The 115,162-nt window shown below is 64.6% G+C and carries 89 protein-coding genes and 3 pseudogenes; 39 read left to right on the top strand and 53 right to left on the bottom strand.

The window, feature by feature from the left end:
• Positions 1-161: 161 nt before the first annotated feature.
• From betC to BLIN9172_RS10005, 10 genes are all read right to left on the bottom strand, one after another.
• Positions 162-1,772, bottom strand: coding sequence for a choline-sulfatase (betC, locus tag BLIN9172_RS09965; RefSeq protein ID WP_101554945.1), 1,611 nt, complete (start codon positions 1,770-1,772; stop codon positions 162-164).
• Positions 1,769-3,976: a BCCT family transporter gene (locus BLIN9172_RS09970; RefSeq protein ID WP_373270462.1), complete on the bottom strand. Its 2,208-nt coding sequence runs from the start codon at positions 3,974-3,976 to the stop codon at positions 1,769-1,771. Before BLIN9172_RS09970 ends, betC begins: the two co-directional genes overlap by 4 nt.
• Positions 3,977-4,159: 183 nt before the next feature.
• The gene (locus tag BLIN9172_RS18550; protein ID WP_257904167.1) at positions 4,160-4,291 is read right to left on the bottom strand and encodes a hypothetical protein; all 132 of its coding nucleotides are present in this window, start codon (positions 4,289-4,291) and stop codon (positions 4,160-4,162) included.
• A 202-nt stretch (positions 4,292-4,493) separates the two neighbouring features.
• The gene (locus tag BLIN9172_RS09975) at positions 4,494-4,808 is read right to left on the bottom strand and encodes a DMT family transporter (protein WP_101554946.1); all 315 of its coding nucleotides are present in this window, start codon (positions 4,806-4,808) and stop codon (positions 4,494-4,496) included.
• The gene (locus tag BLIN9172_RS09980) at positions 4,805-5,164 is read right to left on the bottom strand and encodes an SMR family transporter (RefSeq protein ID WP_025779936.1); all 360 of its coding nucleotides are present in this window, start codon (positions 5,162-5,164) and stop codon (positions 4,805-4,807) included. Before BLIN9172_RS09980 ends, BLIN9172_RS09975 begins: the two co-directional genes overlap by 4 nt.
• Complete coding sequence (locus BLIN9172_RS09985; protein ID WP_101554947.1) at positions 5,161-5,796, bottom strand: TetR/AcrR family transcriptional regulator; 636 nt, start codon at positions 5,794-5,796, stop codon at positions 5,161-5,163. The genes BLIN9172_RS09980 and BLIN9172_RS09985 overlap by 4 nt, the downstream gene beginning before the upstream one ends.
• 168 nt (positions 5,797-5,964) lie before the next feature.
• The gene (locus BLIN9172_RS09990; RefSeq protein WP_025779940.1) at positions 5,965-6,756 is read right to left on the bottom strand and encodes an ABC transporter ATP-binding protein; all 792 of its coding nucleotides are present in this window, start codon (positions 6,754-6,756) and stop codon (positions 5,965-5,967) included.
• A gap of 5 nt (positions 6,757-6,761) precedes the next feature.
• Positions 6,762-7,745, bottom strand: a complete 984-nt coding sequence (locus tag BLIN9172_RS09995; protein ID WP_025779942.1) for an ABC transporter permease — start codon at positions 7,743-7,745, stop codon at positions 6,762-6,764.
• Positions 7,746-7,890: 145 nt separating this feature from the next.
• Entirely contained in the window at positions 7,891-8,868 is a 978-nt protein-coding gene (locus tag BLIN9172_RS10000; protein WP_101554948.1) for an ABC transporter substrate-binding protein, read from the bottom strand.
• A gap of 265 nt (positions 8,869-9,133) precedes the next feature.
• Complete coding sequence (locus tag BLIN9172_RS10005; RefSeq protein ID WP_101554949.1) at positions 9,134-11,521, bottom strand: S9 family peptidase; 2,388 nt, start codon at positions 11,519-11,521, stop codon at positions 9,134-9,136.
• An 89-nt stretch (positions 11,522-11,610) separates the two neighbouring features.
• On the opposite strand from BLIN9172_RS10005, the gene BLIN9172_RS18115 reads away from it, so the two are divergent.
• Genes BLIN9172_RS18115 through BLIN9172_RS10020 form a run of 4 tightly spaced genes read left to right on the top strand, consistent with a single transcriptional unit; the run spans position 11,611 to position 15,041 of the window.
• Entirely contained in the window at positions 11,611-11,757 is a 147-nt protein-coding gene (locus BLIN9172_RS18115; RefSeq protein WP_164742760.1) for a hypothetical protein, read from the top strand.
• 35 nt (positions 11,758-11,792) lie between these two features.
• Entirely contained in the window at positions 11,793-12,830 is a 1,038-nt protein-coding gene (locus BLIN9172_RS10010) for a Bug family tripartite tricarboxylate transporter substrate binding protein (RefSeq protein WP_025779948.1), read from the top strand.
• On the top strand, positions 12,827-13,492 hold the full coding sequence (locus BLIN9172_RS10015) for a tripartite tricarboxylate transporter TctB family protein (RefSeq protein WP_025779950.1): 666 nt from the start codon (positions 12,827-12,829) through the stop codon (positions 13,490-13,492). Before BLIN9172_RS10010 ends, BLIN9172_RS10015 begins: the two co-directional genes overlap by 4 nt.
• 1 nt (position 13,493) lies before the next feature.
• Positions 13,494-15,041 carry a tripartite tricarboxylate transporter permease gene (locus BLIN9172_RS10020; protein ID WP_101554950.1) on the top strand — a complete coding sequence of 516 codons (1,548 nt, stop codon included), beginning with the start codon at positions 13,494-13,496 and terminating at the stop codon, positions 15,039-15,041.
• 161 nt (positions 15,042-15,202) lie between these two features.
• On the opposite strand, the gene BLIN9172_RS10025 is transcribed toward BLIN9172_RS10020, so the two are convergent.
• Positions 15,203-16,747 carry an MFS transporter gene (locus BLIN9172_RS10025; RefSeq protein ID WP_101554951.1) on the bottom strand — a complete coding sequence of 515 codons (1,545 nt, stop codon included), beginning with the start codon at positions 16,745-16,747 and terminating at the stop codon, positions 15,203-15,205.
• A gap of 248 nt (positions 16,748-16,995) precedes the next feature.
• Here BLIN9172_RS10025 and BLIN9172_RS10030 point away from each other — a divergent pair, with 248 nt between their 5' ends.
• Both BLIN9172_RS10030 and BLIN9172_RS10035 read left to right on the top strand, forming a co-directional pair.
• Complete coding sequence (locus BLIN9172_RS10030; RefSeq protein ID WP_101554952.1) at positions 16,996-17,517, top strand: TetR/AcrR family transcriptional regulator; 522 nt, start codon at positions 16,996-16,998, stop codon at positions 17,515-17,517.
• Positions 17,518-17,631: 114 nt separating this feature from the next.
• The gene (locus BLIN9172_RS10035; protein WP_240812051.1) at positions 17,632-18,672 is read left to right on the top strand and encodes an endonuclease domain-containing protein; all 1,041 of its coding nucleotides are present in this window, start codon (positions 17,632-17,634) and stop codon (positions 18,670-18,672) included.
• A gap of 169 nt (positions 18,673-18,841) precedes the next feature.
• Here BLIN9172_RS10035 and BLIN9172_RS10040 read toward each other — a convergent pair whose 3' ends face one another.
• Complete coding sequence (locus tag BLIN9172_RS10040; protein WP_101554953.1) at positions 18,842-20,662, bottom strand: flavin-containing monooxygenase; 1,821 nt, start codon at positions 20,660-20,662, stop codon at positions 18,842-18,844.
• Between the two features lie 154 nt (positions 20,663-20,816).
• Between BLIN9172_RS10040 and BLIN9172_RS10045 the strand changes: the two genes are divergently transcribed.
• Positions 20,817-21,977: a GAF domain-containing protein gene (locus tag BLIN9172_RS10045; RefSeq protein ID WP_101554954.1), complete on the top strand. Its 1,161-nt coding sequence runs from the start codon at positions 20,817-20,819 to the stop codon at positions 21,975-21,977.
• 31 nt (positions 21,978-22,008) lie between these two features.
• Here the strand turns inward: BLIN9172_RS10045 and BLIN9172_RS10050 are convergent, their stop codons facing one another.
• From BLIN9172_RS10050 to BLIN9172_RS10065, 4 genes are all read right to left on the bottom strand, one after another.
• Positions 22,009-22,416: a VOC family protein gene (locus BLIN9172_RS10050; protein WP_101554955.1), complete on the bottom strand. Its 408-nt coding sequence runs from the start codon at positions 22,414-22,416 to the stop codon at positions 22,009-22,011.
• Between the two features lie 80 nt (positions 22,417-22,496).
• The gene (locus BLIN9172_RS10055) at positions 22,497-23,348 is read right to left on the bottom strand and encodes a helix-turn-helix domain-containing protein (protein ID WP_101555018.1); all 852 of its coding nucleotides are present in this window, start codon (positions 23,346-23,348) and stop codon (positions 22,497-22,499) included.
• Between the two features lie 54 nt (positions 23,349-23,402).
• On the bottom strand, positions 23,403-24,317 hold the full coding sequence (locus tag BLIN9172_RS10060; RefSeq protein WP_164742759.1) for an arylamine N-acetyltransferase family protein: 915 nt from the start codon (positions 24,315-24,317) through the stop codon (positions 23,403-23,405).
• Between the two features lie 28 nt (positions 24,318-24,345).
• Entirely contained in the window at positions 24,346-25,185 is an 840-nt protein-coding gene (locus BLIN9172_RS10065; protein WP_101554957.1) for an urea carboxylase-associated family protein, read from the bottom strand.
• Positions 25,186-25,354: 169 nt separating this feature from the next.
• Between BLIN9172_RS10065 and BLIN9172_RS10070 the strand changes: the two genes are divergently transcribed.
• Complete coding sequence (locus BLIN9172_RS10070; protein ID WP_127363795.1) at positions 25,355-25,630, top strand: hypothetical protein; 276 nt, start codon at positions 25,355-25,357, stop codon at positions 25,628-25,630.
• A 108-nt stretch (positions 25,631-25,738) separates the two neighbouring features.
• Here the strand turns inward: BLIN9172_RS10070 and BLIN9172_RS10075 are convergent, their stop codons facing one another.
• Positions 25,739-27,025: an adenylosuccinate synthase gene (locus BLIN9172_RS10075; protein WP_101554959.1), complete on the bottom strand. Its 1,287-nt coding sequence runs from the start codon at positions 27,023-27,025 to the stop codon at positions 25,739-25,741.
• Between the two features lie 161 nt (positions 27,026-27,186).
• Positions 27,187-27,717: a DinB family protein gene (locus BLIN9172_RS10080; protein ID WP_101554960.1), complete on the bottom strand. Its 531-nt coding sequence runs from the start codon at positions 27,715-27,717 to the stop codon at positions 27,187-27,189.
• Between the two features lie 204 nt (positions 27,718-27,921).
• Here BLIN9172_RS10080 and BLIN9172_RS10085 point away from each other — a divergent pair, with 204 nt between their 5' ends.
• From BLIN9172_RS10085 to crcB, 4 genes are all read left to right on the top strand, one after another.
• The gene (locus tag BLIN9172_RS10085; RefSeq protein WP_240812050.1) at positions 27,922-29,202 is read left to right on the top strand and encodes an aminotransferase-like domain-containing protein; all 1,281 of its coding nucleotides are present in this window, start codon (positions 27,922-27,924) and stop codon (positions 29,200-29,202) included.
• A 308-nt stretch (positions 29,203-29,510) separates the two neighbouring features.
• Positions 29,511-30,092: a universal stress protein gene (locus tag BLIN9172_RS10090; protein WP_101554961.1), complete on the top strand. Its 582-nt coding sequence runs from the start codon at positions 29,511-29,513 to the stop codon at positions 30,090-30,092.
• Between the two features lie 24 nt (positions 30,093-30,116).
• Positions 30,117-30,659 carry a fluoride efflux transporter FluC gene (locus BLIN9172_RS10095; RefSeq protein WP_180956964.1) on the top strand — a complete coding sequence of 181 codons (543 nt, stop codon included), beginning with the start codon at positions 30,117-30,119 and terminating at the stop codon, positions 30,657-30,659.
• Positions 30,656-31,033, top strand: coding sequence for a fluoride efflux transporter CrcB (gene crcB / locus BLIN9172_RS10100; protein ID WP_101554962.1), 378 nt, complete (start codon positions 30,656-30,658; stop codon positions 31,031-31,033). The genes BLIN9172_RS10095 and crcB overlap by 4 nt, the downstream gene beginning before the upstream one ends.
• A 177-nt stretch (positions 31,034-31,210) precedes the next feature.
• Here the strand turns inward: crcB and BLIN9172_RS10105 are convergent, their stop codons facing one another.
• Entirely contained in the window at positions 31,211-32,287 is a 1,077-nt protein-coding gene (locus tag BLIN9172_RS10105) for an NADH:flavin oxidoreductase/NADH oxidase (protein ID WP_101554963.1), read from the bottom strand.
• 200 nt (positions 32,288-32,487) lie between these two features.
• On the opposite strand from BLIN9172_RS10105, the gene BLIN9172_RS10110 reads away from it, so the two are divergent.
• A complete protein-coding gene (locus tag BLIN9172_RS10110) occupies positions 32,488-32,832 on the top strand; it encodes an ArsR/SmtB family transcription factor (RefSeq protein ID WP_101554964.1) in 345 nt (114 codons plus the stop codon).
• 219 nt (positions 32,833-33,051) lie between these two features.
• On the opposite strand, the gene BLIN9172_RS10115 is transcribed toward BLIN9172_RS10110, so the two are convergent.
• Together BLIN9172_RS10115 and BLIN9172_RS10120 are read right to left on the bottom strand one after the other, a co-directional pair.
• Positions 33,052-34,521 (bottom strand): MFS transporter, encoded by a 1,470-nt coding sequence (locus BLIN9172_RS10115; RefSeq protein ID WP_101554965.1) that lies wholly within the window; start codon positions 34,519-34,521, stop codon positions 33,052-33,054.
• Between the two features lie 342 nt (positions 34,522-34,863).
• Complete coding sequence (locus tag BLIN9172_RS10120; protein WP_101554966.1) at positions 34,864-35,625, bottom strand: Crp/Fnr family transcriptional regulator; 762 nt, start codon at positions 35,623-35,625, stop codon at positions 34,864-34,866.
• Positions 35,626-35,814: 189 nt separating this feature from the next.
• On the opposite strand from BLIN9172_RS10120, the gene BLIN9172_RS10125 reads away from it, so the two are divergent.
• The 4 genes from BLIN9172_RS10125 to BLIN9172_RS10140 all read left to right on the top strand — a co-directional run bounded on the left by BLIN9172_RS10125 (position 35,815) and on the right by BLIN9172_RS10140 (position 39,578).
• Positions 35,815-36,048 (top strand): heavy-metal-associated domain-containing protein, encoded by a 234-nt coding sequence (locus BLIN9172_RS10125; RefSeq protein WP_101554967.1) that lies wholly within the window; start codon positions 35,815-35,817, stop codon positions 36,046-36,048.
• Positions 36,049-36,133: 85 nt separating this feature from the next.
• Positions 36,134-38,158, top strand: a complete 2,025-nt coding sequence (locus BLIN9172_RS10130; RefSeq protein ID WP_101554968.1) for a heavy metal translocating P-type ATPase — start codon at positions 36,134-36,136, stop codon at positions 38,156-38,158.
• The gene (locus tag BLIN9172_RS10135; protein ID WP_101554969.1) at positions 38,155-38,580 is read left to right on the top strand and encodes a cupin domain-containing protein; all 426 of its coding nucleotides are present in this window, start codon (positions 38,155-38,157) and stop codon (positions 38,578-38,580) included. Before BLIN9172_RS10130 ends, BLIN9172_RS10135 begins: the two co-directional genes overlap by 4 nt.
• 92 nt (positions 38,581-38,672) lie before the next feature.
• Positions 38,673-39,578, top strand: coding sequence for an NADP-dependent oxidoreductase (locus BLIN9172_RS10140; RefSeq protein ID WP_101554970.1), 906 nt, complete (start codon positions 38,673-38,675; stop codon positions 39,576-39,578).
• Positions 39,579-39,625: 47 nt separating this feature from the next.
• Here BLIN9172_RS10140 and BLIN9172_RS10145 read toward each other — a convergent pair whose 3' ends face one another.
• The 5 genes from BLIN9172_RS10145 to BLIN9172_RS10165 all read right to left on the bottom strand — a co-directional run bounded on the left by BLIN9172_RS10145 (position 39,626) and on the right by BLIN9172_RS10165 (position 44,477).
• Positions 39,626-40,087 carry a DUF3151 domain-containing protein gene (locus BLIN9172_RS10145; protein WP_101554971.1) on the bottom strand — a complete coding sequence of 154 codons (462 nt, stop codon included), beginning with the start codon at positions 40,085-40,087 and terminating at the stop codon, positions 39,626-39,628.
• A gap of 75 nt (positions 40,088-40,162) precedes the next feature.
• Positions 40,163-41,080 (bottom strand): hypothetical protein, encoded by a 918-nt coding sequence (locus BLIN9172_RS10150; RefSeq protein ID WP_101554972.1) that lies wholly within the window; start codon positions 41,078-41,080, stop codon positions 40,163-40,165.
• The gene (locus tag BLIN9172_RS10155; RefSeq protein ID WP_101554973.1) at positions 41,077-42,156 is read right to left on the bottom strand and encodes a glycosyltransferase family 2 protein; all 1,080 of its coding nucleotides are present in this window, start codon (positions 42,154-42,156) and stop codon (positions 41,077-41,079) included. The genes BLIN9172_RS10150 and BLIN9172_RS10155 overlap by 4 nt, the downstream gene beginning before the upstream one ends.
• A gap of 133 nt (positions 42,157-42,289) precedes the next feature.
• Positions 42,290-43,444, bottom strand: coding sequence for an acyl-CoA dehydrogenase family protein (locus BLIN9172_RS10160; protein ID WP_101554974.1), 1,155 nt, complete (start codon positions 43,442-43,444; stop codon positions 42,290-42,292).
• 160 nt (positions 43,445-43,604) lie between these two features.
• Positions 43,605-44,477, bottom strand: coding sequence for a CoA transferase (locus BLIN9172_RS10165; protein ID WP_101554975.1), 873 nt, complete (start codon positions 44,475-44,477; stop codon positions 43,605-43,607).
• Between the two features lie 190 nt (positions 44,478-44,667).
• On the opposite strand from BLIN9172_RS10165, the gene BLIN9172_RS10170 reads away from it, so the two are divergent.
• Positions 44,668-45,306, top strand: a complete 639-nt coding sequence (locus BLIN9172_RS10170) for a TetR/AcrR family transcriptional regulator (protein ID WP_240812048.1) — start codon at positions 44,668-44,670, stop codon at positions 45,304-45,306.
• A 230-nt stretch (positions 45,307-45,536) separates the two neighbouring features.
• On the opposite strand, the gene nagB is transcribed toward BLIN9172_RS10170, so the two are convergent.
• Positions 45,537-46,319 (bottom strand): glucosamine-6-phosphate deaminase, encoded by a 783-nt coding sequence (nagB, locus tag BLIN9172_RS10180; protein ID WP_101554976.1) that lies wholly within the window; start codon positions 46,317-46,319, stop codon positions 45,537-45,539.
• A gap of 462 nt (positions 46,320-46,781) precedes the next feature.
• Here nagB and BLIN9172_RS10185 point away from each other — a divergent pair, with 462 nt between their 5' ends.
• The 3 genes from BLIN9172_RS10185 (at position 46,782) to BLIN9172_RS10195 (ending at position 49,391) form a co-directional block, all read left to right on the top strand.
• Positions 46,782-48,005: an SPFH domain-containing protein gene (locus BLIN9172_RS10185; RefSeq protein WP_240812047.1), complete on the top strand. Its 1,224-nt coding sequence runs from the start codon at positions 46,782-46,784 to the stop codon at positions 48,003-48,005.
• A 355-nt stretch (positions 48,006-48,360) separates the two neighbouring features.
• Positions 48,361-48,840: a MarR family winged helix-turn-helix transcriptional regulator gene (locus tag BLIN9172_RS10190; RefSeq protein WP_101554977.1), complete on the top strand. Its 480-nt coding sequence runs from the start codon at positions 48,361-48,363 to the stop codon at positions 48,838-48,840.
• A gap of 128 nt (positions 48,841-48,968) precedes the next feature.
• On the top strand, positions 48,969-49,391 hold the full coding sequence (locus BLIN9172_RS10195) for an organic hydroperoxide resistance protein (protein WP_101554978.1): 423 nt from the start codon (positions 48,969-48,971) through the stop codon (positions 49,389-49,391).
• A gap of 234 nt (positions 49,392-49,625) precedes the next feature.
• Here BLIN9172_RS10195 and BLIN9172_RS10200 read toward each other — a convergent pair whose 3' ends face one another.
• Complete coding sequence (locus BLIN9172_RS10200; protein WP_101554979.1) at positions 49,626-50,831, bottom strand: NAD(P)-dependent malic enzyme; 1,206 nt, start codon at positions 50,829-50,831, stop codon at positions 49,626-49,628.
• Between the two features lie 859 nt (positions 50,832-51,690).
• Here BLIN9172_RS10200 and BLIN9172_RS10205 point away from each other — a divergent pair.
• Together BLIN9172_RS10205 and BLIN9172_RS10210 are read left to right on the top strand one after the other, a co-directional pair.
• Positions 51,691-54,171 (top strand): HNH endonuclease signature motif containing protein, encoded by a 2,481-nt coding sequence (locus BLIN9172_RS10205; RefSeq protein WP_101554980.1) that lies wholly within the window; start codon positions 51,691-51,693, stop codon positions 54,169-54,171.
• Between the two features lie 168 nt (positions 54,172-54,339).
• On the top strand, positions 54,340-54,993 hold the full coding sequence (locus BLIN9172_RS10210; protein ID WP_101554981.1) for a histidine phosphatase family protein: 654 nt from the start codon (positions 54,340-54,342) through the stop codon (positions 54,991-54,993).
• Positions 54,994-55,100: 107 nt separating this feature from the next.
• Here the strand turns inward: BLIN9172_RS10210 and BLIN9172_RS10215 are convergent, their stop codons facing one another.
• Genes BLIN9172_RS10215 through arsB form a run of 3 tightly spaced genes read right to left on the bottom strand, consistent with a single transcriptional unit; the run spans position 55,101 to position 58,214 of the window.
• Positions 55,101-56,645, bottom strand: coding sequence for an NAD(P)-binding domain-containing protein (locus tag BLIN9172_RS10215; RefSeq protein WP_101554982.1), 1,545 nt, complete (start codon positions 56,643-56,645; stop codon positions 55,101-55,103).
• Positions 56,638-57,120: an arsenate reductase ArsC gene (locus BLIN9172_RS10220; protein ID WP_101554983.1), complete on the bottom strand. Its 483-nt coding sequence runs from the start codon at positions 57,118-57,120 to the stop codon at positions 56,638-56,640. Before BLIN9172_RS10220 ends, BLIN9172_RS10215 begins: the two co-directional genes overlap by 8 nt.
• Positions 57,117-58,214, bottom strand: coding sequence for an ACR3 family arsenite efflux transporter (gene arsB / locus BLIN9172_RS10225; protein ID WP_101555022.1), 1,098 nt, complete (start codon positions 58,212-58,214; stop codon positions 57,117-57,119). The genes BLIN9172_RS10220 and arsB overlap by 4 nt, the downstream gene beginning before the upstream one ends.
• Before the next feature lie 99 nt (positions 58,215-58,313).
• Between arsB and BLIN9172_RS10230 the strand changes: the two genes are divergently transcribed.
• A complete protein-coding gene (locus tag BLIN9172_RS10230) occupies positions 58,314-58,700 on the top strand; it encodes an ArsR/SmtB family transcription factor (protein ID WP_101554984.1) in 387 nt (128 codons plus the stop codon).
• Between the two features lie 26 nt (positions 58,701-58,726).
• On the opposite strand, the gene BLIN9172_RS18295 is transcribed toward BLIN9172_RS10230, so the two are convergent.
• Complete coding sequence (locus BLIN9172_RS18295) at positions 58,727-61,009, bottom strand: helix-turn-helix transcriptional regulator (protein WP_205751043.1); 2,283 nt, start codon at positions 61,007-61,009, stop codon at positions 58,727-58,729.
• A gap of 323 nt (positions 61,010-61,332) precedes the next feature.
• Between BLIN9172_RS18295 and BLIN9172_RS18300 the strand changes: the two genes are divergently transcribed.
• Entirely contained in the window at positions 61,333-62,238 is a 906-nt protein-coding gene (locus tag BLIN9172_RS18300) for an Ltp family lipoprotein (RefSeq protein ID WP_240812045.1), read from the top strand.
• Between the two features lie 107 nt (positions 62,239-62,345).
• On the opposite strand, the gene BLIN9172_RS10250 is transcribed toward BLIN9172_RS18300, so the two are convergent.
• The 4 genes from BLIN9172_RS10250 to BLIN9172_RS10265 all read right to left on the bottom strand — a co-directional run bounded on the left by BLIN9172_RS10250 (position 62,346) and on the right by BLIN9172_RS10265 (position 65,956).
• Positions 62,346-63,089, bottom strand: a complete 744-nt coding sequence (locus BLIN9172_RS10250; protein WP_101554986.1) for a response regulator — start codon at positions 63,087-63,089, stop codon at positions 62,346-62,348.
• A complete protein-coding gene (locus BLIN9172_RS10255; RefSeq protein ID WP_101554987.1) occupies positions 63,037-64,770 on the bottom strand; it encodes a sensor histidine kinase in 1,734 nt (577 codons plus the stop codon). The genes BLIN9172_RS10250 and BLIN9172_RS10255 overlap by 53 nt, the downstream gene beginning before the upstream one ends.
• Positions 64,770-65,198, bottom strand: a complete 429-nt coding sequence (locus tag BLIN9172_RS10260; RefSeq protein WP_101554988.1) for a hypothetical protein — start codon at positions 65,196-65,198, stop codon at positions 64,770-64,772. The genes BLIN9172_RS10255 and BLIN9172_RS10260 overlap by 1 nt, the downstream gene beginning before the upstream one ends.
• Positions 65,199-65,299: 101 nt before the next feature.
• Entirely contained in the window at positions 65,300-65,956 is a 657-nt protein-coding gene (locus BLIN9172_RS10265) for a TetR/AcrR family transcriptional regulator C-terminal domain-containing protein (RefSeq protein ID WP_101554989.1), read from the bottom strand.
• Between the two features lie 273 nt (positions 65,957-66,229).
• Here BLIN9172_RS10265 and BLIN9172_RS10270 point away from each other — a divergent pair, with 273 nt between their 5' ends.
• The 4 genes from BLIN9172_RS10270 to BLIN9172_RS10285 all read left to right on the top strand — a co-directional run bounded on the left by BLIN9172_RS10270 (position 66,230) and on the right by BLIN9172_RS10285 (position 69,944).
• Positions 66,230-66,445: a CsbD family protein gene (locus BLIN9172_RS10270; RefSeq protein WP_101554990.1), complete on the top strand. Its 216-nt coding sequence runs from the start codon at positions 66,230-66,232 to the stop codon at positions 66,443-66,445.
• Between the two features lie 122 nt (positions 66,446-66,567).
• Complete coding sequence (locus BLIN9172_RS10275) at positions 66,568-67,959, top strand: alpha,alpha-trehalose-phosphate synthase (UDP-forming) (protein WP_240812044.1); 1,392 nt, start codon at positions 66,568-66,570, stop codon at positions 67,957-67,959.
• A 38-nt stretch (positions 67,960-67,997) separates the two neighbouring features.
• Positions 67,998-68,303, top strand: coding sequence for a hypothetical protein (locus tag BLIN9172_RS10280; protein WP_101554992.1), 306 nt, complete (start codon positions 67,998-68,000; stop codon positions 68,301-68,303).
• A gap of 243 nt (positions 68,304-68,546) precedes the next feature.
• Positions 68,547-69,944 carry a cation:dicarboxylate symporter family transporter gene (locus BLIN9172_RS10285; RefSeq protein ID WP_373270463.1) on the top strand — a complete coding sequence of 466 codons (1,398 nt, stop codon included), beginning with the start codon at positions 68,547-68,549 and terminating at the stop codon, positions 69,942-69,944.
• A 169-nt stretch (positions 69,945-70,113) separates the two neighbouring features.
• On the opposite strand, the pseudogene BLIN9172_RS10290 reads toward BLIN9172_RS10285, so the two are convergent.
• Both BLIN9172_RS10290 and BLIN9172_RS10295 read right to left on the bottom strand, forming a co-directional pair.
• Positions 70,114-70,590: pseudogene (locus tag BLIN9172_RS10290) on the bottom strand (IS3 family transposase); the annotation flags it as partial.
• Between the two features lie 107 nt (positions 70,591-70,697).
• On the bottom strand, positions 70,698-70,958 hold the full coding sequence (locus BLIN9172_RS10295) for a group II intron maturase-specific domain-containing protein (RefSeq protein ID WP_101554993.1): 261 nt from the start codon (positions 70,956-70,958) through the stop codon (positions 70,698-70,700).
• 87 nt (positions 70,959-71,045) lie between these two features.
• Here BLIN9172_RS10295 and BLIN9172_RS10300 point away from each other — a divergent pair, with 87 nt between their 5' ends.
• Complete coding sequence (locus BLIN9172_RS10300; RefSeq protein WP_373270464.1) at positions 71,046-71,264, top strand: hypothetical protein; 219 nt, start codon at positions 71,046-71,048, stop codon at positions 71,262-71,264.
• A 171-nt stretch (positions 71,265-71,435) separates the two neighbouring features.
• A complete protein-coding gene (locus BLIN9172_RS18840; protein WP_373270465.1) occupies positions 71,436-71,945 on the top strand; it encodes a hypothetical protein in 510 nt (169 codons plus the stop codon).
• Here the strand turns inward: BLIN9172_RS18840 and BLIN9172_RS10310 are convergent.
• Positions 71,910-72,476 (bottom strand): annotated as a pseudogene (locus BLIN9172_RS10310) (4'-phosphopantetheinyl transferase family protein); the annotation flags it as partial. The gene BLIN9172_RS18840 and the pseudogene BLIN9172_RS10310 sit on opposite strands and share 36 nt — an antisense overlap.
• Positions 72,473-77,989, bottom strand: a complete 5,517-nt coding sequence (locus tag BLIN9172_RS10315) for a non-ribosomal peptide synthetase (protein ID WP_170286891.1) — start codon at positions 77,987-77,989, stop codon at positions 72,473-72,475. The pseudogene BLIN9172_RS10310 and the gene BLIN9172_RS10315, both read right to left, overlap by 4 nt.
• A gap of 108 nt (positions 77,990-78,097) precedes the next feature.
• On the opposite strand from BLIN9172_RS10315, the gene BLIN9172_RS10320 reads away from it, so the two are divergent.
• Genes BLIN9172_RS10320 through BLIN9172_RS10330 form a run of 3 tightly spaced genes read left to right on the top strand, consistent with a single transcriptional unit; the run spans position 78,098 to position 82,505 of the window.
• Positions 78,098-79,777 carry an ATP-binding cassette domain-containing protein gene (locus BLIN9172_RS10320; RefSeq protein WP_101554997.1) on the top strand — a complete coding sequence of 560 codons (1,680 nt, stop codon included), beginning with the start codon at positions 78,098-78,100 and terminating at the stop codon, positions 79,775-79,777.
• Entirely contained in the window at positions 79,774-81,540 is a 1,767-nt protein-coding gene (locus tag BLIN9172_RS10325; protein ID WP_170286890.1) for an ABC transporter ATP-binding protein, read from the top strand. Before BLIN9172_RS10320 ends, BLIN9172_RS10325 begins: the two co-directional genes overlap by 4 nt.
• Positions 81,537-82,505, top strand: a complete 969-nt coding sequence (locus BLIN9172_RS10330; protein WP_101554999.1) for an NAD(P)/FAD-dependent oxidoreductase — start codon at positions 81,537-81,539, stop codon at positions 82,503-82,505. Before BLIN9172_RS10325 ends, BLIN9172_RS10330 begins: the two co-directional genes overlap by 4 nt.
• A 76-nt stretch (positions 82,506-82,581) precedes the next feature.
• Here BLIN9172_RS10330 and BLIN9172_RS10335 read toward each other — a convergent pair whose 3' ends face one another.
• From BLIN9172_RS10335 to BLIN9172_RS10360, 6 genes are all read right to left on the bottom strand, one after another.
• Positions 82,582-84,933 carry an ATP-binding cassette domain-containing protein gene (locus tag BLIN9172_RS10335; RefSeq protein ID WP_101555000.1) on the bottom strand — a complete coding sequence of 784 codons (2,352 nt, stop codon included), beginning with the start codon at positions 84,931-84,933 and terminating at the stop codon, positions 82,582-82,584.
• Positions 84,930-85,859 (bottom strand): ABC transporter permease, encoded by a 930-nt coding sequence (locus BLIN9172_RS10340; RefSeq protein ID WP_170286889.1) that lies wholly within the window; start codon positions 85,857-85,859, stop codon positions 84,930-84,932. The genes BLIN9172_RS10335 and BLIN9172_RS10340 overlap by 4 nt, the downstream gene beginning before the upstream one ends.
• Entirely contained in the window at positions 85,856-87,379 is a 1,524-nt protein-coding gene (locus BLIN9172_RS10345; protein ID WP_170286888.1) for an ABC transporter substrate-binding protein, read from the bottom strand. Before BLIN9172_RS10345 ends, BLIN9172_RS10340 begins: the two co-directional genes overlap by 4 nt.
• Complete coding sequence (locus BLIN9172_RS10350) at positions 87,376-95,856, bottom strand: type I polyketide synthase (RefSeq protein WP_101555003.1); 8,481 nt, start codon at positions 95,854-95,856, stop codon at positions 87,376-87,378. Before BLIN9172_RS10350 ends, BLIN9172_RS10345 begins: the two co-directional genes overlap by 4 nt.
• Positions 95,853-96,872, bottom strand: coding sequence for a class I SAM-dependent methyltransferase (locus BLIN9172_RS10355; RefSeq protein WP_170286887.1), 1,020 nt, complete (start codon positions 96,870-96,872; stop codon positions 95,853-95,855). Before BLIN9172_RS10355 ends, BLIN9172_RS10350 begins: the two co-directional genes overlap by 4 nt.
• Positions 96,873-97,295: 423 nt before the next feature.
• On the bottom strand, positions 97,296-98,876 hold the full coding sequence (locus BLIN9172_RS10360; RefSeq protein ID WP_240812042.1) for a hypothetical protein: 1,581 nt from the start codon (positions 98,874-98,876) through the stop codon (positions 97,296-97,298).
• Positions 98,877-99,037: 161 nt separating this feature from the next.
• Here BLIN9172_RS10360 and BLIN9172_RS10365 point away from each other — a divergent pair, with 161 nt between their 5' ends.
• From BLIN9172_RS10365 to BLIN9172_RS10375, 3 genes are all read left to right on the top strand, one after another.
• Complete coding sequence (locus tag BLIN9172_RS10365) at positions 99,038-100,228, top strand: YbfB/YjiJ family MFS transporter (RefSeq protein WP_101555005.1); 1,191 nt, start codon at positions 99,038-99,040, stop codon at positions 100,226-100,228.
• Between the two features lie 184 nt (positions 100,229-100,412).
• Entirely contained in the window at positions 100,413-101,327 is a 915-nt protein-coding gene (locus BLIN9172_RS18740) for a YceI family protein (protein WP_101555006.1), read from the top strand.
• A gap of 128 nt (positions 101,328-101,455) precedes the next feature.
• On the top strand, positions 101,456-102,379 hold the full coding sequence (locus BLIN9172_RS10375) for an LCP family protein (RefSeq protein ID WP_101555007.1): 924 nt from the start codon (positions 101,456-101,458) through the stop codon (positions 102,377-102,379).
• Between the two features lie 29 nt (positions 102,380-102,408).
• On the opposite strand, the gene BLIN9172_RS10380 is transcribed toward BLIN9172_RS10375, so the two are convergent.
• The 7 genes from BLIN9172_RS10380 to BLIN9172_RS10410 all read right to left on the bottom strand — a co-directional run bounded on the left by BLIN9172_RS10380 (position 102,409) and on the right by BLIN9172_RS10410 (position 111,536).
• Complete coding sequence (locus tag BLIN9172_RS10380; RefSeq protein ID WP_101555008.1) at positions 102,409-103,299, bottom strand: DUF6270 domain-containing protein; 891 nt, start codon at positions 103,297-103,299, stop codon at positions 102,409-102,411.
• Complete coding sequence (locus tag BLIN9172_RS10385; protein ID WP_101555009.1) at positions 103,296-104,594, bottom strand: ABC transporter ATP-binding protein; 1,299 nt, start codon at positions 104,592-104,594, stop codon at positions 103,296-103,298. Before BLIN9172_RS10385 ends, BLIN9172_RS10380 begins: the two co-directional genes overlap by 4 nt.
• Positions 104,581-105,309 carry an ABC transporter permease gene (locus BLIN9172_RS10390; protein ID WP_170286886.1) on the bottom strand — a complete coding sequence of 243 codons (729 nt, stop codon included), beginning with the start codon at positions 105,307-105,309 and terminating at the stop codon, positions 104,581-104,583. Before BLIN9172_RS10390 ends, BLIN9172_RS10385 begins: the two co-directional genes overlap by 14 nt.
• Before the next feature lie 155 nt (positions 105,310-105,464).
• Positions 105,465-107,204: a glycosyltransferase family 4 protein gene (locus tag BLIN9172_RS10395; protein WP_101555011.1), complete on the bottom strand. Its 1,740-nt coding sequence runs from the start codon at positions 107,202-107,204 to the stop codon at positions 105,465-105,467.
• Positions 107,201-108,562, bottom strand: coding sequence for a glycosyltransferase family 4 protein (locus BLIN9172_RS10400; RefSeq protein WP_101555012.1), 1,362 nt, complete (start codon positions 108,560-108,562; stop codon positions 107,201-107,203). Before BLIN9172_RS10400 ends, BLIN9172_RS10395 begins: the two co-directional genes overlap by 4 nt.
• Positions 108,559-109,596, bottom strand: a complete 1,038-nt coding sequence (locus BLIN9172_RS10405) for an MraY family glycosyltransferase (protein ID WP_101555013.1) — start codon at positions 109,594-109,596, stop codon at positions 108,559-108,561. Before BLIN9172_RS10405 ends, BLIN9172_RS10400 begins: the two co-directional genes overlap by 4 nt.
• The gene (locus BLIN9172_RS10410) at positions 109,596-111,536 is read right to left on the bottom strand and encodes a polysaccharide biosynthesis protein (RefSeq protein ID WP_101555014.1); all 1,941 of its coding nucleotides are present in this window, start codon (positions 111,534-111,536) and stop codon (positions 109,596-109,598) included. The genes BLIN9172_RS10405 and BLIN9172_RS10410 overlap by 1 nt, the downstream gene beginning before the upstream one ends.
• Positions 111,537-111,860: 324 nt before the next feature.
• On the opposite strand from BLIN9172_RS10410, the gene BLIN9172_RS10415 reads away from it, so the two are divergent.
• Together BLIN9172_RS10415 and BLIN9172_RS10420 are read left to right on the top strand one after the other, a co-directional pair.
• A complete protein-coding gene (locus tag BLIN9172_RS10415) occupies positions 111,861-113,744 on the top strand; it encodes a glycosyltransferase family protein (RefSeq protein ID WP_101555015.1) in 1,884 nt (627 codons plus the stop codon).
• A 175-nt stretch (positions 113,745-113,919) separates the two neighbouring features.
• Positions 113,920-115,035: pseudogene (locus tag BLIN9172_RS10420) on the top strand (IS1634 family transposase); the annotation flags it as partial.
• Positions 115,036-115,162: the final 127 nt, after the last annotated feature.

A 115,162-nucleotide genomic window follows, 5' to 3' on the forward strand; every position in this document is an offset into this window, starting at 1 on the left:
GCGCAGCATCCGGAACGGTTCGCGAAACCACCGACGACCCCGGCACCAGCCGAGGTCGTCGGGATCAACCATCGAGAGATAGACACGCTAGCAGCGTGAGTGACTCCAAACAGCTTGACAGGGCGCGGCGCTCACACTTCGAACCCGCGGGCGCAGCGCGGTCAGTCGGCGGCAGGGATCTTGCCGAAGCGGAACGCCGACCAGAAGTCACCGCGCACGTAGCCGTGCTCCGGCTCCGGGTCGAAGTCCCAGTGGCGGACACGGCCGACCTTGAGCGCATCGGCGACAAGCTGACGGCTGCGCTGCGAACCGAGCACATGCTCCTCGAGATGCTCGAGATCGTAGCGGGACTCGAGTTCGGCGCGCATCGACTCCCGCGCCTGGGCATAGGCCGGATCCTCGGCCCGATTGACCAACTCGTCGGGGTCGGCGGCCAGGTCGAAGAGCAGCTCCGGGTCGCCCGGGCACACGGTGAGCTTGAGATCCCCACGCACCAGCGTGACCTGCGGCCGGTAGGTGCCTTCGGCGAAGTACTCGATGACGACGTCGCGGTCCTCGGACTCGAACTCGCCGGCGGCCTCCCGCCGGGCGGACTCGAGCAGCGAGGTTCCGCTCAGACCGTCATCGATCGCCGAGGCGGCCCCGGAGTTCGCATCGCCGGCACCCACCCGTGCTTCTCCCGTGGACTCGGAAGAGCCGGAGGCCTGGCCCGTGCCCTGGGCGATGTCGAGCAGGGTCGGCGCGAGGTCGACGAGGCTGACCGGGTTCGCATACCGGCCCGGGGCGATCACCTCGGCGGGTCCGTTGATGATGAGCGGGACCCGGGAGGACTGTTCGTACGGGGACATCTTGAACCACAGCCCCTTCTCCCCCAACATGTCGCCGTGGTCGCTCGTGACGATGATGACGGTGTTGTCCGTCAGGTCGAGTTCGGCCAGCCGGCGTCGGATGGCTCCGACGTGGTCGTCGATGTAGTTGACCGCCGCGTAGTAGGCCCGACGTGCCCGCCGCACATCCTCGATGCCCGGTTCGCGTTCGTCGAAGCCGCACATCGTGCGCAGGCGGTGACTGTGCGGGTCCACGGCCGGATCGGGAACCTCGGGGTGGGCTGGATCCGGGATGGGCACCTCGGCGAATCGGTCCCAGTTGGCCTTCGGCGGCTCGTACGGGTCGTGGGGATGGATGAACGAGGTGACCATCAGGAACGGCTGGTCGGTCCCGGCGGCCTGATTCGCGCGTTTGCGATCGTTGAGGTGACGCAGGGTCTTGAAGATCACCTCGTCGTCGAAGTCCTGCTGGACGTTCGCGGTCGCCGCACCGGCGGTGAACACGGGGTCGGCCTCGTGATACCACTGCAGCTTCTGCTCCAGGGGACGGTTCCAGTCGGGCACCATATCGAGGTCGGCCGGGTACACGTCCGTGGTCAGCCGCTCTTCGAAACCGTGGTGCTGGTCAGGACCGATGAAGTGCATCCGCCCGATCAGCGCCGTGTGATAGCCGAGCTTGCGCAGGCGGTGCGCGAAGGTTGGCACCGAGGCTGCGAAGTCATCGCCGTTGTCGAGGCAGTCGATCTCCGAGGGCATCCGCCCGGTCATCATCGACGCCCGCGACGGCGAGCACAGCGGAGTATTGCAGTACGCACGGTCGAAGACGGCTCCATCGGCGGCCAGGGCGTCCATGTTCGGCGTCAGCGCGGCCGCATCTCCGTAGGCGCCGAGGGCCTGGGCGGCCATCTGATCGGCTTGGATGACGACGATGTTCGGGGTGGTCATGAGTGGTCCTCTCTGCGGTCGGAGCCGAGGTCGGCTGCGGAATCGGTCACCGAATCCGGGTCGGATTCCGTCGCCGAGGCGGCCCCGGAGTCCGCATCGGTCGTGGAGGCGGCGTTCCCGTCCGTCGCGTCCGTCGTCGAGGCGGCGTCCGCCTCGGCGTGGGCGGTACCGTCATCCGGAGTCCATCCGTCGGCCCACTCCCCCGTCTCGTAGTCGAATCCGACGGGTTCGCCGTTCTCGTCCGTGCGCTGGTACCAGCCGGTGTAGTCCTCGTGCTCGGAGTCGATGCCGCAGTTCGCGCCGTCTCCCGGTTCGGTGGGCACGACCTGCAGGGCGAAGTCGTCACCATAGGATTCGGCACCGGCGACCACCGCATTGTCCACGGCGTTCTGCGCGTACTTCCGGCGCAGTGCCATCGGGTCGGTGCGCAGCTCCCTCACCCAGGCGATGATGATGAAGAGCATGATGACCGCGAACGGCACGGCCGTGACGATGACGAGCTGCTGGAGGCCCTCGAGGGCGTTCGCGTTGCCGAGCAGGAGCATGACCACGGAGATGCCCGACATCACCAGGCCCCAGAACACGACCACCCACTTCTTCGGCTCCTGGTCGCCGCGGCTGGCGAGCATGCCCATGACCACGGAGGCGGAGTCCGCCGAGGTGATGAAGAAGATCGCGAGCACGACGATCGCCACGAACGGCAGCCATTCGACGTAGGGAAGGTTGTCGACGAGGGCGAAGAAGACCTCGGGTGCGGCCATGCTGTCGGAGAACCCGGCGGCGCCGTCCCGGTACATCGAGATCGAGGTTCCGCCCATGATCCCGTAGGCGACGAAGAGCAGCGTCGAGGGGATGAAGATCGTGCCGAGGAGGAACTGGCGGATGCTGCGCCCGCGCGAGATGCGGGCGATGAAGGTGCCGACGAAAGGCGACCAGGAGATCCACCAGGCCCAGTAGTAGACGGTCCACACCGACTGGAACTCCTGGGTATCGGAGCCCCAGGACAGGGACTTGCCCATGAGGTCGAACATCGACCCGAGGTACTCCATGAGCGCCGAGGGCAGCAGGTTGAGCAGGAACAGGGTCGGCCCGAGGAAGAGGACGATGCCGACGATGCCGATCGTGAGCACGATGTTGATGCTCGACAGGTAGCGGATGCCCTTCGACACACCCGAGACCGCGGAGATGATGAAGCCGATGGTGAGGACGAGGATGATGATGACGAGCATATTGTTCGTCATCGGTCCCGCACCGGAGACGATGCTCACTCCGGTGCCGATCTGCATGGCTGCGATGCCGAGCGCGGCGGCCGTGCCGAACAGTGTGGCGACGATGGCGAAGATGTCGACGAGTTTGCCGGCGAAGCCCTCCGACTGTCGTTTGCCGAAGAGGCCGACGAAGATCGAGGACAGCAGCAGGGACCTGCCGCGGCGATAGGCGGCGTACGCGATCGCGCCGCCCACCAGGGCGTACATCGCCCAAGCGTGGAATCCCCAGTGGTAGTAGGTCTGCGCCATCGCGCCGTGGAGCGCTTCGATCGACTCCGGATCATTCGTCAGCGGGGGTGGAGTGATGAAGTAGGTCAGCGGCTCGGAGGGGCCGAAGAAGAGGACTCCGATGCCGATGCCCGCAGCGAAGAGCATCGCCACCCAGGCGAACGTGGAGAACTCGGCCTTCTCCCCGTCCTTTCCGAGCGGGATCTTTCCGTACGGGGAGAACGCGAGGATGAGCATCGCGACGAGGATGACGAGGGCGACGAGGTTGAACAGCCAGCCCACATTCATCGTCGACCAGTCGAATGCGGCCTGCGCCACCGAGGCGACGCTGCCGGAATCGGCGATGCCCCAGATGACGAAGGCGACCGTGAGGGTTCCGGCGATCGCGAAGATCACTTTGTCGAGGGAGTACCGGCGTCGCTGTTCGTCGATGGCGATGCCGGGCACGAGGATCGGGTGGGTGTCGTGCGGGTAGTGGCCGTGTGTGTCTTCGAGATCGGCCTTCACGGGACCGCGCGGGCGGCGGTAGTCGAATTGGCCGAGGTTGCGCCCGGTCTCGCGACCGACGCGTTTGGCGTCAGCCCCCATCCGGCGGGCATCGGCCATGATCCGTTCGCGAGATGCGCGGCGGGCCGCCTCGGTGGGGGCATCGGACCGCTTTTCCGGACCCGGATCCTGTTCGTCGGTGCGTTTTGAGTCATCTGTCATGTGTCGGTTCACACTCTTTCGATTGTTGCGGAAACTGCCGAGATCGATCGGTGCCGCGCACGGAGACGAACGCGTCAGGAGCCGATGGCATGAACGCCCATCGGGTCAGAGTCGGAGATCAGGTGCTGCGACCGGCCGGCGGTCGTCGATCCGGCAGATGGTCTGCGGATCGGCGATCAGCGACTAGGGCTCTCCGCCCCACCAGCCGATGGCCACGGGTTCCCAGGAATCATTGGCGAAGCCGTAGCTCGGGCGTTCTCGATTCGGGGTCGACCATCCCCAGCGGTGGTGGTCGTCGAATCTGAGAGGGGTCATGCCTTCGGACGATAACAACTTGCGTGAGGCTTCACAATAAATCCTCAGCAGCGAATGGGCGCCGCCCTCGCCGAGGATGCACCGAGCTGAGCCCTCGCCGAGGATGCACCGGGCGTAGCCGCTCGGACCTGCCCCGCGCGGGAACGGTCAATCGGGCAGTCCTGGTCGATTCGGCAGTCCCGGTCGATTCGGCAGACCTGGGTCAGCCGATTTCGACGAGCACGACGCCGATGGCGATGAATCCGATGCCCAGCAGCGCCTTGCGCGTGAGCGGATCCTTCCAGATGACCCGGGAGAGCAGGCAGACCAGCGCGACTCCGCAGGCCGCCCACAGACCATAGGCGACGCCGAGCGGCATGCCCTCGGCGAGCGTGCGACCGAGGAAGAAGAAGGCCGCGGTGTAGCTGATGGCCACGGGAATGAACCAGATCCTGCGCTGCAGTCCGGCGCTCGCACGCAGGCACAGGGTGCCGGCGACCTCGCTGAGGATCGACAGGGCCAACCACATCCAGCTCATTCGGTCACCTCCGTCTCCACGGTCGCGGATTCTTCGGGAGTGCCGGATTCGACGAGGATGACGCCGATGATGATGAGGGCGATGCCGATGATGGCGCCGACGCTCAGGAGCTCACCGAAGAACACGACACCGAGCACGGCGACGAGGGCGACCCCGCTGGCCGACCACGTCGCGTAGACGGCGCCCAGCGGCATGCCCAGCCGCTGGGTGAGGCCGAGGATGAAGAAGGCCGCGGCGTAGAGGACGACGACCCCGGGAATCCACACGGGATCGGCGACCGCGGCACGCAGCATCAGGGTGGCGGCCACCTCGGCGAGGATGGCGGTGACGAGCAGCAGCAGACGTGTCGAGTTCATCCTGTCACCTCCGCTCCGGCGTCGTCGGACGCTTCCGCTCCGGCATCGTCGGACGCTCCCACAGCGACTCCCGCAGCGGCATCGATGGCTGCCTCAGCGCCATCGATGAGCGCGAGCGCGTGTGTGCGCACGGCCGCGAGATCACTGGAGGGGAACACTCCGGTGGCTTCGGACATCCATGCGCCGTCGGCACAGAATCGGGCTGCGGTGAGCAGAGACACGGCACGATCATCGAGCCCGGCGGTGTCGAACCACGGGCCGAGATGCTCGCTCCACGCCCGCGACAGCTTCGGGTGGTAGAGCGCATCGGAGAAGATCCAATAGTCGGCGCGCGAGACCTCGGCGGTGGTGGCCACGGTGACGTAGGCCCGGTGCCGGTCGAAGCTCGTCAGCTCCTGACTCGAATGTCCGGTGTGCTCGCGCAGCCGCTGCGCCCAGTCCTTCGCGGCATGGTCGACGAGCCCGAGCATGAGCGCTTCCTTGGACGGGAAGTGATACATCAGGCCCGGCTTCGTCAGTCCCGCCTGCTGCGCGACCGATTCGAGCGAGATCGTCACACCCTGCACCGAATCGTGCGATTCGGCCAGAGCCTTCGCCGCCTCGAGAATCCGCGTCCGTCCGTCATTCGCCATACCGCAACTTTACCAACCGGTTGGTAAAGTCCACCAGCGCGGAAGAGAGGGTGGTCCGCACCACGCGGTGTGAACCACCCTCTTATGCGCCTCGGCCGGGTGTCATGCGCGCGGCTGCTCTCCAGCGAGCCCGGCACCCTTGCGCTTCAGCGGCTGTCGAGTCTCGGCTCAGTTGAGCAGTGCCCGGTCGCCGAGCGTCGCTCCCTTGAGTTTCGAGAATTCGCCGAGCAGGGTCTCGACGGTCAGGTCCTTCTTCTCCTCGGCCGAAGCCTGGTAGATGATCCGCCCCTCGTGCATCATGATCAGCCGGTTGCCCAGCGCGATCGCCTGCTCCATATTGTGGGTGACCATGAGGGTGGTCAGCCCGTCGGCCTCGACGATCTTCTTCGTCAGGGTCGACACGAGGGCTGCACGCTGCGGGTCGAGAGCGGCGGTGTGCTCGTCGAGCAGCAGGATCCGCGGCTGGGTGAATCCGGCCATGAGCAGGCTCAGTGCCTGCCGCTGTCCGCCGGAGAGCAGTCCGACCTTCGTCTTCAGCCGGTTCTCGAGGCCGAGTTCGAGAGTCGCCAGCTCCTCTTTGAAGTGCTCGCGCCGTTCCGAGGTGGTCCCCCGCCCCAGCCCGCGCGGCTTTCCGCGTTTGAGCGCAAGGGAGAGGTTCTGTTCGATCGTGAGGTCCGGAGCGGTTCCGGCCATCGGATCCTGGAAGACTCGGCCCAGGTATCCCGCTCGCTTGTATTCGGGCATCCGCGACACCTCGGCACCGTCGATGGTGATCGACCCGGAGTCGATGGGCAGGCGGCCGGAGATGGTGTTGAGCAGGGTCGATTTTCCGGCACCGTTGGAACCGATGACGGTGACGAAGTCGGATTCGTCGAGTTCGAGCGAAAGCCCCTGCAGTGCCTTGCGTTCGTTGACGGTGCCGGGGAAGAAGGTCTTGGAGATGTTGTCGATCGTGAGCATGGGTCTCAGATCTCCTTCCCTGCTCGGGCGCCGGTCGCGCCGGCGGGGGTGTCGGCGACCTCGCCGGGGTCTTTCATCTCGGTCGTTCCCGCCGGCACCGAGGCGGTCGCGCGGTTGCCGCGCCCGCGCAGCGAGGGGATCCGTTTGAGGAACCCCCATCTGGGCAGCAGCAGTGCGATGACGACGAGCAGCGCGGTCGTCAGCTTCATATCGTTCGTATCCAGGCCCGCGCGCAGGGCGAGGAAGATGATGAGCCGGTAGAAGACCGACCCGAGGAGTGCGCCGAGGCTGGCCATGACGATGTTGCGGCCGCCGAACACGGCCTGGCCGAGGATCACCGAGGCGAGCCCGACGAGGATGAGGCCGATGCCCATGCTGATATCGGAGAACCCCTGGTACTGGGCGACGAGCGCTCCGCAGAGCGCGACGAATCCGTTCGACAGCGCCAGGGTGAGCATCGTCGAGTTGTCGGTGTTGACGCCGAGGCTGCGGATCATCTCCTTGTTGTTGCCGGTGGCCTGGATGGCCAGTCCGAGGTCGGTGGTGAGGAACCAGTCGATGGCGAACTTGAGGATGAGGGCGAAGGCCAGCAGGATCGCAATCGACACCCAGGTGCCCAAGAGCATGTTCTCGCGCAGCGGGGTGAACACGGTGTCTTCTCGCAGGAGCGGCAGGTTCGCCTTCCCCATGATCCGCAGGTTGATCGACCACAGGCCGATCATCGTGAGGATTCCGGCGAGCAGTCCGTCGATGCCGCCCTTCGTGTGGAGCAGGCCGGTGATGTAGCCGGCGATGAGTCCGGCGCCGATCGCCGCGAGCGTGGCCAGGAAAGGGTTGACCCCGGCGATGATGAGGGAGGCTGCGGTGGCGCCGCCCGTGGTGAAGCTTCCGTCGACGGTGAGGTCGGGGAAGTTGAGGACCTTGAAGGTCAGATAGACCCCGAGCGCCATCGCGCCGTAGATGAGCCCGAGCTCCAATGCTCCGAACATGGGTTTCCGTTCATTTCTGGTGTGTGGTTCGTGGTGGCCCCGAGGTCGTCGGCGTCGGTGCCGACGACCTCGGGGCCGGTGACGGCGGTGCAGTCGAGGAGTTCAGGACTCTCTGCACCGGGTCACGGGGTGTTGCGTGCGTCGATCACTCGATGACGTTGTCGGCTTCGTCGATGAGCTTCTGCGGAATCTCGGCACCCTGGGCCTCGGCGGCCTTCGGGTTGACGACGAGCTCGAGGTTCGAGCTGGTCTCGACGGGCATTTCGGCGGGCTTCTTTCCGTCCTGGAGGATCTTCAGAGCCATTTCGCCGGTCTGTTCGCCGAGCTTCGTGTAGTCGATGCCGCGGGTGATCGCCGCGCCGGATTCGACCTGACCGGCCTCCGACCCGACGAGCAGAGCCTTGTTCTTCTCTGCCGCCTGGACCATGGTCGACACGGCCGAGACGACGTTGTTGTCGGTGGGCACGTAGTAGGCGTCGACCTTGCCGAGCGAGTCCACGGCCTGAGCGAGCTCGCCCGAATTCGCGATCGTCGCTTCCTTGATCTCCACACCGAGGCCTTCTGCCGCCTTCTTCGCGAGATCGACCTGCACCTGCGAGTTGACCTCACCGGAGCTGTAGACGATGCCGACGGTCTTCGCATCGGGTTTGACATCCTTGACCAGCTTCAGCTGCTCTTCGACCGGGTTGAGGTCGGAGGTGCCGGTGACGTTGCCGCCGGGGCTGTCATTGGAATCGACGAGTCCGGCTTCTTCGGCGTCGGTGACGGCGGTGAAGAGCACGGGCTTGTCGGTGATCGCCTGGGCTGCGGCCTGAGCGGCCGGGGTGGCCACGGCGAGGACGAGGTCGAGGTCGTCGCTGGCGAACTGCTGAGCGATCGAGGTCGCATTGGCCTGTTCGCCCTGGGCGTTCTGCACGTCCCATTCGACGTCGACGCCGGCATCCTCGAACGACTTCTTGAAGCCTTCGGTGGCGGCGTCGAGCGCCGGGTGCTGCACGAGCTGCGAGACGCCGATGGAGAACGAATCGCCTTCGCCGCCACCGCTCTCACCGCCGCCGCAGGCCGAAACCGCAAGAATCGAACCGACCGCCACCATCGCTGTGGCCATTTTACTGAGACGCATTCTTCTCCCTTTCGGAATTTCGGTCCGCCGGTGCGGATCCGTCACGAATTCTGCATTCGACACCGCCGCTCCTCGCGGGCAAGGACCCTGACGGCAATGCAGATGAATGATGCGCCGCCGTCACTCAGACCGTCCTGAGTTCATGACGCGCATCACGTCGAATGTGATGATATCCACTCTATGGCCCGGCACTGACACCGGGTGCCGAATCCAGGTTTTGGAGACAATCGTCCCAGTATCGTTATCTGCGGCGACAGTCGTCCCCTCAGGCCTCTGTTTCGACGTCCGACCGTCCCAGCACGTCGAGGATCCAGGCGTATTCGAAGGCGATCTCCTTCCAGGCGTCATACCGTCCGGAGGCTCCTCCGTGACCGGCGACCATTTCGGTCTTGAGCAGAGCGTTCGCACCGACCTCGCGGAGTCGGGCGACCCATTTCGCGGGTTCGACGTAGAGGACTCGGGTGTCGTTGAGCGAGGTCACGGCCAAGATCTGCGGGTAGGCCGCCTCGGTGACGTTTTCGTAGGGAGAGTACGAGCGCATGTACTCGTAGACTTCCGGATCATGCAGCGGGTCGCCCCATTCCTCCCATTCGATGACGGTCAGGGGCAGCTCGGGCATGAGGATCGAGGTGAGCGCGTCGACGAAGGGCACGTCGGCGCTGATGCCGGCGAAGAGCTCGGGCGCCATGTTCGCAATCGCGCCCATGAGCAGGCCCCCGGCCGATCCGCCGCTGGCCACGAGCCGATCCGGACTCGTCCATCCGGTGTCGATGAGGTGGCGGGCGACGTCGATGAAGTCGGTGAACGTGTTCTTCTTCGCCGTGGTCTTGCCCTGGTCGTACCAGTATCGGCCCATTTCGCCGCCGCCGCGCACGTGCGCGATGGCGAAGACGACGCCGCGGTCGAGCAGCGACAGCCGCGAGACCGAGAAGTACGGGTCCATGCTCGCCTCGTACGAGCCGTATCCGTAGAGGAGCAGCGGTTTCGCCGAGGCGGCGCTGCCGTTCGCCTCGGCCGCGCCGACTCCGTCCGCTGCGCCCTCCGGCGAGGCGGGATCGCCGTGTCCGCCGTGTCCGTCGTGTTCGTCGGACTGGTGCAGGTCCTTGCGGAAGACCACCGAGATCGGGATGTCGGTGCCATCGCCGGCCTTCGCCCACAGGAGGGTTTCGCTGTAGGCGTCGAGGTCGACGGATCCGAGAACGGGCTGACGCTTGAGGACCGTGTCAGTGCCGTCTGCGACGCTGTGCGAATAGAGCACCGCGGGCGTCGACATGGAGGTGAAATGCAGTCGGACGCTCGTCTGCGCGAATTCGGGATTGCCGCCCAGTGACAGGGTTCCGGTCTCCCGGTCGAAGGGCAGCTCCTGCAGCGGCCCGAAGGGAGAGGAGGCATCGCCGAGGCGGATGATGCCGACGCGGGCGAAGCCGCCGCGACGGTAGCTGAGCACGATGAAGTCGGCGAAGGCGTCGACATCTTCGATGCGCAGGTCATCGACCCGCAGTTCGCCGTTGTGCGTTTCGCCGCTGCGCAGTTCGCCGTTGCGCAGCTCTCCGCTGCCGCCTGCGGCTTCGGTGACGATGACGTCGCGACCGGGCGCTGTCGGGTCGGCTGCGGGGACGTCGACGAGCTCGAAATCGGCGCGATTGCGGTTGTGGGTGATGAGGAATCGGTCCTCACCGCCGATGACGGCGTGCTCGACGGTGTATTCGACGCCGTCGACGCGGGGCCAGATCTCCTGGGGTTCTGCTTCGAGGTCGTCGACGCTGACGCCCCAGTACCCGGTGGTCGTCTTCGACCCGGTGACGACGAACATCATCCGGCCCGATCGTGAGAATCCCGATCCGACGAAGAAGCGCTCATCGGGTTCGTGGAAGATGCACACGTCGTCGCTGCTGTCGGTGCCGACCACGTGGCGCCACACCTTCTCCGGCCGCCAGGCGTCGTCGACAGTGGTGTAGAAGACGAAGCGACCGCTCGGGTCGAGGGAGGCTCCGGCGAAGGTGCCCTCGATCGTGTCGGCGAGGTCGTCTCCTGCGGCCAGGTCGCGGAGTCGGAGGGTGTAGCGTTCGTCGCCGGTGGTGTCGACACCGTAGAGGAGTCTGCTGCCGTCGTCCGAGAGTGAGAAGGAGCCGAGGGAGAAGAACTCCTGACCGGCGGCGGCGATGTTCGAGTCGAAGACGACTTCTTCACCGGGCAGAGGTTCTTCTCCGACCTCGGGCGGCGTCCAGTCATCGGGCCCGGAGATGGGGATCCGGACGCTGATGCCGTAGTCGAGCCCGGCCTTCGTGCGGGAGAAGTACCAATAGTTCCCGCGCCGGTTGGGCACGGACATATCGGTCTCTTTGATGCGCGTCTTGATCTCGGTGAAGATCGAATCTCGGAGCCCTTCGAGGTGAGCAGTCTGTGCGCTCGTCCAGGCGTTCTCTGCTTCGAGGTGGGCGATGACTTCGGGCGACTCCTTCTGGCGCATCCACTCGTAGTCGTCGATGAAGGTATGGCCGTGATGGGTGCGCTCGAAGGGAACTTTCTTCGCCACCGGTGCGGAAGCGGGGGTGGTCGCTGTCGAGGTCCCGGTCTCGGACTTGGTCCCAACCGCGGCCCCGGACGGGGTCTGTGCTGAAGGAACGGTGGCAGGAGAATCGGCATCAGTCATGGTCCCACCCTAGTCACTCCGCCCGCCCACCTCGTCTGCGGTCAGTCGGCCGAGGCGTTTCCGCGATTTTCGCTGTTATGCCTCGGGGAATGACCACGAACAGACGGGCCGCGACGGCCAGGCACCGGCGCGCAGCGATGACCCGCCGTGAGCAGAATGCACTCAACGCGCTCAATGAGCAGAAAGCGCAGAGCGAGCACAAGCTCGCAGTCGACACTCAGCAAGCTCTAAGGTGAGTCTCGCATCACACTCGCCTTCAAAGGAGAAGACCGTGCCACAGGCGCCACCTCCCGAGGATTCGACGGTCGAATCCTCCCATCCCTCACGACGCACCTTCGGACGCATCGCCTACGGGGCGATCGCCTTGGCGGCGATCGGAACGGCGACGACCTACTCGGTCAGGGCCGCCTCAGCGAAGGGCGACCTGTCGTCGAATCTCACCCTCATCGCTCCGGCCGGCGCCGGCGGCGGCTGGGACGGCTTTGCCCGCGAGACCCAGCAGGCCATGCGCGTCGACCGACTGGCCAACAACGCCCAGGTCGTCAACATCCCCGGAGCCGGCGGCACGATCGGCCTCGGCAAGTTCTCGACGATGCATGGTCGGGCGGACACGATCCTGGCCACGGGCACCGCCATGGTCGGCGGGATCGCACTGAACGAGTCGCCGGTCGGATTCGACAACACCACCCTGATGGCCCGCGTGGCCGAGGACTACGACGTCCTCATCGCCGCCGCCGATTCCCCGCACAATACGCTCGACGATGTCATCGGCGCATGGAAGAAGGATCCGCAAGGATTCGTGTGGACGGGCGGTTCGGCGGGTTCGGTCGACCATCTCACGATCGCGCAGCTCGCGCTCCTCGGCGGGATCGCCGCGTCCGACATCACCTATATCCCGAAGTCCGGCGGCGGCGAAGCGATCCAGACGCTGCTCTCGGGGACGACCGATTTCGCCTCCTGCGGCTTCAACGAGGTCTCCGACCAGATCGAGGCCGGACGCGTCAAGGCCATCGGCGTTGCCGCCCCGAAGCGGATCGAGGGCTTCGACGAGGTGCCGACGATGTCCGAACAGGGCTATGAGGTCACGCTGACGAACTGGCGCGGCTGGCTCGGAGCGCCGGACATCACCGGCGAGGAATCCGGCCAGCTGCTCGACATCCTTCAGAAGACCCGCGACAGCGCGGCCTGGAAGGACGCCCTCGAACGGAACAAATGGACCGACGTGTGGCTGACCGGCGACGAATTCGCCGAGTTCATCAAGGAGGACTCGTCACGGGTGGAGAAGCTGCTGAAGGAGTTGGGACTGTGAGCACACAGACGACGAAACGCACGGGCCACCTCGGCGCGGGAACCTGGTGGCAGGGACGGTCAGGACTCATCGTTCCCCTCATCATGGGAGCATTCTCGACGTATCTGCTCGTCGGCATCCTCACGATGGACGTGCCTGCGGATGCCGACAGACCGGGACCGCAGTTCTTCCCGACGATCATCATGCTCGTCGGCTACGCGCTGACGATCCTGCTGGTCATTGCCTATATCCGCAATCCCGAACCCGTCGATGTCGACGATGCGGTCCCGGCCCAGGTCGAAGAGGACAAGGCGTTCTCGACTCCGGTCACCTCGGCGGTCGCGGCCTCTCGACTCTCCCCTCATGAGGAAGACGAACCCGAGGACGACCGTGCCGCCCTGGCCGCGGCCCGCAAGGCCGATTCGACGCACCGCACTCACAGTGACTTCGTGTCCCTGGCTTGGGGCGCCGGCGGTTTCGCGGCGTTCGCCCTCATCCTCGAATTCGCCGGGTGGATCATCGCCGCAGCGCTGCTGTTCTGGTGTGTGGCCCGGTCGATGGGATCGAAGAAGCCGCTGTTCGACCTCACTCTGGCACTGACGTTCTCGTCCCTGGTCTACATCGCCTTCGCGGTGATGCTGGGACTCAACCTTCCTTCGGGGATTCTGGGAGGTGGCTTCTGATATGGACGCTCTCATGTCCCTCTTCGAAGGCTTCGCACACGCTCTGACCCCGATGAACCTGCTGTGGGTGTTCGTCGGCTGCTTCCTCGGCACCGCCGTCGGCGTGCTGCCGGGCCTCGGGTCGTCGATGGCGGTGGCTCTGCTGCTGCCGATGACCTTTGCACTCGACCCCACAGGCGCGTTCATCATGTTCGCCGGCGTCTACTTCGGTGGGCTCTTCGGCGACTCAACGATGGCCATCCTCATGAACACCCCGGGGCAGGCCTCTGCGATCGCCTCGACGTTCGAAGGCCACAAGATGGCCAAATCCGGGCGGGCCCCGCAGGCTCTGGCCACCGCTGCGATCGGCGCATTCATCGGCGGGTTCATCTCCTGCTTCCTCGTCGTCTTCGTCGCTCCCGCGTTGGCGGATCTGTCGACGAGCTTCGGTCCGGCGGAGTTCTTCGCCCTTGCCCTGTTCGCCTTCGTCGCCACCTCCTCGGTGGTCGCCGATTCGGTGCTCAAGGGGCTCACGGCTCTGGTGCTGGGCATCGGCTTCACCGTCATCGGCATCGACTCGGTTTCGGGCACGGAGCGGTTCACTCTCGGCGTCCCCGAACTCTTCGACGGTGTTTCGCTGGTCACGGTGACGGTCGGTGTGCTGGCGCTGGGCGAAGTGTTCTTCATCGCCTCCCGGATCCGCCGCCAGGCCACGGACAACACAGTCAGCTCCTCGGGCCGCCCGTTCCTCTCCCGCAAGGAGGTCGGTGAAGCTCTGCCGGCGTGGCTGCGCGGTACGGCGATCGGTCTGCCTTTCGGCGTCATCCCCGTCGGCGGTGCCGATGTTCCGACGTTCATGGCCTACGGCCTGGAGCGCAAGCTCGATTCCCGGCGGAAGGATCCGCAGTTCGGACAGGGCGCGATCCGTGGTCTTGCCGCCCCCGAGGCGGCCGGATCGGCGACGACGGGCATCGCGATGGGTGCGCTGTTGGCTCTGGGTCTGCCGATCTCGGCGACGGCGGCGATCATGTTGGCTGCCTTCCGTCAGTACGGCATCCAGCCCGGTCCGCTGCTCTTCGACCGCTCCCCCGAGCTCGTCTGGGGTCTGCTGGCGAGCTTCTTCGTCGCGATGATCGTCCTGCTCATCATCAACCTGCCGTTCGCTCCGCTGTGGGCGAAGCTGCTGAAGATCCCGGACCCGTACCTCTACGGCGGCATCGCGGTCTTCTGCGGCCTGGGCATCTATGCAACGTCCGCCTCGACGTTCGAGCTGCTCATCCTGCTGGGCATCGGCGTGCTGAGCTTCGTGCTCAAGCGCTACGGTGTGCCGTTGGCGCCGCTGATGATCGGCATGGTGCTCGGGCCTCTGGCCGAGTCGAACCTGCGTGATGCCCTGTTGGCGGCCGGCGGAGATGCGTCGACTTTGGTGTCCTCGCCGATCACGATCGTCATCTACGTCGTGCTCATCGCCGCTCTGGTCTACACCGGCATCGGCCGAGTGCTCGCCCGCAAGCGGCAGAAGCTGGCGACGCAGGAGGTGCTCACTCCGGCGAACTCGTCGCAGGGCTGATCCCAGCGGCCGCGGCGTAGGCCGCCGTCTCCCCCGTCCTTTGTCGTAAACGGCGCCGAACATAGGTCAGCACCGGATACTTTCCACCCCCAAGAAGTATCCGGTGCTGACCTATTTTCGTGGGGAGTCCACTGCCCGCGCCCACTGCCGGTGAAGCGGGCTCAGCGGTCGGAATCAGATCGGGAGGCTGGTCTCGGCAGGAGTCGCCCGGCCCCCTTGAGGCCAAAGCTCGTGAGCACGGCGGCCACGAGGACGAGGACGACGGCCGCACCGGCGGCCCACTGCACGCCGAAGTCGAAGGCAGACACGGCCGCCTCGGTGATTCGTTCACCGGCTGCACCACTCAGCCCGGACGCGTATTCGAGCGCGGAGCCGAGCGTATCGAACTGAGCTCTGTCCGCTTTGTCCCCGATCGCGGACTGCAGCGCGGATCCGTACATGAAGGTCGAGAGTCCACCGAGCACGGTCGTTCCCATGACGGACCCGAATTCGTACGCGGTTTCCGAAATCGCCGAGGCAGCTCCGGCCTTGTGAGCGGGGACCGCGGCGAGGATGAGGTCGTTCGTGATGACCTCGGCGGTGCCGAGTCCGATGCCGAGGATGAGGAAGGCCAGCAGCATTCCCATCACGGAGTGTTCGGAGGTGAAGGCGATGATGCCCATGCCGACCGCGTTGAGCGCGAGCGCGCAGGGCACGACGACGCGCGGTTCGAAGCGGGCGATGAGCGGCACTGCCAGATAGCCGGCCGCGACCGAGGTGATCAGCCCAGGGATGAGCACGAGGGCGTCGTCGATCGGAGAGAGCCCGAGCACGAGCTGGAGCAGCTGGGTGCCGAAGTAGAGGAACCCGGCCAGCCCCATGAGGCTCAGCAGGTTCGACACCACCGCCGAGGTGAACACGGAGTTCGCGAACAGACGGACGTCGAGCATCGGGTTCGGTGTGGCGAGCTGGCGGAGGCCGAAGCTGGCGCCGGCGACGATCGCCACGGACAGGGTGAACCAGAAGAGGAGGTCGGCGCCAGAAGCCATGCTGTGTTTGATGGCGAAGACGAGCGGGGCCAGGGCGAGCATCGACAGGATGATGGAGAACGGGTCGAAGCGGCCGGGGTTCGGATCGCGCGATTCGGGCAGCAGGATGGCGGCCGCGGGGATGAAGAGCGCGATGAGCGGCAGGTTGATGAAGAAGACCGAGCTCCAGTGGAAGTGCTCGAGCAGAAAGCCGCCGACGATCGGACCCAGAGCGGCACCGCCGGAGAACATCGCGGCCCAGGTGGCGATCGCGATGCGGCGGTCCTTGTCGTGGTCGAAGATGTTGCGGATGAGCGACAGTGTCGAGGGCATGAGGGTAGCGCCGAAAATGCCGAGCAGGGCGCGGGCGAGGATGAGCATCTCGGCCGAGGTGGAGAACGCCGCGAGCAGCGAGGCCGCACCAAAGCCGACAGACCCGATGATGAGCAGCTTGCGACGTCCGACCCGATCACCGAGGCTGCCCATGGCCACCAGCAGACCGGCGAGCATGAGCGCGTAGATGTCGACGATCCACAGCAGCTGCGTGCCCGTCGGATGCAGGCCGGTGCTGATCGCCGGGATCGCGAAGCCGAGGACCGTGTTGTCGATCGAGATCAGCAGCACGGGGATCATGAGCACCGCGAGACCGGCCCATTCGCGCCGACCGGCACGCAGCTGTGGAGTCAGTGTCGTTGTCATGCCATCAACTGTACCGTCTGGACGGTACAGTTGGGAAGCAGGCTGCGATCTCTAGATCATCCTGCCGCGGAATACAGGTCGCAGTAGCGCATCCTCAGGAGATGCACGGAGTGCTCGACAGCCTCGGCGATGACGTGCCCCCATCGGCACAGCCGCTTGGCACCGTCGGCTCGTCCCCTCACCGCCTCGGCCCGGTTCCGGGCGCACCGTCCGTCTCATGGGCCCCGCCATCGATTAGGCTCAGGGTCATGGCACGCAATCCGACCGCAACCAAGGAGAAGCTCCTCGACGCTTTCGATACGCTCCTCGACGAACACGGCACCGCCGGAGCGACTCTGGACGCAGTAGCGGCGAAGGCAGGAGTCTCCAAGGGCGGTCTGCTCTACCATTTCGGGTCGAAGGCGGCACTCATCGACGGCAGCCTGGAACGGCTCGACCAGCTGGTCGGCGAAGACATCGAAGCGATGAAAGCCGCCGGCAAGCGCCTCCATTACTACTACCTCGAGACCTCGGCCGAGGTCGGCACTCCCCTGGACCGCAGCCTCATCGCCGCCGGTTGCCTCGCACTCGAGAACGAGGAGGCCAAGGCAGCTCTGCGTAGGACTAGGGAAGCGTGGTTCAACCTACTCAACGACCACCTCGGCGATGCTGACCTGGCGATGACGATCCAGCTCATCGGCGACGGCATGTATTTCAATCAGAACTTCGGACTCTCACAGGATGAAGCCCTCGACCACGTGAAGCGGGTGCTCACGCGCCTCGGGCTCTGAGGCACCCCCATGGAGTTCCGGACGTCTCGTGCGGGATATTGCCTCAGCTTTCCGCACAGATCGTCCGGAAGTCGGCCCACCACCGCGGCGTCACTCGCACACAGCTGACTGTGGATGGCGATTCTCTATCCACAGGCTGGTTTCGCGCCATTTCTTTTCAGTGACCGGAAGGCGAAGCTGGCTCCTATGTACGCTGACTCTCGCTGGGTGATGCACGATTTTCCGGAGGTATTCCGAACCCGGGACTACATCGAACGCGGCATCACACGGCACAGTCTCTATCATTCGAAGCGCTTTCAGCAGGTACTGCCCGGCGTACGGATGGACCTCGAACGGTTCGACCGTCGCCCGGTACCGGCGTGGGCCGATACTGACTGGCTGTTTGATGCGCAGAGGCTCAGAGCCGCGCTCCTCCACTACCCGGACATTGCTGCCAGCCACGCACTTGCCGCGCGGCTCTACGGCTGGCCGCTTCCCTCCAACTGGCTGACGTCGCAACTCCATGTCTCAGTCACGGAGCCCAATTGTCGGATCAGGCTCCCTGGGATCACTCTGCGCCGAATGACGACCATGACGGTCAGGCAATGGTTCAGCTTGCCCATTCTCGCTCCAGCAGAGGTCATCATCGGAATCGCAGGCGACCTGATGCAACGCGACCTCGTGAAAATCTGCGACGCGGTCGTCGGCAACTGGCACGGACCACCCCAGATCGGGCTCGACGAACTGCGTGACTGCATTCGCACACGTCCATTCCTCCGCGGACGACAGCACCTCGTGGAGGCGGCCAGCCTCGCCCGCCCGACTGTCGATTCGCCACCCGAGACAGACCTGCGGCTGTGGGCCGTCGAAGTCGGTCTGCCCGAACCTGTCGTGCATCCTCATGTTCGCAGCCGCCTCCTTGGGCGCATAGTCGAACCTGACCTCGGCTATCCCGACGCGCGGCTCGCTCTGGAGTATGAAGGCGGCCACCACTTCGAATCGAAGCGGCAGAGAGAAAGCGACCTCAGACGCGACGAAGCGCTCCGTGCAGAAGGCTGGACAGTTCTCCATGTGACCAACAACGCCGACTACATCCTGCTGGAGGCACAGATTCGTGACCATCTGGGTCTCGAGCTACGCGTTCGGCCGGGGCGCGGCAGGGGTGGCGGCTGTTGACCATGCGGCGACTGACTGGAATGTCGCTCGTCTCAGGCGGGATTCAGCCAAAAGATGGGAAGTTCCGGACGATCTGTGCGGAAAACTGAGGCCCAAATCAGCACAGATCGTCCGGAACTCCGCATAATACGCCTCCACCCGCAGCGAAGATGACCGGTTCGGGCGAGAGTCAGCTCAGGTGATGAACCTCCTGCAGTCCGTACACCGGGGTGTCGATTCCCTCGTGGCGAGCCTTGAGCTGGAGCGCCAGGTACAGCGAGTAGTGGCGGGCCTGATGCAGATTGCCGCCCATGAACCACAGGTTCTCCTGCTGGGTGGGCTTCCACATATTGCGCTGCTCACCCTCCCACGGGCCCGGGTCCTTCGTCGTCTCCGACCCCAAGCCCCAGCACTTGCCGACCTTGTCCGCGGTCTCCTGGTCGACGAGGTCGGCGACCCAACCGTTCATCGAACCGTAGCCGGTGGCATAGACGACGAGGTCGGCCGGCAGCTCGGTGCCATCCGCCAACACAACCGTGTCGGAGGTGAGGTGGTCGACCTGCCCCTTGGCCAGCTTCACTTTGCCGTCGGCGACGAGCTCGGCGGATCCGACGTCGATGTAGTAGCCCGACCCTCGACGCAGGTACTTGAGGAACAGCCCGGACTCGTCGTCACCGAAGTCGAGGTCGAATCCGGCATCCTCCATCCGCTGGTAGAAGTCCTTGTCCGCTTCCTTGATCTGGTCGTAGAGCGGGATCTGGAACTCGTGCATGATCCGGTACGGCAGTGACGCGAAGATGAGATCCGCCTTCTCCGTCGTCACACCATTGGCCAGCGCGCGTTCGGAGTACAGGTCGCCCATCGCGATCTCCACGAGCGAGTCGCTCTTGACGATGTGCGTGCTCGAGCGCTGCACCATCGTGACGTCGGCCCCGTTCTCATACAGGGCGCCGCAGATGTCGAAGGCCGAGTTGTTGCTGCCGATGACGACGACCTTCTTACCTGCATAGGCATCGGGACCCGGGTGCTGCGAGGAGTGCTGCTGCTCACCTTCGAAGATGTCCGAGCCCGGGAACGTGGGGATGCCCGGCTTGCCCGACATGCCCGTGGCCATCACCAGATGGGTCGGGTGCAGAGTGACTTTCTCTCCGTTCCGGTCGACGTCGACCGTCCACCGGCCTTCTGCTTCGTCATAGGTCGCCGAGGCGGCGGTCGTCGATGACCAGTACGGAATCTCCATCACCTTCGTGTAGAACTCCAACCAGTCCGCGATCTTGTCCTTCGGTGCGAACACCGGCCAATTGTCGGGGAACTTCAGGTACGGCAGGTGGTCGTACCAGACCGGATCGTGCAGGCACAGCGACTTGTACCGCGACCGCCACTGGTCACCCGGCCGCTCCCACCGATCGATGACCAGGGAGGGCACCCCGAGTTGGCGGAGGCGAGCGCCGAGGGCGATCCCGCCCTGCCCGCCACCGACGACGAGGATGTACGGGTCGGCGGTCTTACCCCAGGCGGCGTCCTCCTCGGCGAGTTTCTCCGACCAGCTCTTCCGCTCGGGATCGACGCCGTGTTCTGCACCCTTGACCCGGCGATTGCCGCGCGGCTCCTCGTGTCCGGCGATCTCCTGCAGCGAGGTGAGCATGGTCCAGGCCTTGATGCCGTCTTCGTCGATGAGGCGGACCAGCCCTTTGCCGCGCCCCACCGAGGTGGTGAAGGTGAACCATGCTTCCGTCACTCCGTCGGCGGTTGCTGCCGGTTCGCTGAGTTCGAACTCCTCCGGCGAGACGCGGTCGAGGTTATGGGTGAGCAGGTCGGTGACCCCATCGGGATTCTCCACCGTCTTGAGATTCCAAGTGAAGGACACAAGGTCTCTCCAATAGCTGTCCGTGGCGAACAGTCCGGCGGCGGCCGGAATATCCCGGCGGCTCAGGGCCGATTCAAAGTCCTGCAGCCACCTCATTGCGATGTCATCGGCAGTCAGCTGGGGACGGTCGAGCGTCGTTGTCATCTTTCCTCCTCGTTGAGTTCAGTGACTCCAAACTAGGACGGACGCTCACGGCTCGGAAGAGTTGCATCGGATTGCATGGCTCGCACCGAGGCGGGATTCTCACAGACGCTTCGACCCCATGGTCAGGGGTGCGTTCCCGTCTTATACTCAAGGCATGCTTCAGCCGGATCTGGCGCATCTCGCCAGGGATCTGACACGCATTCACGATGCTGTGATCACCGGGGCGTCTCCCCCGGTGCAACCGCGCGCGCTGGTCAGGCGCTCGTGGGATCGAATGCTGCGCTTGGGGCTGGACCCGGATGGCGCGAATGCGCGGGTCGTCGCCGATGAGACTGAGTTGGAGACTCGGAGAAGGAATTCGCGGCTGCGCTTGGTCGTCGAGGAGATGCGGTCGGTGCTGCTGCGGGCTCCGGATGCGGCTCCGTTCATCCTCGTCGTCACCGATGCCGATGGCGTCATTCTGTGGCGTGATGGTGCGGCGTCCGCGAGGCGCCAAGCCGATGAGCTCGGATTCGTCGTTGGAGCGCATTGGTCCGAAGCCAAGGTCGGCACGAATGCCATCGGCACGGCGCTGACGGAGGAGGCACCCGTCCAGCTCTTCTCCGCCGAGCACTTCGAAGCGTCTCAGCATCCCTGGTACTGCAGTGCCGTGCCCGTCCACGACCCGCATGACGGGACCCTGTTGGGAGTCGTCGATATCAGCGGCCCGGCGATGACGCTTCATCCGGCCGTGCAGTCCTTGGTGACGACGGCGGTGCGTCTGGCCGAGGCCCGGCTGATGATCGCGCAACAGGAAGCCCTGAACTCCCTGCGCGATCGGATGTCGGCGATGCTCGCCGGCACGGCCGGTCCGGCACTCGTCGTCGACGATGCCGGATGGGTGGCCTACCAGCAGGGAGTGCGCAGCCGCGACCGCATCGAGGCCCCCGCCGCCGACCGTTCGATCCTCATTCCCGGTGCCGGTCTGTGCCTGCCGGAGAAGATCACCGGCGGGTGGCTGCTGCGGCCCACCGGCGACCGTCGTGCCTCGGTGACTCTGCGTTTGAGACAGGACCCACCCGTGCTCGACATCCATTCCGGCACCGACCCCCTCGTCGTTCCGCTCACGCCGCGGAGGGCGCAGATTCTGGCGGCGGTCACCTCGGCGGGGGTTGCAGGGATCAGTGCCGCCGATCTCAGCCAGCGACTCTACGGGGACGGCGACCATGTGGTCACCGTCCGCGCTGAGGTCTCGCGTCTGCGCCGATCGGTCGGAGCCCTGCTCGCCACCCGTCCCTATCGGTGGGCCGACGGCGTCGACGCGCGGGTGGAATGACTCTCGGACCGACGCGGACCAGTCCGAGCCGTCACCTGCCCGCCCCGCGGTAGCTGCCGACCGACCACAGCACGCCCTCGGGGTCCTGGATGGCGAAGTCGAGCGATCCGTAGTCCTGCTCGGTCAGTCCCATGACCTCGGTGGCACCGGCGGCGAGCGCACGCTGGTGGAGCTCACGGACGTTGCCGGAGGCCAGATACACCGACCCCGAGGCGACTCCCGTCTTGGTCATGACCCCGCCTTCGTCGCGGACGGACCCGAGCATCACTCCCCCACCCTCGGGCCAGGCGAGTTCGGCATGATCGACGCGATCCGGATCGTCGGCGTTCGTGTACTCGGCGACGACGTCGAAGCCGAGCGCCTCCTGCAGGAAGGCGATCGCGGCTTTGGCATCGCGGTAGCGGAAGGTGGGCCAGACGTTGGCATGGTTCTCGGACATGGTCACTCCTGAGGTCGTCGCAGTTGGAATTCCATCATCGACGCACACCCACCTATACGTCTTGGACAAATCGGAACAGGTCAGCCCCTCGCCGAGGCTGCCCCCACCGAATCTGTTCCCTCAGTCCGGGTCCGGGCCACGTCATCGGCGGCCAGCCACCGACTGGGGCTGAGACCGACGAAATCCTGGAAGTCCCGGTTGAGGTGCGCTTGGTCGGCATAGCCGCAGCTCACAGCGATCTCCGCCAGACTGCCCCGGCCTTCCGGGATGAGCCTCCGCGCCCGATCGAAGCGGACGATGCGGGCGGCGTCCTTGGGTCCGATCCCGTATTCGGATCGGAACTGGCTGCCCAGATGGCGCCTGCTCCATCCGACGTGATCGGCGACGAGGGAGACGGGCAGACCGCCATGGCTGTCGGCGATCCGATGCCAGGCGGCGGCCACCTCGGTGCGCGGACGATTCGCGTCATCGATCGTGCGCATGAGCACGTCGTCGATGGCGGCGAAGCGGGCGGACCATTCGGTCTCCCGGTTGACCCGCTCGTGCAGTTCCGCGGCCAGCGGCCGGGAGATCCGCGCAAGGTCGACGCTGTGGTGGGCGAATTCTGCGGCGGGGATTCCGAAGAACGCCCGTGGAGCCGACGGGCTGAAATTGATCTGGATTCCCGACATCGCACCGGGGTGGGCGATGAGCGTCGAGCGCAGGTGAAGGCCGGCGAGCAGCACGTCGAAATGCTCACGGCTGCCGGTGAGGGCATCGACCTGGCACAGTGGTTCGGCGATCGAGACGATGAAAGTCAGAGTTCCCGATGGCAGTCCGAGGTGCGTCCCCGCGGGGACGCCGGAGATGTCGTAGCCGACGTAGTCACCCACGAACGGCCGCAGACTCGGGTGAGGCCGGCCGATCAGGCCGTCAGTGCGCGACGCGGACATGGCGCCAGTGTAGACCCGCAAGTGCGTGCGGGTAGGCGTAATCGGCCCGGCCCGTCACGATCGTTCGACCACGCTCCAGATCGGGTCGGTGAAAGTCCGGTCGAGATCGAGCCCGAATTCTCCACGGAGAACGGCGGCGAAGTCGGCGGCATCGGTCACCGTCCGCTCAATGCGTTCGGGCTCGTCACCGGGGCGGAGGCTGCGCAGCTCGCCACCTTCGAGCGACACTTTTCCGCCGCTGTCGAGCGTCTTGGCCACCACCGGTGCGCCGGTGAAGCGCGTGCCGGGTTTCGTCGCGGTGAACCAGTTCGACACCTCGAGGTCGGATTGTTCACGTGGGACATCCGCGAAGGCATAGACGGTGCGGAACTCCTGGTCAGCACTGGTCCGCGACTGCAGCGCCCAGTCGGCTTCCGCTCGCATCGCCGGTGCCAGCACGGTGTCGGCCGGGACGATCCTGTGCTCTCCGTGCTCTGTCGTCCGCGGTTTCGACTCCGCCTCGAGCGCGAGTGCAGACTGCGGCGTCCCACCGCCGAACCCCGGGTCGACGACGAAACGCCGACCCTTGATCTCGACGATCGTCGCCTGGTGGGTCAGCGGTCCGGGCGCGGACCTCCCGTCGCCGAGGTGAACGCGGGCGAGGATCGGGTGCGCGCTCAGCCCGAGCTCTCGGAGCACGGCGCGGATGAGTGTCGCGTGTTCGTGGCAGTAGCCGCCGCGGCCGGCGTCCAAGAGCTTCGCCGTCAGTGAGTCGAGGTCGGTGGGAATGCCACGCGATTCTCCTGCCGCGCGTGCGGCGATGACGTCGAGGTTCTCGAAGCAGATCGACCGGACGTGGGCGGTCAGCAGCTCGTCGATGAGGTCGACGATGTCGTCGATCGTCCCGAGCGCCCGACGGCGCAATCCGTCCTCCGAGCTTTCGAGTCCGAGCCGGTCGGCATACCGGGCTGCAAGCGATGACGGTGTCATTGCCGGTGCTTCCATTCCGGGCGCGAATTCACGCCCACGGTTGGGGTCGGAGTCCGTGGGCTCCGCGATAGTTCGGCGACGTCGGCTGCTCCCACTCGCCGAGGAGGTCCTCGGGGAGCCGACAGACCGTGACCTGCAGTGGGTGGCAGTTCTCCACCGGATCGGACGAGCCGTCACCGAACATCGGTGCGGACAGATCCCCGCCGGGGCAGGTGGACAGGGCCGCGAGCAGGTCTTGTTCGGCGAAGAACTCGAAGTAGTCGCCCGGGCGTGCCGGGCAGGTCTTCATGAAGTATTCGTCGTTGCTGTTCAACCCCGTGCACTGGAAGACGTTGAGCACATCGTGGACGTCGAATTCGGTGAGACCGTACGGCAGGATGGCGCGGACGAGGTTCGAATGGCAGTGGTAGTCGAAGTCGACGCCGCTCAGCATCTGCGACACATAAGGGTCGCATCGGGTGCCCAAAGTGTCGTGCACGCGGCCGCCTTCCGGGTCGATGCCGTAGTCGGACAGTGTGTCGCCGACGATGGTGGCCATCGGCCGCAGAAACGGCAGGGTCGACCACAGGCGATCGAAAGTGGACACGTGTGCCGCCTGGAGCTGTCGGGTCCGTGCGGCCCAGAACCGTTCTCTGGGATCGTGGCGATTCCACAGATTGAGGTCGCCGACCTGCGGGCCGTCGACGGTGGAGATGCGGCAGACGTGGCCGGCAGGGATGTCCCACGCCTGTCCGGAGCGGATGGGGATGGTGAACTCGTCGATGATTTCCCGGGAGTCGGTGTCCTCACCGATCTGTGAGTAGAAGTCACTGTCGACCTCGAGCGCGGGGCCCTGATAGGCGGCTTCCTGCAGACGGCTCTGAGCCATTGGACGCATCCTCCTCCGTAGTCATGTTGCCTGCAACGATGCCAGCTTCTGACCGGCTGTCCAAGACGGTGGTCGTCGGGTCTATGCTGAAATCAGAGAGCCGACGCAGGTGAATGAGCCGCGTCGTCGCATGCACCGAACCGCGTGCACCGAGCAGTGGGAGGTCGGAATGGCTGAAGAGATCGACGTGGAGATGCAGGACACGGGGGAGTTCCTGGCCAGCATCCGCTCAACGACGGGAACCGACGAGATCGTTCTGATGTTCGACGATGCCGAAGAGGTCTCCGACGGAGTCTTGGGCAATGACGAAGCCTCTGTCCGCGCGACCGTGGAATTCCTTCTCAGCCATCAGCCTCCTGGGGACCTGCCGGACCGGATCGACCTCGTCGACATCGCCGCTGCCTACGACGGCGCCGTCGAGTCCATCCGGAAGCTGCGGGGTTAGCAACCCACAGCACTGTGCTGGCGGGCCCATGCCGAAGGGCGGAACCGACTCAGTGTCGATTCCGCCCTTCGGCATGTGACGAGTTCCGGAAGTTCCCCGGGCGCCTGCTCAGTCCAGCAGGTCGTGGCGCACGATCGACTGTTCGCGATCAGGGCCGACGCCGATGACCGACATCCGGCAGCCCGAGAGCTCCTCGAGGGCGAGCACGTACTTCTGCGCATTCTCGGGAAGGTCGTCGAAGGTGCGGGCCTTCGTGATGTCCTCGCTCCAGCCGTCGAAGTACTCGAAGATCGGCTTCGCGTGGTGGAACTCGGTCTGGGACACCGGCATCTCGTCCTGGCGCACTCCGTCGACGTCGTAGGCGACGCAGACGGGGATCCGGTCGATGCCGGTGAGCACATCGAGCTTCGTGAGCACATAGTCGGTGAAGCCGTTGGTGCGTGCGGCGTAGCGGGCGATGACCGCGTCGTACCAGCCGCAGCGGCGCGGACGTCCGGTGTTGACTCCGAATTCTCCACCGGCCTTCTGCAGGTATTCGCCCATCTCGTCGAACAGTTCGGTCGGGAACGGTCCGGCGCCTACACGAGTGGTGTAGGCCTTGACGATGCCGACGACGCGGTTGATCCGCGTCGGTCCGATGCCCGTTCCGACGCAGGATCCGCCGGCGGTCGGGTTCGACGAGGTGACGAACGGGTAGGTGCCGTGGTCGACGTCGAGCATCGTCGCCTGGCCGCCCTCCATGACGACGACCTCACCGCGGTCGAGCGCCTCGTTGAGCATGAGCTCGGTCTCGGCGACGTAGGGGCGCAGCCGTTCGATGAAGGGTTCGAAGTATTCGACGATCTCCTCGACGGACACAGCGCGCCGATTGTAGACCTTGACGAGCAGTTCGTTCTTCTGCCGCAGGGACCCTTCGATCTTCTGCCGCAGGATGGATTCGTCGAAGACATCCTGGACGCGGATGCCCAGGCGCCCGATCTTGTCCATGTACGCCGGGCCGATGCCGCGGCCGGTGGTGCCGATGGCGCGCTTGCCGAGGAACCGCTCCGTCACCTTGTCCAGCGTCTGGTGGTACGGCGCCACGAGGTGGGCGTTCGCGGAGATCCGCAGCTTCGAGGTGTCCGCGCCGCGGGACTCGAGCGCATCGATCTCCTCGAAGATCGCCTCGAGGTTGACGACGACGCCGTTGCCGATGACCGGGGTGACGTTGGGTGAGAGGATACCGGCGGGCAGAAGCTTGAGTTCGTACTTCTCTCCTCCGACGACAACCGTGTGGCCGGCATTATTCCCACCATTGGGCTTGACCACGTAGTCGACGCTGGTGCCGAGGATGTCGGTGGTCTTACCTTTACCTTCGTCGCCCCACTGAGCGCCGACGACAACGATTGCTGGCATGAGAGTGCTTCACCTCGAAGTGAAAAGGGGATGTCATTACTCGCTAAGTCTACTGGGTCACACTGACGCAGCCGCCATCGGGCGCATCATATCGCCGAGGTGGTGCCCCGTCGGGCACCGCCCCGAACCACCGAGGCAGCCTTCCCCCTAACGCGCAGAGCTCAGCCGCGTCTCTCCCGCTCGGCGAGGATCTGCTCGCGGAGGATATCCGCGTGCCCGCAGTGTTGGGCGAGCTCCCGCAGGACATGGAGGAGCACCCAGCGGAGCGGCATCGGCCCAGCCCGATGACCGGTGAGCACGGTGTCGAGATCCATCCCCTCGATCGCGGAATGCGACCGCTCCACGGCAGCCCGGTAGTCAGCTGAGACGCTGGCGATCGTGTCCGAGGAGTCGAGGAGGAATGAGTCCTTGGAATCGTGCGGAAGCCCGTAGTCGACGCGGCTGCGACCGGTGACCGCCTCGCCGAACCAGACGGTTTCGACGAACACCGCGTGTTTGAGCAGGGACAGCAGGCGGGTTCTGCTCGGCACGAGGGATCGCCTCGCCTCCTCCTCGCTCAGGTCGTCGAGACTCCCGAGCAGGTGCTGTCGGTGTTCGTCGATGAACGCTGTGAACTGCGCGCCGAGGTCGGACTCACGCACGTCGAAGGGTCGGATCGTCGGACTGCCGCCATCGGCACCTGCACCTGTCATGTCCCCACTGTAGGGCCGCCTCGGCGAGGGAGGGCAGATCCGATCGCCGACTCGCCCGAAATCGCAGGCGATCAGCATCCTTGTCCGGCGAGTCACCCGGACCTATGCTGAAGTGACCCACGTAACCCGTCGTTCGGGCAGGAGCCTTGGCATTGTCGCCGGAGCCGTCGACTTCAGGGCATCACCGCTCAGAGGAGGTCGCTCATGTCCACCACATCAATGCATCCGGCCACGAGTGCTTCGCAGAACCAGCCCGACAATCAGGCACAGTCCCCCGCGCTGCCCTACGCACGCCGTCACGACCAACTCGTCGGCTCCGTCATCGATGCCTCCACCACGGTGCTGGCCCAATACGACCACGACATCGTCAAGTTCGGCATGGGGGCGCCGGCCCCGGATATGCTTCCGGCCGCAGATTTCGCCCGGATCGCCGCGCAAGTCTTCTCCCCGGAGAACTTCACGTACGGGGAGACGAAGGGCGAGCCCATCCTCATCGAGGCCCTCCACGACTATCTCGCCACCACCGATCAGATCCCGCCCGAACAGCAGGGAAACCGTGACCGCCTCCTCATCACCTCCGGAGGAATGCAGGGACTCGACCTCGGATTTAAACTCTTCGTCACCCCGGGTGACCTCGTCGCCTGTGAGTCGCCGACCTATACGAACGGTTCGGCGACGGCCATGAGCTATGAGGCGGAGATCCTCGAGATCCCCGTCGACGAAGAAGGCATGCAGATCGACGCGCTCGAGGAGCACACGAAGCGCACCGGGCGCGCCCCGAAGGTCATCTACACCGTCCCGACCTTCCAGAACCCGGCCGGAGTGACGATGTCGCTGCCGCGTCGCGAGCGCCTGCTCGAGGTCGCTCACCGCCACCGGTCGGTGATCATCGAGGACAATCCGTACGGCATGCTGCGCTTCGAAGGTCAGTCCCTGCCGGCGCTGAGCGACCTCAGCCCGAACGATCCCCTCATCTTCGGAGTTCGCACGTTCTCGAAGTTCGTCGCCCCGGGCCTGCGGGTCGGGTGGATCGACGTCGACCCAGAGGTCCGTGAGCTCGCCGTCAACGCCAAACAGACGATGGACTCCTGCGCCCCCGTTCCCAACCAGCACCTCATCGCCCGCTGGCTGATCGAAGGCGGTGCCGACTCCCACGTCGAGGTCCTGCGCAAGGCCTACCGCGACCGGAAGATCGCGATGTCAGAGGGCTTGGCCCGCCTCTTCCCCGGCGAGATCCGAGCCACCGATCCCGACGGCGGATTCTTCCTGTGGGTGACCTTCGAGGACGAATCCATCGACACCGAAGACCTCATGACCACCGCACTCGAGGAGGGGGTCGCCTACATCCCCGGTCCCGCGTTCTCCCCGGCCGGGAACTTCTCGAATGCGCTGCGCCTGTGCTTCGCCTCGGCGGCCCCCGACCGCATCGACGACGGCCTCGAACGTCTCCGCCGTGCCGTCGATCGGTACCGCGCAGAGCGCTGATCACCACGACGACTCCTTCGCCGAGGCGGCCCTGACCTCGCCCGACCGCGACGTCGGAGCGCTCCCGCACTGAGGGTCGCCTCGGCGCTCGTACGCGGCCGTGCCCGCCGGCGGCACGATGCCTGTCCGCCGCCCGCGACCGCGTCTGCCCCCTGTGGCACAATGAAGAGGTCGCGCATGCGCGACACGGCGGTGGGGCTCGCCGTACCCAACCTCGGTGCAGGACTCGTGCAGACGCTCGAGACTCCGCAGTCGACAACAGTCCCTACCTCGACCGGCTTCAGCATGCCCGAAAGGTAGGAGAGACCATGACCACCGGCCCCGAACCGAGACATCGCGATCCGAAACATGACGGGCCGCCGCGCGCCCGCATCATCCTCGGCATCGTTCCCGATCAGCCCGCCGAGGTGATCGCCGCCGCCGCGGACTACGCCGCCCACTTCGACGCCGAGCTCGTCTGTGCCCATGTCGACGACTCCCGCTACACCATTGAGACCCGCCCCGACGGCTCCGCACATTCGATGCCCATCGATCCGGACACCACCGACGAGGCGGCCACCGAGTTCGACCCCGATCTCGAGCGCCGCATCGCTGCCGCCCTGGCAGGGACGAACGTGGCCTGGTCGACCCGCGCGCTGGCCGGGTCGCCGGCACAGGAACTCGACCGGCTCGCCGAGGCGCTCGATGCCCGCATGATCATCCTCGGCGTCCGTCGCGCAGGTGTTCGTGGTTCATTGCATGAGTTCTTCAACGGCTCGGTCGCGATCCAGCTGTCGAGGCGCCAGCATCGCCCGCTCGTCGTCCATGCCGCTGGCGGCAGGCACCGGCGGCATGGACGACCCCGAAGCTCCTGCGACGTCGCCGACACCAGGCGCCTCCCCCGCTGCTGAACCTCAGACCGACGAGGCCGGGCAGTGACCCGGCCGGTCCATCTGCGCCTGTCCTATCTGGGACTCGCGTTCCTCGGCGGCACGCTCGGAACCGCGGCACGCGAGGCGGTCAGTCTAAGCCTGCCGACCTTCGGCGATGTGCCGTGGGCGATCCTCACGGTCAACATCCTCGGCGCGTTCGCCCTCGGTCTTCTCTTGGATTCCCTGGCGCGCAGCGGACCCGATGAGGGGTGGCGCCGGAGAATGCGGATCCTCGTGGGCACCGGTTTCATGGGCGGTTTCACCACGTACAGTGCACTGGCCGCGGATACGGTGGGCCTCCTCGGCGCTGGTCCAGGCGGTGCGGATAATCCCGGTGTCGGTCTGGCCTACGGGGTGGGCACGGTGCTCATCGGCGGTCTCGCCACGTTCGTCGGCATCGCCACGGCGACGGCGCTGCGTCGAGGCGGCAGTGGGGTCGATGAGGGGGCCGACGATCCGCCGATCGACCCCGATGTCTGGGACGAGGGCGCCGCGGATGCCGGTCGGGATGTCTCCACGGACCCTCGCCCCGGAGGTGCCCGATGACCCCGCTGGTCTTCATCGCCCTTGCCGCCGCCGGCGGACTCGGCGCCTCATCACGAATGCTGATCGACGGACTCATCAAGTCCCGCATGAGCACGGCCCTGCCGTGGGGAACGATCGTCATCAATGTCTCGGGATCGCTCGTGCTCGGACTGCTGACCGGGCTGGCCGGAGCGAACCTGCTGCCGGAAGCCTGGCACATGGTGCTCGGCACGGGATTCCTCGGCGGCTATACGACGTTTTCGACGGCGAGCTTCGAGACTGTTCGGCTTCTCCAAGAACGTCGCTGGGTCGCCGGTCTGGTCAATGGTTTTGGCACCCTCGTCTTCGCCACGGCGACCGCGGCGATCGGAATGTGGCTCGGCGGCCTGGCTTAGCTGCGACCGAAAGCTCAGCCGCATCTCCACACGCCTCCCCCTCAGCGAGGCGCTGTCCGCGCAGACGCCGAACGGCCCAGTTGAAGTCGAAGAGCACACATTTGAACATGTGCTGTGCGACTTCAACTGGGCCGTCAGCGTATGAGCGCCGAGCCGCTCCAGCGAATTGAGCTCAGCTCACTTATACGCGCGGTGGTACTGAGCCGGGCGGTAGTCGATATCGAAGCGCAGGGCGTCGGCGGCCCGGAGCGCGAAGTTCGGGTCACGCAGGTGTTCGCGGCCCACGAGGACCGCATCGGCCTGACCGGTGGCCAGAATGTGCTCGCCCTGGAACGGTTCGCTGATCAGTCCCACTGCCGCGGTCGGCAGCCCCGACCCTTGACGCACGCCGGCGGCCAGGGTCGTCTGGTAGCCGGGACCGACGGGAATCGACGCCATCACATTGCCGCCGGAGGAGACGTCAATGAGGTCGGCGCCGTGGTCCTTGAGCCAGCCGGCGACCTCGACGGTGTCCTCGAGCGTGACCCCGCCCTCGGTCCAGTCCGTCGCGGACAGGCGCACGAACACGGGAACGTCCTCGCCCACCTCGGCGCGGGTGGCATCGACGATCTCGAGCAGCAGCCGGGCCCGGTGTTCCAAGGTTCCGCCGTAGGAGTCGGTGCGCGTATTGCTCAGCGGCGACAGGAACTCATGGAGGAGGTATCCGTGCGCGGCGTGGATCTCGACGAAGTCGAACCCGGCATCGATCGCCCGGCGGGCCGAGGACCGGAAGGCCGCGACCACCTCGGCGATCTCCGTCTCAGTCAGGGCACGCGGTTCGGCGAGGCCGTCGAAGGCCAGTGCGGACGGAGCCACGGTCTGCCAACCACCTTCGTCGACGGGCAGGCTGCCGTCGTGGTCGGTCCCCCACTCCGGATAGGTCGAGGCCTTGCGGCCGGCGTGGGCGAGCTGGATGCCCGCGGCGGCGCCCTGCGAGTGGAGGAAGTCGACGATGGGGGCGAAGGCGTCGCGCTGCGCGTCGTTCCACAGCCCCAGGTCCTTCGCCGAGATCCGCCCTTCGGGAGTAACGCCGGTGGCTTCGACGATGACAGCGCCGGCTCCTCCCCTGGCCATGGCGCCGTAGTGGACGGTGTGCCAAGGAGCGGGGACCCCGTCAAGAGTCTCGACGGAGTACTGGCACATGGGCGGAACCCAGATGCGGTTGCGGAAGGTCAGTCCGCGCAGAGTGAGCGGTTCGAACAGCAGATGAGACATGACACCTCGTGATCTCGTCGAAAGTAGTCGATTGGAAGTATGAGGTTTTTCGTACTTCGAGTTCGCACACTACTACGATGAATTTCGTACTACCAAATATTTCGTACAATGGGAGAGATACGGCGCTACCTGTGATCGGTGGCTGTTCAGATGACATCCACCGACACTGATCGACGCGATGGCGAGATGGGAGGATCCAGATGCGCACACTTGACCACCCCAGCAGGGACGAGATGAGACTCGACACCGTCCTGGCCGCCCTCGCCGACCCGGTCCGCCGCACCGTCGCCTGCAAGCTCAACGACGCATTCGGCGATCATGCGTGCGCGACCTTCGAGTTGCCGGTGTCGAAGTCCACGGCGACCTATCACTTCCGCACTCTGCGCGAAGCCGGCGTGATCCGACAGGAATATGAGGGCACGAAGATCATGAATACCCTGCGCAAGGACGATCTCGATGCCCGCTTCCCCGGCCTCCTCGACGCCGTGTTCGCCGCCCAGAACATCGAACGCGCCGAGGCGACCGCCCCCGATCCTCAAGCCTGACCCGGCCGACTCGCCCCCGAGCAGACGTGACCGAAACGGTCGGGCGACGCTCTCCCCGCGCGAGCAAGCCTCCTCCCCACTGACGAAACTTAAGTGGGGCCAGATTGCCCGCCACGAGTAGACGAGCAATCTAGCCCCACTTAAGTCGCAATCGGGACGTCCGCGTCGTTCTGATTGAGCACCTCGATGCGGACGTCGACGATGCCGTCAGACCGGGCCTCAGTTCCTGACCGGCGGCCCCTCCTGCCGGGCCTTGGCCCGACCACGGGCGAGATCGACCAGTCCGATGATTCCGGCGAAGACGATGACGAGCGCAATGAACCCGAAGCCCGCAACGATGGCGGCGCCGTAGCCGGCCATCGGCTGCACGACGAAGAACACGGCGGTGACGATCGCGATGCCGATGGCCGTACCCACCCGCTGCCCGGTCTGCATCACACCGCCGGAGCTGCCCGCATACTCGACGGGCACCTCGGCCAGAGTGAGGGTCTGATTCGGGCTGATCGCCATACCCTGCCCGAGGCCGGTGATCCCGAGCGTCAGCAGCAGCCACCAGATGCTGATCCCCCAGGCCTCATGTGCCAGTACGAGCAGCGCCGAGGCGACGACCCCGGTCAGACCGATTGCGACCCCGAGGACGACCATCTTCCGACCGAAGGTGAGCACGACACGGCCGGCCGCCTGTGCGGCGATGGCCGAGAGCAGCGCCGAGGGCAGACCGACGAGGCCAGCGTGGAGGGCGGGGAACCCGAGACCGTTCTGCAGGTAGAGCGCCACGATGACCCAGATGCCGGGCATGCCGACGAAATACATGGACGTCAGCGACGCCCCGTAGGCGAAGCTGCGCGTCCGGAACAGCTGCATGTCGACCATCGGTGATCCGCCTCGGCGAGAGTAGCGGTTCTCCCATCGCACCCACAGCCAGACGACGGCGACGCCGACGGGGACGAGGGCATAGATCCACGCCCCTGCGCTGCGCTCGAGGAAGGGCAGCATGACCAGCAGCGTGCCCACGCCGAGCAGCACGAGTCCGACCGGGTCGAAGTCGGCCCGACGTCGGCCGTGCGAGGCGGACTCGGTGCCGGTGCCGAGCCAGGCGCTCTTCGGCAGCCAGAACCGGCCGAGGATGATCGCAGCCAAGGCGATCGGCACATTGATGAGGAACGCCGATCGCCATCCCCACTCGTCGCCGAGGACAGCGATGAGCCCACCGCCGAGAACGGGGCCGATGCCCACGGAGACGCCGACGATCGTGCCGAACATCCCGTAGGCGCGACCGCGCACCTGACCGTGGAAGTACTGCTGGAGCATCCCCACGCCCTGGGGGCTGAGCAGGCCGGAGCCCAGCCCCATGACGACACGGGCGATGTTGAGCACGAGCGGGTCCGGGGACAGTCCCGAGATGAGGGACCCGAGGGCGAAGACGGCCACGCCGATGACGAAGAGCCGACCACGGCCGAAGAGGTCGCCGGCTCGACCGGCGGCGACGAGGAGTACGCCGAAGGCGAGCGTATAGCCCGAGAGCACCCATTGGATCGCGGAGTTCGAGGCGCCGATCGAGCGCTGCATGCCGGGGAAAATGACGTTGACGATCGACACACTCAGCAGCGACATGAACATCGGGACGAGCATCACCGCAAGGATCTTGCGCTGTTCGGCAGTCATGACCGGCTCGGAAGCATTACCCATTCATATAGTTCTACGCCGCCGCACTGACAAGCACAATCGACCTCCGTGGTGCGTTTGCTCACGCAGGGGCGATCGCCCTCGCCTCCATGCGGTCATCGCCTCCGCGTTGACCGGTCCGCCTTCCCTCTGTGTTCTTCGCCCTCGACGCCACGTTGAATGGATGGAACGGCGCAGCGAACGCCCGGCAGAGGTACCCGCAGATTGAGATGACAATCGGCCGCTGCCGACGGCGGCAGTCACGACCGGCCTCTGCGGTGACGAATTCGAGCCGGGCCTCGCCGGAAGACTTGTCCCCCACAGCGATCGAGCCCAGCCTCCGGGCATTCGACGTCCCGAACTCGCTCAGGCGTCCCCGACCCGATCCTCGAGGCCCTGCGGGTCGACCAGGCTCACCACCTCACCGTCGACGGCGATGAGTCCGTCGGCGGTCAGTCGGGCCAGCGCGCGGCTGAACGACTCCGGCGTCGTTCCCAGCAGTGAGGCGATGTCCTTCTTGCTCAGCGGCAGCAGGACCTGCAGCGGCCCCACGCCCGCGGCCCGAGAGCCCGCGGCTGTCTCACCTGCCCCTGCAGTATCCGTAGAGGCGTCGCGGCGGATCGGCTGCTGGAGGAGGAAGTCGGCCAGCCGGACATCGACGCCCAGCCCGGACAGTCCCAGATTGCGTTCGGCCTGCGCCAGCCGATCGCCGAGGCTGTGCATCATCCGCACGGCGATGTCCGGATACCGGCCCATCAGCTCATCGAGGTCGGCATGGGCGAAGACGCACAACTGGGCATCGCTGAGGGCCACGGCCTCATCGTGGGTCGTGCTGCCGGCGACATACGCCAGTTCGCCCACCGTGTCCCCCGTTCTCGCCACACGCAGCAGCCTGGTCCGCCCGCTCGGCATGGTGCGGCTCAGCGCGATCTCGCCCTGGTGGACCACCCCCATCGCCCCCGGCTGGTCACCGGCCACATGGAGGACTTCGCCGCGGGCCATGCGAACCGGCCGCGCCCTCTGCTTGACCAGGCCCTGCTGCTCGACCGTCAGGCCCGAGAAGATCGGCACCAGCCGCACGCAGTTCGGCTCCGAACGGTGGGCCTCGGTGAGCGGAAGTGTGCGCATACTCCAGATCATATCGGTCGCTGACCGACGACTTCACGGGTGCCGGGCCGATGACCTCACAGGTGCCGGAGAAGAAGACCTCGGTACGTCTTGACCGATGTCAAGGACACCTCGGCGAGGGTTCCATAATCTGGAATCACCTTCTTCACCAAGAAGAAGGACACCATCCCACCCCTGGAAGGAACGATCATGGCCGCCACCACCTCAACCCACACCCTGCTTCGCGCAGAAGGCTTCTCCTGCCCCTCGTGCGTGAAGAAGATCGAGAAGCAGGTCGGCAAGCTCGCCGGTGTCGAATCCGTGACGGTGCACTTCGCCACGGCACGCATCGAAGTCGACCACGACGAGTCGAAGACTTCTGTCGACGACATCGTCGCCGCCATCGCCAAAGCCGGATACACGGCGACCCCCTCGGCATTCTGAAAGTCCCCTCTCCCTCCTCCGGGCCCGCGCCAGGCAGCCCACTCGGGGCAGCACACGCGCCCGACGTCCAGAAAGGTCAGCAGCAATGAATCGGCTCCGCAGATGGTGGTTCGGAAACTGGTCCGTCCCAGTTCTCGCCGGGATCCTCATCCTTCTCTCCTTCGGAGTGGAGAAACTCCTCGGCGGTGCGTGGAACCTCACCATCGGACCACAATGGTGGATCGATGCAGGTGAACACGCCCACGGATCAGGACACGTCTTCACACTGGCGAATCTGCTCATGCTCGCGGCGGCGATCGTCGCCGGGTACAATATCGCCGTCAATGCCTTCCGCGCCCTGATGACGAAGTTCATCAGCATCGACCTGCTGGTGTCGATCGCAACGATCGGCGCGGTGCTCATCGGCAACTTCTGGGAGGCGGCCGCTGTCACGGCACTCTTCGCGGTCGGGCACGCTCTCGAGGCCGCGACGATGAACAAGACCCGGTCGGCCCTGGCCGAACTCGTGGCCGTGGCCCCGGACTCCGCGATCGTCCTGCGCGATGGGAATCAGGTCGAGATCGCCGCCGCCGAGGTGCGCATGGGTGAGGTCGTCATCGTCAAGAACGGTGCGAAGGTCCCCGTCGACGGTCAGATCGTCGCGGGCACCGGCGCAGTCGACGAAGCATCAATCACCGGAGAGTCCATTCCGGTGGAGAAGACCGTCAAGGACCAGGTGTTCGCCGGGACGGTCTCTCGCGGAGGCTTCCTCCAGGTTCTCGCGACCGGAGTCGGAGCCGACACCACGCTGGCCCGGATCATCCACCGGGTCGAAGAGGCCCAGGATGCGAAGGCGAAGACCCAGGCCTTCATCGATCGGTTCTCGATCTGGTACACACCGGCCGTGATGGTCCTGGCCCTGGTGGCCGGCCTCCTCACCGGCGATGTGGTGCTGGCGCTGACTCTGCTCGTCATCGGCTGCCCCGGCGCGCTGGTCATCTCCATCCCGGTCGCGATCGTCGCCGGCATCGGGCGTTCCGCACGCAACGGCATCCTCATCAAGGGCGGGGAGTACCTCGAGACCTCGGCGAAGATCTCCGCCGTGGCCGTCGACAAGACCGGAACGCTGACCGAGGGACGACCGCAGCTCACCGACATCATCGTCCTCGACCGGAACCTGGATGCGAAGGCGGTGCTCAAGTGGGCGGCCGCGGCGGAAGCCGGTTCAGAACATCCCCTGGCCCGCCCGATTCTCGACACCGCCAGGGACGAGGATGTGGCACCGACGGGTGTGCCCGGTGACGTCACTCCGGTCCCGGGCAAGGGCATCGTCTCCGACGTCGACGGGAGGCGGGTGCTCGTCGGCAACGCGCCGCTGCTCGAACAGTACGGCATCGCCGACGACCGCGGCTCGGCCGCAGAGGCCGAATCGTTGGCCGGTCAGGGACGGACACCGATGATCATCGCCGTCGACGAGTCCGTGATCGGAGTCATCGGCGTCGCCGACCAGGTCCGCGAGGACGCCGGTCGGATGGTGGCCCGGCTCCACGACGCGGGAGTCACGAAGGTCGTCATGCTCACCGGCGACACCCACCTCGTGGCCGAGGCCATCGGTCGGGCGTCGGGCATCGACGAAATCCATGCTTCGCTGCTTCCCGAGGACAAGCTCGACGCGGTCGCGGGTCTGCAGCGTGAGGGGCACACGGTCGCGATGGTCGGCGACGGCGTCAACGACGCCCCGGCCCTGGCGACCGCAGACATCGGGGTCGCCATGGGTGCGGCGGGATCGGCCGTCGCCGTCGAAACCGCGGACATCGCGCTCATGGGAGACGATCTCCTGAAGCTGCCGGAGGCCGTCGGTCTCGCCAAGCGCACGGTGCGGGTGATGAAGCAGAACATCGTCATCGCCCTCGCCACGGTCGTCATCCTCCTCATCGCCGTCTTCGCGGGCGGCGTGACGATGTCGGCGGGCATGCTCGTCCACGAGGGGTCCGTCCTCGTCGTCATCCTCAATGCGATGCGACTGCTGCGCAATGGCCGGGATGCCACCCCGACGGCCACGACCGAACCCGCCACCACGACGACGATCAACACGACCACTGAGACAGATCGGAGCACTGCATCATCATGACTGACACCAATTTCACCGTCGCAGGCAATATCGAGCACTTCACGATCGCGGACATCGCCCAGGCCAACCCGGATTTCCGAAAGGTCATCTGGACCGGGCGCCACGCACAGATCGTCCTCATGACGATTCCCGTGGGAAGCGAGATCGGCGACGAGGTCCACCCGGACACCGATCAGATCCTCACCTTCGTTTCGGGAACCGGTCATGCCGACCTGGCCGGGCACACGCACGCGGTCGAAGCCGGTGACCAGTGTGCCGTCCCGGCCGGGACGCAGCACAATTTCCGCAACACCGGGGATGAGCCTTTGGTCCTCTACACGACCTATTCGCCACCGGAACATGCGGCCGAGGCCGCGTACGCTACGAAGGACGAGGCCGATGCCGCCGAGGCAGCCGGGCAGGACGTGCCACCGCGCGGCTGATCACGGCACCGACCAGGCAGGGCCATCGGGTGACGGACACGGCGCCACCCGATGGCCCGGACACGACCAGAACGATTTCGAAGGAGTCCACGATGACGAAGACGTTGGTATTCACCCAGTACGGAGGCCCGGAGAACCAGGAGCTCAACGATCGCGAGCTGCCGGAGCCGGGTCCCAAACAGATCGCGATCGAGGTGAAGGCGGCAGGAGTCAATCCTGCCGATGCGAAGATCCGCGCGGGCCTGATGGGCGACCACTGGAGCCTGCCGGCTCCGATGGGACGCGAGGCCTCCGGCATCGTCACCGCGCTCGGCAGCGAGGTCGAGGACTTCGCCGTCGGCGACGCGGTGACCGGACTGGTCGCCAAGGGCAACGGAGCCTTCGCCGAGGCCACCCTGCTGCGCGCCTCGCAGACAGTGGCCAAACCCGAGGAGCTGACGTTCGTCGATGCTGCGGCCCTGCCGGTGGCCGGCGGCACCGCCTATGATGTCACCCACCAGATCGAGTTGGAGCCCGGGCAGACGATGCTCATCCTCGGTGCCGGAGGAGGTGTCGGACTGATCGCCGCTCAGATCGGCCGGGTCCACGAATTCTCCGTCATCGGAGTCGCCAGCGCAGCGAAGAGGCCGCTCATCGAATCGACGGGGGCGACTTTTGTCGAATCTGGTTCCGGGGCGGCCGAACGAGTGCGGACGATCGCTCCCGAGGGTGTGGATCTCGTCATCGACCTCGTGGGCGGTCAAGCGCTGCGGGAGATCGCCGAGGCGGCTTCGGCCCCCGGAAGGATCGTCTCGACGGCGGACCCGGACACCGCGGCCGAACTCGGCGGGGCAGGCGTGCAGCGCACCAAAGAGGGGCTGGCGAAGATCGTCGAGGTCGCCGAGTACGGACTCATCGACGCGATGGTCGCGGGGACCTACCCGCTGGCCGAGGTCGAGCAGGCGATCGCCATCGTCGAGGACGGTCACGCGGGCGGAAAGATCGTCGTCGTCCCCTGAGCCCTGGCCCGTCCACCTCGCCAGGGAACGAGCACCCCTGCTGTGCCCTACTCCCCGCGGCCGATGGCCTCGACGGCGCTCGGGTCGGACGAACGGAGGAAGTCTTCGATGCGCGCGGCCTCTTCGCCCTCGCCGATCGCACCGGCGGCACGGCCGAGGGCGTAGAGCGCGCGAAGGAAACCGCGGTTGACCTCATGCGAGTACGGGATCGGGCCGGCTCCGCGCCAGCCGGCGGCGCGCAGGGCGTCGAGTCCGCGGTGGTAGCCGACGCGGGCGTAGGCATAGGCGTCGACGAGGCGGCCTTCCTCGTGCGCCTCATCGGCGAGTTCCGCCCACGCCAGGGACGAAGCCGGCAGTGCTGCGGCGACGTCGATGGGCTCTTCACCCGCGTCGATGCGCGTGCGGGCCTCGACGTCCGGGTGATCCTCGGGCAGGTAGGTCGGCTGCGGGCCGAGCTGGCTGGCATCCAGGTTGCCGATGTGCGATGGGTTGCCGATGGGCTGAGTCATGATATCTCCTGAATCGTTGTCGGGGGCGTCTTCGTCATCGTCTCGCCGAGGCGGCTGCTCGCCCCGGCACCATGGTCAATCGGTCTTCACTTCGGAGGGCAGGACCTTGTACGGGTTCGTGCTCAGCGCGCCGACGACACCGGCGTCGGCAAGCGTCTCGAGCTGCTTCTCGTCCTTGACGTCGGTGGCCCAGACGGCCAGGTCCACTCCGGTCCACTTCTCGGCAGCATCGGCCTCGACGGCCAGGGCCGTGTATCCGCTACCGGAAAGCGACTCGTTCCTGGTCGCCGTCACGTCCCCGGTGAACATGGCGCCGACGCCGGCATCGGCGGCGGCACGGGCCACTTCGGGGTCATCGGTGCGCACGAGCGTCGAATCCTCGAGCCCCGCCTCGGTGATGGTCTTCAATGCGGGGGTGGCCACCTCGGTGGAGTCGATGGCGGGCATGGACACGGTGTCTCCGCCGAACTCGTCGACGATCTGGTCCCAGGTGATGGGATCGCCGGGACTCGTGTTCTTGCGGGCCGGTTTGATGGTCTGGTCGAGGAATTCGTCGGCGTCGAGCTCGTCGAGGCTCGTCTTCAGGCCCATGTCCTCGGCGGCGGTCTCCGGGTTCGCGGCCACGATCGTACCGTCGCCCAGCGCGGTGAGCGTGGGTGCCGGCAGGTAGCCGAACTTCACGTTCTCGGTGAAGGCGAGCTTCGAGTTCGCCGGGTACACCGAAGATCCGCCGTCGAGGGCGCCCACGGCCGGTGGGTTGAGCGAATCGACGGTCAGCTGGTCGTCGGAGCCGAAGAGGTTCATCGCGAACACGCCCGCGACGAGGACGACGACGATGATTCCGGCCCACAGGGGTGCGTTGAACTTCTTCGGCTCGGGACGATCGGGCACGGGAATGCGTTCGCGGGATTCGGGATCGACGCTCGGCAGCGGATCAGTGGTGCCGCGGCCGTAGCGGTCCCGGTGGGCCCGGTTCGGCTTCTTCTTGCTCATCGGCTGCTGTCCTTCGTCGTTCCGGCCCCGGTGACGAGTCCCCGGAGGAACCCGGCACCCCAGCACAGGTGCATGGTCGGCAGGACGATGCCGAACCAGAACCGCTCCCGTCGTCCGCAGTCCTTCGCCGCCGAGGCGGTCGCCAGGATTCCGGCGATGTAGCCGAAGCTCGGCACGTGGATGAGCGAGGTGAACCGGCGGAGGAACTTCGGCCACCGCTTCGTCGTGCCCGTCAGCTGGAGCACGGTCTCGATCACGGCCGCGCTCATGCCGAGCACGAGCAGCGGCGGGGCGAAGTAGCGCAGCGAGTTCTGGGATCCGTAGCGGCGGATGAGTTCGGCCCGCCAGATTCCGGTGGCCCAGAACTGTTGGGCGATCTTCGCCCAGGTGCCGCGCGGCCAATAGGTGACTTCCATGTCGGGGTTGAACCAGATGCGGCCGCCGGCGGTGCGGATGCGCAGGTTGAGCTCCCAGTCCTGACCGCGTTTGATGCCTTCGTCGAACCCGCCGAGGTGGTCGAACACTTCCCGACGGTAGACGCCGAGGTAGGCCGATTCGGCTTCCTGCGCCTCGTCGCCGGAGTGGTAGGCGGGGCCGCCGAGGCCGACCGGGGACATATAGGCCCGCGCCACGGCTCTCTGGAAGGAGGTCCTGCCGCGGGCGAGCATGAGTCCCCCGCAGTTCGCGGCCTTCGTCTCACGCAGAGTGTCGATGGCCTGTCTGGTGTAGTCGGGCCTGAGTCCGGAGTGCGCGTCGACGCGGATGATCACCGGGTGTCGGGTCGCGGCGATGGCGAGGTTGAGCCCGATCGGGGTCGCGGCCTGCGGATTGTCGACCGTCTGGATCCGCGGATCACGCGCAGCCATCGACTCGATGATGGCGTTCGTATCGTCAGTCGACGGGCCGAGGGCGAGGACGACTTCTTTGTCCCCGTCGTACTCCTGACCGAGGATCGTGGTGATCGCCTGCTCGATGTGTTCGGCCTCGTTGAGCACCGGCATGATGAAGGAGACACCGGGCTTCTCGTTCAGCGGCGGAAGGCCCTCCGGGGTCAGGATCTCAAGTACTTTCGACACGCCCTCAATCTTCCCATACCCGCGCGCACCCGGTCTTGAGGGGGCATACAGGTGGGGCCTGCACGCTCCGGACGCCCGGTTGGCGCCGGACGCCTCGTTGGCGCCGGACGCCTCGTTGGCGCCGGGGCCCGGCTCACAGACCCCGAGCGATGAGCTCCTTCATGATCTCGTTCGTACCGTCGTAGATCTTCTGCACCCGGGCATCGGCGTAGAGGCGAGCAATCGGGTATTCGACCATGTATCCGTAGCCGCCGAATACCTGCAGGCAGCGATCGACGATCCGGTTCTGAGCATCCGTGGCCCAGTACTTCCCTGCGGACGCCTGCTCTGTCGTCAGCGTTCCCTTGATGTGTTCGCTGGTGAGGTGGTCGATGAAGGTGCGGACGGACAATGCCTCGGTGGCACATTCGGCGAGGACGAACTTCGTGTTCTGGAAACCGAGGATGGGCCTGCCGAAGGCCTCCCGCTCCTTCGCATAGGCGACGGTCTCCCGGACGGCGAATTCCGCGGTCGCGGCACCGCCGACGGCGATGGCCAGTCGTTCCTGAGGCAGCTGCTGCATGAGCTGGATGAATCCGCGGCCTTCGGCTCCGCCGAGGACGTTCTCGGCCGGGACGCGCATATCCTCGAAGAACAGCTCCCGCGTGTCCTGCCCGTGCAGTCCGACCTTCTCCAGCACACGTCCGCGCGAGAACCCCGACAGATCATTCACCTCGGCCACGATGAGCGAGACACCCTTCGCACCGGGCTCGTCGCTGGTGCGGGCCACGATGATGACGAGGTCGGCGTGGGAGCCGTTGGTGATGAACGTCTTGGCGCCGTTGATGACATATTCGTCGCCGTCACGCACCGCCCGGGTCGTGATGTTCTGCAGGTCCGATCCGGTGCCCGGTTCGGTCATGGCGATCGCCGACACGAGCTCGCCGGTGGCCATGCGGGGCAGCCACCTGCGCTTCTGCTCTTCGGTGCCGAAGGCGTTGATGTAGTGGGCGTTGATCGTCGAGTGGACGCTGTTGCCCCAGGCGGTGTCGCCGACGAACCCCTGTTCCTGCAGGAGCACCGCCTCGTGGGCGAAGGTGCCGCCACCGCCGCCGTACTCTTCGGGGATCGAGATGCACAGCAGACCGGCGTCGCCGGCCCGGGTCCACGTGTCACGATCGACCTGTTTCGCCTCGGCGAAGCGGGCCTCGTGCGGCACGATCTCCTTGGCGAAGAATCCGCGTGCCAGATCACGCAGGTCGTCGGTCTCCGGGGTTTCCCAGGCGCCGCGGTATCCGTCGAGAATCATTGTGATGTCTCCTGAATCTGCTCGTCGTGTTGGTTCCGAAGGGCCGTGCCGGCCCCAGAGAAGTCAGTGGTGGGAGGTGCTGATGAGGGGGATGCGGGGTGCTGGTGCGGGGATGCGCTCCGGGTGATCATGTGGGGGGGGGTATTCGTGTGCGCGATGTTCAGCCGAGAGCGACTCGCTCGATGGGCAGATCATGTTCGGCTGCGAAGTCGATCCAGTACGCCGTCGGCTCGGCGGCGAAGGCCTTCTCGAGTTCCTCGTGTTCGGACCCGACGAGGGAGGCCAGCGCCTTCGCGAAATGAGACTCGAGGCAGGCGACGGCAATATGACCGTCAGCCGTCGAGTAGGTCCGATAGAAAGGCGTTCCCCCGCCGAGGGGACCTCCCGGTGTGCTCATTTTGTGCCGTGCCGGTCCCGCCGCCCATTCGGCCGCCTGGTCGAGGACGACGCGACGGACGATTCTGCCGCTGTGCTGACCGTTCGCGTCCTGATCACCGGCACCCTGGGCAGCAGTGCGTCGGGTCTCGAGTTCGTGCAGCCCTGCCAGAGCCTGGAGTGCCGCGTTCTCGCCGCCGAGGACATCGGCGACGGGCACTGTGGGCATGGTTCCGGGGAGGAGGGTGGAGTGCGCTGCCTGATAGGTGAGGTCGTGGCCGGGGACGTCGGCGCGGTCGCCGGCAAAGCCGACGATCTCGACGTGGACCAGCCCGTGTTCGTCGACGAGTTCCGGCAGGCCGAGAGCGGCGGCTGCGCGGGGACGCATCGAGGTGAGCAGCAGGTCGGCCCCGGCCAAGAGCGTCCGGAGCTGTTCGATTCCCTCATCATCTTTGAGGTCGATGGTGCGGATCTCCTGGCCGTCGGTGAGCTCCTGGTAGTAGGCGGGGAACATCAGGTTGAGGGGATCGCCGATGGGCGGTTCGACCTTGATGACCCGGGCACCGAGAGCATGCAGGCGCGCTGCCGCCAGCGGTCCCGGCAGATTGACGGCAAGAGAGATCACCGTAACTCCGCTGAGCGGTTGAGAGGCGGTCATTCGCGGATCCCCCGGTCGAGTCGAATCAACTTTCCTGAATGAATGTATAGGATACTGAAAGAACGTTCAATATTATGACGAGAAGTTTCCGGTTTCCAGGTGAGAACACCGACACGATCACGAGCATCGGCAGGAGAAAGGGCAACAGCATCGGTCTGAGAGAATAGCCGCGGACGACAGAGGTGAGGACATGGATGTGCCGATGAATGCGGAGCGCAAGAGCAGGAACGCCGACGCCGGCGAGTCCTCGTCGACAGATCTCACGAGCCGTGCCCGGATTCGCAATGCCGGTCTCCATCAGTTCGCCACGACCGGATTCGCCGGCACTCCCCTGCGCGCGATCGCCTCCGAGGCGGGAGTGGCCATCGGCCTGATCTCACACCACTTCGGCTCGAAGGACGGACTGCGGGCGGCTGTCGAGAGTTGGATAGTCGACCAATTCGCCGCAGCGATCACCGAAGCCGATGCCGCAGCTCCGGACTCCGTCGCGGATACCGCCGGGCGTGATGCCGCGGTGGCTCAGATGCTCAAGGCGAACCCGCTCATAGTCGGCTACCTGCGCCGCGAACTCCTCGAAGGCTCTGCCGGTCGCACTCTCATCACACGCCTGGCCAGGCTCTCCCTGCAGAGCGTGGATTCCATGCGCTCGGGAGGCGTCGCCTCGACGGACAGGAGTCGCGTCGATCAGGTCGTCACAGTCATGATCCGGCAGCTGGGCAAGCTGTTCCTCCAGCCGCTCGTCGATCAGGTCGTCGATTCGTTTTCCGCTGATGAACTCCCGGCGGCGAAGCCGGAGCTGACGATCACCGTGCGCACACCGCAGAATTGATCCAGCTCAACTGCACCCGCCCTCGCCTGCGCGGATATCACGCCGGCCGCCCTCCGGGTGGTAAGGAGGGAGCATGGACGCTCCGGGACACTCCGACCGTCCAACACGCCTTCGCGGCAGCTCTGGCCGGATCCCACATCGTCACCCTCGACGGAACACGGCGTGAACGACCCGACGGAACGAGCCTGGCCAGACGGTCGAGGGCTGCGAGCTCCCTGTGGGCGAGGCCCTCAGAGGCTCTGCCACTCCGGCTTGTTCTCGTACGCGTGGCGGTAGTAGTCGCCGAGTTGCAGCCTCGACGCCGCAGCATCGTCGAGCATGACCGTGACATGCGGGTGCATCTGGAGCACGGTCGCCGGCCACATCGCGGAGATCGGCCCTTCGACCATCTGATGCACTGCCTCGGCCTTGTTGCCTCCGGTCGCGACGAGCACGAGATGCTTCGCCTCCATGATCGTGCCCAACCCTTGGGTCAGGCACAGTTTCGGCACCTGCTCGACGTCGCCGTCGAAGAACCGCGCATTGTCGAGCCGCGTCTGGTGCGTCAGGGACTTCACTCGCGTCCGCGAGGCCAGGGATGATCCGGGTTCGTTGAACGCGATGTGACCGTCGCTGCCGATCCCGAGGATCTGCAGGTCGATCCCACCCGCCTCGGCGATCTTGTGTTCATAGTCCGCCGAGGCGGCCGCCAGGTCATCGGCGGACCCGTCGGGTCCGTGGACGGCCCCCTCGGCGAAGTCGACGCGCGTGGCGATCTCGGTGTCGATGACGTTGCGATAACGCTGCGGATGGTCGTCGGCGATGCCGACGTATTCGTCGAGCATGAACGCCTGCGCGTGAGCGAAGGACAGACCCTCGTTCTTGTGGCGGGTGGTCAGCTCATCGTAGATGCGCAGCGGGCTCGACCCGGTGGCCAGGCCGAGGACGGGTGAGGCTTCGGTGCGCAGCAACCGCTCGATCGCGTCGGCGGCGAGCTCCGCCAGCGTGTACTCATCGGCGATGACAACTTCCATCAGTTCTCCTTCTGCGTTCAGTCAATCATTTCTGTTCGAAGGCGCATGATCGGCTCATAGTGGATGGTGATCGCGGCGCGGAAAGCCTCGACACGCCGGATTCCGCCGCTTCGAGCATGAGGCCCTGGGCACGTGCGGTCTGCTCCAGGTCGGAGGCCACGGCTACATTGAGTTTGGGCAGGACGGCAGTGTGCACTGACCATCGGAGAGAATGAGAGCCTTGATTCTGTCGGAGGTCGTCACTTTCCGTCCGGTCTCTGTCGGATCCGCCATGATCACCTGCCGGTGGTCGTTCCACGCTGAGTCTCCAGTCTACGTCTGACATCAGATGTATCGGTGATGAGCTCCCTCTTCGAGACAAGAACCAGCATCCTTGTCATATACGCGGCGCTCGATGACTACTAGAGTGATAGGAGTCAGCGGTCGTCGCACGGCCGACAACCACGACCCATTGGAGTAGTCATGAGTGGAGTGGCGGTCACCATCGCCGTTGTCATCATCATCCTCGTCGTCGCCGTCCTGCTGTTCGGGAAGCTGCGCACGAGCGTGTTCTTCACGGTGAAGACGCAGGAGAACGTCGTCGTCGAACGGTTCGGCAAGTTCAAGAAGGTCGCGCGGCCGGGACTGAACACGAAGGTGCCGTTCATCGAGACGACGAGCAGGCCGATCTCGCTGCGCGTCCAGCAGCTCGAGGTCAACATCGAGTCGAAGACGAAGGACAACGTCTTCGTCACGGTTCCGGTTGCGGTCCAGTACGTGGTCGAAGAGGACAACGTCGCCGATGCCTATTACCGTCTGGCGAATTCCGAGGAGCAGATCCGCTCCTATGTCTTCGACACCGTCCGTTCGGCACTGTCGGGACTGACGCTCGACACCGCGTTCGAGTCGAAGGACGACATCGCCGAAAACGTCGAGCGCCGACTGTCGGAGTCGATGAAGCGCTACGGCTTCAAGATCGTGAGCACTCTGGTCACGGACATCACCCCTGATCAGCGCGTGCGGGATTCGATGAACTCGATCAACGCCGCGCAGCGTGACAAAGTCGCCGCGCAGTCGCTGGCCGAGGCCGACAAGATCAAGCGCGTGACTCAGGCGCAGGCCGAATCCGAGGCGATGCGCCTGCACGGTGAAGGCGTGGCCGCTCAGCGGAAGGCGATCGCGACCGGCATCGCCGAGCAGTACGCGAAGCTGCAGGAGGTGGGCATCGACAAGACGGCCGAGCAGCTGCTGATGATGACCCAGTACTTCGACACGATGCAGAACGTCGCGCAGGAGGGCCGGTCGAACGTGCTGTTCATGCCGTCGAACCCGGGAGGTCTGGGCGAGATGGGGCAGGAGATCCGCAACGCCCTGTTCGCCGCGAATGCCGCCGACGAAGGCTCGCATCTGCCCGCTCCGCAGGGCCGCGATGATGCGGGCGATGACTCCAGGCGCAGCTCCGGCGGCACCGGCGGCACGAACGTCCCGCCGCAGCCGACGACTCCGCCGGCAGATCGGTCCGGGCAGTATGCCGGCGGACAGAACCAGGGCGGCTCCCGACAGGGAGCAGGCGGACAGGGCCGCCCGGGGCAGGGCCAAAGTCAGCACGGCGGGCAGGGGCACTCGGATCCGCGCTCCGCGGCCCAGTCGGCCGTTCGCGCCGCCGCCGAGCAGTGGCGCAACCGCCGCGGCGGCAACCAGGGCTGAGCTGGCATCGTTGGGCCGGCCGGCAGTGCTGGACCGGCATCGCTGGGCCGGCCAGAGTTGAGCCGGCAGGCACAGCTCAGCGCACACCGCCGAGGGGCGGGTGAAGAGTGATCTTCACCCGCCCCTCATCCGTCTGCACACCCGCAACTCCACGTGGGAACTCCCCCACCGGCGGGGTCCTCCCCGCAGGAACTCGCCGCCACCTGGGAACTCCTCTTCCTAGAAACTCGCCGCCACCTGAGAACTCCTCCTCCTGGGAAGTCGACGCCATCCGTGAACTGACTGACTCCTGAGAACTCGCCGCCTCCCGGAATTATTAGTTGTGCACAATTGCATTGTGTGCAACCATTTTCATATGAACGCGCTCGATCTCGACCGGCAGCTCTGCTTCGCTCTCTATTCGGCGTCACGAGCGATGACGGCGTCGTACAAAGATCTGCTTGCCGAACTCGGCATCACCTATCCGCAGTATCTGGTGATGCTCGTGCTGTGGGAGGAGGGCTCCGACGACGAGGGCGTGACGGTCAAGCGCCTCGGCGAGCGTCTGCAGCTCGACTCGGGCACGCTCTCCCCTCTGCTGTCACGACTCGAATCGCTCAGCTTCGTCACCCGCCATCGCTCCGCCGAGGATTCGCGCAGAGTTCTCGTCCGCGCCACCGCCGAGGGCGCAGCGGCCAAAGAACGCGCCGAATGCGTGCCGGCCCGGATCGGCGAGCGCACGAATCTTGCCCCCGCGACGATGCCCGAGCTGCTGGAGACTCTGCGCGCGCTGACGAGGAACCTGCGCGCGGAACCCGCGCCCATCGAGTCCCCCGACCCCCTACCGCACCATTGAACTCACACCCCACCTCTGCATTCTCAGCGCGCCACTGACCCAGTGCTGCACCGCTGACCCCACATTTCACCACCGACCCCACTGATCACCACTGATCCGACAATGCACCACCAACGGAAGGAAACATCATGAAGGCTCTCTACACAGCAGAAGCACTGGCCACAGGCGAAGGCCGTGACGGCCACGGACGCACGAGCGACGGAAAAGTCGATGTCGATCTCGCGACTCCGACCGAGATGGGCGGCAGCGGCAATGGCACGAATCCCGAACAGCTCTTCGCCGTCGGCTACGCGGCCTGCTATCACTCAGCGCTGCGCCTCGTGGCCGGTCAGGCCAAGGCGAACGTCGACGATTCCACGGTCGGCTCACGCGTGAGCATCGGCAAGAACAATGAGGGCGGGTTCCAGCTCGCCGTCGAACTCGAGGTCACACTCCCGTACCTCGACAGGGCCGAGGCCCAGGCGCTGGCCGACAAGGCCCACAAGGTGTGCCCGTACTCCAACGCCACCCGCGGCAACATCGACGTCACCATCACCGTCACCGACGACTGAGCGGCAACTCGGCTGCCGGGAGTCGGCGGCACCCCTCCGGCGGGTGACCAATACCGGCGCGCCGGCACGGGCCACGACCTCCGGCCGCAACAACAACTGAGGGGCGGGTGAAGATCTCTCTTCACCCGCCCCTCAGTGCCGTTCGGATTCAGCAGCCGGCCCGCAGACCCTGCCCCACCCAAACCCCAGCTGACATCAGCGGACGCATGCGACTATCAGCTCGACGCTCTCAGCTCAGCGCTTGGCCATGGCTTCCAGCGCGGACTTCTCGACCGCCTCGGCGACGGCCGGGGCAACACGGGAATCGAGCGCGCCGGGCACGATGTAGCCGGGCTCGAGGTCATCGCCGACGAGATCGGCGATCGCACGAGCGGCGACGAGCTTCATATCGTCGGTGATCTCGGATGCATCAGCGTCGAGCGCACCGCGGAAGATTCCGGGGAATGCGAGGACGTTGTTGATCTGGTTCGGGAAGTCGCTGCGCCCGGTGGCCACCACGGTGGCGTACTTGGCGGCGACGTCGGGGACCACCTCGGGGTTGGGGTTCGACAGAGCGAAGATGATCGCGTCGTCGGCCATGTTGGCCAGGTGCGCCTCGTCGATGGTGCCGCCGGAGACGCCGATGAAGGCATCGGCACCGTCGAGGGCCTCGCCGATCCCACCGGCGATTCCGCGCGGATTCGTCGACTCGGCGAGGAACTGCTTGGTCTCGGTCAGATCGGAGCGACCGGACTCGACGACGCCCTTGGAATCGAGGACGACGATGTCGTTGACACCCGCGTCGGCGAGGATCTTCACCACGGCCACACCGGCAGCACCGGCACCGGAGACGACGACGCGGACGGATTCGAAGGACTTCTTCACCACGCGCAGAGCGTTGGTCAGCGCGGCGAGGACGACGACGGCGGTGCCGTGCTGGTCGTCGTGCATGACGGGAATGTCGAGGGCTTCCTTGACCCGGTCTTCGATCTCGAAGCAGCGCGGGGCGGCGATGTCCTCGAGGTTGATCGCACCGAAAGTCGGGGCCATGCGGACGATGGTTTCGACGATCTCGTCCGTGTCATTGGTGTCGAGTACGATCGGAATCGCATTCAGCCCGGAGAAGGACTTGAACAGGGCGCACTTGCCCTCCATCACCGGCAGCGAGGCGGCCGGACCGATGTCACCGAGGCCGAGCACAGCCGACCCGTCGGAGATGACCGCGACGAGCCGGCCGGTCCACGTGTGCGTGCGCGCCAGCTGCGGTTCGTTCTTGATCGCGGTGCAGACCTTGGCTACGCCGGGGGTGTACGCGATCGAGAGGTCGCGCTGGGTCTGGAGCGGCGAGGTGAGCTCGGCGGAGAGCTTGCCGCCTTCGTGTGCCTCGAAGATCTCGGCGTCGGTGATCGGGCCCTGCGAGCCCTGGTCGGAGGCGGCTGAGTTGTGAGCGGTGGTCGTCATGGTTGATCCTCATGGTTGATGCGGCGGCGGTCCGTGAGCGTGAGGAGCTCGCGCGCACTCGGCTGGGCAAGCACTCTGCTCGATGATCGGATCATCGGTGCAGCCGGCAGTGATCGTCTGGCCACCGGTCGGCGCCGACACGGTCAGCCGTGAGCACCGGCGATGGCCTGGGCGAAGAACTGGTCACCAGTGAAGGATGGTGCGGTGACGTCGACGCGGCCCGCGACGTGGCCCTAGGTGAAGAGCGACGCGGTTGCGCGCAGTGCGGATACGGCTCGCATGTGGCGAGTACCGACCTCATGGGTCGAATCCGGCAACCCGATCATCATAACCGATGCTGTGACCCGTTTCACCCGAAAATCCCGCCCTCACCGAGGCTGTCCCGCCGTTTCGGTGGCACGTTCTCCAGACCTTTGGACCCCGCGGGAGGGCCGTGGCCTTCAGCCTCACCGAGGCGGCGCGCCCTTGATGCGCCCGCCCATTTCGAAACTGCGACGGGTCAGCGCCGAGGAGGCACGTCCCGATGGCCGACTCATTCCGCGGCAGCGACGGGTCAGCGCCGAGGAGGCGCATCCTCCCCCGAAATCGCAGCAGATCTTCCCCCGCAATCCTCACCCAGGTGCCGCACTCACGCAGAAACCGCGCCTGACCTGCATGGATGAAATCCAAAACTCTCACGTCAGCGCCGAACGCAAAGATGATGGGGTAAACAAAGTTTCCTCGACCTCTCATCGAAACCTATTCGAATCTTTTCTTTTGTTTCTATTGTCAATGCCCGTTTGAACGCTTACCATAGAGTTAACAGCTTTTCCAATCAGCACCACTCCCGACAACGAAGTCCGAGGCAGGTGAAAAGGCAATGAAGGGCACCACTAACAGTTCGACCCCGGGTCGGGCCGAAGAGCCGGGCGCAGCACAGACGTCGCCGTCACCGCGATTCGCCGTCCGCTTCGAATCCAGCATGTCTCGCTTCGCCGAGAATGCCGTCGCTTCCGATCGTGCGCATTTCTCGCTCCTCGAGTCGGTCTCTTCTGTCGTACTCGAACAGGTTTTCATCGAGTTCGAGCTCCCCATGCCCGAGGGGTCCGAGCCTTTCCGCTGCGAGACGATTGCTGCAACCTTCGAGCGTCGAGCCGAAGAGTCCGAACAGACCACCGGCTTCGGCTCGGCGGAGGCGTTCGGGACCGCACCCAAGGAAGCACCGTCATCGACCGACGCGTCTACCTCCTCAGCAGTAGTGCCTTATGATGCCGACTTCGCCAGAGCGCAGGCGGAAAAGGCGTCTGAGTCCGAGAAGAAGGTGCTGCCCGAATTCCCCGAGCTCGATGAAGGCATCTGCTTCTCGAAGTGGGTCTATGACTATGTCGACGCGGAGGACCTCGTTGAGATCTCGACGGTGCTGGGGACCAATACTGCGCGCACCTACCGTCAGCTGACCGGCGCGATGACGATCTTCTATGGTCTTCCCCGCTTCGCCGACCGGGTCCGCGCAGGAGAGTTCACCCAAGCCCATGTCGACGTGGTTGCCCGCCAGTGTGCCGACGTCGCGTTCGCCTTCCTGCCGAAACTCGATATCTTCCTGGCGGCCCGGCGCGCCGATATCACCTGCGAGACTCTGCGCCGTGATCTGGCCAAAATGATCGCCCTGCTCATTCCGCCGGTCGACAACACCGAGCTCGCCACCAAGCGTCGTCGCATCGATGTCGACGGCTACAAGGACGGCTCGGCCTGCCTGACCGTCAGCGGACCCTCGGCGGAGATCTTCGCCTGCTACAACCGGATCCAAGGCATGGCTCTTGCCGTGCATGGCAAGAACAAGTCGGCATTCAACCTGCCCGTGGGCGTTGAGATCAGCGATGACCGCTCCATCTCTCAGCTCGAGTACGATCTGTTCATCCGGCCTGTCCCGGAGCTCAAGGTCAAGGTCGTGTCGGTCGATCCGATCACGGGAATCCAAACAGCCAAAGACACGTCGCTGCTCGACGCCGACGGCGAGCTCATTCCCGATATGGACTCCGACGATGCCGTCGCCGACTTTGCGAAGCATGTTGCTTCGGGCTCGGTCGGCGACGCCAAGGAGTCGTCCGACGGGTGTTCAGCCGGCGGCACCGAGGAACCGTCCGACGCTTGCTCTGCTGCCGACCGGTCCGTCGGTTCGGCATTCTGCCCCGACAGTGAGGACGCTGACGGACCCGTTGAGTATTTCGTCAAGCTGCGTATGCCCACCAATGCGTGGTGGCTGTCGCATCAGGCCGCCACCGTGGTGACCGTTCCTTTCCTCACCCTCACTGAAGATTCGGACCTGCCCGGCACTTTTGCCGACGGCTCGCCTGTGCCCGCCGAGGTGGCCCGCACTATCGCCGGCCGCTCGAAGAGCATCCAACGGATCCTCACCGACCCCGGCACCGGCACTCCCGTCGACGCCAAAGCGACGACTTACCAAGTCCCCAGAGATCTTCGGAAGACCCTGGTCGAGCAGTGGACGGTGTGCACCGTTCCCGGCTGCTCGCGTCGGGCCGAGAAGTCGGAGATCGACCACGTCGTTCCGTTCTTCCACCTGAATCCGCTCAAGGGCGGTCTCACTCGGTTCGGAAACCTGCATCCTCTGTGCAAGAAGCACCATGCACTGAAGACCGCCGGCCGCCTTCGGGTCACTATGCCCAAATCCGGTGAGCTCGACTACGAGTTCAGGCACGGGATCACGACTACTGTGTCGGCGCCCGGCCAGCCGATCAATGTGGCCCAAGCGCTCGAATTCGATGCCTTGGGACGACTGGGTCTCAAGCGGTGGAAACTGCCCTGGTCGATGGTCCCGCCAGCACCGAGGGTGCTCGAACTCATGCCCGGTGAGTCGACGATCCGCCAGCGCGACGAAGAGAAGCGCCGGCGCGACGAGGAGAGGCGTCAGCGAGAGGAACGGGAAGCCCGACAGCGGCGACTGTCGGAGGCGTATCGGGAGCAGCGGGCAGAAATCAGGCGGCTGCGGCTTGCACGCTGCCTCGATTGGGAGAACTCTGTCTTCCAGCCGTGCCTCCCCGCCGGCACCGACCCAGCTGCAATGAAGCAGCTGACTGGGAACGCCAAGTATGCCCGAGCCGTCAAATGGGCGCGTCTCGCGGGTCTCGCCATCGACGCCATCACCGTCGACCCGAACGGGCTCGACAAACCCAGCGCTCGTACCAACACTGGCTCGAGCATCAGCGACTCGGAGGTCAAGGCGCAGTCTGAGGACGCTTCCGGCTCCAAGGACGCTGGAGCCGACGATCCCTGGGACCACCGTTTCGTCTCCAAGACGGTGAACTGGGAACACGACCTCGAAGTCGATCCCCCACCATTCTGATGACGCGCCGCGGAGCCTCTGACGTCACTGCAGGTGGGGCCGCTGCAGTTCAATCGGATGGAAGGCACCCAACCGTCCGGGCACGTAGACTCATGACAATTGAACGATCGCTCAGAGGCAGGTGGAGATCGGACACGTTTCCGCCGACGCCTGGAGAAAGAGGAATAGATGAGTGTGCTCTATCTGGTACGGCACGGACAGGCTTCGTTCGGCACCGATGACTATGATCGACTGTCCGACCTCGGCAAGGAGCAGAGCCGCATCACCGGTCGCTTCCTCGCCTCACAAGGGCTCGAACCCGATCGCATCATCCACGGTGAGATGCTGCGGCAGCGCCAGACAGCCGAAGGCCTCCTCGCAGGACTCGGCCGCGATGTGGACGCCCACGTCGACGCTGGCTGGAACGAATATGCCGCTTGGGAACTCACCGGCGTACTCACGGATCTCGACCCGCGCGCTCAGCACGATTCGAAGATCTTCCAGGGCGAACTCGAACGCGGTGCCGCCCGGTGGGCCTCGGGTGAACACGACGAGGACTACACGGAGACCTACAACCAGTTCACGTCACGCGTCGAACGCGCTCTCGCTGATGCGGTCGCGGCCATGGAGTCAGGACAGTCAGCGATCGTGGTCTCGAGCGCCGGTGCCATCGCGTGGACCGCGGCCCGACTGATCGGCGGCGGTTTCGACCAATGGATGGCCTTCAACCGAGTGACCATCAACACCGGCATCACGAAGATCATCACCGGCCGAGGCGGCACCAGCCTCATCTCGTTCAACGACCACGGCCACCAGGATCCGAAGAACGCCACCTACCGCTAAGGCGGCGAAAGCCGAACTCGCGAGTCAGCCGTGGCGACGTATGCCGAACCGGCGAGTCAGCCCTCCGTGGCGGCGAAGGCCGAACCGGCATAGGCCGAGCCCGCGAGTCAGCCGTTCCTGCTCTCTCCTGATCGCCCGTGTTCTGTCCCCGTAGGAATCCCGATCACAACCGGCTCCGCGGAACCGCAGCATCCGCCGGCCTCCGGTGCACCAGCGACGTCGACGGTGTCGGCTGCGCCCGGTGAGCCCGGTGTGCCAGCTGCGCCCGCTGCGCCAGCTAGGTCCGGCGCGCCAGCTGCGTCCGGTGCGCCAGCTGCGTCCGGTGCGCCTGCCGCGGGCAAGTCGACGAAACCAGGCTTGCCGGACGGAGCATCACACGAAGATCCGATGTCAGTCGAACACACGCCGGTCTCCGGCAGGACGAGCTCGACTCGGTCTGCAGCTTCCAGGTCCCCTGCGATCGCTGCGACGACGGAACGGACCTGCTCATAGCCGGTGTACATGAGGAACGTCGGGGCTCGCCCGTAGGACTTCATGCCCACAATGTAGAAATTCGGCTCCGGATGCCCCAGCACCCGGGCACCATGCGGCGAGACGGTTCCGCAGCTGTGATATTCGGGATCGATGAGCGGCCCCAACTGCTGCGGAGCTTCGACAACCGGGTCGAGGTCCAGCCGGATCTCGCGCAGGAATCCCAGGTCGGGACGGAAGCCGGTGGCCGGGACGACCCGATCGGCGTGGAGCGTCACCGGCTCACCGCCGGTCTCGGCAGTCACGGTGCCACCACCGTCGGTGGCGAACCCGGTGATCCTCGTAGAGGCATGCACGTCGATGGCCCCGTCTTCGACTAGACGGCGGAGCCGGGCGCCCAGGGCTCCGCGAGCCGGCAGACCGTCCTGGTCCTCCCCGCCGTAGACGGATGCCGGGTCTGCGCGCCTGAGCACCCAGCCGATTCGCGTGCCCGGCACTTCCGCACGCAGCTTCGCCAGAGCCATGAGCGTGTTCGCCGCCGAATGCCCTCCACCGACGACAAGAGTCCGCCGTCCGGCGAACTGCTCACGGTCACGGCCGGTCACATCGGGCAGAGGCGAAGTGATGAACCCGCTGCGACGAGCCTCGACTTCGCCGGGCGCCGCGAGCCCGGACTGCCCGATCGGGTTCGGACTCCCCCATGTCCCCGAAGCGTCGACGACCGCCCTGACCTGGAAGTCCGCCGTAGTTCCATCGGAGTTCTGCGTGCGAACAAGGAAAGGAGTCGACTCACGCTGCGCGGTGCCCGTCCGGTCCAGTCCGACCCGGCTCACTGCCACAACCCGGGTATCGGTGAGGATGGATTCTCGGAGTTCAACTGTCTCGGCCAGCGGATTGAGATAGTCCCGGATGAGCTCGTCACCGGTGGGCAGGTGCTCGCCGTCGGGCTCCTGCCAACCGGTGGGCGCCAGCAGGCCGCAGGCCGCGACTTCGATGTTGTACTTCCACGGTGAGAACAACCCGATATGACCCCACTCGGCCACTGCCGCCGCGACGGAGGATCCCACCTCGAAGACGAGCGGTCGGATCCCACGTCGGACCAACTGGGCCGCGGCCGCGAGGCCGACGGGACCGGAACCGATCACGGCGACCGGCAGATCTGCGAGCGCGATATCAGTCATTGGCAGCCGCCTCGGTGATGGGGGTCGACGTGATCGTCGGCTCTGTGGATTTCGTCCCTGCGTCGGGGGCGAGATCGACGATGAGGGCTTCGACTCGGGTCCGGATCTCATCACGGATTCGGCGCACCGATTCCGGGCTCTGACCTGCGGGATCGTCGAGAACCCAGTCTTCGTATCGTTTGCCGGGGAAGATCGGGCACGCATCGCCGCAGCCCATCGTGATCACGACGTCCGAGGTGCGCACGGTATCTGCGTCGAGCAGAGTGGGGCTGTTGCGGGTGATGTCGATGCCGAGCTCCCGCATGGCATCGATGGCGACGGGGTTGATCGTCTCGGCCGGTGCGCTGCCGGCGGACCGCACTTCGACTGATCCCCCGGCCAGTCCGCGGAGGAGCCCGGCCGCCATCTGGGATCTGCCGGCATTGTGCACACAGACGAAGAGGACACTCGGCTTAGGCGTTGGTGTGGGACTCATGCTCGATTCGCTCCTTGAACAGAGTTTGAGGGGAAGAAACGGGGTCGCGCCCAGAGCGCGACGTAGACGAGGGCGACGAGGATGGGCACCTCGATGAGCGGGCCGACGACTCCGGCGAGCGCCTGCCCCGAGGCGACGCCGTACGTCCCGATCGCCACTGCGATGGCGAGTTCGAAGTTGTTGCCGGCAGCGGTGAATGCCAGGGTCGTCGTCTTCTCATAGCCCAGGTTCAAGGCCTTGCCGATGACCATCCCGACAGCGAAGACGACGACGAAGTAGACGAGCAGAGGCAGGGCGATGCGGGCGACGTTGCCCGGGTGAGAGGTGATCTCGTCACCCTGGAAGGCGAAGAGCACGACGATGGTGAACAGCAGTCCGTAGAGCGCCCACGGCCCGACTTTCGGGAGGAATCGATCTTCGTACCACTGACGTCCCTTCGCCTTCTCCCCCACGGTGCGTGTGAGGAAGCCGGCGAGAAGCGGGATTCCGAGGAAGACGAGGACGCTCGCGGTGATTGCCCAGAAGGAGAATTCGCTGCTCGTCGTCGGCAGCCCCAGCAGGTTCGGCAGCCACTGCAGATAGAACCAGCCGAGGAGACCGAATGCGAGAACCTGGAACACGGAGTTGATGGCCACGAGCACGACGGCGGCCTCGCGGTCGCCGCACGCCAGGTCGTTCCAGATGAGGACCATGGCGATGCACCTGGCCAACCCGACGATGATCAGTCCGGTGCGGTACTCGGGCAGGTCGGGAAGGAAGAGCCAGGCGAGCGCGAACATGAACGCCGGAGCGGCCAACCAGTTGATGACCAGCGAGGTGATCATGAGCTTCTTGTCGGCCAGCACGTGTCCGGTCTCGTTGTACCGGACCTTGGCGAGCACGGGAAACATCATCACCAGGAGGCCGATGGCGATCGGCAGGGAGACGTCGGCGACCTTGACCGAGTCCAGAGCCTCGGCGAGACCGGGCACGAGCCTGCCCAACACCAGGCCCAGGGCCATGGCACCGATGATCCACAGCGGCAGGAATCGGTCCAGCGTCGACATCTTCGCCGCCACCGGCGATTCAGCGTTGGCAGTCGCCGTGGAATGCATGGTCCCCCTCGAGGTGCGAATCGTGCCGGCACCATCGTCATGTGTCGGCATATTGAAGTTCATCGATACGATAGGACCACAAGACATCGACAAATGTCAATGTATGGGCATAATGGAAGAGTGACCACACAACCCGCGCCCCCTCCGACCAATACGGACGTCTGCTGCCCGTCGCTGACCGTCTCGCCGTTGAGTCTCGATGACGCCCAGGATTTCGCGCGCATCCTCAAAGCAGTGGCCGATCCGACCCGGCTGCGGCTGGTCTCCCTCGTCGCCGCGCACGAGCAGCAGGAAGCGTGCGTCTGCGATCTCACCGAACCCGTCGGTCTCGGCCAGCCGACCGTCTCGCACCATCTGAAGATCCTCGTCGATGCCGGGGTCCTGCACCGTGAGAAGCGCGGAGTCTGGTCGTACTATTCGCTCGAGGCCACCACGTTGAACCGCCTCTCCGAATTCCTCTCCCCCACCTCGACCGCGCACGGGTAGGGTTCTTTCGCCGAGGCGACCTGGCCCTACTGCTGCCGGTGGACGTGCGCCACCGCCTCGGCGCGACTGCGCACGCCGAGCTTGCGGTACAGCGCGGACAACCGGTTCTTCAACGTCCCGGACACCACTCCGAACTCGCGGGCGATCTGCGCGATCGACTTCGATGAGTCGATCGCGAACAGCAGCGACTGCTCGGCCGGGGTGAGATCGGTCTGGAAGTCCGGCGCCACCGGTGAGGTCTCCGGCAGCTCGAGCAGTCGCTGCTGCAGAACGTCTGCTGTGATGTCCGCCGAATGGAACGACCTGGCCACGGCTTCCCACTCGGCGAAATCGGCCGATGCGGGAATGAGTGCCTCGCGAGCAGCCTTCGACAGCTGCGCCACGGCGAACACCGAAGCCGCGATCGCGCAGTAGTCGAGCATGTGCACAAAGGTCTCCAACGCCTGGTCGGCCTGTCCCTCATGGTGGAGGATGTCGGCGCGCAGGGCCATGGCACAGCTCTTGAGCCTGGGCCCCTGATCACTGCTGAGTGCCTGCCCGGTCGCCGTCCACAGGCGATCATGCTGCCCGAAGACGAGCGCCTGCCGAGCCTTGACGATCGCGTCACCGGGGTTGGCCGAACTCATGCGATCGCTCATGTCCTGCAGCGTCTTCGTCTCCCCCGCCGCAGCGAGCACGAACCCGACGACGTTGACGATTCCGGAGAATCGAGCACTCGCATCGCCGGCCGCCGTCGGCCGGATCTGCACCGTCGAGCTCTCCGTCACGAGCTTCGCAGCAATCGACGCCCGCCCGCGGTACACGTAGTACAGCGCCTTGGCACAGTCCGGCATCGGCCCCAGAGATTGAGTCGGCTTCGCCTGGTCCAGGGCACCGAGGATGTCCTCCGCCGCGTTGAGGTCGAGCCGGTCGAGGCTGCGCATCAGCTCAATGCTCAGCGCTGTCCGCTCGTCCGGCAGCGTGTCCATCCCGAATCGGCGAGCGTTCTCTCGCGCCCGCTCAAGGCAGCGGTCCATGTCCGATCCGTGCCCGTGCCCCAGCCCGGCCAACGCGGATTCGACCAGTCCCGCCAGCAGGGGATGCGGCGAGTTCGGAGTATAGATCCCCGCGAAGTGCACGACGCTCTGCAGTACCGGTGTCGCCTCGGTGAAGCGACCGGCCGCAACGAGGTTCCGTCCGCGCTCAAGATTGAGCTCGGCCTGCAGCATCAGTGTGGGTCCCGGTTCCCCGTCACCGAGGCTGAGCATGCGTTTCCGTCCGACCTCGATGACGTCGAGCGCCGCATCGTACTTCCGGTTCAACCGGTGGCGGCGCGCCTCCAGCATGGTCAGCACGGCCACCTCGTCGCCGGAGAGGGGGAGGCTCGGATCGGTCAGCCGGCCGTGCAGCTCCGGCACTACGATGCTGTCGAAGTCGGTCGCCGACATCAGCTGCCATGGGTCATCGGTACCGAGCACGTGCCGGGTCGAATCGATGCGTCGAGCCGCGCTGCGAGCCAGGGTGAGGATCGGGTTCTTCGCGATCACTGCCTCGGGGACGCTGAGAAGGGCCTCGATCGAAGTCGGCACATCGATGAAGACGTTGACCGACCGTCGTGCCCACCCGCGCTCGAGGATCTTCCAGTCCCTGATCTCCAGGACGAGGTCGAGCAGCTCGGGCAGTCCTTCACGGCGGTCCGCGCGCTGGCGGCCGATCACGTCGGCGACGGCCATGCCGAGAGCTTCGCGCGGAGTCCTCTTCGCGATGCCATCATCGACGGCGGTGATGCGTCGCATGAGTATGCGGATGAAGGTGGGAACGGTGAAGACCTCGTCGCCGGGGGCAACAGCGAGCAGCCCTGCCGAGGTCAGCAGCGGAGTGAGGTCATCGGGGGTGGAATCGTTCGCGACTTTCCCTGCGGCGTAGGCGGCGTGGACGAGGTCGACCATGCTCGAGGTGATCGTCGGCGTCCAGGCGAAGAGCGCGAGCAGGTAGAGTGCTGCGGATTCACGGGAGGAGTCGGCGAGAGTCGGATTCAACGACGGGGACAGCATGGCGACGGTCCGGTCTGGGGCGGTGTCACCGGCAGGCAGTCCCGCTTCGACTCGGGCCTGAACAAGTGAGGCGGCGATGCGGACACGTCCGCCGCTGGCGCGGAAGATCCGCTCGAGGTCGGACTCGGAGAGGGTGCCGTACGGCTCGAGCGCCGATGCGAAGTCATTCGCCGAGGCGGCTCGCGGTCCGAATTGCGCATCGAAGACCGACGGGGATCCGTCGGAGTCCGACGGGCGGTTCACATTTTCGACTCGCTTGATCTGTTGAGGTGGCACGGATGGGGAACCTTCTTTTCGGCTCGACTCACGCCGAGGCGCAGCCGGGGAAGCTGCTGAGTAGTGAGGGGTGCGTTCACGAGTATGACAGACAACTGCGAGTCAACAACGTTCCCGAACCTGACCATCTTCTTGGAACCGTCCATCCCCTGTTTGCTCCCCCGATCAACCGCCCCGCCGAAGCGGAGGACTCCGACAAGTAGATTTGTTATCCAATCGAGACAACACCTGGCGTACTTGGTTGAAATTTTAACTTAAAGTTGAACGTGCAACTATCCCCTCTCTCTGAATATCCGGAAGTGATAATGACACAGCAACCTCCAGTGCCGGTCGACAACTCGAACCAGTGGACCCCCGCTCAGCCGTCATTCGGGCAGAATCAGCCCCTCGTCGGGCAGAAGTCGTTCCTCGCTACGTGGCTGCTGTCGTGGCTGCTCGGCGGACTCGGCGTCGACCGTTTCTACCTGGGCAAGATCGGCACCGGCATCCTCAAACTCACCACCATCGGCGGTTTCGGTATCTGGTACCTCGTCGACTTGATCATCACCCTCGCCGGCAAACAGAAGGACAAGCAGGGTCTGCTCCTCATGGGGTACGACGACCACAAGAAGGTCGCCTGGATCGTGACCGGCATTTTCATCGTCCTCGGCCTCATCTTCGGCGGAGTCTCTGTGGGCTCGGCATCGAATGCCACCGACGACAATGCGCCGATCGTCTCCGACGAGGAAGCTCCTGCCGAGGAAGCTCCCGCAGCCGAAGCAGTCGAAGAACCCGTCGACGCAGAACCTGCCGTCGAGGAGGAACCTGCTGAGGAACCGGCCGAAGAGCCGGCGGAAGAACCCGCTGCTCAGGAGCCTGTCGAGGAAGAACCCGCCGTCGAGGAGCCCGCTGCACCGGCGGAAGAAGAGGACGACTCCAGCGTTCCCGCCGAGTACAACTCAGCCCTGACAAAGGCCGAGACCTACTCGGACATGATGCACATGAGCAAGAAGGGCATCTTTGATCAGCTGACAAGCGAGTACGGTGGCCAGTTCTCCGACGACGCGGCCCAATACGCTGTCGACAACGTTCAGGCCGACTGGAAGGAGAACGCATTGGAGTCGGCGCGAACCTACCAGAATGATATGGCGATGTCACCGAACGCGATCCACGATCAGCTCACCAGCGAGTACGGCGGCCAGTTCACCCAAGCTGAAGCAGACTACGCGATCGAGAACCTCAACAACTGACGACGGTCGACAACTGACGAACGTCAGCGAACAGCTCCAAGGCGGGCGAAGGAATCTCTTCCTTCGCCCGCCTTCGTTCGCTGAGCTCGCATAAATACACCGGCCCCTCACACCCACCGATACTCGTACTCCGGCCGCCCCGGAGTCCCGTGCCGGGGCTGCTTGATCGCCTGTTTCGTCGCGACGAGGTGCTCCAGGTACCGGCGGACGGTGACCCGGGACAGGTCGAGCCGACGCCCCACCTCGGTGGCGGAGACCGGAACTGCGGAATCGCGGACGAATGCGGACACGGCGTCCAAGGTCTCGGCGATGAGCCCCTTGGGCAGGGTCGTCGACGACACAGACCGCAGGGCCGAGAGCGCATTGTCCACCGAGGCCTGAGTCGCCAAGGACCCCGACCCGGTGAGCCCACGCCGGAACTCCCGCTGGTTCTCCAACTTCTCCCTGAACGCCGCGAAGGTGAAGGGTTTGATGAGGTATTGGGTGATGCCCGACGAGATCGCCGACCGGATGACCTGCAGGTGCCGCACCGCGGTGATCGCGATGGTGTCGACGTCCTGACCGCGCGAGTTCAGGCGCCCGGCGACTTCGAGACCGTGCGAATCCGTGAGATTCATATCGAGGAGGACGATGTCGACCGGGGTGCCGGCCGCAGCGAGTTCGTCGAAGCGCTCGATCGCCTCGTGTCCGCCCAGGCACGTTGCGACGACGTCGAAACCGGGCACCCGAGCCACGAAATCCGCGTGCGCCTGCGCCGTCATCGGGTCGTCTTCGACGATGAGGACACGCAGCGCGGCATCATCGCTCACGTGAGTCTCCTTCCGCCCGATCCCGGCTCGCACCCTCACCATCCGTGGTGGGCTCCCTGGCAGAATCGTAGTCGCCGGCCCCGTCCGTGTCCCCCAGCGGGAGCGTGACCGTGAAGATCGCCCCGCCATCGGAATCGACGTCGATATGCCCGCCGAGGCGGCTCACCGCCTGCCGAACCAGGACGAGCCCGAATCCGTGTCGTCCCACTCCCCCGGGCTCGGGTTTCGCCGAGGCACCGAGGTGGAAGAGCGCGTCGATGTCTTCGCCCGCGACCCCGGCGCCGGAGTCGGCGATGGTGATGATGAGCTCCCCGTCGGCGGCGACGAAGTCCGCCCATACGTGCTTCTCGTCCGTGTCAGCGACGGCGTCGAAGGCATTGTCGAGAAGATTGCCGGCGACGGTGACGAGGTCGCGGGCGTCGAGTCGTTCGGGCGGCAGTTCGCCGGTGGCTGTGACGGTGAGTTCGATGCCGCGTTCATTGGCCTGAGCGGCCTTGCCGATCATGAGCGCGGTGATGAATGGTTCGTCGAGGGAAGCGACGAAGGAATCCGTCAGCCGCTGCGACTCCTGCTCATCTTTGACCGCGAAGTCCAACGCCTCCTGCACCCGACCGAGCTCGATGAGCGTGGAGACCGTGTGCAGCCGGTTGGCATGTTCGTGGGTCTGGGCACGCAAAGCTTCGGACAGCGTCGTCATCGTCGCCAGCTCACCGGTGAGCTCCTGGATGTCAGTGCGATCACGCAGGGTTGCGACCGTACCGCCTTCATCGCGCCCGCCGCGCGGCTGTCGAGCCTGCTTCTGACTGATGACGAGGACACGCTCCTCGGTGAAGTGGATTTCGTCGACCGCGACCCGACCGGTCGCAAGAAGGTCACGGACAGATTCGGGCAGGGCCACCTCGGCGAGGGAGAGCGGCGTCGATTCCTCCACCGTGGGCAGGCCCAGCAGGGACGCGGCCTCATCGTTGTAGAGGACGAGCCGACCGGAATCGTCGGCGAGGATGAGGCCCTCGCGCAGGGAATGCAGGGCCGAATCGTAGAACGCGAACGGTCGGCGCAGCTCCTCGGGACCGTAGCCGAGGGTGACTCGGCGCAGGTAGCGGGCGAGCAGCCAGGAACCGAGTCCGCCGAGAGCGAGCGCGGCGAGGCCGACGAGGATGATCTGCGGCAGGGAAGCCGCCTGCGCGACGGACAGCGTTTCCAGGGTCACGCCCACGGCGACCATGGCGGTGACCTCGCCGGCGGCGTCCTTGATCGGCACGATCGCGCGCACCGACGGTCCGAGCGTGCCTACGTATTCCTCGGTCTCGGTCTGTCCGGCGCGGGCTTTCGCGGTGCTGCCGATGTACTTCTTGCCCAGCTGATCGGGGTCGGGGTGGGTGTAGCGCGTGCCGTCGCGGTCCATGATCGTCACGAAATCCACCTCGGCGAAATCGATGACGGTCAGCGCGAAGGGCTGCAGCCGGGCGGAGGGATCGTCCTCGGTCACAGCCTCGGTGACGAAGGGGTCGTGGGCGAGGGTTTCGGCGATGGACAGCACCCGTTCGCCGGCGGCCTCGCGGATGTTGTTGAGCGTCGTCACGTAGCTCGTCACCGACAGCGCGGTGCAGACGATGACGATGAGGACGAGCTGGACGAGGAAGAGTCGCCTGGCCAGGGTTCCGCCTCGGCGAGCCCGGAATCGCCCCCGGCCCCGCCATAGAGGGGCCGGGAGGGACGCCATTACTTCTTAACGCTCTTCTTTTTCTTCTTGCTGCCGCCGGAGATGAGGAGGGCCAGGCCGATGGCGGCCAGCCAGGTGTCCTTGGCGACGGCGGTGCCGTCCTCGGACGGGCGGATGCCGTCGTCCTTGGTCATCGAGTCGATGGAGAAGTAGTTCGCGACGAGGCCTGCGGCGAAGGTCGTCAGTGCGGCACCGGCGATGCGGGTGGGCACGAACGGCAGCAGCAGGGCGGAGCCGACGGCGATCTCACCGTAGGACAGGAACTTCCCGAATTGGGCGGGGGTCATGTTCTCGACCATGGGCACACCGTTGGCGGCCATCTGCTGGAGTCCGGCCGAGGATTCCTCGTCGAGACCGAGCTTGCCGATGCCCGAGTTGAGGATGAATGCGCCGGGAACTGCGCGCAAAAGTGCGGTGCTGAGTTTCATATCCTGCTCCTTTGTAATCGGATCGTCACTGAGCCAAGACTATCCGTGAGGGCGCAGGCACGCCACAGCTCAAGGGCTCTCGGACCCATCTGCCGAGATTCTCAGCCCTGCGTGCTGGTGCGGATCCGCTCGATGAGATCGTCGAGGGCATCATCGAACTCGCGCTGACCATGGTCTTCCATGAGCAGGTCCTGCAATCGCCGCACCGTGGGGTACTCGCTGAGGTCGTCGCCGGCGGAGGACTCCTCCTCATCTCCGAGGACCTCCGGGGTCAGGGAGGCCGCTTGGAGCAGAAGCGCGCCGACGAGGAAGCTCGTGAAGGCCTTGTATGCCGCCACCGCCTCGGCGTCGGCAAATCCGAAGCGCTGCAGCGAGGACAGGAAGTCCTCGACCCAGCGCACGCTTCGCAGCGGCGGACGGAGCCAGGGCGCCTGAGGTGGCTGGGTGGCGATGAGAGGGAAGATCCGCGGATGCTTGAGGGCCAGATTCCGCGTGGCATTGGCGACACGCTGCAGATACTCCTCCCACGAATGGGAGTCCTCTGTCATGAGATCGTCGTCGAAGAGGCCGTCGATGAGCTCGTCGACCATGGCCTCGAGGAGGTCCCCCCGCCCCGAAACATGCCGATACAGTGCCATCGCCTCTACGTCCAAGGCCGTTCCGAGGCGACGCATCGTGAGCTCGCTGAGACCGCAGGCATCGACGAAGGCGATCGCCGACTCGACGACCTGTGCACGATCAAGTCGCTGCTGAACCACGCGCGCCTCCCTTTCCTCGTCGGAGATGCCGCAGACCGGGCGGCTTTCACCGCCAGTCTACTCGCTTGCTTCAACGCGTCGAGAGATCCCCTGATAACGCGATTACACCGTAAACTCCTCATGGATGACCAAGCTATCACCCTCCATCGACCACCCGACTCGCCGGATCTATTGCGCAGCGAAAACGCGGTCTGCTAGGTTGATTACACCGTAAACATGAATAGCGCTCGGCAGAGCAGTACGTCCAGACCGATCCACACGAAAGGACGAATCATGAATTCCCACGACAAGGCCGACAAGACCTCAGACAAAGCAGAGGAGCTCAAGGGCAAAGCGAAGACCGCTGCCGGCAAGGCCACCGATGACAAGAGCCTCGAGGCCGAGGGCAAGACCGACGCGGCCAAGGGCAAGATCAAGCAGGTCGGCGACGACACCAAGGACTCGCTGAAGGGCGTCAAGGACTCGCTCAAGGACTCACCGAAGGACTGAGGGACGCGGCTGGAGGGCGGAGGCACTGTCCGCCTCCGCCCTTCGGCCATGCTTTCAGATCTCATGCCCCAGAAGTCGGCGTGCCGGTACGATCCGTCCCGGCGGCACGAGAAGAAGAGACGATGATGGGAACTGACCGCCATGCTTTCGTCGTGGTGGCCAATCGCCTCCCCGTCGACCGCATCGACGGGGCGTGGGAAACCTCGCCCGGCGGGCTGGTCTCAGCCGTGGCTCCCGTGGTGCGCGAGCACGCCGGAGCCTGGGTCGGCTGGGCGGGCACGCACGACGACAGCCTGGAGCCCTTCGATGTCGATGGGATGAGCCTTGTCCCCGTGCCTCTCAGCCACGACGAACATCAGCAGTACTATGAGGGATTCTGCAACGCCACCCTGTGGCCGCTGCACCACGACCTCATCGTCGCGCCGCAGTACCACCGCTCGTGGTGGCGGGCCTATCGGGCAGTCAACGCCCGATTCGCACAGGCCGCGATCGCGACAGCCGAGATCGGGGCGACGATCTGGGTACATGACTACCACCTCCAGCTCGTGCCGGCGATGATCCGAGCCCAACGACCGGACCTCAGGATCGGATACTTCTGCCACATCCCGTTCCCTCCCGTCGAGCAGATGGCCCAGCTGCCCTGGCGCGACGAGATCCTGCGCGGCCTGCTCGGAGCCGATGTCATCGGTCTCCAGCGAGAGGCCGATGCCGCGAAAGTCCGCCAGGCCATGCAGAAGCTGTTGGGCATAGACCCCGAGGAACTTCGCGGCCGCGTCGGCTCGTACCCGATCTCGATCGACGTCGAGGAGATCCGAGCCGCGGCCGAATCCCCGGCCGTACAGGAGATGGCCCGCTGCTTCCGCCGTGATCTGGGCGATCCCACCACCCTCATGATCGGGGTCGATCGCCTCGACTATTCGAAGGGGATCCTGCACCGGCTGTGGTCCTTCGAGGAGCTGATCGATGACGGACTGCTCGATGCGCGGGGAACCTGTCTCGCACAGATCGCAGTCCCGTCCCGCGAAGGCGTGCGCGCCTACCAAGACCTGCGCGACGAGGTCGAACATACGGTCGGGCGCATCAACGGGAGATTCTCCACTCTCGGCCGCGATGTCATCCACTACTCCCACCACTCGTATTCGACAGAGGAAGCCGTCGCCCTGTACCTGGCCGCCGACATCCTGCTCGTCACCTCTTTGCGGGACGGGATGAACCTCGTGGCCAAGGAATTCGCCACTGCCCGCCGAGGCAGGGGCGGTGCACTCGTCCTCTCCGAATTCGCCGGGGCCGCCGAAGAACTCGACCAAGCCATCGTCGTCAATCCCCACGACCGGGCCGCCCTGAAGGCGGCCAGCCATCACGCGACCACGCTCAGCGAAGACGAGGCCCGGAGGCGCATGGATGCGATGGCCGACACCGTCGCCGCCTTCGACGTCCGCCACTGGGCGCAAGCTTTCCTCCACGACCTACGAGACCCAGCATCCGCGGCGGCTCTGTCGCCCAGCGACTGGTGACACCGCCGATTCTGACCGACCCACCCCAGGAGACCACTATGTACACGATGCTCAACAACCAGGAATCCTCGAAGTACGACCTCTACCTTCCCGGCAAGCTCGTCGCCGCGCTGCACTACAAACTCGAGCCCGACGCCAATGAGGTCATGTTCATCTACTGTGAGGCGATCGAGCCCACACAGGCCGACCGCCACCGGTGGGAGCTCATGCGACGGGCCGTCGAAGACGCGAAGGGCCGACGCCTCAAGCTCACCATCACCTGCCCCATCGGTCTCAAGGCCCTCGAACGGCAGGAACCGCCTGTCGATGTCGGTCCCCGGCAGGCAGAGGGCCCACGGGCCTGACCCTACCCCGGCCGGTTCCTCCCCGGCCTGGTCCTCCCGGGCCTGGTCCTCCCAGGCCGACCCTCCCCGGCCGAGCCCCCGCCTCGGCGGGCGCCTCGTTCCTCCTGTGAACACTATGAACGCAACCGAGACACCCGTCACACTTCGCTGGCACAGTTGTCGGGTACATCACCACCGCGGCCAATCGTCGCGTGCGATCCCACCCACCGACGGGTGAGGTCGCGAACATCATCTGGAGGAAACATGGCAACGTCGCCACGACAGCAAGGCGGATCCTTCGACAAGGAGATCGCCGCCGCAGCAAACGCTCCCGAACCGGGCGCCCCGCAGCGGAAGAAGGATCGCACTCACTGGCTCTACATCATGGTCATCGTGGCCGTGTTCGCCGGTGCCGCCATCGGGCTCATCGCCCCCGAGGCGGGAATCGCACTCGAACCCCTGGGCAAGGCGTTCGTCGCGCTCATCAAGATGATCATCGCCCCAGTCATCTTCTGCACCATCGTCCTCGGCGTCGGCTCCGTGGCGAAGGCGGCCACCGTCGGCAAGGTCGGCGGACTCGCCCTCATCTACTTCCTCATCATGGCGACCTTCGCACTGGTCATCGGCCTCGTCGTCGGCAACTTCATCCACCCCGGCGACGGCCTGCACCTCCAGCCGTACGAAGCGGCCGCCGGTGGTGAGGAAGGCGGAATGATCGCCTTCCTCATGAGCCTCATCCCCGGTGACATCCCGGTGCTGCCGACCCTCGTGCTCGCACTCCTCGTCGGATTCGCGCTGCAGTCGATGGGCAAGGCCGGCGAGCCCGTGCTCACCGGAATCAAGCACATCCAGGCCGTGGTCTTCAAGCTCATGATGATGATCATGTGGGCCGCTCCCGTCGGCGCCTTCGGTGCGATCGCTGCGGTCGTCGGCAAGACCGGCTGGGCCGCAATCGGAGCGATGGCGACCCTCATGGGCGCCTTCTACCTCACCTGTGCGCTGTTCATCGTCATCGTCCTCGGCGGTCTGCTCAAGATCGTCACCGGGCTCAACATCTTCCTGCTGCTGAAGTACCTGGCCCGTGAGTTCCTGCTCATCTTCTCCACCTCGTCGTCCGAGTCGGCTCTGCCGCGCCTCATAGCGAAGATGGAGCATGCCGGAGTCTCGAAGCCGGTCGTGGGCATCACGGTGCCCACTGGCTACTCGTTCAACCTCGACGGCACCGCCATCTACCTGACCATGGCTTCGCTGTTCGTGTCCTCGGCCATGGGCATGCCGATGTCGATCCCCGAGCAGATCTCGCTGCTCGTGTTCATGATCATCGCGTCCAAGGGTGCCGCCGGAGTCACCGGTGCGGGCCTGGCCACCCTGGCCGCGGGTCTGCAGTCGCACCGCCCTGAGCTGCTCGACGGCATGGGCGTCATCGTCGGCATCGACAAGTTCATGTCCGAGTGCCGTGCACTGACGAACTTCACCGGCAACGCCGTCGCCACCCTGCTCATCGGCAAGTGGACGAACGAGATCGACCTCGACGTCGCCCGCGCCACCCTGTCGGGTCAGAACCCGTTCGACGAACTCTCGCTCGAACCGGATGCACACGGTGCGTCGACCAGCACCGAGGCGGCTCGCCCCGCCGAAGGCGAAAAGGTCGCCGTAAGCTGACCTCCGGTCGCTCCCGCTCGACCACCACGGGTGCCGATGTCCTCATCGTGAGGACGTCGGCACCCGTGGTGTTTCGTCTGCCCTCGCCGAGGCGGGGCGCCTAAGTCGAGAACCCCTCCCAATCACTGAGCGACGGGGACTGATGCAAGGAGAGGTGACAATTAGGGTGTCACGCTGCGACTGCAGGTGACTCAATAATTGCTTCGTACTCAACAGGTGTCAAACGACCCAACCGAGCTTGCCGTCGACGCCGATGATACGTCCGCTCAACCCACGTCACGATCGCGATCCTCAACTGATCCCTGGAGGCCCACCGGCGACGGTCGAGAACGTTCTTCTGCAACAGTGCGAAGAACGACTCCATCGCGGCGTTATCGCCGGCAGCACCGACCCTGCCCATGGACCCGGCAATGCCGTGGCGGGCCAGAGCCCGAGTGAACTTCTTCGACCTGAATTGACTGCCGCGATCGCTATGCGTCACGCATCCAGCGACGTCACCGCCGCGACGGATCACGGCCATCTCGAGGGCATCGACAGCCAAACGCGCCTTCATCCTCGAGCCGATCGAGTAGCCAACGATGCGCGCCGAGCAGGCGTCCTTGATTGCGCACAAGTACAGCTTGCCCTCATCGGTGTGGTGCTCCGAGTAGGGTCGGACCGGGGCGCTCTGCCAGCCTCACGACTGGTAAGTTTCCCCGGCCCGCCCTCCGAACCGGACGTGCCCATTCCTGAGCATCCAGCTCTCCATGCCAATCAAGCCGCAGCACTGTCCCATGGCGTGGGAATACGAGTTCCCCGGAACCGATAGCGAGTCACTGGAACCCGACAGGCCCGGAAGAACTCGACTCCTTCCGTCCGTATCTCCCATCCAGGGAGGAAACGACGCACCACAGTATGCTTATTCAGCTTGGGGTGACGCTTATTCAACCAATTGACGATCCGCCAGAACGCGTAATGGTCAACGTAACTGAATGTCGCTTTCGACACCTGGTTCGATCTTCTCCCACTGCTCATCAGTGAAGACTCGGTGTCGTTGCTGTGTAGTCACGTCTCCACCGTGCCAGTCCTGGAATGGTCAATAAAGGAGACACGCCCTAGTTCATGTCCGAGTGCCGCACGCTGACGAACTTCACCGGCAACGCCGTGGCCACCCTGCTCATCGGCAAGTGGACGAACGAAATCGACCTCGACGTCGCCCGCGCCACCCTGTCGGGCCAGAACCGGTTCGACGAGCTCGCACTCGAACCGGATGTCCACGGCACGTCGACCAGTACCGATGCGGCCCGCCCCGCTGACGGCGACAAGGTCGCCGTGATCTGACGGTCGGTCGCTCCCGCACTACAACCACTACGGGTGCCGATGTCCTCATCGTGTGGGCCTCGGACCCGTGCTCACACGAACGGTGGTTCCCGCATGTTCGGCCGGCCTTCCGACACGAAGCCGATCGAGCTCGGTCATGAGGCGAGCGCCGATGGTCGTTGACGTCTCTATATGTTCGCTGATTCCGCCGATCCTCAGTCCCAGGATTCGCCCATCGCCGAACTCTGCAGCTTCCTCGCCGAGGATCCGAACTCCCTGGTACTCCGCCACACTCCGGCAGGAGCCGACCTGGGTGCCGACTTCGATGTGCGCGCTGTCTTCCAGCAGGGACACCGACATCTTCACCCGCCGCGACATCGACCGCGACCGCGGCGCAATCGTCGTCATCCGACCCAGACCAGTACGTCGCGAGTGTACTGCCGGTCGCCGCCTATGCACGGTTGGCCGAGTTCTCACGACGATTATGCTCCCTCAGCGCTGAGCTCACCCCTGCGACATCGCGTTCACCGTCACCGAGGTACGGGTACTGGCACTCCCTCGAAGGGGGAATGCCGGCACCGCCGCAGCTGTGACGATATGGCCGGTGTCCGTCACCGCCCACCGCCCAGCGACCTCGACGAAGGCACGAGCAGCTGCCCACTCGTCATCTCCGGCGTACACACCGGTGAAACTGCCCGTTGATGGATGGATATCGACGACGAATTCGTCGAAGTCGATCCACACCTTCGCCAAGGGGAACCATGCTTTGAAGATGCTCTCCTTCGCGGAGAACACCAACCTGTCCCACGCCGGTTCCGGCCATCGTCTGGACCTCGAATGCGCCAGTTGGTCGAGCATCGCACGCTCCGAACCCTGGATGACAGACCCGCACACGTCGCGCGGCAGCGCGTGGTTGGGCTCTGCGTCGATGCCGATGGCAGCGTAGTCGACCGCGTAGCCGAGGGACGCGGCATACAGACCTCGACAGTGGGTCATGCTTCCTACTGAGCCCTGCGGCCAGATGGGCTCACGTTGAGGTGTGGTCAAGATCGGACCGGGCACGAAGCCCAGCCGTGTGAGACACACTCGTGCACACTTGCGCACCTGTGCGAACTCTGCACGACGGGAGGGAACAGCTCCAGCGACGAGAGCGGCCTCCTCAGGCAGAATTCCTGTCGAAGCGGCCTCTGAGGTCCATTCACATTCAATTCCTGGAGGCAGTGCGGACCTCATCGCGACATCCGGCGGCGACGTCCGCGACGTCGTGCCCTGATGATGACATCAGAAACGCCTGTGTCCCCGTCGCCGGCTTCTTCGCAGTCGCCGGACGGTGGATGAGAATCGAGCTGCGTCCGCCTCGCCGCTTCGGCCCAGGTGTCTCCCAGATGCGCGCTCGTCTGCGCGGGTGTGGGATGGGCGAAAAGATCGACGACGCTGATCTCACAGCCGCGCTCAGCGAGAAGACGCTGCGCAGAGACGAGAGTGACGGAGGTAGCGCCCTGTTCGAACCATGAGACGTTCCAGTCGAGAGTGTTCAACCCGAGAAGGTCGGTGAAAACCTCCTCGATGGGCTCTTCGGCGGTGGAGATAGGGCTGGAGACGGTATCAGACGGATACGTGGCCTCTGCCGGTGCAGACTCGATCCGAGCCGGCTGATTCGACGAACTCATGGCAGGGAGGTCGTCATGTTCCGATGATGAGGCGCAGTCGCGCAGAGCCCCGGAGAATGCACTCACCACGGTGTCGACCCACGTGAGATCGACGAGTGATTCGTCGACATCGACATTGCACACGAAGCGTCCACGAACATCGAACATCTGCACATCGCACGTCACATGTGGAGTCTGGCTGATCGCGTACTCGGTGGAACCGAACATCTCCAAGAGCGCAGAGGGGTCGATGTCGGATGGATCGAGCGCACACGAGACCGCTACCGGTATGCTCGCAGGGCGCCGAGCGGCGCGCAGCATGCGCAGCACCTCATTGCCATGAACGCCATGGTCACCACCACTTTGATCGAGCACCTCGATGACGTGAGCATGTGTGGCGGACAAGCTGTCAGACACGCCCAGACCTGATGGCGCACCTCCGACACCGAGTGGAGCGGTCGACGTGTAATCGCCGACCACTCCAGTCTGTGAAGCAGGACGCTGGGACAGAGTGAGCATGACTGTCTTCTGGGTGTGCGGGGTCAGGGCGTTCCCGAGCAGATGGAGCATGAGAGACCCGATCGTCACCTGGTGTCGACGAGCGAATGCGCGCACATACAGCCAGCTGTCTTCGTCGAGCTCGAACCGGCGCCGAGTGAAATGACTCGCAGAGGAAACCCGCGGCGTCGGCGGCGTCAGCGGAGGCGGCAGTTCGTCGAGGTGGTCGCTCCACCAGTCGATCGATTCGGCGCTCGGTGCCTTTCCTCTGCGAGCCCACGTGGAGAATGTGTCGGCCGTGTGTGAGAGATGCGCGTGCGGATCGTGATACAGCGTGCTGAGATCTCGCATGAGTCGGACCGCGCTTCCGGCATCGCAGAAGAGCAGGTCGACATCGAATGCGAGGAGACAGCGCTGGTCATCGAGCAGTGTGACGTGGAGTTCGGCCATCGGAGCGGTGTTCGTGGGCAGTTGTCGATCGGCACGCTGCGCACGCATCATTGTCCGTCGACGCGACTGCTCTGCCGATGACAGGTGCCGTTGGTCATCGATTCCGATGTCGACATGGACGCGACTGAGGATCTGCTGCCTCGTATCGGGTGTGACAACCGCGCGCATCATCGGGTGCTGCGCGATGACTGTCCGCCAGGCTTCACGCAGACGGTCCGGATCGAGGCCTTCGACGATCGCTTCGGTGTAGAAGTGCGGTGCCAGGCGTCTGCCGTGTTCGTCAGGAGCTCGTCCGAGGAGATAAGCCAGTTGCATCTCGGTGAGGTCGAAGGTGTCTCCGTCCGGCGTATCCTCACCGCCTGCTCGGGGCACATCCCCGAGCAGCGCTCTGGGCAGCTGCACTCCCACTGCCTCCAGCTCAGTTCCGACTTCGTCGAGCAGATCTGCGACTCTGCGCAGACGGTTTGCGATTCCACGGATCTCTCCTCGTCCGTGTTTTCCGAGCGCAGCGCTGTCTGAGGCCCACGCCGGCATGTGGTGGAGAGGTGCGGAGCCGCCATTCGGGGTGGTGCCCTCCGAATCGAGTCGAGCGGATCTCGGCGCCTCCGGAGATGGGTGTGTGCCCGAGCTGTCGTTGGTGCGGCTGCTGCCGGTGCTCCATCGGTCGATCAGAGAATTCACGGATTGTGCTGAGAGCAGCGTCTGCACAGAAGTGCGTGCGGCCCCCTGGTCTTCGACGAGATTCGCCAGTCGCACCGCCTGGACACTCGTGAGCCCATTGTCGATGAGGGAACGTGCGAAATCGACGTCATCACCGAGCACACTGCCGATGATGCGTTGGAGTCCTGCAGGCGGTTCGCCTTCCATCGGCTCGGAGTCCTTCGACGAAGGGGCGGCCCTTCCGCCGTCGATGAGGCTGTTGTCCGTGTCCGACCTGCGCGGTACTCGGAACGGGTTGGGCAGCGCCTTGTAATCGATCTTCCCGTTCTCAGTCGTCGGCAGCTGAGGGAGGAGGAGGAAGCGGGAGGGGACCATCGATGCGGGCAGTCGTTCGGAGACAGCCTCGGCCAGATGCGCATTGACCTTCCGCTGTTGGCTCTCTGGCAATGAGTGCCAGAGTTGGTCTTCGTCGCTGACGTAGGCAACGAGGCGGGGGCGGCCGTCGGGACCTGGTGCGGCTGCCGCTGAAGCCTGTCGCACATCGGGCAGACGCAGGAGCGCTGCTTCCACTTCACCGAGTTCGATGCGATGCCCTCCGATCTTGACCTGCCGGTCCGTCCGACCGAGGAACTCGATCTGTCCGTCAGGGCGCCACCGTCCGAGATCTCCGGTGCGATAGAGGCGTGTTCCGAGGTCGGCTCGATCAATGAACCTCTCAGCGGTGAGTTCGGGAGCACCGATGTATCCGCGTGCGACGCCCCCTCCGCCGATGTGCAGCTCACCTGCGGCGCCGACCGGTGTGGGTTGTCCCTCGGAGTCCAAGATCTCGAACGACTGTCCAGGCAGTGCCCTGCCGTACGGAATCGAGGACCAGGAGGGATCCACTTCTCCGATCGAGTAGGTGATCGACCAGATCGATGCCTCCGTTGCCCCACCCAGACTGTGCAGAGCGACGTCGGGGGCCAGAGCCCGCAAGCGCTCCGGCAGCGTCACCGGGATCCAGTCACCGGAGAGCAAGACGTGGCGGAGGTTCGCAAACGCCTGCCGCGCCAGCTCGGGCACGGTCCGGGCGTATTCCAGCAGCATCTCCATCAGGGCAGGAGCCGAGTTCCACACCGTCACACGGTGCTCGGCCATCTGCTCCAACCAATGGTGTGGGTCGCGCAGCCTGTCGTTGTCTGGCAGCACGATGCTGCCGCCTGTGCCGAGGACCCCGAAGAGATCGTAGACGGACAGATCGAACGACAATGCTGAGATGGCGAAGACGCGATCGGCGGAAGTGATTGCGAACCGATGGTTGATCTCGTCGATCGTTGTGCGCGCCTGCGCATGCTCGATGGCGACGCCTTTCGGCGCCCCCGTTGATCCGGAGGTGAAGATCACGTAGGCGAGTTCATGTGCGGTCGCGGTCCGGTCTCGGCGCTCAGAGGCCTGTTGACTGCGGTCGAGGGCTGCACGTTCGACTCCTGGAGGCAGGATGAGGGATTCATCGGCGAAGGCGATTGTGAGACCGGTGCGCTCACAGATCGTTTCGAGCCTCGTGGTCGGCCAGGCTGGATCAGCAGGGACATAGCCTGCTCCGGTAAGCATCGTGGCGAGGACCGCGACAATCTGGTCAACTCCCTTGGGCAGAGCGATGAGGACCAATGAGCCGGGGCCCACTCCTTGGGCGCGCAGTGCGCGAGAGAGGGCTTCAGCCTTCTCGGCGAGTGCATCATGGCCGACGACTGTCGTTGATGTGAGGAGGGCAGGGGCGCTTCCCCGCCGTGGGCCCGTCACCGTCCACGGATCGTGCAGGAGCGGCCCGCAGTCTAGGCGTGCAGTCGGTTCATCCGTCGGCCGTGCGGTGGGATCCCATCCAGGTGCCGGACGTTCCCACCCGTCCTCGTTGACCAGGGCTTCCAGAAGCGCAGTCTCCATGCCGCGAATACCGTCGATCGTTGCAGCGTCGAAAGCACTGGTGACGACATCGTGAGTGAGCACAAGAGCGCCGTCTTCCTCCCACACCAGGTGATCCCACAGAACCTGCGGGGTCTGCGAGACACCGAAGACGCGATCCCCGAGCCACCGATCATCCGTGCCCGCCGATTGGCCGATTCCAGAGGTGAACACGATCGGCCATGGTCCTTCTCCCGGGCGATCGCGAGCGACTTCGATGCCGTCGTAGGTGCTGTGGTCGACGACGTCCCAGAAACGCCGATTGACCGCCTCCGCGGTGGTGGCGAACGAATCGGACGAATCCGGACGGAATCCGTGTTCCGGCGAGAGCGGCAGCAGCGCTGTCGAGGAGTAGTCACCGACGACGGCGGCATCAGCATCGGGCCGGTCGTAGACGGTCAGAGTCATCGTCAGACCAGCTGCAGTCTCTTCGGTCTCGGGCGGTCTCCACCGATGGCAGGCGAGAGCGAAAGCAGTGAGAACGACCGAGGACGTAGACAGGCCTCGAGCCTGCGCCCGCTTGACGATCTGTGTCCAGACTCCAGCTTCGATGACCGTGCGCCGGCGGGCGAAACGTGTGGCGGTCTGTGGGAACTCTGCTGGGGCGAGCGCCGTACGGGGAATACGCTGCTGGGCCCACCACTGGCGGTCGCGTGCGCGTTGCCGCTGTCGAAGAGGATTCAGGGAGCGCTCTTCGATCGCTTGAGCGAAAGTCCGCTCGGGTGGGCCGATCTGCGTGTGGGGCCTGGCGTAGAGCTCACCCCATTGGCGCATGATGAGCCCCCATGACGCGAAGTCGACGAGTAGAGCGTCGAAGCCGATGCACATGCGCAACAGCCCGCCGGGAAGGAGAATCGCGGTCATATCGACGACCGGCCACACGTCGGTTGGTCGACATTGATGTGAGAGGCGCTCGCGCAGCTCATCTGCCCGCGCCCGCGCGGCTTCGGGTTCCTCGTGTCGCAGGTCGATTCTCGGTATCGTCCAGGCACGCAGATCGTGGACCGCGATCTGCGGCCTACCTGCACGGTCGATGATCGTCCGCAGCATCGGATGGGCAGCTGCGATGCGCTTCCACGCCGTTTCGATCCTTGCGAGTTCGGCTTCGACTCCGTCGTCCGAAGCTCGCTTCGCGGTGCGTTCGTACTCGTGATACCAGAACGTCGAAACGCCACCTCCGGTGAAATCGTCCCCGCGCCCACTCCAGTACGCCTCCTGGACGACGGTGAGCTCACACGGCTCCGCCGGCACCGCGCAGTCCGCAGACGACTGTGATGCCGTGAGCGCCTCTCCCGCGTCCGGATGCGCCTCGACCGCAGCCTCGACCTGATCGATCACTTCTCCCACGGTCTCGGTGCCCAGCAGGTACGTCATCGGAAGACGAATGCCGAGGGCACGTTCAAGATCGCCGCGCCAGCGCAATGTCGTCAGTGAGTCGAGACCGAGCTCCGCCAGAGTCGTCTCCTGTTGGATCTCGAAGTCTTCACCCGCGCATCGGTCCTGCAGTGTCTCGACAACGATCTCCGCAGAGTCGGTGGAGCTGCCCGTCATCTCATTCCTCCGTCGATGGTGACATGTCATCCGTTAATGATACTCATTCTTAGTATCGTGATAGTGTGATCGGGTACTGTTTCCCGACCTCCTCGACTCCCGGTGCCGATGTCTTCGACAGCTCTCCTTCTGCGCACGCTGCACCCAGCAGCGCGCCCGCTCGTACGCTCAGGCCTCTGGGAAGGACTCGCCGCTACAGCACGGACGGGGTTCGGGTTCGCTCTCGCCTGCATCGTCCTCATTGCAGTGACCGGTCAGGTCAGCGACAGTCGCAGTCCCTCAATGGTTCTCCTGCTGACCATGTGTCTGCTGCTGAGCATGCTCGCGTGGTGGGGACAGTGGCGTGGCTCGGTGTGTGCGCACAGGGCCGACTCGCAGCTGCAGCGTCACCTGCGCTCGCGCTCATTGACGGCGATCGAGGCTCGCCCGCTGTCGTGGGTCGACGAGAATGGCGGGGTCGGACTCAAACGGCTCGTCGATGATGACATCGGCACCCTCCACCACCTTGTCGCGCACGCATACGGTTATCTCATCTCCGCAGCCGTCCAGACTCTCCTCGGTCTCGCGATGCTCATCGCACTCGCCCCACTCGCCACAGTGCTGGCGCTGGTGCCCGCTGCCCTCGCCCTCATCCTCGCGACCCGGCAGCGCCGGAGCATGCCGGCTCAGATGCGTCGGCTGGAGGCAGCCGCCGCAGGGGTTGATCGAGCCGCTGTCGAATTCGCCTCAGGCACAGCCGAACTGAAGATGTTCGGCCGCACCGAAGAGGGCCTGGCCCGATTCACCCGAGCATCCGATCACTACGGGACTTTCGTCCGAGCGTGGGCGCGGACGGTCACGCCGACGATGACCGCCCAGTCCGTGCTGCTGTCCACCCTGGCAGTCTGGGCTGTCCTCGCCGGAGGCATCAGCGTGGGTCTATTCACGCTCGCAGAACTCGTCATCGTCGCGATCGTCCTTCCCCTCCTCCTCAGCCCGGCCGAAGCACTTGCCTTTGCCGGACAGCAGGTCGCCGACGCCCGCGAGGCTGCCGCACGCATCGACGCACTTCTGGCTCCTCCACTCGCACCTTTGCACGAACAGCCGGCAGCGGAACCACCATTTGCCGATGCAGAGAAGCTCGAGATCAGTGACTTGACAGTCAAGATCGGCAGCACTGAGATACTCTCACGCATCACCGCCGAACTGCCCGTCGGCGGTCTCACGGTCCTCACCGGGGCCAGTGGTGCAGGCAAATCCACTCTGCTTGAGACGCTCGCGGGCCTCCTGACGCCGACGGAAGGACACATCACCGGTGTGGAGGGCGCAAGGATTGCGGCATTGTGGCAGACACCGTTCCTGCTTCGGAGCACTGTTGTCGAGAACCTGCGTCTGGCTCGCCCAGAGGCGAGTGAAGCCGACTGCAGGCAGGCAGCGATGGCAGCAGGCATTCACGACGTGCTCGCGGCCCTGCCCCAGGGCTATCAGACGGTTCTCGGCGGTAACCGTTCGCTGTCAGGAGGAGAAAGGCAGCGGTTGTGTCTGGCTCGCTGCTTGGTCGCCTGTCCTGACGTGCTCCTGCTCGATGAGCCCACGGCCTCACTCGACGCGGCTTCAGCCCGCATCATCGATGACGCGGTGCATTCTCTGAGAGGAAAGTGCACCATCATCCGCGCCGACCACCGGCAAGAAGCGTTGGAGAAGGCCGATCTCATCATCACGCTCGAATCGGGTCGGCTCGCCGCCGCACACGAACCGAAAGACCTCGTGTCATCGCCCGGCGACGAGGAGAAAGGCAGCGACCGTTGACGACCCGTGCACGTGGGTTCCTTGTCCTCTGTGTGGCCGGGGCAGCCGTGGCGGCTGTGGCAGAGGTCTGCGCACTCGCGGCCATCGGTCACCTCACGGCAGCTCTGCTGGCTGCCGACGACCCCGCACCGCCAGCCAGAGCCATGATCATCTGCACCATCGTGTGGGTGTGCGCCTCCGCGGCAGCCATCATCGGGGGCCGCAGCTGTGGCTACAGTCTGTCGAACGTCATTCACGAGAGCTTGGCCCATCATCTGCTGCGACTGCCGCTTGCCTGGTTCGGTCCGCGCAGACACGGACAGATCAGCCGACTCTTCGGTCCTGACGTTATGTCCGTGATGAGCATCCCCGCCCATCTGCTCATTCCTCTGCTGCGCACAGTCTTGACCGTGAGCAGTCTGGCAGTTCTGATCATGACCATTGACGTAGTGGCTGGTGCCGTCATGATCGGATGGCTGCCCGTACTCGCAGGACTGCAGGTGTTCAGTGCACGGCGGGCAGGAACCAGCGAGGCCGCTTTGGCCCATGCTCGTGGCGAAGCAGCCGATCGGCTCATCGAATTCGCAGAGGCCCAACGCAGCATCCGGCTGCTCCCGAGCACAAGCAGGACAACCGCCGTCAGCCGCTCCCTCGATGCGGTTGGTGATCGCACTCAGGAGCAGGTCGAGGCCGTCCTCACGGTGCTCAGCGTGTTCGGCGCGGCGGTGCAGCTGATGACCGTGACAGTCATCGCCGCACCTCTGCTGCGAGGTGCCGACCTCGCCCCGGCAGATCTCTTCGTCATCGTGCTCGCCGTCTCATCAGCGGCAGCACTGCTTCACTCGGCAGCCGGGCTCTCGGCGACCATCCGTGCAGCTCTCGGCTCCTGGCGAGAGATACGCACCTTCCTCAGCCTGCCGTCCCTGGCCGAACCGGTCTGTCCTGCAAAGCAGACCATTCCCGGAGACGTCCGCGTTGAGAATGTCGATGTCGACGTCGACGCAGTCAGCTCCGACATTCATTCTCAGCCGTCGGCCCGCATCCTCTCAGACGTCACCCTTCACGCGCCCGCTGGCACTCTCACCGTGCTCCTGGGGCCGTCGGGCTCGGGCAAGTCGACAGTTCTGTGCCTGCTCGCCCGCTTCTTCGACCCGACCTCCGGCACCGTCCGCATAGGAGGTGCTGAGAGTCGTCTCCTCGGTTCTGAGGGCGTTCATTCCACCGTGGCCATGGTGTTCCAGGATGTCGAGATCTTCTCCGGTTCGATCGCAGAGAACATTCGGTTGGGCAATCCGCATGCCTCTGAGGATGACCTCACAGCGGCGATCGAAGCCTCGGGCCTCAGCGATCTCATCAGCACACTCCCCCACGGAGCAGACTCTGTGATCGGCGAACACGGCAGCGGTCTTTCCGGTGGTCAGAAGCAGCGACTGTCACTGGCGCGCGCATTCATCTCCGAGGCGCCCATTCTGCTGCTCGATGAACCGACTTCTCACCTCGATGCGCACCACCGTGACATCGTGCTCTCGGCAATCGCCGACATGCGCGGTTCCCGCACCGTCATCCTCAGCACCCATGACACCGTCGCCGCTCGCACCGCCGACAACGTCATCGTCCTCGAGCAGGGGCGCATCACGGGCCAGGGCACATGGGCGCAGCTGACCAGTGCGGACGGCCCATTCGCCGACGGCCCCGAGCATGGACTGCCTGAAGCGCATTCACACATGCCACCGATACAGAGCACATATGCCACCACCACAGGGAAGGACAGGGATTCACTATGACCACCTCGAAGACGACTGACGTCGACATCCTCATCGTCGGCGCCGGACCGGCCGGGCTCTCGGCTGCGCTCGTTCTGGGCCGACAACAGCGCAGGGTGCTGCTCGTCGACGACGGCCGGCCGCGAAACGCCTCGGTGACGGAGATGCACATGTATCTCAGCCGCGACGGGGACGATCCGGCTCACCTGCGCACTCTTGCGTATGGCGAGGTCGCGGGCCACCCGAACGTCACTGTCCGCAGCGGCGAGGTCACTGCCATCACTGGAAGTGCGGGCGGCTTCCATGCCCGAGTCGTCCCTTCCGGCGACCGGTCCAGCGCGGAAGACGTGGACTCGAGGATCGTACTCCTTGCCGGAGGGATCACCGATGACGTGTCCGGTCTTCCCGGGTTGGCGGAGCGCTGGGGCCGGGATGTCCACCACTGCGCGTACTGCCACGGCTTCGAAAGCCTTGCCCGGCAGGTAGGTGTTCTCGCCCGCACACCCGCTGAAATCATGCTCTCCCGCTATATCGCCGACCGCTTCTCTTCGGACGTCACCGTCTTCACCGGCGGTCTCGGCAGTGACGATGACACAGCAGCGATGATCAGCGAGACGCGCGCACGCGGTGTGCGAATTCATCCCCGAACCCCGGTGGGTCTGGAGGGGCGTCCGGGTCGACCCAGCATCCGAGTCGCCGAGGAGGGCACCGACGGTGGTCAGGACCGCGAATTCGAGATCGTGTTCCACCGCCCGCCAGAGCGACAGTCGAACACATTGGCCGAGCAGCTCGGGTGTGCCTTGACCGATGACGGCCTCATCGCTGTGACCCCGACGATGACGACCTCCGTACCTGGTGTGTTCGCCGCCGGAGATGCTGCGCGCAACCCTGATTCTCCCGCTCCTATGCAGTTCGTCGCCTCGGCAGTCGCCGACGGTCAACGCGCGTCCGTGTGGATCGAACAGGATCTCTTCTTGAAGCAGTGATTCCTCACGCGGTTGGGGCCGGGGCTCCCTGCGTCGGAGAGCGTGAGTGTCGGAGAGTGTGAGTCCAGGCGAAGGTCTACTTCGAGTGGGGACTCGTTGAGTCTGCCCAGGCGATCACAGTGTCTGCGCTGGCCGCGAGTTCCTCATCGTGGGTCGCGACGAGGATGCCCTTCCCTTTCCGCGCCTCCTCACGCAACAAGGCAGCGACCGCCCGACGCATCCGTGGGTCAAGGGCGGAAGTCGGCTCATCGAGCAGGACCAATGGTGCGCTGGTGAGTAGTGCGCGGGCAAGTCCTGCGCGTTGCCGTTCTCCTCCGGAGCATTGCCCTGGTCTGCGAGCGGCGACGGACGGACCGATCTCCAGCCGCGCCAGCATGTGTGCGGCCCGTTCGCGTGCCTGCGCACCGTCGATGCCCTCGCTCAGACGCACGTGGTCGATGATCTGTGAGAGGAGTCGACGTCCGGGGTTGAAGGCTGTGGCACTGTCTTGGATCATGAGCGAGGTTCCACGGGGAGTCACGCCTCCCGTACTCGGCAGCCCATTGCCCGAGACTTCGACCTCTGCAGGCGGAGCCTCGGCAGCCAACCTGCGCAGAAGGCTGCTCTTGCCTGTACCTGACGCCGCCAGCAGCGCGACGACCTCGCGCTCGCGGACCACGAGGTCCAGTGGGCCCAGAGTCGTCGATGTCGCTCGAGGCCCGGCGATGGCGCCGCTTCGGTCATCTCTCTCGGGTTCTGCGACGGCCACGGTCACGGAAGTCCACTGCCCGAGGAGACTGCCTGCATCCCGGTCTTGTCGCCGCGCGGCAGAACCTCCCGGTGGAGGCAGAGTCCTCACGGGCTGTCCGGAGTTCTGCAGAGGGTGGGCGAACGTGACCACACCGTCCGAGACTTCGGCGACAGCGGTCGCAATGGTGTCCAACCACGAGCGCTGGTGGCTGACGATGATGGCCGCTCCCCCGCCGGCTGTGAATCGCGCGAGTTCGTCCGTGACGACGGCTGCCGTTGTCGGATCAAGCCCCGCGGTGGGTTCGTCGAGGACGAGCAGTCGGGGCTGGCCGGCAAGTGCGCGCGCAAGGGAGACTCGGGCCGCCTGTCCGCCGGAGATCTGCCCTGCCTGCCTCCCGGCCAAATGCGGGCTGAGGCCCAAACGGCTCAGGAGCGCAATGCTGTCGATGTCGCGACGCCCGTCTGCGATGACTCTCGACACACTCAGCCGAGCGTCGATGGTGCGTTTCGGGTCCTGTTCCGACCAGCCGATCGACTTCCGCCGTGCTCGTGCCCTGCCGCCTTCGGTCGCTGGCGGATCGGCCCCCAGGAATCTGAATGTTCGGGCGGATACAGGCGTGCCCAGAGGCGGTGCCAGTGCCAGGGTTTCGATCAGTGTCGTCTTCCCTGCTCCACTCGGCCCATGGATTCCGATGATCTCTCCTGGATTCAGCCGCAGCCTGTCCACTCGCAGAAACGGCTCTGACGCGGCCCCTATGACGAGTTCTTCGACGTCGAGGACGGGCTCGTACCCATTGCCGTGTTCGGCTTCTCCGGTGTGACCATCCACACGCAGATGGCTGTGACCGCCTCGCGCTCCGGCGCTGGGGGCCAGAGCTCTGGCGTAGGTGTCGAATCCCATCAGAAGGGAGGCGCTGACCAAGGCCAGCGCTGCGGCCGGCAATGCAACGGACTGCGGTGCGAGCAGGATGCCCGGCAGGTTCTCTCGCACCATGACCGCCCAATCCGGAGTCGGTGGCGGTGGTCCGAATCCGAGGACGTGGAGACCGGCGAGGAGCTGAAGACTCGCCAGCACTCGGACGGCCATATCCGCAAGCACCGTGGAACTGAGCGCTGGGATGAGCTCGACGATGCCGATGCGCGCCGCACTGTCTCCACGTCGCTGTGCCAGACGGATGAACTCGGCATCATGCAGCCGCCCTGCGGAGGCGCGGACGATCCTTGCAGACAGGGGCGCGCCGAGGACCAGCATGCCGACCGCCACCGCTGCGATCGACGGCAGGAAGGTCGCGGCACAGAGGACGACGACGGTGCCGGGAAGCGCCATGGCAGTTGCCGTGACAGTGCCGAGGGCACGGTCGATCCAGCGCACTCGGAAGGCAAGCAATCCGAGGACGACCCCACACGCGGAAGCCGTGATGCCGATGGGGATGCTGCCGAGCACCAGCTGCCGTCCACCGGCGATTGTGCGTGAGAACACGTCACGGCCGAGAGCATCAGTGCCGACCAGGGTGCCCGGTGCCGGGGACCACGGAGCGCCGATGACCGCGCTGGTTGACACAGGAGCGAAGGCAGGACCGATGACGGCGATCACCATGACGAGGCACACGAGCATTGTGGGTGCGCCATAGCGGGTGCAGACACGAGCGAATGACAGCAGTGTGCCGCGCCGCAGTGGTCCGATCCTGAATGCAGTCATCGCAGCCGCGTCCGTGACGTGAGCAGATCGGCAATCAGCAGCACAGCCAGGGAGATTCCGACGATGACGAGGCCGAGCCCCTGCACCATCGGAGTGTCCCTGGCTGAAACCGCTGCGACAAGCGCCTGTCCCGCGCCCGGGTAGGCGAGCAGCGATTCGACGATGGCAGTTCCGCCGAGCACCCCGACGCTGAGGAGTGCGGCCACTTGGGTCACAGGTTCAAGCCATCGAGGGAGGACGTGGGCCGTGAGAATGTGGAACGCCGGGGCTCCTCTACGACGTGCTGCGACGACGAGATCGGTCGAGAGCAGATCGTCGGCACTTCCCCGCAGCATTCTCGCACCCCATGCCGCGTTCGGCAGAGCCAGGCACAGGACCGGCAGCAGAAGGATCGATGGGTCAGCCCAGACCGGCTGCCCTGGTTCGGGCAGCGATACTGGGGGCACAAGCTGTGCAGCTGCAGACAGCAGCAGCACAAGCCCCACGATGAGGACGATCTCGGGAAGACCGGTGAGCAGAGAGACGAGGACGGAGACCTGTGTGCCGACAATGCGACCGCGCCACCATGCCAGGATCAGCGCTGTGACAGCAGCCAAGGCGACGGCCAGGACTGCGGCAGGGATCGCCGCCGCCAAGGTCAGTGCCGTTCGGCTGAGCACGCGCGGCAGCACCGGTGTCTCATCGATGAGGCTGGTCCCCAAATCTCCGTGGAACACCCCCGCCCACCATGACACGAGGCGCAGGAGGATCGGCGCATCGAGGCCCCGTTGTGTCCGGAGTGCTTCGGCTCGCTGCTGGTCGGGACCGGCTGCGGAGTCGGCGAAGTCTCCTGGCAGCACCTCAGTGAGCAGGTACAGACCGGTGACGACGACGATCAGAGTGCCCGCCCACCGGGCGATCGGGCTGAGCACTCCCCGAGCGATCACGAGGAGATCGTGACCTTGCTGACGTCGTATCGGCTGCCGCTCTTGGGCAGGTCGGAGACCTTCTTGCTCTTGAGACTGATGCTGTCGCCGAAGCCCCAGACCACCCAGCCGCCTTCAGCGGCCATGCGCCGGTGGAGACTGCCGATGAGTTCTGCCCGCTTCGCCTCATCAGTGGCGGCCATGGCTTTCTCATAGACGGAGTCGAAGTCCTTGTCCTTCCAACCGGTCTCCGAGAACGAGGAGGTCGAGAGCACGGTGGCGCGCACCAGCGAGGAGAACGTTGTCGAATCGATCGCGTAGTATCCGACGGTGAACGGTTCGACCGTGTAGGCCTCACTCCAATAGGTGTCCGGTGCGTGCTCCTTGATCTCCACGGTGATTCCGACTTCGGACAGCTGCTCTTTGGCCAGTGCGGCCAGAGGCTTCATCGCCGGATATGACGAAGACGTGTGCAGGATGGTGTCGAATCCGTCCGGGTGGCCCGCTTCGGCCAGAAGCTTCTTCGCCTTCGGGATGTCCCGAGTGACGGCGGGGACATCGTTCGGGACATCGGGATCGTTGAGGCGGATGGTGTCGCGGCCGACAGTGCCGTAGCCGAGATAGATCTGGTCGACGAGCGCCTGACGGTCGAGGGCGAGTTTGATCGCGGTGCGCACCCGTTCGTCGTCGAACGGCTTCGTATCCACGCGCAGAAGGAGCGGCACGGCTTCGGCACCGGGGCGGGTGACGACATCAGCATCGTCAGCAGCGGATTTCGCTGCAGCCGGCACGATTCCGATGGCCACGTCGATTCTTCCGCCGGTGACGGCCTGGCTCATCGCCTGGGGGTCTGAGAAGCCTCGGATCTCGAGTGCGTCGACGCCGGGTGCACCGCCCCACCAGTCACCGTGGGCGGACAGTTTCGCTCCGGAGTCGTCGAGTGTCTGCAGGATGAAGGGCCCGGATCCGACCGGCTTGCTGAAATCCTCTGTTCCGTCTTGGACGATGAAGCTTCCGAGAGTGAGGGCCAGTGGAAGCTCCGAGTCGGGCGAGCTGGTGGCCAGCCGCAGTGTCGTGTCGTCGACCACAGAGCTCTTCTTGATGTCGATCGTTCCGATGCGCCCACCGTTCTCGTCTGCTTTGTCGACGATACGGCGGAGGCTGTAGAGGACATCCGCGGCTGTGACGGAATCACCGTTGCTGAACACGGCGTCATCGCGCAGCTTCAGCACCCACTCTGTCGCGTCGTCGTTGGCACTCCAGGAGGTGGCCAATGCGGGCGCTGGTGCACCCTCAGCGTCTTTGACTGCGAGCGTGTCGTAGATGGCGGTCAGGCGGGCCCAGTCGGATTCGGCGAAGAGCTCGCCGTGGGGATCGCTGACTGCGGAGGCGCCGCTGCTGATGGCACCCAAGCGCAGAGTGTCTCCGCCGGACCCGGCTGTCCCACCGCCGCTGTCGCAGGCGGCCAAGAGAAGCGGCAGGGATACTGCGGCGCTGAGGCCGAAGAAGCTCCGTCGGGTGTGGTCGGTCTGGTTGGTCATTGATTCTCCATTGTCGTATCTGCTGGGTGTGCTTCGGCGCCCGCGCGGACCTCCGAGACATCGGAGAGGAATGCCGCGATCGTGCTGGCGGCTTCCTGGATCGCGGGTGTGCGCACTATCGAGTAGTGATGAGCCGGGACATCGGTGATGCGGAAGGTTCCTGCCACCCATGGCGACCAGCCGAGGTCCGCATCGGTCGAGTCGTCGACTCCCATGCCTTCCGCTGAGTTTCGGGGTGATTCGTCGCCTGCACGGATGAGCAGGACGGGTACGTCGGCGTCGAGGCGGCGCGCACTTTGGCCCGCCAGTGCCTCCATATGACGTGCGAAGACGGCGAAGCGGTTGTCGAGAGCTTCGCCTCTCGGCAGCGCTCCATGATCGGCCAGCGACGCAGCAAGGCTTTCCCACTGGGTATGGGGGCCGAGATCCAGTCCCAGGTAGGCCTCGATCGACCGCAGCTGGCGCAGCTTCTGGACATCATCGGCATCAGCGTCGCTGAGTCCGCGCAGGGCGATGATCCGCTCCGGCGCGTTCGAGTCGAGCATGAGGACTGCATCGACGTCTCCGCCGTGATCGCGGATGCGGCAGGCGAGCTCATGGGCCATCGTGCCGCCCATGGACCACCCTCCAACTGTCCAGGGGCCGTCCGGTTGGATGCTGCTGATCATCGTCCGGTACGTCTCCACCATCTCCGGGATGGTGCGGGGCATCGGGTGCCCGTCGAGTCCGGGATCTGCGATCGCGATGACCGGTCTGGTCGTCTCGAGGTTGCGTGCGAGCTCGACATAGCAGAGGATGTCACCGCCTGAGGGATGGAGGAGGAATATGGGGCGTCCGGTTCCGGCTCGCAGTTCGAATATCGATTCCTCGGTGGGCAGGGGCGACTGTTGAGCCATCGCTTTCGCCAGGCCCGATGGTGTCGGTTCGGGGAGGAACTCACGTGGGCTGACTCGGGTTCCGAGCCTGTCGTGCACGGACGCGAGCATGCGCACTGCCATGAGCGAGTCCCCGCCGAGTGTGAAGAAGTCATCGGTGGGACCCGGATGCACAGGAAGGTCGAGCATAGTGGCCCACAGCTCGGCGATGCGTGGAAGCATCCGCCGATCCACCGCGTCGGAGCTGCAGACTTCCGGGGAGGCCGAGATGGGGGCGCGCTCATATGAGCCTTCGAGCGTCGTTGCTGAGGACAGCCGCACCTTCTCGACCCATGATGAAGGCTCCAGCAGTGTGCGGATGGCATCGGCGACATGATCGAGGATCTGGCCGGGCACACCCTCGGCGAGCATTTCATCGACCGAAGCCAGGGAGGCGATGAATTCTCCTTCGAGTTCGAAGACCCGCAGTTCGAGCTCAACCTGCGGCGTGCGGATGTCCTGGTGGAAGTCGGCAAGGTGAACGTGACCGAACGGCCCGAGGTCGGTGACCGGTTCCCCGCCGAGTGCTGAGTCCATTCCGAGTGTCGATTGGAACACCACTGGTGCGATCGGAGACGAGGAGCCTGTGCGTCGTGAGACTTCTCGACCGATGTCGACGGCAGTGATCTGGTCACGACGTGCGCACTCGTCGATCTGTCGCCCGACTGTGTGTATGAGCTCGGCGAGGGTCTCGTCGTCTTTCAGCCGCAGCGGCAGCAGCGCGGTGCGGGAGAACGCGCCGATGAGGCGGTCGACATCGGCATGCAGGGGGATCCGGTTGTGCTGCATCGAGTTCAGCAGGATCTCCTGTTGACCTGTCACCTGGTTGAGTGCGAGAGCGAAGACCGTGAGGACTGCGGTTGCTGGTGTGAGTTCGTGGCTCCGACAGTTTTCGCGCAGGTCTCGCCACGCATCCGGTGAGAGTCGGAACTCTCGCATCGTCATCCACTGAGCGGAAGCACTCTTCTCTTCGCTGCGGGGAAGACGGGGCGCGGCGGGCAGCTCGTCCAGCTGGGCGAACCACCACCGGCGGTGCTCTTCTCGCTGCGTGCTCGGTTCTCGCTCGAGCGCTTCCACATAGTCGCCGAAGTCGATGGCGAGCGGAGGCTCGGCTGCGCCCGGGTCGGCCAGCTGGGCGAAGAGCTCACGGTCGTAGAGGGATGCTGACCATCCGTCCATCGCGAGCAGGCTCGAGGACACGTGAAGGCGGGCGCGAGTGCCTCCGAGCAGGACGACTGCAACGTGGACAGCTCCGTCTGACAGAGGGTTGGGTCCGTTGAGGGCCCACTGGGTGCGCAGCTGATCGAGGGCCGCTGCGGGGTCGTCATCGTCACGCAGGTCGATGACATCGACGTGTGTGAGACCGGAGGAGTCTTCTGGTTCGCGCAGACGCTGAGTGCCGTTGGGCAGAACCTCAACGCAGAGCATCGGCTGATGAGCGGCCACCGCATCGGCGGCGTTCCTCAGGCGCGTACGCAGCTCATCCGTGTCCGGCGTTGCCGTCGGCAGGGTGAGTTCGACGTCGGTGGAGACGTGAGCGGTGCTGTAGGAATTCTCCCAGCCTCCTGTCTGCCCGACGAAATAGCCCTGCTGCAGCGGCAGCAGTCTGAAGGGCGCATGGGCGTCGGGCCGTCGCTCCAGTGCTGCCGACGGGCTGCTCACATCCTCACCTCCGTCCTGGACGGTCAGGAGCGTGGCGATCTCGTCGACTGTGAGATCCGCGCGGACTTGGTTGAGCGGCAGGCTCACTCCGGTGCTTTCACGCAGAGCGGAGGCCATGCGCACGGCCAGGAGAGAGTCTCCGCCGAGGCTGAGGAAGCTCTGCTCACTGATGTCATCCTCGTCGACCCCCAGCAGATCCGACCAGATCTCGACGATGGTGGCGGTGAGGTCCGTGGTCTCGGTGTCCGACGAGGCCGGTGAGGACTCCTCCGAGCTGCTGGCGGCGGTGAAGAGGTCGGTGTAGATCGTGAAGATTTCGCGTGCGCGAGCGAGGTCGATGACCGTATCGCAGACGTCCCACTGCAGGATGAGTTCGCCGCGATGGTCATAGGCCTGGTGGTCGAGCCACACCTGCGGTGTCTGGCTCACTCCGCAGACCTGCGTGCCCAACCACTCATGGTCATGGGGCTCGCGACCGCCGAGCTGATCGAGGCCGAGCATCGAGGTGAAGACGACCGGCACGTTCTGTGAGCGTCCTCGCTGCCTGCTCCATTCGGTGAGGACTTCGATTCCGCTGAAGGATCGGTGGTCGAGGTCATCGATCAGCGTGTCCTGCGTGCGGGAAGCGGATTCCCACAGGTCGTGGCGGCTCAGATCGTCAGCATCGTGGCCGTCCTGGCCTGTGGGTTCTGCGGCTTCGTGGATGAGCATCGTTGAGAATTCGCCGACGACAGCATCAACGCCGGGCAGATCAGGTCGGTCGAAGACGCTCATCGTGATGCTGAAGTGTTCAGCTCCGCTCCAGAGCGCGAGAGCTCTCCTGTAGAGGCTGAGAACGAAGGCAGTGGGGGTGACTCTGTGTCGGCCGCAGAGCTCCTGCAGCTGTGACCAGGTGGTTTCGGGGACTGCCGCGCTCAGACGTGTGAAGTGCGGGCGTGAGGTGTCCCCGGTCTTCGTGGTGATGGCTGGAGCGCCCGGCAGAGTGGGGATGCGTGCGGCCCAGTAGTCTCTGGCGGCGTCCCGCCCGCTGGTGTCGACGGGCTTGAGTGCGCGCAGACATTCGGCAAAGCTCGGCGGGGTCGGTCCCAGCTGGGCGTGTGGGTCGCGGTAGAGCGTTTTGACCTCTCGGTCGACGATCATCCAACTGGCCGAGTCGCAGACGAGCACATCGACGGAGAGCAGGATCCGCCACGATCCGTCCGGCAGGGATACGACCACCGGTTGGATGAGAGGCCACACGGCCGGGTCTGCGACACGAGTCGAGAACTTCTCTCGCAGCTGTGCCAGTTCGGCATCAGCGGTTCTGGTGTCATCGATGGTGATGTGAAGCGGTGTCCATGTCGGGTCGAGGTCGCAGATCTCGTGTCTGCCGTCATCGGAGATGACGGCGCGGAGCATGTCGTGGCGTTTGATGACCTCGCGCCAGGCGTGGTCATAGCGGTCGACGTCGATGTCTGGACAGGAGTATTCGAGATAGAAGTGGCAGCCCACACCCTCGCCGTCGGGTTTGGATGGGTCGAGCCCTCGAGTACGTCCCAGCCAATAGGCATACTGGACTCTTGTGAGCTCGAAACCTGACTCGTGTTGCGGATCGGCTCCATCGGACGTGATCTGAGCGACTGCCACTGCGGGAAGAGCGTCCGCTGGGTCGTTCTCCGTTCGATCAGAGGTGGGTGTCGAACTGAAGGGGAGCTGTGTCTCGAGGAGTGCGGCGCACCCGGCGACCGTGGGTGCCGCAAGCAGGTCTTTGAGACGCAAATTGATGTTGTGCTCGGTGCGGAATGCTGCCAGGACGCGCGTGGCGAGGAGAGAATGGCCCCCGAGCGCGAAGAAATCGGCCTCGGGTGAGGCGACTGTGCGTGAGAGGATGCGAGACCAGGTGTCAGCAACGATCTTCTGCCAGCCGTCGAGGTGGGCTGTGCTGTCGACGTCGATGGCCTCGACGATGGTTCGCTGTGTGTCGAGGTTGTTGGAGCGGGAGTTGAGCTCGTCAGGGGAGGCAGCGAGCATGCCGGGCGCCTCCAGCCTCATGACTCTGATGATCGTTGTGACGGCGTCATCGAGGTCGAGGGCGTGACGCATCGAAATCTCTGCTGCGCTGTCCTGCTCGGCGGCGGTGCCGAGGCGGAGCCGATCGAGGTCGAGTGTCGTCCAGCCGGTGCTGTGCGCCAGCCCGTCGAGGAATCGACCGGCCGCGACATAGGCGCCGAGACCGAATCCGCCGATCGTGCCGGCAGCTGACGACAGGAGCAGCACCGTCGGCGTGCAGGGCAGACTGTCCATGGCTTCGACTAGGCGACGGGCGCCGGTGACCTTCGGAGCGAATGCGGCATTGATGCTCGTGTCGTCGAGTTCGGCCAGCGGCGCGAGGTCGACGTGCACGGGAGCGTGGACGATGTGATCGATCGTCCCGTACTGTTCCATGATCGTGGTGAGGCAGTCGCTGTACGCTCCAGGTGCTGAGACATCTGCGATGAGCACCTCTGTGCGGGAGAGGTCGGTGAGAGCCTGCTCTCGATCTGACCCGGGGGCCGGTCGACTGCGGCTGATGAGGATGATGCGTGCCTGAGGGTTCTCGGCTTCGATGCGCCCTGCAAGAGCAAGTCCCACTGAACCGAGGCCACCGGAGATCACCCAGACTCTCGCCTCGACGGCAGCCTCGGGGGCGCGAGCGGGCTGCCAGGGCCGCCAGGTGCGCACCCAGGTGCGGTGATGGCGGAGAGCGCGGTGGGGTGAAGCTGCAGTGGACTGGCGGAAGCGTGTGAGCCCGGCAGCGACGCCCGCCCAATCCGGGTCGTCGGGGTCGAGGTCGATGGTGACCCAATCCAGGTCTTCGACCTCCTGGCCGAGTACACGGACAAATCCCGTGGTCGCTGTGGCGAAAGGATTGATCTCCTCGCCGCCGGTGACATCCTCGGCGCCGACAGTGAGGTGGACGACGCGTTTCAATCCGGAGTTCGGGAGCATCCGGGCGTAGTGGGAGAAGGTGCGGGCTTCGGCGCGCAGAGAGCTTTCGTCCTTAGGCTCGCTGAGGTGGATGAGCATGTGTGCACGCGAGGCGTCGTCGACGATCACGGCACCGAAGTTCCGGAGGTTCTTCCGCAGCTTTTCGGGAACGCTGTCGTTGACGAGGACGCGAGTCTCTTCTTCGATGCTGGGGGCTGACGTGGCCGGTTCGCGGCTCCACGTGGGCGTCTGGAGGGGTTCGTCGGCGCTCGGACTGGTGTGGTCTCCGTCGTGCTGGGCGGATCCGACGGTGTCCTCGGGACCGAGCCGATGGGCGATCCCCTCAGCGGTGCGCTGCCACGGGTACGGCGGCACCGTCACCGCTGCTCGGCGAGGCACCAGACGTTCGAGATCGACGTCGACTCCTCGTGACCACAGCTCAGCCAGGATGCGGTCGAAGGCCCTCTGCGCCCGCACCGACGACCCTGAGTCCTCGGGTGCCGTCCACGCCGTCAGGCAGTCGACCGAGCGCGAGGCGGCACCGGAGATCAGATTTCCGCCGGGGCCAGTCTGGACAAGCAGAGACCGGCGTGGGCCGCTGACCGCCGTGTCAAGGGCTTGGCTGAAGCGGACAGGGGCGCGCAGATGATCGGCCCAATGACCGGCAGGCAGCGGGTGGTCGACGATGGAGCCGTCGATGCCTGTGATCAGCGGCAGCCGTGGTCGGGGGCGAACGAAATCCTCGGTGAGCGCCCGGATCTGCGGGAGGATCGGGTCGACGACGCGCGAGTGGCTGGCCACAGAGACCTTGAGCGTGCGAGAGTCGATGCCTTCGGCTGAGAGGCGGGCGGAGAGTTCCTCGATTGCTCGGTTCGGTCCGGAGACGACACTGAGCATCGGACCGTTGACTGCGGCGAGGTCGACGTCCGGGTGGTCCGGCAGGAGCGCGAGGACATCATCGGCACTCAGCGGAAGGCTCAACATGGCTCCGGCGGGCAGCTCGGCGAACAGCCTGGCCCGCTCGACAACGAGGTGCAATGCGTCTCGGCGGTCCATGGCACCAGCGACGACCGCTGCGGAGTACTCACCGAGGCTGTGGCCGAGCACCGCATCCGGTCGTACGCCGAAGCTTTCGAGCAGGTCGAGGTAGGCGAGTTCGACCGCGGCGAGTGCGGGCAGCCCGACGCGCGTGTCTTCGCCGCCGCGAGCGTCACAGTCGAGTGCGAATCCACGGGGGTCGATGCCGCCGGCGGCCGCGATCATGTCTGCGCACTGATCGAAGCTGCGTGCAAAGACCGGCTGCGTTCGGTGAAGGCCCGCTGCCATTCCTGGATGCTGTGCTCCACCTCCCGGCATGACGGCGACGAGACTCGGTGCCGCAGTGTCGGCGTGTGCGGGCTCTGTGGTCTCTCCGCCGATGATGGCGCGCCGATGCGGGAGGCGGCGCAGCCCGTGCGCGAGGGTGCCGGCAATGTCCCCTGGCGACTCGATCGCAGTGAGTTCACGCACCTGGACGGTGCGCTCTTCGAGTGCTCCCGGATCGGCTGCGCTGATGAGCAGCGGCGGATCGATCGGCCGGGCCTGAGGTTTCTCACGGGCGGCGGCTGCTTCTGCCTGCAGTGACCTCACGAGCACATGGGCGTTGATTCCGCCGATGCCGAATGCGCTGACTCCTGCGATACGTGTCTGAGACTGCCAGGGCCGAGACTGTGTCGCCAAGGTCAACGGTGAGTGCGCCAATGGCAGTTCCGGGTTCGGTTCGTCCGCGTCGAGGGTCGCCGGAATCTGTGCATGGGAGACGGCGAGGACCGCTTTGATGAAGCCGGCGACCCCGGCGGCGGAATCGGTGTGCCCGATCGAGGACTTCACGGACCCGAGCGCGCACCACGGTGTGTCGGTGCGGCCGAACACCTCGTTGATGGCGCGGACTTCGATCGGATCACCGAGCATCGTTCCGGTGCCGTGGCCTTCGATGAGTTCAACCTCGTCGGGATCGATTTCAGCGGCCGCCAGTGCTTCAGCGATGACGCGCGCCTGCCCGCTGACGGAGGGCGCGGCGAAGCCGACCCGATCGAGTCCGTCATTGCCGATGGCGCTGCCGGCGACAACTGCGTGGATCGGGTCCGAGTCGGCGATCGCATCGCTGAGGCGCCGCAGGACAACTGCTCCCGCCCCCTGGGTGAAGACCGTGCCGCTCGCATCTCTGCCGTAGGCGCGAGTGCGCCCATCACGGGAGAAGGGGCCGTCCGGGACGCAGAGGTACCCGTGGTTCTGGGGCAGCCGCAGTGAGACCCCGCCGGCGATTGCGGTGTCGCACTGGTGGGACAGCAATGCTTCTGCAGCCAGATGGATCGCAACGAGAGATGTGGCGCACGTGGCTCCGAGGCTCACTGTTGGTCCGTCCAGGCCCAGCAGCCATGCGATGCGAGCAGGAAGGTAGTCGCCGACGTTGAGTCCGTGCAGGTGAAGGCTGTTGATGGGATCCGCTCCGCCGGTGGGATGGAAGCGATCGCCGAGGTTGTCGATGAGGTGATGCGAGAACGCCTGACCGGCATAGACACCGACTGTGCCGCGGTGTCCCGGCTGAGCCAAACCAGCGGCTTCCAGTGCTTCGATGCTGCATTCGATGAGGATCCTCTGCTGCGGGTCCATCAGCCGCGCTTCGGTCTCGGAGAGTCCGAGACCGGCGGTGTCGAACTGCGTGGGTGCTTCGAGGCGTCCGCTCACGGGCACGTAGTCGGGGTGAGAGATGAGACGATCAGGTACGCCTGCTGTACGCAGCTCCTCGGCGGTCAGTGTCTCGACTCCCCTGGCACCTGTGCGGATCAGATCCCAATAGGCGTCGAGGGAAGGCGCTGAGGGGAACCTGCAGCTCATGCCGACGACGGCGATGGTCTCGTCTGCCTGGTCGGGCTCAGAGGCTCCGAGGTGGTGGACGTGCTGTTGTTCCTTCACTGTGCTGGCTCCTGTCGGCGTCGGGTGTGCCACATATGCTGGTCATATCGGGCAATGGGGTGATCGCTGCCGGGCCCGGGCCAGACTTCGAGCACGGTCCACCCTGTGGCTTCGAGGGCTTGGGACCATTCGTGTGCGGTCAAGAGGATTCGCCCGGTCTCTGCGCGATCGCCGCCGATGCCCGGCCCCGGTGGCGGCGGTGACATGAGGAAGCGCATGGAGATGAGCAGTGGAAGGTGCTCCGTGCCGGTTTCGATGAGCGCGAATTCTGCATCGGTGCGGACGAGTTCTGTGATCGCAGACAGCGCCGACTGCACATTGCGAGCATTGTGCATGACATTGGCGGCGATGACGATGTCGATGTCTCCGACCAGTCCTGGCAGCTGGGCCTGCAGCTCGCTCAGCGGTGCGTTGATGTCGAGCACACCGCTGGTGAAGCCGCTGCGTCCAGCACACCGGCTGAGTGCTTCATGAGTGAATGCGTGTCCGATATCAGTGAAGTGATAGGTCAGAGGCAGATCATCGACGGCGTCGAGGATGATGTCGGTGGTGCCTCCGACTCCTGCCCCGATCTCGAGGATCGCGGGCGTGCGGGCCTCGTCGAGTATCTGCAGACAGCGCCGCCTGACTGCGGATGCGGTTTCCGCGTTGACGTGCTGACTGGCTGTGTTCGACTGGTAGATCTCTGCTGTGATGTCGTCTCCGTCGAAAAGGAGACTGTGCACGGTGATCTCGCCGGCGAGCAGTTCGGGCAGATGGCGCCAGCAGGAGGCGAAGAACTGCGTCAGGGCTGTTCCTGTGGGTTGATCGGCAGTCAGATCCAGTGCCTGAGACCACAGAGCGTCGACGTCGCCGCGCGAGGGAGGGGTGATGCGCCACTGCGAAGCGTCGTCGCTCAGGAAGCCCGCAGCGATGAGTTCGCTGATCCACCGGGCTGCGACAGACCGGTGTTCTGCGGCGATCCCGTCCGCCGCAGCAAACTGCTCAGGTGCGGCCGTGCCCAGTTCAGAGACCATGCAGGCCATGCTCGCCAGTGCCGCCTCGTCCCGCGCCCGATCAAGTCGAATCTCCCGATTCTCAGCGCTCGTTGAATGCTGCGGAGGCGCATCGCGATGCTCGATCATAGGCGACTCCCCCGGAAACGTTATTGATAATGCTTATTATTATTAACAGCCTTCCGAGAATGCAAGTTGATTCGATTGGAGCGCCCGTACTCCTCGCCTGGGCTCAAAAAGACTCCGGCACAGGGGCCAAGGCCCGACAGCAGGAGCGACGGCCCGACTGCAGCGGCCAGGATCAGATTGCGGGCGCAGGGCGGGAAGCGAGGGGCTCACAGTGGATCCGAGGGCCTCGCAGTTAGCCGGTGATCTTCAGCACCAGTGCCGGGTAGGCCAGAGACTCAGCTCCGATATCTCGTGCCGTTGGGCACTGAACGGGATCTACTTTTTCGTCATGACGAACACCGTGACGGAGCTTCCCGCGATGTCGATGTTCAGTTCGCTGCCGTCGGAACCCGCAGACGCGCTTGCCGTCGAAGTCTCGACCGCCCCACTGAACGGCACATCAGCCGGCAGCGGGTTCGCCGGCACCACCTGAGTCGCGTTCTTCACGTCGTTCGAGGCCCCATACACCTGCGAGGCCGAATCGACAGCAAACCCCGACGGCATCCCCAGCGTCACGGGATTCCCACCCACCGACGCCGCATCGTTCGCATTGATCACCGTCGTCACCAGAGTCTTGCCGTCGTTCTTCACCACGGTGTAGGCGCTCATATTCCCACCACCAGACACCGAAGTCTGAGTGAAATGCCCGCCGACGCTCGGCACCAACAGCCGCAGCCCCAACATATTCGGACGAACTTGAAACGCATTCGACCGGTCCCCGAGTTCGGCCGGATCGCAGATGAGCGACATCGGCGCTCCCCCATTGCACGCACCGAGCATCGAATGCATGGCCATGCGCTCGACGCCGAGCGTGGCCGCATACAGCGTGTAATCAGCCGCCCACAACGCCGAAGCGTTCGTCAGCGACGTGTCATTCGTCCCCGGGCAGCTCGTCGGCCCGGTCTCCTCCAGCCACAGCGGCACACCGGCCGCATCGGCCTTGGACTTCCCGATTCCGAGGTTCTTCTTCGCCGCCTCCTTCGCCAACGGGACGATGAGGTTCGGCGCCTGCGGACCGCGACCGGGCACCTTCGACGAATCACAGTCGTAGAGCTGATACCAATGCTGCGCAAGCGCGGTCTTGTTCTTGACATCAGAGTCCAAGAAAGCCGTCATCCACGCCCCGTCGTAGACATCGGGACCGATGATCGGCGCCTCGGGCCGTTTGGCATGGATCGCCTTGGCATACGCCTCGAGCTGACCCACGTACTTGTCTTCGTTCCAGCCATCCTCCCGGACGGCACCGTCGGGAACATCGTCGACGGTATAGCCATTGGGTTCATTCCCGATCCCCAGACCGATGAGCGAATCGCCGAGGATGTCGACCGCATGCGCGGCCATGTCGGCTCCCCGCTCCGGATCGTAAGTGCCGAGGGGCACGCCGAGGGTGACCGTCGACCCGGTGGCGTCGACGAGCTTCTTCAGTCTCTTGAGGTCATCAGGAGTGATCGTGGTCTTCTCGCCGTGCTTCGGCGCCTCCCCCTTCGACGTCCAGAACGTCCTCCGGTCGAGGGCATTGCCGGCGAACCGCAGCGCCGGAGACCCGAGCGCGTTCAGCTGCTCGTCGAGGTTGGACTTCGCCGGGTCGAGCCGCGGGTCGGCAAGGTCGGTGGCTTCGAAGGAGACTCCGATGTTGTCGGACCTGAAGCTCGGTCCCGTCTGTTCAGCGGTCGCGGTGATCGATGCGGCATCGCCCGAGGCGCTGTCAACATTCGCCTGCTCGAATTCGGTCGGCGTGGGGCTCGGCTCCGGGGACTGGTTCGAGGACGACGAACCGTCCGGATCGAACCATGAACATCCCGACAGCACGAGGGCCAGCGCCACCACGCTGCCCTGGATACTCCTTCTGAGGTTCACTCCGATAACTCTGCCCTGTCCCCGCAGAATCGACAACTTCCACAGTGCCTTCGAGAGGCCTCCTGTCCGAATCCCCACCCGCCGAGGCACCCGCCCCGCGCTCATGGCATCGTAAGGGTGGAGCCCACGCCACCTGAGCCCACCCGAGGAGAGGACCCGCCGTGCCCGATAGCATCGCCAGGCCCTCCTTCACCCCCGTCCGCGGGGCGCTCGGCCTCTCGGTGGCGATGGGCATGGGCCGCTTCTTCTACACGCCGGCCCTGCCGCTCATGGTCGCCGCCCTCCACTGGAGCTCGGCGCCCGGTGCATGGATCGCGACCCTGAACTACGTCGGCTACTTCATCGGCACCCTCGTCATCGCCCAGGGCTGGGTCGAGCCCAACCGCTTCGTCTACCGCCTCAGCCTCATCGTCTCCACGGTCGGCCTCGCCGCGGTCGCCCTGACCCCGAATCTCATCTGGCAGGGCGGCATCCGCACGATCGCCGGAATCGCCTCGGGGCTGATCTTCGTGTGCGTGACCCAACGCATTCCCGCGAACTCCCTGAAGCCCCGCGACGGCGGCATCTCCTACGGCGGAGTCGGCTTCGGCATCCTCGTCTCCGGAGCCATCGTGTTGATCGCCGGCAGCTTCGCCGATTGGCGGCAGCTATGGCTCATCTGCGCGGCCGTGTCCGCGATCTTCTCCATCATCGCCTGGACCTGGCCGATCCCGGCCCGGATCCCACAGAACCCCACCCCCACCGAGGCGGCCGCCCCGACCGAGACCGACACCGACGATCCCGCCGAGGCAGCCACCCGCTTCGACGCCAACCGTCGCCGAGCTATGGCGATCCTCTCCACAGGCTACTTCTTCCAAGGGGGCGGCTACATCATCATCGGCACCTACCTCGTCGTGCTCGCCGGTCCCGTTTTCGGAGCCACCGCGGCCGCCTCGACGTGGCTCATAGCCGGGATCGCCACCGCAGCCTCTCCCCTGACCTGGTCAGCGGTCGCGGCCCGCATCGGCACGGTCAAGGCACTGACGCTCTGCTACTGCCTCCAGGTCTTCGGAGCCCTGCTCGCGGTCTTCGGATCCTCACCGGTCGTCCTCATCATTGCCGCTGCCCTCTTCGGCTTCACCTTCATCGGTGTGGTCATGATGACGATCGGCGTCGGCACGCAGCTGGGTGTCGCGAACGCCTCGGCGAAGCTGACCTCGTGGTACAGCATCGGTCAGATCGTCGGGCCGGCCATCGTCGCAGCGGCTCTGAGCGAGCACATCGCCGCCGCCTTCATCGCCTCGGCGATCGCGTTGGCCATCGCCATGGCGCTGACCTTGGTCGGGGTCCTCGCCGGCAACGTCGATCGGTGATGCGACCCACCGCAGGACGCCGCCATCGCCTCACCAGCCCGCACCGAAGTGGCACACACCCGACCGCCCGTGTAAGACTACGTAGGCGATTGCTCATTCAATGATCACTTGATCAGCGAATGAGCACACCGACTACGACAGCCTCCCCTGCAGGAGCGCGGAGGAACCGAAGGAGCTATCCCCCATGACAGAAACTCCTGGGATCACAGGTCATTGGGACATCGATCCCTCACATTCTCGACTGGGATTCTCCACACGCCACGCCATGGTCTCGCGTGTGCGCGGAGCGTTCAATGATGTCTCCGGTTCGGCCGACATCGCCGAGGATCTCGCCGACTCGACTGCCGAGGTCATCGTCCAGACCGCGAGCGTCGACACCCGCAGCGCGGACCGGGACACCCACCTGCGCTCGGCTGACTTCTTCGACGTCGACGCCTACCCGGAGATCCGCTTCGTCTCCTCCGCCATCGACGAGGTGGACGAAGGCTCCTATATCGTCACCGGTGAGCTGACGATCCGCGACATGACGAAGACCGTGTCGGTTCCGCTCGAGCTCATCGGCGTCGAGACCGATCCCTTCGGCAACCTGCGCGCCGGCCTCGAGGGCTCGCGTCGCATCGACCGCAAGGACTGGGGCGTGACCTGGAATACGAAGCTCGATTCCGGCGGCGTGCTCGTCAGCGACAAGATCACGCTCGAGTTCGAGCTCTCCCTGATCAAGAACCTCGCCGAGGCGGCCCCCGCCGATTCGTCCGAGACTGCTGTCCAGGACGAGGCTCCCTCCGAGACACCGGAGCCCGTCACCGAGGCGACCCCGGCTCCGAAAGCCGACACCGCAGCCCCGCAGCCGGAAGCGCCGGAGTCGGTGACCCCGACCCCAGCCGCTGACGAGACCACCCCTCCCGTGCCGAAGGCGCCCGAAAGCGCAGCATCGGTGGACCCGAAGGCAGAACCTGCCGCCGAGGAGTTCCCTCCCCCGCCGCCGGTCAAGCCCGCCGAAACTCCAGCAGAGAGACCGGCCGAGAAAGCACCTGAGGTCAAGCAGCCGGATGCGCAGTCGTCCGGTGGCGGCCTCGGCAAACTCTTCGGCCTCCGCTGAGCTCAGTAGGCCCGGCCAGCAGCACACAGCAGTCCTCACCGCGGGTGGGATCGGTACGCGTACCGATCCCACCCGCGGCTATTATTGGGACCATCACCGTGTGACCTGACAGAGGAAGTGGGACTGCCATGGCCAAGCTGACGAAGATGGTCTCTGCCATCGGTTCTCTCAAGGACCTCAACGCCGCCCGCGCCGAGTTCGATGACGCGTCGAAGACCATCCCCGCCGAGGCGGCATTCCCGCCCGCCGAGATCCGCCCGCCAGTGGACAATTCCCGCACCCTGATGCTTCGGGTGACGAATCCCGGAAACCTCGCCGAGGTTGCCCCACAGCCATCGAGCCAAGGTGACACGTTCGCGGTCATCCACGTTCCCGCTACCGGAGATTTCGCCGCAGCTCTCGTTCTCAATCCCTCCACTCAGATCGAGGCAGGACAGACTTTCGCGACCATCGCCGACGAGGGCGGGTGGCCGGTTGTCGTCGCCATGGTTGAGGAGTTCCTCGGAGTCCGCATTGATCACATTGCGCAGCTGGATGCAGACGCACTCGGCCGCGTCATCGACGAGCTCGGTGGTCTGCAGGTCTATAGCCGCGCCGCGTTCAACGCGGACGGTACCGACTTCGTTGAGGGGACGAACAACCTCGACGGAGCGACCTCGGCGATTTTCACCGCGGCGGATCCAGTCGATGATGCCGGCCAGACGCGAACTCGCAATCAGCGTGCGGTCGTGCGTGCGCTCGTTCAGGGAATCAAGTCAGGCGGGTTGGTCAAGGACCCGAACAAGGGCGCAGCTGTGCTCGGCCACTACGCGTCGGGCATTCAGCACAATGCCGAGCTGACGACGGGCGAACTCGTCAAGATCGCCAATGGCCTCCGCGCCCTGCAAAATGACGACATCGCGGTGGTCACTGTACCTACGAACTCACGGCGCGAGGATGATGGAACGGTCATCATCGACTTCGATCCCGAGGCGATGCCAGCACTCAAGAACGCGTTGGCTGGCAATGACCTCGCAGACCTCTTCCGCTATCTGGGGTCCCTGGGGTACTGAGACCAGCTCTGCAGCTTGTCGTTGCTAACTTACTTATCGTTGGTCGACGATGTGTCCTGATTTTCTACCAGGTCGCGAATACTTTGCACGATAGACCTGTAGTCCTCGTCCCGATAGTGGAACGGTTGCGGTCCCCACTTGTGGTCTTTGCTGATCCGCACCTGATCACTCGTCCTTGTGATTGTTGAAGAGACCATCGATCTAGCAAATTCACGGTACCGAACATAGTCTGCGTTCGCGGCCGCTGCCCTATCAGCATATTCTTCTGCCTCCGTTGGACGAACTTGCCGGAGGTTAGTCAGTGCTTCGGCTACACCTTCTCCGCGTGACAGACTGCGGCTCATCTCGCGACTGCCCCGTTGCAAGCGGCGCCAACGTCTGCCCAGCTTCGCCAAGCTGTCGCTTTGAGGATGCTGAGCCCCGTCGACGGCGCCGGCCCACTCAATGTCGAGCAGAATCGTCTTCTCCCACAAGCCAGCACCTTTGAGACCATCGATGAGCTTGATGTATCCCGACTTCCAGGTAAAGAAATGTTCATCGGTACCGAATTCGACGAGTCGAGCACCGCCCCGACTTGCTGCACGGGCAGCACCGCAGAATTCAATTTCGATCGAATTCGTCATTGACGTGCCGTCCGTGAACTGCCAGAACCCCCGTCGTTCGTCAACCAGGTCAAGCAGAACAACATCGAGGTCGTTCGCCTCAGTGGCTATCCGCTCAAAACCGGAGCCGTTGAGATCACTCGTGACCATACGCGATTGAAAAGTTGAGCTCAGTTCGCTGAGATCAATTTCATCTGCGCCGTGCGGCGATTCAAGGCTGGACACAGAGTGCCTGGCAACGTAGACCACAACTTCCGCTTCAGGCATGAACTCTGCCGAATCACGGCTCACGCAGGAACCGAAAATTGCGACCTTCATCGGCTCGAGTCCTGGTGGGCAGCAGTGGCTTCGTCTTCCTGCCGCAATCGCTGTCGCTCCTCATATCGTTCATCGGCGATTTTGCGTGCGCGAGAAGCGAGTCTCCGGCCGGTGAAGTCATCCGCGGCAGCAACCGACGACGCACGGTCATCGGGGTTCGCTGCTCGCAGAACAACCCGCTTCCTACTGGGATTCAACCGCAATGGAGGAGCATCGGTGATTCGTGGTGCACTCACCGCCTGAGATGCAGGCTTAGGCAACGCCGGGAACTTGGCTTTTGGCACCTCACCGTCGAAGTTCTTTGGCCAAACTAGCTCTTCAGCTGCTGCCAGCATAGGAGCTTCAACCTCTTCGACTGCGCGTTGCCTATTCGCATGCCGTGCCACGGTAGCCTTCTTCTTGGACGGTCGCGCTGCGTGACGCGGGATGGGGTTCTTGATGAGTTCAGGTTCGAGGATGTTGATCTCTTCTTTGACTGCGTTACTCATCACATCAGCGAGGAGTTTGTCAGCGATATCCTCTTTACCCTTAGCCACGTTCCAGGCCCACCACCGGTATTTTTCGGCTACAGCTTCAGCTGGGCCATTCATGAGGATTTCGCCACGGTGCATCCACACAGCACGAGTGCACAGCTCCTGAATCACCTTAGCCGCATGATTAACGAGCAGAACAGTTCCAGTTTCGGCGAGCAACTCGTCCATCGCCCGTTCACTACGCTCAGCAAATGTCGCATCACCAGTCGACAGTGCCTCGTCGATCAGTAAAATCTTCGGTCGGGCGGCAAGCGCGATGGCAAATCGAAGTCTGGCACCCATGCCCGAGGAATAGGTACCCATCGGCCTGTGAATAGCCGTGCCCAATGCCGACAGCTCGACGACATAATCAAATGCCTCGACCGCCTCTTCAGGAGTAAGCCCCATTGCCAAACATCCGAGGCGGACGTTCTCGCTACCGGACAGCGATGGTTGAAGAGCAGCACTGACTCCCAAGAGAAGCGGCTGATAACGAACAAGGATACGACCTCGGTCAGGTTGCTCGACCCCGGCTACATTTCGCAGAAAGGTAGACTTACCGGAGCCATTCGCGCCGACTATGCCAACCATTTCACCTTCGCGTGCGACAAAATTGACTCCGCGTAGAGCGCGAACTGTTGTCTGCCCCTGACGACCTGATAATACATTGGTTAGACGACGGACACCCCTAGTTCGTTGGCTCGGATTATTAGTATTGACGGTATAGCGTACCTGCACATTCTCGGCAACAATGGTCGGATCCTGTATTTCAGAGTCGGCCATAATTCTCCTCCCCTCTCCAGAAGAACAGGAATCCGACGACGATGAGACCGAATGCCCACACCGTTCCGATAATCCAGGTCTTCGGTTCAGAGTCGACACCGTACAGCAGTGAATTGCGTACCAAGGATAGATATGCGTGCATCGGGTTGTATTGCATGGCGTTCAACAATGTGGGGTGATTCCTCAACACAGCTTCTATCGAGAAAAAGACTCCTGAACCGTAAAGCCAAAACCTGCTGACAATGGACATGAGGTGCGTAAGATCCGGAATTTTGTGACCAAGTCGCGCCAGGAAACAGACGAGGCCCACATTGAAAAGCGTCTGAAGAATGATGACCGGAATGACAAGGATGACTCGCCATGTAATGACTTCAAGTGGGGGCACAATCACGAGCACTATGATCATCACCAGCAAAGTCGGCATAAAGTCCAAGAAGCTGCGAACAACCGTAGAGATCGGCAAGGCGGCCCGCGGGAATTGGAATCCCTTGATCATTGACGCCCCCGCGCGGATCGCCCCGGTTCCTCCATTCATACATGTTGCTGTGTACCCGAAGAAGAACACACCGACGATAAGATACCCAAGAAAGTTCGGAACCCCTCTCGACGTCTGCAAGATAAAACCGAAAATAAACCAGAAAGCGAGCACTGAGAGCAGCGGATTGAGGAAGAGCCAACCGTAGCCGAGTAGGTTCTTCCTCGTCGAAGTGGACATCTTGGCACGAGATTCGGCAATGATGAAGTGTCGTCGATTCCACAACGCAGCCAAATAACTACGCAAACTCATCCTTCGACCCACAGGCACTAGACCGGCACTCGAAACTGACGGAATCGAACTTAGTCCGAGAGGATTCGTTGTCTTATCCGCCACTAGTCAGCCCCCTTGAGTTGAGAATAGACCTGCCCATATCGTCGCCCGATTTCCTTCCATCTGCGCGTCGCAAGAACGTATTCTCGTCCATACCGACCGTAATTCTCTCTCGCACTACTATCGCAAGCTAATTCTGCCAGCACGTGAGCCAAGTGCTGCGGATCTTCGGCAGGAGTCCGCACGCCCGCATTGCATGGCACTAGCTCACTCAATGCTGGCAAATCCGAAATAATGACCGGTCGCCCCAATCCCATCGCTTCGATCGGCTTGATCGGTGTTACCAGCCGACAGACCGGTTCATCTCTGCGCGGGACGACAATAGCATCAAGAGCAAGCTGATATTCGATGGCCTGAGCTTGTGACACGCGTCCGGTAAAGACTGCATTCTCGCCCAGAATGGCTGCACGTTCTCGCAATTCTGGCAGGGCGACTCCGTCGCCGGCGATCAGCAGCCGTAGGTCTGTTCCTTGGCCACGGGCAAGGATGACAGCGTCGACAAGGTCGCCGAGTCCTTCATATCCTACGATCGACGCTGCTGTGCCGACCCAGATTCCGGCTTCGGGAAGATCGAGGTTCCTTCTCACATTGGCCGGGTTACGAGTGACATCGGTGTTGACGACGGCTTCTGAGACGGAATTCGGGATGAGCGTGATGGTTTCGGCCGGCACGCCCCCTGCGATCAAGTGCTCACGCATCGTTTCGCCCAGAGTGATGACGGCATCGGCTGCCGACGCGACTTCAATCTCCTTAGCCCGCATGAGTGCGAAGCGTTGACTGTCCCTTCGTGCGGACCGCTCTTCCGGGGTGCTTCCTGCTGCGGCCCACGTCTCTTCCAAGACTCCGCGGACTTCGTAGACCCATGGCAGTCCTACTGCCGACGCGGCTGCTCCAGTAGCCAAGCCATTGACGTAGTGCGTTGTCGTGTGGAGGATCTGTGCTCCGCGTTTATACGCTTCAGCGGCGATGCGATTCGCCTGCTCACTCAACCGTTCGGATGTCGTGGGCAGTGGTCTCAGCGGCACGTCGCGGACGTATTCGACGCCGTCGACGAGTTCAACTGGCCCCTGGCTTAGCCGTCCGATGGTAACCGGATACGACGGTCGTGTGATCGCAGCTGTTTGATGCCCCGCTTCCCGCAAAGTGGTGAGGATCGCATGTGAGCGGTAGGCATAGCCGGAGCGAGTGTGCGGCAAGGAGTTCGTCAGCACATGAAGCACCGTCGGATGCTGACCTCGGGCATGTTCCTCATTGTTGCATGCGCGACGAGCCGTCACATGATGCGAAGCCTCCGGCCACCATTGAGGTTGCAGACTCTGTCGCTCATCGAGCAGTCGTGTACGACGCGCACCGTCTGGCAGAACGTCAATGGCTTTGTCGATGTATCCCTTGGTCCACTCGATACGCGATTTCAGAGCGCTTACGCCAGGAACGGCGGCTGCTATCGACTCAGCTTCGTCGAGGAGTCCGAGATTGAGAGCGACTTCTCCGAGCAGAAGGGAGGGCACAGGAGAACCTGAGACGAATGACTTCGCAATCGCCTCTTCTCCGAGCAGCCATGCGGAAGCGGCCCGTGCGGCGTTGCCCGGCAAACTCCCGAGCACCTGTCCGACGAAACGCGAGGCAGGGCCCGGCAGGCGACGTGCCAACTGCATGCCGAAGAACACGCGGTCGTCGTTGATGTGTCCGAGAGTCGTCACAAGGACGTTCGTCAGCTGCCGGGCGAGGAAGCGCAGGTTCACGAGACCACCTGTTCGAGGACGCGTTCGTAAGTGCGCCCCATTGCGGCTGCCGAAGCGTGTCGAATCACCCAGTCGCGCGGGTTCTCACCTGTAGGCGGATTCGATCCGAACTCCTCACCGACTTCGACTCGTTCTCGCATCCTCGACATTGCCGCGGCCACGGAATCGACATCACCGGGAACCGCGACTTCTCCCGCTTCGGTCTGTGTGATGATGTCGGCGGCCTCACCGGCGACGACGCCGAGGACAGGAATTCGACGGGCCATCAACGAATAGAGCTTCGACGGGACTGTGCATTCATAGGAATCGAGGCAACTGAGGCTGACCAGTCCGGCATCTGCCCATTCCCAATGGGCTGCGAGTTCGGCGCCTGCGATCTGGGGATGGAATTCCACCGGCACCCCATACGCTGCGGCTGTGGTTTTGAGCTCGTCGGTATCGACGCCGCCGCCGACGATCCGCAGTCGCACACCTTCGGCGCGGGCCAACGCTCGAATCGAGGTGCTGAGATCCTGGGATCGACCGACAGTGCCCACATACAGCAGGTTGAGCCCTCGACGATCGGCAGGAGCCCTGCCCTTGACGACGTCGGCGGCGGTGCCTGTCTCCTCTGCGGCAGGGACGAGGGGGATCGCTCCCGTGGCGGTCAGTCCGGATGCGCCTTCCAATTCCGCAGGTGAGACTCCGCTGCGAACGACCTCGGCGGTGACTCCACGCTGTTCCAGGCGACGTTTGAAACCTTCCGTGGTGACGACGACGACCGCCGCACGCCGTTGGGCACGAGTGAGCAGGTCCGGCAGCAGTCGATGCTCGAGGCCGCGCGTCAGCGTCCCTGGAAGATATCGCCCGACCGCTCCCGTCACCAGGTTCATTTCCGAAATGAGGTCAGGCCACGCATCGCGCACTTCAGCGACATGCGGGACTCGCAGCAGTCGCGACAAGGTGTCGCCGGCGAGCAGGAACGGCAGTGCCGGAGTCGTGGAGACGATGACATCGGGCTTCATTCTGCCCCGCAGCCGGTCGATGACCGCCGACATCGCGCCTGTTGCCGATACCGTCTGATCGAGCAGCTGACGAGCCATCGACGATCCGCTGTGCAGGTACGGCACGCGAAGGATCCGCTCACCGTCGACGCCGGTGTCCCAGGTGCCGCCGAGGCGCACGTCGACTCGACGACGGCCCCGCCCGACCTTCGATCCGAAGAACCCGTTGCGGTCGGAATACGGGTAATGGGGATGCGGTGCCACCGTGAGGACATCGTGTCCGGCAGCGCGCAGGTGGTCGACGAGGATCCGCCACCGCCGCTGCGGTGCACCGACCTCGGGATAGTAATAGTGGCTGAGCAGAACGATTCTCATGCGGTCGTCGCCTCCTTCAGCGCCCGTCGCCGCAGCCACAGCGGCAGCAGCGCATAAAGGGCGAGCAATCCGACCCAGAACACATGGGCCGGGTACGTCGTCGCCGTATTTCCGCTGATGAGAGTAGGGACGGCCATAATGCAGGCGAGGACACTCAATGCGGCGTGGAAGAGCGAAACGGAGCTGTGTGGCCAGCCCGCCTGCTGGATCCGCTGATAGATATGTTCACGATGAGGCAAGAGAATATTCTCTCCCCGGAAGAGCCGTAGGACCAAAGTGAGTCCGACGTCGAAGAAGACGAAGATCATCGGTGCGATGATGACGACGATCGGGACGCCTTGGACGAACAGCCAGACCGCGAGAGCGAATACGGCCGCTCCGATCCCGTAGCTTCCCGTGTCTCCGAGGAACGCCTTGGCCCGACCGAGGTTGAACGGGAGAAACCCGACAGCAGCGCCGGCCAGCGCCAGAGCAAGCAGTGCAATGTCGTTCTCTCCTACCCAGGAGCTGACGAAGGCGAACCATCCGGCAGTGACGATGGTCCACTCGGTGACATAGCCGTTGAGTCCGTCGACGAAGTTCACGGCGTTGACAGTGGTCACGCCGATGACCGCGAAGGCGATGACGTGAGCGATTCCCTGTGTTGAGAACATGGCGATGATCGCGCTGAACAGCAGAGCCAGGATCACCTGTCCGATCAGCCGCCCGGCGGGGCGCAGGGAGTCGAGATCGTCGCTCATCCCGATGGCCGAATAGCACCAGGTCAGGACCAGGAAACCGACCGGAAGCAGGATCCCGCCGAGGCCGAAGACGCCGTCTTCGCTGACGGTCCACACCATGGCCAGAATCGTGGCCACGGTGATGCCGCAGCCGATGGCGATTCCCCCGCCGCGTACGGTCGACAGCGTATGCGAGGAGCGATGAGAGGGGACATCGACGACCCCCGCTCGACGCAGCAGCGGAAAGGCGATGAGGGCGCTGAGAACCGTGACCACCGCGGCCACTACCAGGATCACCAGCGACTGCAGAGCCATCAGAGGCCGACTCCGGTGTCATGGGGGTCTTCTGCGCCTGGCTCGGGGGCTCTTGATGTTGTCGCTGCCGGCTCAATGGCCTCCGTCGCGTCACCGGTGGTCGGTGCCGTCTCGGAGTCGAGGAGACGCGTCAGGTGCTCTTCGAGGCCCGACCTGTGAGTGAAAACCTGTGGGTCACGTGATTCGGCGACCAGGGCACCGAGTTTCTCCAGATCGATCGGAGCGATCGGCACCTGGGTGATCAGCGGATGGTTGGGGCGGCTGTCGACCTCTCCGGGCGATAGAAGGGCTTCAGTCAGCTTCTCCCCCGGGCGCAGGCCCGTGTAGACGATCTGCGCATCACTGCGACCTGACAGTGCGATCACTCTCTTGGCGAGGGCGGCGATGCGGATCGGTTCGCCCATGTCGAGGACCAAGGTCTCTCCGGGGCCGCCGATCGCTGCGGCTTGAAGGACGAGTTCACAGGCCTCATCGGCGGTCATGAAGTATCGGGTGACCTCGGGATCGGTGACTGTGACGGGGTCGCCGGCCGCCACCTGGGCCACAAACGTCTCGAGTACGGAGCCCCGGGATCCGAGTACATTACCGAACCGCACCGACATATAACGTCGTCCGGTTGCCGCGGCCACAGAGGCGATCGCCCGTTCGATGGAGAACTTCGTCCGCCCCAGCACTGAGGTCGCACCGGCGGCCTTGTCGGTGGAGATGTGGACGAAGGAATCGACGTCGTGAGCCACGGCCGCGTTGAGCAGGTCGAGGCTGGCTCCGATGTTGGTGCGCACTGCCTGCTCCGGGAACCGCTCAAGGAAAGTCAGGTGTTTGAGGGCTGCGGCGTGGAAGATGATGTCCGGCTTCGCCTCAGCGACGAGGGAATCGATGAATGCCGGATCTCGCAGGTCTCCGAGGACGAGGTCATCACTGGTCAGAAGGGCTGAGCCCTCGAGGCCGAGCTCAGTGGCGTGCAGGCCGGATTCGTCCCGGTCGGTCATGATGAGTCGGGCCGGATCGAACCGGGCGACCTGACGGCACAGCTGTGAGCCGATGGAACCGCCTGCACCGGTGACGAGCACGACCTTGCCGGTGATCGCCGAGGCGATGTCGTCGATATTCGTTGAGATCGGTTTGCGTCCGATGAGGTCTTCGAGGCTGACATCCCGGAAGCTGCGGTGACGCAGGTCGGCGACGTCATGCGCGTCCGGTTCGGGACGGGCCAACGCGGAGTCCGAGAGTTTCGGCATGATCTTGATCTCGACCGGCCGGGATTCGAGATTCGACGCGATATGGGAGAGCTCTTCGGGCGGCAGGTCAGCGATCGCAATGATGACGGCCCCGGCTCCGGTGCGATCGACATGGGTGGCGATGTCGGCGATCGGTCCGAGTACGCGGATTCCGTTGTAGCGCAGATGCCGCTTTGCAGGGTCGTCGTCGAGGATGCCGACAGCAACGAATTCGTTGTGCGTGTCCTGAGCGATCATATCGAGGGCGAGCATGCCCTGGTTTCCCGCGCCGACGACGATTGTGGGCCGGGATGCACCGGACGTGGTGAGGCTGCGTTGCCTCAAGTTGCGACGAATCCAGTTCTCGAGGCTCTTGACCACGACCATGAGCGCTCCCGCCGTAATGGGGACGCTGGTCGGGATGAGCAGTCGACTGGCGAAGGCGAATTCGGCCACCCACATGATGCCGACACCCAGAGCAACCGTTCCCACGATTGCGGCGAACTGATCGGTCGAACCACGTCGGTAGCGACCGCGGTAGATCGCCAGGGGCCCGCCGATAAGGAAGACGATCAGACCGACCGCCGAACAGACGAGCATTCCCGGCACGTTTACCAGAGACGCATGGAAGTCGTACCTCACGAGCGTCATCGATACGACGAGGAACGCGAACACGAGACCATCGATGAGTGACAGCGCCATCGCTCTGCCGTGCCGTCTCATTGGGGTCCGTGAGGGAATGGGCCCTGTGTTGCTTCCCACTGTCCTCTTTTCCCTCGTCTTACTTGGCTTGGTTCTACCCAGTCTACGATTGCGCCGTGTACATCTCGCGGTAGCCGACCGAGCTTCTTGCAACCTCTTGATTGTACTATTGAGCTTGTCAGCTTCCACACAGGAAGACTGTTGAAAGCGCTAAGAAATGGTTTCATTTCGGTTGCCCCACTGCAAGTAGAGTGGGATAAATCCCGTTATGCTCGCGCCTACTTGAATCGGGTCGCTGCGAAACAGGCCTTTGCGCGATTCTGATCAGATCGAAAGGATCCGACTGTGCCTCAAACTCCTCTTCGCACATTCCGGACCGGTCTCTGGCATCTGCGCCACGGCGGCCCAGCTCAATTCTTGAAGTGGAGGCGCCGTCGAAATCTTCACCAAGGCGTTGCCGATGGACGGACGACCGATCAGCTCACTGCGGACAATCTGCTAGAGGCGTTTCCTGCAGCTCCGAAGTCCGATCGTCGGCCTGTCTTCGACGATCTCAGAGTCGGCACCATCCTCGACGAGTTCTCAGCGGAGAGCTTCGGTTACGAATGGACGACTGTCCCACTGAAACGCGATGGATGGACATCGCAGCTGGGCTCGGTCGACTTCGTCTTCATCGAGTCAGCGTGGAATGGCAACGGTGGGGACTGGAAGTTCAAGCTCACCGGCACGGCCGGCCCAAGTCCCGAAGTCGTCGAACTCCTGGCAGAGTGTCGTCATCGCAATATCCCAACAGTGTTCTGGAACAAGGAAGATCCTCCCCACTTCGAGGATTTCCTTCCGCTGGCCAAGCTGTTCGATGTCGTATTCACCAGCGATGTGCGACTTGTCCACCAGTACAGGGAACATCTCGGACATGACCGCATCGCCTCCTTGGCATTCGCCGCTCAACCGGCAATTCATTCTCCCGTCCGACCCGTGCACAATTACGCCGCACGCGATATCGCGTTCGCAGGGATGTATTTCACCCACAAATTTCCTGAACGTCGGGCCCAAATGGATTTGCTTCTGGGAGCTGCAGACACAGTGTCCTCGCGGATGGAGCACGGACTTGAAATCTTCTCCCGGTTCCTTGGCAACGATGAGCGGTACCAATTTCCCGGCAACCTTGCCGACAGGGTTGTCGGATCGTTGCCCTACCGGAATCTTCTGACTGCGTACAAAAACTACAAAGTATTCCTCAACGTGAACTCGGTCGTCGACTCACCAAGCATGTGTGCAAGGCGCATCTTTGAGATCACGGCGGCGGGAACGCCAGTGGTCTCAACTCCCAGCGAGGCCACGAAGCGTTTCTTCCCACTTTCAGAACTGCCACAGCCTGAAACCCAAGAAGAAGCCGAACTGACGCTCAGGGCGTACGTCAGGAGCAGCGAACTCCGCGACCGCACAGTTCATCTCGCGCAACGGCGCATCTGGAACGAACACACCTACACTCATCGCGCGATGTCGATCATGGACTCTATCGGAGTTGAGTACAGCGATCCGATTCCTCGTTCAGTGTCTGTCGTGGTATCCACGAATCGACCGGAATACCTAAATAGAGTCCTGGAGACTCACGCCGCGCAAACGTTTGAGAACCGCGAGCTCATCATCGTCCAGCACGGATTCGAGTCATCGTCGAAAGTACTGCGCTATGCAGCCGAGCTAGGCATCGAGAACTTCACCCTGCTCGACGCTCCTGGCACGGATTCCCTGGGTTCGTGTCTCAACCGCGGAATTGCAGCCGCTTCCGGAGACGTCATTGCCAAGATGGACGACGACGATGTCTACGGCGAGCACTATCTGACGGACCAGCTCGCGGCTCTGCGATACTCGAACGCGGATCTCGTCGGCAAACAAGCGCACTACCTGCACCTGCGCAGTCGTGACATTGTCATGTGCCGGTTCCCCGAACGCGAGCACAGATACACCGACCTGGTCATGGGGCCTACATTAATGGGCAGTAGAGAGGTATTCCGTCGAACTCCATTCGCAGATCGCACTCTGGGCGAAGATACCGACCTGCAACGTCGACTCGCCTCAAACGGTGCACGAATCTACTCAGCAGACCGATTCAACTTCGTCCAGGTACGTGCCTCACATAGTCATACTTGGAATGTCGATGATGATCTACTTCTAGCCAACAGCAATGTCCACAGTTTCGGCTTCAGCCGTGAACATTACTGCTTCTAAAATCTAGATCATCATTCGAAGACACGTTCATTTAGGCGGCTTGCAGCACATCCGCCGACGCTACCCCTGTCTTGCTTCACCTAGTCTGATTTTGGGTATCAGTTCAGCATCGCTCCTGGTGAGGCGGTTGCTTGGTGTAGAAACGGGACACTAAATGGGTCCGTAGAATGGGGATATGAGCCTGCGACTGAGGAAAGTCCCGACCGCGTCCGGGGCAACCGCGGTCCAGATCGTAACGAAACGCCACGGCAAACTCACCGTCATCGAACACCTCGGCTCCGCCCATACCCCGACCCAACTCGCAGCCCTCGAAGAAGCCGGCAGCGAGAAGATCAACGAGTCCACCGGACAGCTGTCCCTCGACCTCGACACAGGCAATAGTGTCTCAACCGCATCACGTCGGCGTGTGAAAAGGTCGGCATCACGCCTGCTCATCGACACAATCCGTACTGCCTACGACCGGCTCGGTTTCGATGTCGTCGATGACGAAGCGTTCTTCCAACTCGTCCTCGCCAGACTCGACGAACCCACGTCGAAGTCCGACAGTATCCGTGTCCTTGACGAGCTCGGTGCTGATACCAAACACCGCAGCACGTTCACCCGATGTCTGCAACGGATCAACACTGATGCCTACCAAGAGACCATCGCGGCCAAGTGCTTCGACCACTCAGTCGCGACGACCGGGATCTCCCTGATCCTCTACGACGTCACCACCTTATATTTTGAAGCAGAAAAGGAAGACGGGCTTCGCAAAGTGGGCTACTCGAAAGAACGCCGCGTCGATCCGCAGATCGTTGTCGGTCTCCTCGTCGATCGGACCGGGTTCCCGTTAGAGATCGGGTGCTTCGAAGGCAACAAGGCCGAGACTTACACGATGATCCCCATCGTCAAAGACTTCCAAGATCATCACGGTGTGACAGACATGGTCATCGTCGCTGACGCTGGAATGCTCTCTGCCGCGAACCTCAAGGAACTCGATGATGCCGGACTGCGGTTCATCGTGGGATCGCGACAGACGAAGGCACCGAACGATCTGGCAACGTTCTTCACCTGGAACGGTACGAACACTGATGACGACCAGCTTGCCGATACCCTGACCCCAAGGGCCACAGTGGCGTTGAATAAGAACCGGACGCTGACTCGGGTAGAACCCGTGTGGTCACCCGTCGAGCACCCGAAAGCATGGCGGGCGGTGTGGCAGTACCGACGTAAACGGGCAGACCGCGACAGGGAAACGCTCAACCTGCAGCGCAACAGGGCGATGCACATCATCGATGGGGAATCGAAGCCGGGGCGTGAACCCCTGGAAGTGGACACATCAATGTGTACTATCAGGCGGCAATGTCCATCATAAATGTGTAATCGACCTCGAAGTCAACCGGTGCTCGATAACCCAGACTCGAATGTCTCCGCCTCGA

It is taken from the genome of Brevibacterium linens ATCC 9172, assembly GCF_900169165.1.
In the GTDB taxonomy this organism is placed as follows: domain Bacteria; phylum Actinomycetota; class Actinomycetes; order Actinomycetales; family Brevibacteriaceae; genus Brevibacterium; species Brevibacterium linens.

Excerpts from the sequence above, each read along its gene's own strand:
- betC (WP_101554945.1), bottom strand. The coding sequence starts at position 1,772 with ATGACCACCCCGAACATCGTCGTCATCCAAGCCGATCAGATGGCCGCC.
- BLIN9172_RS09970 (WP_373270462.1), bottom strand. The coding sequence starts at position 3,976 with ATGACAGATGACTCAAAACGCACCGACGAACAGGATCCGGGTCCGGAA.
- BLIN9172_RS18550 (WP_257904167.1), bottom strand. The coding sequence starts at position 4,291 with ATGACCCCTCTCAGATTCGACGACCACCACCGCTGGGGATGGTCGACC.
- BLIN9172_RS09975 (WP_101554946.1), bottom strand. The coding sequence starts at position 4,808 with ATGAGCTGGATGTGGTTGGCCCTGTCGATCCTCAGCGAGGTCGCCGGC.
- BLIN9172_RS09980 (WP_025779936.1), bottom strand. The coding sequence starts at position 5,164 with ATGAACTCGACACGTCTGCTGCTGCTCGTCACCGCCATCCTCGCCGAG.
- BLIN9172_RS09985 (WP_101554947.1), bottom strand. The coding sequence starts at position 5,796 with ATGGCGAATGACGGACGGACGCGGATTCTCGAGGCGGCGAAGGCTCTG.
- BLIN9172_RS09990 (WP_025779940.1), bottom strand. The coding sequence starts at position 6,756 with ATGCTCACGATCGACAACATCTCCAAGACCTTCTTCCCCGGCACCGTC.
- BLIN9172_RS09995 (WP_025779942.1), bottom strand. The coding sequence starts at position 7,745 with ATGTTCGGAGCATTGGAGCTCGGGCTCATCTACGGCGCGATGGCGCTC.
- BLIN9172_RS10000 (WP_101554948.1), bottom strand. The coding sequence starts at position 8,868 with ATGCGTCTCAGTAAAATGGCCACAGCGATGGTGGCGGTCGGTTCGATT.
- BLIN9172_RS10005 (WP_101554949.1), bottom strand. The coding sequence starts at position 11,521 with ATGACTGATGCCGATTCTCCTGCCACCGTTCCTTCAGCACAGACCCCG.
- BLIN9172_RS18115 (WP_164742760.1), top strand. The coding sequence starts at position 11,611 with ATGACCACGAACAGACGGGCCGCGACGGCCAGGCACCGGCGCGCAGCG.
- BLIN9172_RS10020 (WP_101554950.1), top strand. The coding sequence starts at position 13,494 with ATGGACGCTCTCATGTCCCTCTTCGAAGGCTTCGCACACGCTCTGACC.
- BLIN9172_RS10025 (WP_101554951.1), bottom strand. The coding sequence starts at position 16,747 with ATGACAACGACACTGACTCCACAGCTGCGTGCCGGTCGGCGCGAATGG.
- BLIN9172_RS10030 (WP_101554952.1), top strand. The coding sequence starts at position 16,996 with ATGGCACGCAATCCGACCGCAACCAAGGAGAAGCTCCTCGACGCTTTC.
- BLIN9172_RS10035 (WP_240812051.1), top strand. The coding sequence starts at position 17,632 with ATGGCGATTCTCTATCCACAGGCTGGTTTCGCGCCATTTCTTTTCAGT.
- BLIN9172_RS10040 (WP_101554953.1), bottom strand. The coding sequence starts at position 20,662 with ATGACAACGACGCTCGACCGTCCCCAGCTGACTGCCGATGACATCGCA.
- BLIN9172_RS10045 (WP_101554954.1), top strand. The coding sequence starts at position 20,817 with ATGCTTCAGCCGGATCTGGCGCATCTCGCCAGGGATCTGACACGCATT.
- BLIN9172_RS10050 (WP_101554955.1), bottom strand. The coding sequence starts at position 22,416 with ATGTCCGAGAACCATGCCAACGTCTGGCCCACCTTCCGCTACCGCGAT.
- BLIN9172_RS10055 (WP_101555018.1), bottom strand. The coding sequence starts at position 23,348 with ATGTCCGCGTCGCGCACTGACGGCCTGATCGGCCGGCCTCACCCGAGT.
- BLIN9172_RS10060 (WP_164742759.1), bottom strand. The coding sequence starts at position 24,317 with ATGACACCGTCATCGCTTGCAGCCCGGTATGCCGACCGGCTCGGACTC.
- BLIN9172_RS10065 (WP_101554957.1), bottom strand. The coding sequence starts at position 25,185 with ATGGCTCAGAGCCGTCTGCAGGAAGCCGCCTATCAGGGCCCCGCGCTC.
- BLIN9172_RS10070 (WP_127363795.1), top strand. The coding sequence starts at position 25,355 with ATGGCTGAAGAGATCGACGTGGAGATGCAGGACACGGGGGAGTTCCTG.
- BLIN9172_RS10075 (WP_101554959.1), bottom strand. The coding sequence starts at position 27,025 with ATGCCAGCAATCGTTGTCGTCGGCGCTCAGTGGGGCGACGAAGGTAAA.
- BLIN9172_RS10080 (WP_101554960.1), bottom strand. The coding sequence starts at position 27,717 with ATGACAGGTGCAGGTGCCGATGGCGGCAGTCCGACGATCCGACCCTTC.
- BLIN9172_RS10085 (WP_240812050.1), top strand. The coding sequence starts at position 27,922 with ATGTCCACCACATCAATGCATCCGGCCACGAGTGCTTCGCAGAACCAG.
- BLIN9172_RS10090 (WP_101554961.1), top strand. The coding sequence starts at position 29,511 with ATGACCACCGGCCCCGAACCGAGACATCGCGATCCGAAACATGACGGG.
- crcB (WP_101554962.1), top strand. The coding sequence starts at position 30,656 with ATGACCCCGCTGGTCTTCATCGCCCTTGCCGCCGCCGGCGGACTCGGC.
- BLIN9172_RS10105 (WP_101554963.1), bottom strand. The coding sequence starts at position 32,287 with ATGTCTCATCTGCTGTTCGAACCGCTCACTCTGCGCGGACTGACCTTC.
- BLIN9172_RS10110 (WP_101554964.1), top strand. The coding sequence starts at position 32,488 with ATGCGCACACTTGACCACCCCAGCAGGGACGAGATGAGACTCGACACC.
- BLIN9172_RS10115 (WP_101554965.1), bottom strand. The coding sequence starts at position 34,521 with ATGGGTAATGCTTCCGAGCCGGTCATGACTGCCGAACAGCGCAAGATC.
- BLIN9172_RS10120 (WP_101554966.1), bottom strand. The coding sequence starts at position 35,625 with ATGCGCACACTTCCGCTCACCGAGGCCCACCGTTCGGAGCCGAACTGC.
- BLIN9172_RS10125 (WP_101554967.1), top strand. The coding sequence starts at position 35,815 with ATGGCCGCCACCACCTCAACCCACACCCTGCTTCGCGCAGAAGGCTTC.
- BLIN9172_RS10130 (WP_101554968.1), top strand. The coding sequence starts at position 36,134 with ATGAATCGGCTCCGCAGATGGTGGTTCGGAAACTGGTCCGTCCCAGTT.
- BLIN9172_RS10135 (WP_101554969.1), top strand. The coding sequence starts at position 38,155 with ATGACTGACACCAATTTCACCGTCGCAGGCAATATCGAGCACTTCACG.
- BLIN9172_RS10140 (WP_101554970.1), top strand. The coding sequence starts at position 38,673 with ATGACGAAGACGTTGGTATTCACCCAGTACGGAGGCCCGGAGAACCAG.
- BLIN9172_RS10145 (WP_101554971.1), bottom strand. The coding sequence starts at position 40,087 with ATGACTCAGCCCATCGGCAACCCATCGCACATCGGCAACCTGGATGCC.
- BLIN9172_RS10150 (WP_101554972.1), bottom strand. The coding sequence starts at position 41,080 with ATGAGCAAGAAGAAGCCGAACCGGGCCCACCGGGACCGCTACGGCCGC.
- BLIN9172_RS10160 (WP_101554974.1), bottom strand. The coding sequence starts at position 43,444 with ATGATTCTCGACGGATACCGCGGCGCCTGGGAAACCCCGGAGACCGAC.
- BLIN9172_RS10165 (WP_101554975.1), bottom strand. The coding sequence starts at position 44,477 with ATGACCGCCTCTCAACCGCTCAGCGGAGTTACGGTGATCTCTCTTGCC.
- BLIN9172_RS10170 (WP_240812048.1), top strand. The coding sequence starts at position 44,668 with ATGGATGTGCCGATGAATGCGGAGCGCAAGAGCAGGAACGCCGACGCC.
- nagB (WP_101554976.1), bottom strand. The coding sequence starts at position 46,319 with ATGGAAGTTGTCATCGCCGATGAGTACACGCTGGCGGAGCTCGCCGCC.
- BLIN9172_RS10185 (WP_240812047.1), top strand. The coding sequence starts at position 46,782 with ATGAGTGGAGTGGCGGTCACCATCGCCGTTGTCATCATCATCCTCGTC.
- BLIN9172_RS10190 (WP_101554977.1), top strand. The coding sequence starts at position 48,361 with ATGAACGCGCTCGATCTCGACCGGCAGCTCTGCTTCGCTCTCTATTCG.
- BLIN9172_RS10195 (WP_101554978.1), top strand. The coding sequence starts at position 48,969 with ATGAAGGCTCTCTACACAGCAGAAGCACTGGCCACAGGCGAAGGCCGT.
- BLIN9172_RS10200 (WP_101554979.1), bottom strand. The coding sequence starts at position 50,831 with ATGACGACCACCGCTCACAACTCAGCCGCCTCCGACCAGGGCTCGCAG.
- BLIN9172_RS10205 (WP_101554980.1), top strand. The coding sequence starts at position 51,691 with ATGAAGGGCACCACTAACAGTTCGACCCCGGGTCGGGCCGAAGAGCCG.
- BLIN9172_RS10210 (WP_101554981.1), top strand. The coding sequence starts at position 54,340 with ATGAGTGTGCTCTATCTGGTACGGCACGGACAGGCTTCGTTCGGCACC.
- BLIN9172_RS10215 (WP_101554982.1), bottom strand. The coding sequence starts at position 56,645 with ATGACTGATATCGCGCTCGCAGATCTGCCGGTCGCCGTGATCGGTTCC.
- BLIN9172_RS10220 (WP_101554983.1), bottom strand. The coding sequence starts at position 57,120 with ATGAGTCCCACACCAACGCCTAAGCCGAGTGTCCTCTTCGTCTGTGTG.
- arsB (WP_101555022.1), bottom strand. The coding sequence starts at position 58,214 with ATGCATTCCACGGCGACTGCCAACGCTGAATCGCCGGTGGCGGCGAAG.
- BLIN9172_RS10230 (WP_101554984.1), top strand. The coding sequence starts at position 58,314 with ATGTATGGGCATAATGGAAGAGTGACCACACAACCCGCGCCCCCTCCG.
- BLIN9172_RS10250 (WP_101554986.1), bottom strand. The coding sequence starts at position 63,089 with ATGGTGAGGGTGCGAGCCGGGATCGGGCGGAAGGAGACTCACGTGAGC.
- BLIN9172_RS10255 (WP_101554987.1), bottom strand. The coding sequence starts at position 64,770 with ATGGCGTCCCTCCCGGCCCCTCTATGGCGGGGCCGGGGGCGATTCCGG.
- BLIN9172_RS10260 (WP_101554988.1), bottom strand. The coding sequence starts at position 65,198 with ATGAAACTCAGCACCGCACTTTTGCGCGCAGTTCCCGGCGCATTCATC.
- BLIN9172_RS10270 (WP_101554990.1), top strand. The coding sequence starts at position 66,230 with ATGAATTCCCACGACAAGGCCGACAAGACCTCAGACAAAGCAGAGGAG.
- BLIN9172_RS10275 (WP_240812044.1), top strand. The coding sequence starts at position 66,568 with ATGATGGGAACTGACCGCCATGCTTTCGTCGTGGTGGCCAATCGCCTC.
- BLIN9172_RS10280 (WP_101554992.1), top strand. The coding sequence starts at position 67,998 with ATGTACACGATGCTCAACAACCAGGAATCCTCGAAGTACGACCTCTAC.
- BLIN9172_RS10285 (WP_373270463.1), top strand. The coding sequence starts at position 68,547 with ATGGCAACGTCGCCACGACAGCAAGGCGGATCCTTCGACAAGGAGATC.
- BLIN9172_RS10295 (WP_101554993.1), bottom strand. The coding sequence starts at position 70,958 with ATGAGCAGTGGGAGAAGATCGAACCAGGTGTCGAAAGCGACATTCAGT.
- BLIN9172_RS10300 (WP_373270464.1), top strand. The coding sequence starts at position 71,046 with ATGTCCGAGTGCCGCACGCTGACGAACTTCACCGGCAACGCCGTGGCC.
- BLIN9172_RS18840 (WP_373270465.1), top strand. The coding sequence starts at position 71,436 with ATGTTCGCTGATTCCGCCGATCCTCAGTCCCAGGATTCGCCCATCGCC.
- BLIN9172_RS10315 (WP_170286891.1), bottom strand. The coding sequence starts at position 77,989 with ATGACGGGCAGCTCCACCGACTCTGCGGAGATCGTTGTCGAGACACTG.
- BLIN9172_RS10320 (WP_101554997.1), top strand. The coding sequence starts at position 78,098 with ATGTCTTCGACAGCTCTCCTTCTGCGCACGCTGCACCCAGCAGCGCGC.
- BLIN9172_RS10330 (WP_101554999.1), top strand. The coding sequence starts at position 81,537 with ATGACCACCTCGAAGACGACTGACGTCGACATCCTCATCGTCGGCGCC.
- BLIN9172_RS10335 (WP_101555000.1), bottom strand. The coding sequence starts at position 84,933 with ATGACTGCATTCAGGATCGGACCACTGCGGCGCGGCACACTGCTGTCA.
- BLIN9172_RS10345 (WP_170286888.1), bottom strand. The coding sequence starts at position 87,379 with ATGACCAACCAGACCGACCACACCCGACGGAGCTTCTTCGGCCTCAGC.
- BLIN9172_RS10355 (WP_170286887.1), bottom strand. The coding sequence starts at position 96,872 with ATGGTCTCTGAACTGGGCACGGCCGCACCTGAGCAGTTTGCTGCGGCG.
- BLIN9172_RS18740 (WP_101555006.1), top strand. The coding sequence starts at position 100,413 with ATGACAGAAACTCCTGGGATCACAGGTCATTGGGACATCGATCCCTCA.
- BLIN9172_RS10375 (WP_101555007.1), top strand. The coding sequence starts at position 101,456 with ATGGCCAAGCTGACGAAGATGGTCTCTGCCATCGGTTCTCTCAAGGAC.
- BLIN9172_RS10380 (WP_101555008.1), bottom strand. The coding sequence starts at position 103,299 with ATGAAGGTCGCAATTTTCGGTTCCTGCGTGAGCCGTGATTCGGCAGAG.
- BLIN9172_RS10385 (WP_101555009.1), bottom strand. The coding sequence starts at position 104,594 with ATGGCCGACTCTGAAATACAGGATCCGACCATTGTTGCCGAGAATGTG.
- BLIN9172_RS10390 (WP_170286886.1), bottom strand. The coding sequence starts at position 105,309 with ATGTCCACTTCGACGAGGAAGAACCTACTCGGCTACGGTTGGCTCTTC.
- BLIN9172_RS10400 (WP_101555012.1), bottom strand. The coding sequence starts at position 108,562 with ATGAGAATCGTTCTGCTCAGCCACTATTACTATCCCGAGGTCGGTGCA.
- BLIN9172_RS10405 (WP_101555013.1), bottom strand. The coding sequence starts at position 109,596 with ATGGCTCTGCAGTCGCTGGTGATCCTGGTAGTGGCCGCGGTGGTCACG.
- BLIN9172_RS10410 (WP_101555014.1), bottom strand. The coding sequence starts at position 111,536 with ATGAGACGGCACGGCAGAGCGATGGCGCTGTCACTCATCGATGGTCTC.